This is a genomic window from Paracoccus aminophilus JCM 7686 (assembly GCF_000444995.1).
In the GTDB taxonomy this organism is placed as follows: Bacteria; Pseudomonadota; Alphaproteobacteria; order Rhodobacterales; family Rhodobacteraceae; genus Paracoccus; species Paracoccus aminophilus.
This window is the reverse complement of record NC_022050.1, coordinates 56,074-166,187: the sequence shown is the minus strand read 5'-3', so window position 1 is coordinate 166,187 and position 110,114 is coordinate 56,074. Positions and strand designations below refer to the sequence as shown.

The following is a 110,114-nucleotide window of genomic DNA, read 5'->3' as shown; positions in this document are numbered from 1 at the left end:
AAGGGGCCCTCGAAATGCTGAACGCCTTCGGTCACCGCAGTGTTGGTGAAGAGCTCATGCACCGGCAGTTCCATGATCGCATCGGCATAAAGCCCTCCCGAAACCACCCCGCCATCAAGCTCATAATAGATGTCCTGGGCCTGCGACGGGCTGGCAAGAACGGGCGACATCAGGAGGGCGGCTGCCAATATGCGAAGATTGAACAAGGAAGTGTTCCGCTGAAAATTGCCGTTGAACGGGGCAGAATAGCCCCTGAGGCCCATACTGCCACAGTCTTTCCGGCTTTTCCCCCTCTGAACGAACGGGGCGCGGCGCAGCCAGACCTGCCAGAGTGCCGCATATTCGAATGAGCGGAGACAATTTTCCGAATGTGGGATTTCAGTATTGGTCAGGCCATCGGCCTGATGGTGCGCACGCTGCCCTTTGTTCTGCTGCGCGCCGGCGTCTATTTCGGGATCACGCTGGCCTATATGCTGGCAACCGGAACCGGGGTCGGGATCGGCTGGGGCGTCGGTGCCTTTGGCGACGATGATTTCCGCGCCCAGAGCATGGCCTGGGGCGGGATGATCGGTTTCGGCATCACCGGGGCGGTGATGTATTGGGTGCGCGAGTACATCCTCTATATCGTCAAGGCCGGGCATATCGCCGTTATGGTCGAGCTTATGGGCGGCAAGCCTCTGCCCGAAGGACGCGGCCAGATCGCCCATGCGACAGCGGTCGTGAAAGAGCGGTTCGGTCAGGCCTCGCTGCTGTTTGCGCTGGACCAGCTGGTCAAGGGCGTGATCCGCGCCGTCACCGGGTTGGTGCGTGGCATCCTCGGCATCCTGCCCATCCCCTATGTGAAACAGCTGATGGGCGTGGTGCAGGCATTTTTGCGGGTGGCGGTCGGCTTTGTCGATGAAATCATCCTGGCCCATGCAATCCGCACCGGCTCGACCGATGCCTGGGGATCGGCGCGCGAGGCGCTGGTGCTTTATGGCCAGAACTGGAAGGTCATGCTGAAGAATGCCGCCTGGCTGACGCTGTTCACCTATGGGCTGGCGGCGATTGTGTTCCTCGTCATGCTCGCCCCGGCCGCCGCGCTGGTCTACGCCATGCCCGGCGCCTGGTCTGCGGGCGGTTTCGTCTTTGCGCTGCTGTTCGCCTGGAGCGTGAAGGCCGCTTTCCTTGAGCCCTTTGCGGTGGCCTGCCTGTTGCAGGTCTGGGTCAAGGCCACCGATGGGCAGACCCCGGACCCGGAATGGGATGCCCGGCTTGAACAGATCTCCTCGCATTTCCGCAAATTGAAAGAGCGTGTCAGCACCCGTTTTGCCCGCGCACCGAAAGGAGCCCCCCAATGAAATCCTGGCTGACCGCCGCCACGCTCGCCCTCGGGTTGGCGCTGCCCGCGATGGCGCAAGAGCGCCCAAACACCATCCTCGTCCTCGATGCCTCCGGCTCAATGTGGGGGCAGATCGACGGGGTGAACAAGATCACCATCGCGCGTGATGTGGTGCGCGATTTTGTCGGCACCTTCCCGGCGGATCAGAACCTTGGCCTTGTCACCTATGGCCACCGCGAGCGCGGGCAATGTTCCGACATCCAGACGATGATAGACCCCGCCCCCGGCACCGGGGCGGAGATTGCCCGGATTGTCGACGAGCTGAACCCGCGCGGCATGACGCCGATGACTGATGCCGTGATCGCCGCCGCGCAGGCGCTGCGCCATACCGAACAGGCGGCGACCGTGATCCTGATCTCGGACGGGATCGAGACCTGCAACCCCGACCCCTGCGCCGCCGCCCGCGCGCTGAATGAAGCAGGCGTTGATTTCACCGCCCATGTCATCGGCTTTGACGTCAAGGGCGAGGCCGAGGCGCTGATGCAAATGCAATGCATCGCCGAAGAGACCGGCGGCCGCTTCCTCACCGCCGACAATGCCGCAGAGCTGACTGCGGCGCTGGAACAGGTCGCCGCGCCGACCGCTGGCCCCTTCACCTTCACCGCCCATCAAAGCCCCGAGCGGATGGGGCCAGAGCCTGTGTTCTTCTGGCCGAATGAGCCGCCTTCCGCCCCGCTGGTCGCGGGCGAGGTGTTTTGGCAGATCTCGGACAATGAGTTCAGCTTCGTGAGCGAGGCCACCGGCAACCCGCTGACGCTCGATCTGCCCTTTGGTGATTATGTGGTGACCGTCACCGCCGATGCCTGGGACCAGCCGGTCCAGACCGAAGGCACATTCGGCCCTGAAGGCCCGCGCAATCTGCATGTGATGTTCCCGCCCGCAGCACCTGCGCTGGCCGAACTGACCCTGCGCGCGGTGATGGACAGCGCCGACGGCCCGCTGATCGACACGCCATTCACCTGGGAGTTCAGCCGCGACGGCGACAGCTTTGAATTCGACGGCAATCCCGGCGTGATGGAGGTTCGCCCCGGCGGCTGGACCATCACCGGCCATCATACCGCTCTGGAACGCGCGCAAAGCGTGGATCTCGATCTGGCGGCGGGTGAGGCCCTGACCCATGTCATGGTGTTCGAGACGCCCGCGGCGCCCTTGCCCACGGTCACCGTGACCGCCCCGGCGCAGGTGGTGGTCGGCGCGGCTGTCCCGGTGTCATGGACCATCGAGGGCGATGTGAACCCGCGCGACTATGTCACCATCGTGCCTGCGGGCGCCGAGGCCGGCGTCTATACCAATTACGACCGCCTCGAAGGCCGGTCCGAGGGCCGCCTGCGCGCCCCGGCCGAGCCGGGCCTTTACGAGGTGCGGCTTCAGACCGAGGGGCGCGGTTCGTTGGTGCTTGCGACAACCGCGGTCGAGGTGATTGACGCCGCCGTCACTGTTTCGGCCCCGGCGCAGGTTGCGGTCGGATCGGCCTTCACCGTGACCTGGGAAGCTGATGGTCTGCATCCGCGCGATTATGTCACCATCGTGCCGATGGGCGCCGAGGATGGCGCCTATACCGATTATGACCGCATGGAAGGCCAGACCGAGGGTCGTCTGCGCGCGCCCGCCGAGCCCGGCCTCTATGAGGTTCGGTTGCAGATGGAGCAGATTGGCCGTGTTCTGGCCCGCACTCCGATCGAGGTGGTCGAGGGGAACGTCACCGTCAGCGGCCCGGATCGTCTACGGGCCAGCAGCGATTTGACCATCAGCTGGACCGGCGCGATCCACCCGCGCGACTATGTCACCATCGTGCCGGTCGGGACTGCGGAGGGCGAATATGGCGATTATCGCCGGATCGACAGCGCAACGCAGGTCAAGATGACTGCGCCGACAGAGCCGGGCGCTTACGAAATCCGCTATCACCTGGATATCGATAACCGGGTCATGGCGCGCCATCCGTTTGAGGTGCTGGCCGCAGATGCGGCGCTGGACGATGGGGCGGGGCTTGTGGCACCCGCCACCGCCAAACCGGGCGAGACAATCACCGTCACCTGGACCGCCAGCCAGGACGGCCGTGATCAGCGCGTGGCGCTGGCGCGCGCCGATCAGGCCGACTTCAGCTGGATCAGCGCTACGAGCTCTGTGGAAGGCAATAGTCTTGACCTGACCCTGCCGGACAGCCCCGGAACCTATGAACTGCGCTTTCTTGACCTGACTGACAGAAAAGTGCTTGGCCGATCAATCATCGAGGTACAGCCATGACAACCCCAGAGGCCCGTTCAACCGTCTTCGTCGCATCGGTTCTTTTGACACTTACAGCCGTAACTGCTGTAGCTGAAATCGACGGCCATGGCCCTGACGCCTGGCGCGTCACCGGGGTTTCGGCCAATGATCACCTGAATGCCCGCATGGGGCCGGGTACGAGCTATCCGGTGATCGACAGTTTTGGTCACAATGAGCGGGGATTGCAGCAGGTGACCTGTGTGCCTTTCTACACGGCAGAATATTACCACCGCATGAGCCAGGCCCAGATCGAAGCCTTGCCAGCGCGCTGGTGTCTGATGCGCGATGCGACAATGAGCAAGGCCGGATGGGTGGCGCAGCGCTTCATCACCCCAGATGGAGTCGAGACATATGCACCCGCTGCGGAAACATCGCCGCAACCCGAGCATGAACCCTATACCGCGCAAGCGGGGCTCGATCCGGTCGCGCAGGCCGTGGATCTGGTGCGTGAACTCTACGAACGTCAGTTTCAGTCCGAGAACAGCAATCTGCCCAGTGTGTTGGACACTGACGTGGCAAATCATTATTTTACCAGCGATATCGTGGCCCTGTTTGCGTCAGGTCGGATCGGCGCACATCCGATTTACGGCGCGCAGGATTTCAACGGCACAATCGGAGAGCCGACACCTGATCCCGACACCCCCATGCTGCGCGGCATGATCACCATCAACGTCGATTTCACCAACTTTGGCCGAAATCAACGCGTTGTTTACTATATCCGTCCGGACACAACGCGCCAGAACGCGCCCTTACGCATTTTCCGGGTCGAACATGATGGCTGGTCCTATCCATGAAATCGGCGAACAGAAGCGCCAACTGGAGGCATCAAACCAAACATGCGTAACGCGCCTTCGCCTGGCCTTGTAATTCTGACTGTCTTTATCGGGCTACATGTCGCTGGCAGTGTTTTTGCTGAAACGCCGATACTGGATGATTTACCTCCCGGTAAAACAGGCGTGCTTGAATCGCCCGTCGGTACATATGAGTTTACGACGACCGTTTGTGGCATCTTTCTTGAGGACAACTTCGAGGATATCGAAATCATGGGCCCCGGGACGGCACCTGACGGTGAGAATTTCTACTTTGAGTTATCTTCCACCGGAAACTCAATGACCATCAGTATAGGATCAGAAGGACCATTTGACTCTTCGGATCGACAATTGCAGGCGGGACAGCATGTGTCAGAACCGTTCACCGTTGAGACTTCAGGAGAGTTCATATCAGTACCGCACATCACTCTTGTCGACGAAGTTGGCTGGCGCATCATTGGGGATGCCAGCTTGCGGATAAATTGTGGCGAGTGACACCGCTCAGGATCCGGAGTTGATGAGCTACACCACATCTCTTGGACAAGATCTTGCCGAATTTAAGCTACTCTGTCCGTCATCGAATGATTTGGAACAGGCGGCCTAGTTCTGTAGCGGGTGGCTTGGGCTCATCGGTTTCAGGTTATGCTGCTTGACGCTGATGCTTCAAGCGGCGGTTCTGGATGGTTTGTTTGTCCGGCAACCTTTCTGGCCCATTGGGCCAGACCACCGATCACGGCAGAACCATCGATATGGCGGCCCTCCGCCAAATTAATCTGACCTTTGACGGCCTTCTGGCCGCCCCTTGAACGGATGGTTTGCGGGTTATGCCGTTAATGGGCCTCTCTGAGCGGCACTGGGGTGTCCTCGAGGGACGCCCGAAATCAGAGCGCGACAGATTGCAAGATCCCGAGGGGGGCGAGACAATCGAAGCGTTTCGTTCGCGTGTCGCGAAAGTCTTGCCGTATCTCGCGGGTGCAACACCCTTAGTCGTAACGCATTCAGGCGTGATACGCCTTCTTTGCGCCCAACCGAATGCACTGGTCCCGCACGCTAAGCCGATAGAATTGTCGTTCGACACAATCGCATCCGTTGGACGCTAGCTGAATGCAAATGGGCATGATGCAGCGACCTGAGGAAGTGTCGAGCAAATAGGACTATCTGGGAATGCCGACGCAACCCAAATTCAGCCCCAACGCCGCCATTGCATCGGAGAGGCTTTGTTGCGCTACTCGGCTCGAGGCCGCACGTATCCCTTTCCCAGATATCTTCAGTGCATGCGGAAGGTCTCGGGCGTGCCGAGTGAAGTGAAGCGGTTCATGAGTGCGATGCGGATTTGAACCTCTGCATCCTGCCTGTCGAAGTCTCTGGCCATGATGCGCTCGCCCAGAAGTTTGAGGCATCGCATCTTGGCCTCGACGCGACTTCGTCGGTGATATCCGGACCATTTCTTCCAGTTCGCCCGACCGAACCGTTTGCAGGCACGTAGCGCCTCATTTCGCGCCTGCAGGCCGGGATCATGGCCCTTCCAGTCCCTGGCATTTCGTCGCGGAGGTATGATCGCATCGGCACCTCGGGCTGCGATGGCGGTGTGACACCCTTTGGTGTCATAGATGCCGTCGGCGGTGACGCTGCCGATCCGCTCTTGCATCGGGATCTGCGCCAGCAAGTCGGGCAGAACGGGCGCATCGCCGATACGGTTGCTGGTCATCTCGACGGCTCGCACTTCCAGCGTATCAGCGTCGATACCTATGTGGATCTTGCGCCATTGCCTGCGGCGGCTGGCTCCATGTTTACGAACCTGCCACTCGCCTTCCCCTGAGAACTTGATCCCGGTGCTGTCCACCAGCAGATGCAGCGGCCCGGACGCCGCACGATATGGGATCTGCACCTTCAGGTGCTTCTGCCTGCGACAGAGCGTCGTGTAATCCGGCACCGGCCAGTCAAACCCGCTCAGAGCAAGAAGGCTCTCCACAAACCCAGTCGTCTGCCGCAGCGGCAGCCCGAACAGCACCTTGATCGACAGGCAGAATTGTATGGCCGCTGCCGAAAACCTCTCAGGATGACCCGCCTTGCCGCTCGGCACCGCAAACCATGCCATCTCCGGGTCAAACCACACCATCAGGGAGCCGCGACGCTTCAGAGCCTGACTGTAGCTGGACCAGTTCGTCGTGCGGAAAAGGGGGACAGGCTTGCTCATACGGTCAATCTAACCCGCTGACTCACAAACATGAACCGCCGACCCGAGGGATAGCGCAACAAAGCCTGCATTATCCGAAGTCGGTGATCCTGTACGCGGTGTACTTCTATGTCCGTTACGCCGTCTCCTGGGGTCTGATGCCGGAGAGTGCAGAATCCTACGCTAAGGCCGTTTGGTCATCTTTTGGGCCACCTGTATTCACCGGTGAGAAGGATGTGCGCCCACCCGAGGGGTGAAATATGCGCCAGAAGGTTTGCTGAGCAGTCCAAACCATCACTGCGGCGACTATCGACAGCGTGACCGAGATGTCTGGTGTTCCAGTAAATGATGATGGCGGCGAGGAGGTTCAGCCCGGCCATTCGGAAGTGCTGGCCTTGGGCTGTTCGATCACGGATTTCACCTTGGCGCCCTATGCGCAGGGCGTTTTTCAGCGCATGATGCGCTTCGCCCTTATTCAGGCCGATTTGGGCACGGCGTTGCATGTCGGCATCCAGCAGCCAATCGATGATGAACAGCGTCCGTTCGATCCGGCCGATTTCGCGCAATGCGACCGCAAGTTCATGCTGTCGGGGATATGCAGCGAATTTTCGCAAGAGTTGGCTTGGCGGCATCGCGCCCGCCACCATGGTGGCCGCTGCGCGTAGGATGTCGGGCCAGTTCGAGCTGATGACAGGTTCCCTGACCTTGCCGCCGATCAACCCCTTCAATTCTTTCGGGCAGGATGCCGGATTGAAGAGGTAGAGGCGCTTGGATGGCAGATCCCGGATGCGGGGGATGAACTGAAAGCCCAGAAGGGCAGTGACGGCGAAGACGTGGTCGGTAAAGCCGCCCGTGTCGGCATACTGTTCGCGGATTTTCTGACCTGCGTCTGTCATCAACAGGCCGTCCAGGATGTAAGGGGCCTCGTTCACCGTGGCCGGGATGGTCTGGGTGGCGAAAGGGCCGAACTGGTCAGAGACATGGGTATAGGCTTTCAGACCGGGTTCATGGCCGTATTTGGCGTTGATCAGGTTCATCGCCTCGCCCTGGCGCGTGGTCGGGAAGAATTGCCCGTCGCTCGAAGCGGTCTGCCCTGCGCCCCAAAACCGGGCCATCGGCAAGGCAGATTGACCTTCGATCACCATGGCCAAGGCGCGTGCCATCGCCTCGCTTTCCACATGCCAGCGCGACAAGCGCGAGAGCTGGAAATAATCATGGGTGTTCGTGGCCCCAGCCATTTTGCTGAGGCCAAGGTTCAGCCCCTCAGCCAGCAGCACGTTCAACATGCCGACCCTGTCTTTGCATGGAACGCCGGTGCGCAGATGGGTGAAGGCCTCGGTAAAGCCGATCTCGTCATCCACTTCGAGCAGGAGGTCTGTGATCCTGATCTCTGGCAGGCGGTTGTAGAGATCGAGCACCATGGCATCGGCCTCTTCGGGGACAGCGGCCGTCAGACGGTCGATCTTGAGCACGCCATCTTCGATAGAACCTCCCGGAATGGCACCCGCCCTGGCGGCGCGGGCCAGTCGTTCCAAGCCATCTGCTAGGCGAGATTTTCGATCCGCGAGCCAGAGCTCCGGTTCAAACGGCATGGCCAGTTTTGGCGTGGCCCTGGCAACTTCCGTCGGAACCAGCGCGTCCTTGAGATCACCATACCGGCGGGAATGTGCGAGCCAGATGTCGCCGGCACGGAATGCGTCGCGTAGGTGGCACAGGACCGCCACCTCCCAAAGCCGGTTCCCATCGTCGTGATTCAAGTGTCGATGCCATTTCGAAGCCCGGCGCAGAAAGGTCAGTGGCCGGGTAGTTGTCGTTTCCGTACCCGCGACGATGTCGGCGGCGGCAAGCAACGGTTCGGCCACCGGGGCCGCCTGAATATCGAGCGCCCGGAGCATGCGCGGCGCATAGCGTCGGAAGCGATGATACCCGTGAACAACATGTGCCAGTGGATCAGCCGCCAATGTGTCGGTCAGTTGGGCGGCGGTGGAAACAAGCCCCCTCAGCGATGACCAGCCTCCGGCGTTTTGAATGGCCTCGATCAGGGAGGCCTGATCTTCATGTGCTTCCAGCAGAGCTGATCCAAAATTTGAGAAGCCCTGCAAGGTGTCTTTCAAAGCAGCCTTGGCGTCATCTGCCCGAGCATCGCATACGCGTTTCGCCTCGCGCCACGTCTTCCCCACAATCCGGTCATGGCTTTCGACCACGGCATCGGCAATGGCACTGCGCCATTCCAGAGCGCAGACCGCGAGGATGGCAAGGCGGCGGTCGCCGGAGATATCCCGCAGATCTCCGGCGAAGTAACGTTCACCTTGCCGTCGGAGGCGCGCGATACGGTGGGGCGGCACACCCGACAGGACGGTTCGGTCCACGGCCATGGTCTGCAAGAATTCCAACCGGCCGAGCAGCCGGTTCATGTCGGCCGAGTTCTGGCCCACCTCAAACTGGCGCAGCCAGACAAAGCGGGTGACAGAACCGTCCGCCATTTCCGTCAGCAAGGCGTCAAGTCGGCTGCACATCTCATCATCCAGCCGGTCGGCAATCCGAGCGTCGATCCGTCGCTCTGCAGCAACGAGTGCATCCGCGCAAAGGCGTTCGATAACCGTGATCCCTGGGAGAATGGTCTGGGTCGCCCGGCATTGTTCCACGAAACGCCGCGCCAAGTCCTCGTTCGACCGGGCAGTTTCGGCTGTTCTCTCCAGCCAGGCCTTCAGGTCGCGCGATCCTCGGCCAGTGAACATCTTGTAGCTATAGAGATCCCGCAGGGCCGCCAGATGTTCATGACGCGTTTCTTCGCGGCTTGCATATCCAGCCAGATCGTCTGACTTCAGCCCAAGCTGTGCAGCCAGGAAGCGCGTGATCTCCATTGGAATGACCTCGCCCGGGGTCAACAACCGACCGGGATAGCGCAATGCGCAAAGCTGGAGAGCAAACCCAAAACGATTGTGGGGGCGGCGGCGGGCGCGGATGATTTCCAGATCGTCGTCCGCAAGGATGTAGTGGCGCAACATCGCCGTTTCATCGATCGGAAGATCAAAAAGTACTGAGCGCTGACGCTCGGTGAGGATAGTACGATGCGCCATATTTCTTTTGCTTTCTACATATGGTTTGCGTATTGATGATTAAGATATTGAATAAGGAATTGTTCGGATGGCCGAAAGCGCGCCGCTTTCCAGAACACCTCAAACGAACGTTTGTGAAACATGCTGATCGGCTATGCGCGGGTTTCGAAAGCTGACGGCAGCCAGTCCCTCGACTTGCAACGAGATGCATTGATCGCGTCCGGCGTCGAGGAGGACCAGATCTACTCAGATCTGGCGTCCGGCAAGAAGGATGACCGATCCGGTCTGGAGGCCTGCCTCAAAGCATTGCGTGAGGGGGATGTGCTGATCGTGTGGAAGCTCGACCGCTTGGGGCGCAGCCTCCACCACCTTGTCAAAACCGTCAGCATGCTGTCCGAGCGTGGCGTTGGCCTCAAAGTTCTCACCGGGCAAGGGGCGCAGATTGACACAACGACTGCGGCTGGAAGGCTTTCATTCGGCATCTTTGCTGCGCTTGCCGAATTTGAAAGCGAGTTGATCCGCGAACGCACGATGGCGGGGCTCCAAGCCGCCCGCGCGCGCGGCCGAAAGGGAGGAAGAAAGTTTGCGCTGACGAAAGCGCAGGTCCGCATGGCTCAGGCCGCAATGGCTAGCCGCGACACATCGGTTTCAGAACTCTGTAAGGAATTGGGGGTCAAACCGGTCACACTCTACCGATATGTCGACCCGAACGGCAATCTACGCGATTACGGGAAACGGGTTCTCAGCGCTTAGCGTAGGATTCTGCACTCTCCGGCATCAGACCCCATGAAGGGACCGAAACCATCGGGGCCCAGCCAGAAATGCACCATGTCGATGGTGCCGTAGCTGGTGACGGAGGCCCCCGAGATCATTTCGACCTCAAAATCCCCGGATGCACCTGAAACTGTGTCGATCAGGATCACGTCCCCCTCGAAAATGCGACGCCCGGTCCAGCCGTTGCGAAACTCGGCCTCGGTCACGCGCGATCCCAAGCCCGGGGTCTCGCCCTGTTCATAGACCGTGAAAGCGGCGACGGTGTTCAGGTCGCCCTCCAGCGCCAGATAGGCGCGGATGGTGGATTGATAGCCCGCACCGCGCACCGGTAGAACCAGAAGCCGGATTTCGTCCCCCTCGCGCACCAGCCAGATTAGCGATTCATTCTCGCGCCGGCTGATCGCGGCAAGATCGGCCGCCGGAGGCAGCGCGGTGCTGCGATCAGGATCTGCTGCCGCTGCGGTTTGGTCGAAATCGGTGGGGTCTGTCTGCGAAATCCGACCCGTTGCCAGATCGACGATCAGGGTTTCGATCCCGCCACCATCGAGCAGATCGGAGATACCTGGTACGCTTTCCAGCATTGCCGCCATCTGACCGGCGCGCGCAGCGAGGCGGTTTTCTTCGATCAGCGGGCGCAAGGTGACGGCGGTCCCGGCAACGATCAAGGCACAGATGGCGGCGACCAGCGCCGCCATGCCGATGGATTTCACCGGATCGCTGTTGGGACGGGCCAGGAAGCGTTGGAAAGCCTTAGCCATTGCGCAGCCTCCGAGCACGGTGATGCATCCATGCGGAATGGATTACGATTGCGATATGGTCCAGCAGCGGCGCAAATATCTGCGCCAGCAATGTGGCAAAAACCACTGCGCCAAAGACAGGACCGGAGGCCGCGAACAAGGCGGTCAACCCACCAGCCAGCACTCCATATGCCAGGCGGCCAAGGGATGTCGCACCCGATACAGCCGGATCGGCGGTCAGGAAAAGCAGCGCCAGCAGCAACGTGCCCGTGATCAACATGGTCATCTGCTCCGGCGCGATCAGCGCGCTGACTCCGGCAAGCCCGGCTGCAAGACCGGCCAACACTGTGAGGCGCGCCTGCCCTGTGATCACCAGAAAAGCCAAGGCAGGCAGGATGGCGATCAGCGGCAGATCCGGGCCTTGACGCCAGGGCTGATCGGCAAAGGAAAAGGCCATGAAGGCGAATGTCAGCGCCACTGGCTGCACGAAGTTGCGGCCTCTCCCGCCAAAGATCGCCTCACCCAGCACCATGCCGAAACTGACGCCCAAGGCCAATTGCCAGAAGGGTACGCCCATGGGCGCAAACAGGGCGACCAGCATGGCTGCGACAGCACCGTGCAACCCCATCCCTTGGCGTCTGACCTGCGCGAACAGAGCCTGCCAGCCAAAGATCAGTACCGCGCAGAACAGCAGCCGCGATGCGACCCAATGGTCCTGCGGCCATAGCCAGGCAAGAGGCGGCAGCAAGGCGAGGATAGCCGCAAGATCATCCCTCAGCAGTCCCGGCCTCATATCGTAGCCTCCAACTCATCAAGGGTCTGGCGCAGCAGAACGCGGTAATCGGGGTGCCCTCGCAGGCGGGCATTCAATGCCATGAGGTCCTCCTCGATCAGGCCAAGAACACCCAGATCTCGCGCCGCTGTGAGATCTCCCGAGGCGAGTGCGCGTAAAAGCGGAACCGCGAGTATCCCCGGGGGCATCGTAACCTCGTCCCATGGGTTTGGGATGAGGGCGGCTATGCGCGGCGCCGTCAGCCGCATGAACCAGCCCTTTCGGTGATCGGCCCTTTCGTGCGGGACGGCTGAGATCTGACGGATGCCTGGCCGCAGAAAGGTGGCCGGGCTGCCATTTTCTCCGCCCGCCAGCAGGCGCAGGGTTGTATCCTTCAGCCTTCCAGCGGCAAGATCATGCAGGCGCGCACCGATCGGGGCGGCAATCAGGCCGGGACGGGCCATTGCGGACCCGGTAAGCGCGACGATGCGGCGCGGCCAGATCGTGCCGGTCTTCAGTAGATGGCCAAGCGCCGCGACCTCTTGCCAGTGGATCTGCCAGACCATCCCACCATGGGTGACCGGATGCAGGGTATGGATATGCGCCGAGGCCAGACCTCCGCGGAATGGGTGGGTGCGGATGCCTAAGACTTCTGGCAGGGCTAGATCGGGGGGATGGCAGAGGTTGACCGGCCCATCTGAAAGCATCGTCAAAGCACTCAGCCCGCGCGTGAACCAATCCATGAGATCAGGCAGGATCGCCGCAGGATCAGGCATGCCCGGAGCGCCCTCGGTCAACGTGACGAACAGGGCCTCGGGCTGTGTCGATGGATCGGGGATCCGCCCGAAAGGGCGCGTTCGCAACGCGGTCCAGAGCCCCGAGGCGATCATGAGATCAATCAGCTGCGCGCGATCCGCGACATCTGTCGTGAACTGCCGCACGGCATCGCCCTCGGGAAGGATTTCCAGCTCAGAAAGGCTGCGACGAGCGCCAAGTTCAAGCTTTGATACCCGCCCGGCTGCAGGGGCGACTGCGGTGATCCATGACCGCTTGCGATCACGAAAGAGGATATCGCCCGCGGCAACTTTCTGGTTCGCTTTGACCATCAGCGCGGGCCTTAGCTGTTGCAGATCGGATCCCGTGATACCGAGAGGACTATCCGAAGATACGTTTTCGACAAGACCGCCAGTCAGTCTCGGGCACCAAGCCCCTATCAGGGGGATCATTCAGTCTCCGATCCGTGTGCGTAGGGCAGCAGATTCCCCGCCAATCTCAGACTATACTCCATGATATGTTCCAGCTTTGATTCAGGTCAAGTTTGCTAAATCGACGTTTTTTGGCCTCCTGACAGAATTCTGATTGATGAAATCATTACCTAATCAATGGGTCCTAACCATAGGCCGCCGATCGCAGCGATAGTTCGCAGTGAACACGACAAGGAGACTTTTGGCGCAACGGTCGCGGACAGATCAGGAGAAGCAGATGTGCACCACGAACAATCGAGCTCGCGGCGTTGACTTGGCCTTACCGCGAACACCATGCGGGCTCGTAGCATCTGATAGCCACGCATCGCTCATTTGCTTTTCCGCAGGCTTCAGAGCTCCATGCGACCTCTCTTTCCCCCCGAAAGGAAGGAAAATCTAATGCTCTCGCCAGAATTCTGCAGGTGTTCGGGTCATCCCAACCTTCTGTATTCGGCCCGGCCCGCTTCGCAGCGGGCCAAGGGGTGTCAGGCCCGCACGACCAAGACGGGGATTGCGGAACGGGTGACAACCTCGGTTGCCTGACTGCCAAGTAGCATCCGCTTCAGCCCGCGCCGCCCGTGAGAGGCCATACAGATGAGATCGCAACCGAGAGCCTCGGCGCGCTCTAAGATAGTATCAGCAGGCGTGGCATCAGGCACATGCAGGGCGGTTGCAGAAACGCCCGCATGTCTCGCACGCTCTGCGGCGGCCTCAAGGATCCGTTCTGCCGTTTCGCGCTGCGCCTGATCATAGCCCTCGAGAACCGCCGCTGGCGTGTATGCCCCGGCCCCCATCGCCGCTGCTGCAATCGGGAAGGGCGGCGTCACAGTCAGGATCGTCACCGCAGCGCCTATGCTGGATGCAAGTGCAATGCCATGCTCAAGGCCGAGGCCCGCGTTCTCAGAGCCATCGGTGGTGATAAGGATGTGCTTATACATGGGAAACCTCTTGAGGTTGGGAGGAGGGATGCGAGGCCGCTTTTCGCGCCGCGCCGCGATCATTGCGGATCGGATCGGCGAGCAGCCGCAACCCGTTTAGCACCACCAGAACCGTGCCCCCTTCATGGCCGATGACGGCAAGCGGCAAAGGCAGCTCGAAAAATAGCGCCGAGACCACCAGAAGCACCATCATCGCCAGGGCAAAGCCGAGGTTCTGCCGGATGATCCGGCGGGTACGCAAGGCCAGTGTCCGGGCGGCGGCAAGGCGGGTCATGTCCTCGGACAGAAGCGCCACATCTGCGGCCTGCAGCGCCACTTCGCTGCCCGCAACCCCCATGGCGACGCCGACATCCGCCCGGGCAAGGGCAGCGGCATCATTCACCCCGTCGCCGACGAAGGCCGTTCGGCCCTTTTCGGCAAGCGCGGCAACCAGTTTGACCTTGTCTTCCGGCAACAATTCGGCGTGGATTTCCGCATCGGAAAAGCCGAGCTCCCGCCCGATCCGTTCGGCCACCGGGCGGCGATCCCCGGTCATCAGGGCCAGCTGCGCCACCCCCGCCGCACGCAGTTGCGAAAGCCCGGCGGCAGAGCTTGGCCGCGGGCGGTCTGCCACCGTGACGCCGCCGATCAGCTGCTCGCCACGCCCGATCCAGGTGACGGTTTGGGCCGAGGCCTTCAGCCGCTGCGTCCCGGCCGTATCGACCCGCGCCCCCATCCGCTCCAGCATGCGCTGGTTTCCGGCCCAGATCGGCCCCTCTTCGTCAATCCCGGTGATGCCCTCACTGGGATGGGTCACGACATCCCGGATGGCGGCGGGGGCAAGCCCCTCGGCCTCTGCCCGGCGCCGGATCGCGGCGGCGATCGGATGCTCGGACTGCGCCTCCAAACCCGAGAGCAGCGCCAGCATGCGCCCCTCGGGGATCTCTGAGGTGAGGTCGGTGACCTCTGCAACTCCGGTGGTCAGGGTGCCGGTTTTGTCAAAGGAAAAGCTCTTCACTTCTGCCAAGGCTTCAAGCGCCGCGCCACCTTTGAACAACACGCCGCCCCGTGCCGCAGCCGCCAGCGCCGACAGCATGGCGGCGGGCACCGAGATCACCACGGCGCAAGGGCTTGCCGCCACCAGCAGCACCGCAGCGCGGTAGAGGGCGTCGGAGGCGGAAGCCCCCATCCCCCACAGAACCACAAAGGCCAGCATGGCCCCCAAAAGCACGGCCACGGTGTAGCGCTGCCCGAACCAGGCGCTGAAGGTCTCGGAAGGCGCGCGGGCGGCTTGGGCCTCGGTCACCATGTCGATCATCCGCGCCACGGTGCTGCTTTCGACGGTGGCGCTTGCGTGCATGGTCAGCACGGAATTGAGGTTGACCGTCGCCTCGAAAAGCTTCGCTCCGGGCACCTTTGAGACGGGCATCGACTCTCCGGTGATCGTCGCCTCGTCGACCGTGCCTTCGCCGGTGACAAGCACGCCATCCACGGGCACGCGCGCGCCCGGACGCAGGACAAGCAAATCCCCCTCGCGAAGCGCCGCGACGGGGATTTCCTCTGTCGCGCCCGTGGCGCTCAGCCGCAGTGCAGTCTCGGGGCGCAGCGCCATCAGCGCCTCGATCGCGCGGCGGGCGCGGCCCATAGCGCGATGCTCCAGCGTGCCCGAAATGCTGAAGAGCGTGAGGAGAACCGCCCCCTCCAGTGGGGCGCCTACCGCAAGCGCGGCCAAAGCCGCGATGATCATCAACAGGTCGATGTCGAGCACGTGGTCCTTGAAAAGTGCACCAAGCGCGCGCAGCCCCGTCGGAAGCCCGGCCGCAAGATAGACAAGTGCAAGCCCTGCCGTGAGCCAGATCCCCGGCAGCACGAAGGTGCCGAAGAAGGCGGCCGCCATGCCGAAACTCGCCGCGAGCGTGAGGGGAAGCATGAGGCGTTCTTCAAGACTTACAGGGGCGGTGCTGGGCATAGGAAGCTTCCTGTGTTGACACGCATGCGGCGGGTTCGGCGCATGAGGAGCCGATAATTCATTCCGTCCAACGTCGGCTATGACCCAGATCAATTGCAATGATCCGGTTCACCCTACATTGTTACCGGAAGTTTAAGGAAGTCGATGGCCTCGTCAGCGTTTCAATCCATCGAGCGCGGATGAGCGGTGAAGCTTTGGCGCGGCCTGGAATCTACAGGGTCAGATCGACAGTATGAAATTGGAGCGGGACGGCCATGACCTATCAGTCAGCCCATGAAGAAGTGCATTTCGTCAACCGCAGCGGTTGGTTGCGGGCCGCGGTGCTCGGCGCCAACGATGGGATCGTCTCGATCTCGGCGCTCATCGTGGGCGTGGCGGTCGCCAATCCTTCCGCAGAGGCGGTGTTCATCGCAGGCGCCGCGGGATTGGCCGCCGGGGCGATGTCGATGGCGGCGGGGGAATATGTCTCGGTCAGCTCACAATCGGATATTGAAGGTGCTGACATCGCCCGTGAGGCGCAGGCTCTGCGCGAGACACCCGCGGAGGAGGAGGCGGAACTGGCTTCTATCTGGGAGAGCCGAGGTCTCTCGCCCGCGACGGCAGCGCTTGTCGCGCGCGAGTTGACCGAAGCTGACGCGCTTGGGGCCCATGTGCGCGATGAACTCGGCCTTTCTGAGGTGCATAGCGCCAATCCCTTACAGGCTGCCTTTGCCTCTGGGCTCACGTTCACTTTGGCCGGGGCTGTGCCGATGGTCGCTGCGCTCGTCTCACCCGCAGAAACTGTCGCCGTCGTGGTTACTGTGACAACGCTGCTCGCGCTTGCTGTTCTCGGGGCTCTCGGGGCTTGGGCCGGCGGAGCCAAGTTGTTGCGACCAACACTGCGTGTGGTCTTCTGGGGCGGTGCCGCGATGGCAGTGACCGCCGCTATCGGGAAACTATTTGGGGTCGCGGTTTAGGCAGACAGGGGGGCTATCCCCCCTTCTTGGGGATCGGGGGAAAGGTATTTTAGAGTTCAAAAGGGCCCGGTTTAACGGCTCTGGCATTGTCGAAGATTTGGTTGATGAAACTGCTGCCTCTCTATCAGCGGCGGAGGTTTGGGGGATCGCCAGCCTGCGCAAGCCCATAGCTGAGGCCCTTGCCAATCCGGTGCGCGAGGGCTGACCAATTTCGGGCCTGATCTATTGTGAGGTTAGCAGCCAGCACTTTATCAAAGAGGTCCAGCCATATTGGAAACATCTCAGCGCGTATGTCTCCTGCCTCTTTGTGAACGAACATGGGGTTTCCATCGTAGCCCTGTTCGCGCAGGATCGCGTTACGCCAGAAAGACATGATCCTGCTTTCATGCTCTGACCAATCCGTGACGTGCCGTGCAAAAACTGGCCCAAGAACTGGATGGTGGCGAATGTCTGCGTAAAAGCGCGCGACCACCACGCCGATTTCTTCGGCGGTAATGTCAAACCTACGTGCATTCATACTTGCCCCCTTTCACCGGCCTATGTGTTACGAGTGTTTCCTCTGCGCATGGCTTCTAACGTGGCCCGGCCATCATAAGAATTATGAACTCACATCAGAGAGTGCCAGATCGATTCATCGGATCTTGGCGGCCCGATGTGTAGCGGAATTTTCGCTGAGCTATGGTCGAAAGTTGGTGACGCTTGATCAGGCGGCGGTTTGAAGTTGACGGAGGCCGTCGCGGAACTCAACCCCCTGTATGATTTCTGGGAGGCGGTGGTGGCCGTCGAGTTTTCGCCATTTCTTCTGGGCCGGCATCATCAGCTTGAAGGCCATGGCCGTTTGATCTGGTTCAGGTGAACGTCGAACTCCTGCGCCAGCTCGATCATGGTCTTCTCGCTCTTGATCGCGGCTACCGCCACTTTCGCCTTGAAAGCCGGGCTGTGGTTCCGGCGCGGTCGTCTTGCCATGGTCTTCTCCTCGCTCGCAGCATCATGCTGCCGCTACGCGGAAAATCCACTTATCCCGGCTGTTCAGATTCCCGCAGCCGCCTCTTCCATGACCAGACTAGACGAAACAGACCGACGTATTCTGCGCGCATTGCAGAAAGATGGTCGGATGCAGAAGGTCGAACTGGCAGCCCAGGTCGGGCTTTCGCCCTCGCCCTGTCTGCGGCGCGCCAAGGCGCTAGAAGAAGCTGGTGTCATTCAGCGCTACGTCGCGGTACTTGACCCGGCGGAAATCGGGATGGTCAACAGCCCTGAGCGCCCGGCGCAATCTGGCGACCAAGGCCGGTCATTTGACTGCCGCGCTTGAAGCGGCGCGTGAAGCCGAAAACCTCACCGAGCGAAGATACAAGGCGGGCGCGGAACCATTGCGGGTGCTGCTGGATGCGCAGGAACGCAGACGCAGCGCGGAAGGCGCCGTCACGGCAAACAGGTTGGAGCAGTTGCAGAACGAGGTGCTGCTCTTCCGGGTGCTCGGAACTTCGCCTGTCGCCGTTGTGGCGCCCGGTTGATGCCGTGGCTTGATCCCCGGGCAGGCCAAAGCTGAACACGCCTTCGGGGATCTGGCAGGAAACGGGGCCTGCAATGGTTTAGTGGTGATGGTCTGCGAATGCAGACCTTTTCCCAACGGCAGGGGACAGTCCTTCAGGCAGCCTTGGCCCGCCTCTCTTTCGCCTTGCCAAACAGAGGTATAACCCGGACGTAGATCAGTTCGGCCATCAGTTCGACCAGGGTCTGCGTCACGATCACTGCGGGAAGGATCGGGATCGCACCGGGAACAGCCAGGGCCAGCGGTAGAACGACGAGGGAGTTTCGCGTTGCAGTCGAGAATGACACTGCCCGGCTTGCTGCGTGTGAAAGCCCGAAGAGCCTCCTTATGCCCCAGCCGAGGAGCGGTGCGAAGACGGCAAAGAGGATATAGATTGGCAGGGCGGATAATGCATGGTGGCTCGCAGCCCCCAGAACGGGAACTGTCGCGGCGACAACGAGGAACAGGACCAAGGCTGTTGCCGGGACCGGAAGAACTCCAAGAGCTGCACTGACGCGCACCCCCGTGGTGCACGACGCGGCCCAGAACTGGACCACACCAGCGCAGATCAACGGCACTGCGATCAACCAGACAAAAGCATGCACAAAGGGGCCGGGACGCACGAGCTCGACAACGTCACCGCCGAGAAACAGGCCAAGGTAGAGTGGCAGCAGAGCCATTTGAACCAGCAGCAAAACCGGTGTCGATGACAGCAGCAACCGCGCGTCCGCCCGCCCCAGATGGGCAAAGGTAATCACATAGTCGATACAGGGTGTCAGCAGCACCATGAGAATGCCAAGGCGCAAAAGTGCGTCGTCGATCGCGAGTTGCGCCAATGCGAGTGCGAGGATCGGGACGACAAGGAAGTTGCTTACCAGAAGAGCGCCCAGAAATCGCGCCTCCCGGAAGCCTCGGCCAATCTCGGACAGTGGCACCTGTAAAAACGTGACAAACAGCATGAGGGCCAATGCCGGATTGATCGCGTGCTCCAAAGCGGTGGCGTCCGGCACAGCAAATCCAGTGAGCCCGGCAACCAGGACTGCCATCAGGTAGATCCATACCTGTTGTCGTTCCATTATGTCCCGCATGCCATTCCCTTTCGCGCAGTCGGGCGATCAGTACTCCATAAGGTCAGATTTCGCGAGGCATCGGATGGAGCGATCTGCCGTCGATGACAGCACCCGGCCCGGGATCGGGGCACTGGTATCGAACTGCGCGCCGGGCACTGCTGTGAAGATGCTGCGATTGAACGGGTGCGTGCCTGCCGGGGATCAGCAGCGGCTCAGGATTCGCTGCAAAAGAATTCGGGCTGAAAGGCAGAGGCCCCGGTGGTGGGGGGCCATGTTCTGGCCCTCCGTCTCGTCTGCGTGTCATGCACCTGTGTGGGTGCCACCATCGCGGCGGCCTTCACGGGCTTCATCCCCGTCATCGAGCATCTCGAACCACATCGCGTTCAGCACCGCGAAGCAGACGGCCAGCGGCAGGCCGAGGATCCAGGCAAAATACCACATATCTTGTTCCTTTCAGTAGGCGTGACCGCCGCCGGTGATGTCATCCTCATCCACCTTGCCCCAGAGCAGTTTGTAGGCCCAGGCGGTATAGGCGACGATCAGCGGCAGGAAGATCAGGGTGACGACAAGCATGATGAACAGCGTCATATGGCTGGAGGACGCATCCCAGACCGTCAGGCTTGCCCCCGGCTGCGCGGTCGAAGGCAGGATGAAGGGAAACATCGACAGTCCGACCGAAGCGATAATCCCGAAGATCGAGAGCTTACTGAACAAGAGCGTTGCCACCTCGCGGCGTGCGCGCAGTCCCCACAGCACCAGCACCGCGCCAAGGAACCCAAGAACCGGGGCGGCGATCATCCAGGGATGGGCGGCGTAATTGGCGAACCAGGCCCCGGCGCTGACATCAACCGTTTTCGCCAGCGGATTTGACGGGCCGGTGGTATTGATCGCGCTGGTGATGCGATAGCCATCGACAAACAGCCACAGGGCGATCCCGCCAAGTGCATAAAGCGTGATCGTCGCCAGGGTGGCGATGGTGCCAAAGCGGCGGGCCCGACCGGCCACCTCGCCCGAGGATTTCAGCACCAGCCAGTTCGCGCCATGCATGGTCAGCATCGCGACCGATAAGAGCCCGCAGAGCAATGCAAACGGGTTCAGCAGGCCGAAGAACGTGCCATCATAGAAAATCCTCAGGTCAGAGCCCAATCGGAACGGCACTCCTTGCAGCACATTGCCGACCGCTACGCCGAAGATCAGCGCGGGAACGAAACCTCCGATGAACAATGCCCGGTCCCAGTTCCTGCGCCATGTCGCGCTTTCTCGTTTCGAGCGGTATTTGAAGCCGACCGGCCGCAGGATCAGCGCTGCAAGGATCGCGAACATCGCAAGGTAAAAGCCCGAGAAACTGACCGCGTAAAGCGGCGGCCAGGCGGCAAAGATCGCGCCGCCGCCAAGGATCAGCCAGACCTGGTTGCCTTCCCAGACCGGGCCGATGGTGTTGATGACGATACGGCGTTCCAGATCGGTTTTTCCGGCAAATGGCAGCAGCATTCCGACGCCAAGGTCGAACCCGTCCATTACGGCAAAACCGATCAGAAGCACGCCGAGCAGCAGCCACCAGATGACGCGCAATGTGTCATAATCAAGAAGGGTGTGCAGGATCATCGGGGTTACTCCGCTGCAACAGGGTTACGGGGGGCCAGCGCTTTGGGCGCAAGCGGCATCTCCGGGTCATGGTCCGGCTGCGGTCCCTTGCGGATCGCGGCCAGCATCAGCCGCATCTCGATCACGATCAGCACCGTATAAAGCAGCGTAAACCCTGCGATGGTGATCAGAAGCGACGTCACCGTCATGTCCGAGACCGCGGCGACAGTCGGCAGGACGCCTTCGATGGCCCAGGGCTGGCGGCCGAATTCGGCGGTGATCCAGCCAAGTTCCGCCGCGATCCAGGGCAGGGCCAGTGATGCGACCGCGATTTTCAGCGGCCAGCGGCTGACACCCAGTTTGCGGCGCGCGGCAAGCACCACGAAAAAACCCATCAGCGCGACATTGAAAAAGCCGATGGCGACCATGATGCGGAAGGACCAGAACAGTGTCGGCACATGCGGCACGGTATCCCATGCGGCGGCCCTGATCTGCTCTTCGCTCGCCTGGCGCGGATCGTCGACGTATTTCATCAGCAAAAGCGCATAGCCAAGATCGTCGCCATGCCGCTCGAAGGTCTCGATGGCCTCGGGCGGAACCGCCTCGCGCGTCGGTGCGGCGCGGTATTCCTGCAAGGCGTCATAGGCCAGAAGCCCGCTGCGGATGCGGGTTTCGGCATGGGCTTCCAACTCGCTGATGCCGGGGATCACGGTTGTCAGCGAACGGGTGCCGATCAGGCCCATCACCCAAGGGATATGCACGGCGTAATGGGTTGTGCGGGCCTCCATGTCGGGGATGCCGATCAGGGTGAAAGAGGCGGGGGCGGGTTCGGTTTCCCACATCCCTTCGATGGCTGCGAGTTTCATCTTCTGGTGCTCTGTTGCCAGATAGCCGCCCTCATCCCCCAGGATTACTGCTGAAATCGACGCGAGCAATCCGAAGGAGGCCGCAATGGTCATCGAGCGTTTGGCGATGGCGATATGGCGGCCCTTCAGCAGATACCAGGCCGAGACGCCAAGCACGAAGACCGAAGCCGTCAGATAGCCCGCCGAGACGGTATGGACGAACCGCGCCTGCGCCACCGGGTTGAACAGGACCTCGAAGAAATCGGTCACCTCCATCCGCATCGTATCGGGGTTGAATTGCGCCCCCACCGGGTGCTGCATCCAGCCATTGGCGATCAGGATCCACAAGGCCGAGAAGTTCGAGCCGATCGCCACGCAATAGGTGGCGAACAGATGCCCGACCTTTGACATCTTGTCCCAGCCGAAGAAGAACAGCCCGACGAATGTGGCTTCCAGGAAGAAGGCCATCAGTCCCTCGATGGCCAGGGGGGCGCCGAAGATGTCGCCGACATAATGGCTGTAATAGCTCCAGTTCATGCCGAACTGGAATTCCATCACGATGCCGGTGGCGACGCCGAGGACAAAGTTGATGCCGAAGAGCGTACCCCAGAACTTGGTCATCTGGCGCCAGATCGGGCGGCCGGTCATGACATAGACCGTCTCCATCGCCGCGAGGAGGACGGAAAGGCCCAGCGTCAGGGGCACGAAAAGAAAGTGGTAAAGTGCGGTCAGGGCGAATTGAAGCCGCGACAGGGTGACGATGTCGAATTCCATCTTGCTGCCTTTGCGTATTGCGGGGGGATGGAGCTTTGAATGCGGGTGGTGGGCGGGTCGGAAACGGGGGCTCAGTCGGATTGCATCAGTCTGGGCGCAGCGCAGTCAGCGCCGCATCGAAACCGGGGCTGCCACGAATATGGATGGCCAGGATGCCGCCCTGTCCAAGAACAAGGATACGGTCGGCGTTTTCCGCTTCGCGCCGGGTATGGGTCGCGGTCACCACGGTTGTCCGATCCTTGGCCTTCTGGTCTTTGGCACGGTGCAGTCGCGCCAGCACATCACGCGCGGTCTGGCCATCAAGCCCTTCGGTCGGCTCATCCAGCAGCCAGACGGGCGCATTGCGCAGGATCATCCGCGCCAGTGCCAGCCTGCGCGCCTGACCGCCCGACAGCCCCTGACCGCGATCTCCCAGCATTGTGTCCAGCCCATCGGGCAGGCTGTCGAACAGGCTTTCCAGCCCCGCAGCGGTCAGCGCGGCGATTAGTTCCGCGTCGTCAGCATCGGGGGCGGCAAGCCGAAGATTGCCGCGCAGGCTGTCGTGAAACAGCTCGGTCCGTTGGGTCAGCCGGGCAGAGGGCAGGCAGAAGACCTCACCCGATTGCGGCGCTATTTCGCCAGCCAGGCACTGGAGCAGGCTGGTCTTGCCGATGCCGCTCGGGCCGGTCAGGGCGATATGCTCGCCTTGCCGGATCTCCAGCGAGATATCGCCAAGCACCGCAGTCGCCGCCCCGTCATGGCGCAGCGTGACATGGTGCAGGCAGACGGCAACCCCGTCTTTCGGAGAGGGCGGGATGACAGAGGGGTCGGGCGGTGCCAGCCCCGGCCCGATACGGCGCACGGCCAGCCGGGTGCGGGCAAGGTCCAGCGCGCCCCGGCGCAAGGGTGCAAGCGTTTCCGACGCGGCCATGGCGACCAGCAGGGCCAGCGCGACACCGGGTGCCCCGATCCCCGACATGGCTGCGGCGACCAGCACCGCAGGTGGCAACAGCGCGGCGATCACCCCGAAGACGATGCCTGCCCCGGTCTCGATCCGGTTCAGGCGGTTTTCATGCGTGGCAAGCCGAGTCTCCAGCGCGCCCAGATCCGCGCAGCGGGCGGGCAACTGCCCGGCCATCAGCAATTCGGTCTGACCGCTGGCAAGGTCGATCACGCCGCTGCGCAGGCCCTCGATCAGGGCCGCACGGCGCAGTGTGGCCGGGGTGGCAGAGCGCGATATACGCCACACCATCACAGACCCCGACAGGATCAGCACTGCAAAGACGGCAAGCCCGAGCAGCGGGCTGATAAAGGCCAAGGTGATGCCTGCAGCCAGTGCGGCGATGAAGCCCGTGCAAAGCGGTACAATCAGCCGCAGATAAAGTGTGTCCAGCGCATCGACATCGGCGGTCAGCCGGAACAGAATCCGCGCCGGACGCAGGGCAAGCGCCCGTGCGGCCCCCGCCGCAGACCAGGCGCGAAACAGCCGTTCGCGCAGCGCCGCCAGCACGGCCAGCGTCGCGTCATGTGTCACCAGACGTTCGCCATAGCGGGCCGCTGTGCGGCCAAGCGCGAAAAGCCGGATCGCCGCCGAGGGCATGAAGACATCAAAGGCCAGCGCCGTGACCGTGGAAAGCCCGGCAAGCGCCGTCGCGGTGATGAACCAGCCGGAAAGCCCCAGCAACGCCATTCCCATCAACCCCGTCAGGGCTGCAAGCGCAGCGCCCGCCAGCAATCTCCGGCGCGCCTGCCGGTCGGGCAGCGCAAGGAAGGGGCGGAAATCCTGCCACAGGCGCGACATCATGGGGCCTCCACCGTTGCGGGTGCTGGCAGACTGATCTGGCGATCCATCCGTGCGGCAAGGCGCGGATCATGGGTGGCGACGATCAGGCTGCGTCCCTGCGCCAGCGCCAGCAGGCTTTCCGTCACGCTTTCAGCGGTTTCCAGGTCAAGATGGGCGGTCGGTTCATCAGCGAGCACAAGCCTCACCGGGCTGACGGCGATCCGTGCCAGTGCCAGACGCAGCGCCTCGCCACCCGAGATCCCGTTGCCGCCCTCGCCGATCGGCGCGGTGCCACGGATCCTTGCCATTGCGCCCAGATGCATGTCGGAAAGCGCGCGGCTGACCTTCTCTGGCCCGATTTCCTTGCGGCCCATGGTGACGTTCTGCGCCAAAGAGCCTGCAAAGATATGCGGACTCTGGCCGATCCAGGCCATGCGGGCGCGCAGGCGGGTGGCGGTTTCGGCTGTCAGCGCCTCGCAGTCGATTTCGATCCGGCCCGCCTGCGGCAGATCCAGCCCGGCGATCAGCGCCAGCAGCGTGGTCTTTCCGGCGCCGCTTGGGCCGGTCAGCGCCAGATGTTCGCCTGCGGCAAGGGTGAAATTCAGCCCCGCAGGCAGCGTCCCCCCATCGTCGCCATGACGGAACCGCAGACCTGCGACCCGGACAGAAGCCGCCTGCGGGCCGGTGGAGGCAGACGGGGTTGTGCCCAGCCCCGCTTCGGGCAACGTCCGTTCGCTGCGGGACAGGCGCAACAGATTGTCCTGTGCCGCCTGTCCCGCAGCCTTGTCATGCCAGATTGCCGACAGATCGCGCAGCGGTTCAAAAAAGGCGGGAGCCAACAGCAGGATGAACATGCCCTGCGCAAGGCTCAGCGTGTCGCCCCAGGCTCCGAAATTCAGATCTCCCAGCAGGTGAAAGCCTACATAGACCGCGACCATTGCCACCCCGAGCGCAGCAAACAGTTCCAGCACGGCCGAGGTGAGAAAGGCGATGCGCAAAACCGCCATCGAACGCGCCCGCAGGCCCTCGGCTTCGGCTCTGACACTGGTAGCCACCCGATCGGTCGCGCCCAACCCCCGGATGGTGGCAAGCCCGCGCAGCCGGTCAAGTAGAAAGGCGTTCATCGCACCAATCTCGACCAGTTGCGCCTTGCTGGCCGCCTGCGCCTGCCAGCCGATCAGCGCCATGAAAACCGGGATCACCGGCATTGCGATCAAAAGGACCAGCGCCGCCGTCCAGGACAAGGGCAGGATCGCCAGAAAAATTGCCAGCGGAACCAGCACGGCCTTCATCCGCGCCGGGCCGAACCTGGCCAGCCAGGGCGTGATGCTGTCCGCCTGTTCGGCGATCATGCTGGCGGCTTCACCTGATGGGATGGCCCGCCTGTCAAGCGGCGCGCGCTCTGACAGGGCCATGATCGCGGTCATGCGTAACGCAGAAACGCGGGCGCGGGCATGCTGATGGCCTGCACGCTCGCTGAGCGCGCCGAGGATGACTCGCAAAATGCCTATGGCTGCGGCCGTTGCCGCCGGCAGGATCGTCGCGCCCCAGGACATCCGATCCGCGACGTTTGAGATCGCCTGCGCCAGCAGGCCGGCCTGCGGCAGCCACAAAACTGCGGCCAGCGTCGGCAACAGCGTCAGCCTGATCGGCTGGCGCGCGGGACGTTCTGCATCCTCGGTTTTGGGTCGGTTTGACATGGTCTTGATGCAATCCGTGATTTACCACTCTGCAATTGTATTTACGGGGAACCGGAACGAACCGTCAGGCAGTGACGCGACAACATACCGTTTTAATGCGCCAGGGCCGCGCGGCGGGATGACGCGCGACATTTCGGCATGGGCGGCTCTTCACGGAATGGTGCGGCATGAAACAGGCAGATTACAATTGTCTCTCTCGCCTTGGTTCGACGCTTGCCTTTCCATCGCGCTTAACAAGAGACTTTTCCAGTCAAGTATATTGAAGTTCCTGTTGGCATGGATTGCAAATGAAAAGTGCAGCATATGGCTGCCCCAGGTTGCTGCCGCTTTAGCTTTGGGAAGCACTAGGCTGTCTGACCGTCACTCGAGATGGACTGTTGGTGCGTCCGCAATGATTGCCCTCCAGGCGTCATATTGCGACAGGAAGACCTTGCCGTTTAGGTCTTTGAGGAAACGGCTGCCTTGCAGTCGATCCATCACCGGGCCCTTGACCTCCGAAAGGTGCAGCCGCACCTTCTGGGCCGCCAGTTCATGCGCCAGCGCCTCAAGCGATTCCAGGGCGGAAAAGTCGATCACATTCACCGCCGAACACATCAGCACCACTTCGCGGATTGCGGGATCTGCGGCGAGCCGGTCCAGAACCATGGTCTCGATGGCGCGGGCATTGGCGAAATAGAGGCTCTCGTCCACCCGAAGCATCAGCACGCCCGGCAGGGTCTCGACCTGATGGCGCTGGATGTTGCGGAAATGCTGGCTGCCGGGGACCAGCCCGACCTCGGCCACATGCGGGCGGGCGGTATTGAGCAGATGCAGCAGCAGGGACAGCGCGACCCCGGTCGATACCCCGGCCTCGACCCCGAAGCCCAGCGTGGCAAGGATCGTCGCCAGCACGCTTGCAAAATCGCGGCGCGAATAGGCCCAGGTGCGGCGCAGGATGGCCGGCTCCACAAGGCTGAGGACCGCGACAATGATCGTTGCCGCCAGTGTGGCCTGCGGCAGGAAGTAAAGCAGCGGCGTCAGCGCCAGTGCCGCCAGCGCCAGACCGATCGCGGTAAGGGCCCCGGCGGCGGGCGTGGCAGCACCCGCGTCGAAATTCACCACCGAGCGCGCAAAGCCTCCCGTCACCGGAAAGCCGCCGGTAAAGGCCGCGCCGATATTGGCGGCGCCAAGCCCGATCAGTTCCTGATCCGGGTCGATCCGCTGGCGTTTCTTCGCGGCCAGCGTCTGCGCCACCGAGACGCTTTCGACAAAGCCGATGATCGAGATCAGCGCGGCGGGCAGCAGCAGGGCCCCGAGCAGGTCGGGCGACAGGCCGGGCAGGGTCAGGGGCGGCAACCCCTGCGGGATGGTTCCGACAATTGCCACGCCCTTTTCATGCAGACCGAGGGCCTCGACTGCGGCGGTGGTGGCGACAATGGCAAAGACCGGCCCAGCCCGGGTCAGCAGCGTGGCAAGCCCCTCGCCCGCGCCCAACCGTTTCAGCGCGGGCTTCATGCCCTTGCGCACCCAGACCAGAAATCCAAGCGAGGCAAGCCCGATCATCAGCGTTGGTGTATTGGTGCCGCCGATGTTCAGCCAAAGCCCGTGCAGGATCTCCGGCAGCGTATTACCGCCGCCCCTGATGCCAAGGATATGGCGCGCCTGCCCGGCGGCGATCAGCAGGCCCGAGGCGATGATGAAGCCCGCAATCACCGGATGCGACAGGAAGTTCGCCAGAAAACCAAAGCGCAGCAGCCCCAATGCGATCAGCATCAGCCCTGACAGCAGTGCCAGTGTCAGCGCGGCGACCGCATAGCCCGCCGTCCCGGCCGCGGCGACCTGGCCCACCGCCGAGGCAGTCATCAGCGAGACCACGGCGACCGGCCCCACTGCCAGCGCCCGGCTGGTGCCGAAGACCGCATAAAGGATGATCGGCAGGACCGAGGCATAGATTCCCGCCTGCGGTGGCAGCCCCGCCAGCATCGCATAGGCCAGCGATTGCGGCACCAGCATCATGGTGACGATTACCGCCGCCGTCAGGTCGGACGACAGATCGGCCCGGTTGTAGCGCCGCCCCCAGACAAGAACCGGCATCAGAGAGGTCAGGGACAGGCGCATGGCAGCCACTTTCGGCAAATTCGGGAACCCGCGCCCGATCAGGGCGCGGGTGTGGGGCAGGGTGGGCCGTCAGACACCGGCGGCGGCGCAAAGCGCGCTGCTGCGCGCCCCTGAACGACACCAGAGCAAGGCTGGTCCGGGAGCATTGCGCAGGGCCCCGGCCAACGCCGGGGCCTGGGCTGCAATATCGGCTGGCCCGGAAACCGGCAGATGCAGCGCTCCGATCCCGGCCGCGCTCGCTGCGGCGGCGATCAGGGCAAATCCCGGCTGACCCGGCTCTTCGCCGTCAGGGCGATTGCAGATCAGGAGGCGGTAGCCGGATTTGACCAGCGCCGGGATGTCGTCGGGGCTGATCTGGCCGCAGATGCCGATCTGCGGCGTGTGGTGGCGAATATCCATACCGGCCTCTTACAGCCCGCCAAGAGGCACTTTGAGGAAGCGCTTGCCGTTTTCCTCGGGTGGCAACTCGCCCGCCTTCATGTTCACCTGAAGTGAGGGAATGATCAGGGTCGGCATCTTCAGCGTGGCGTCGCGGGCCTCGCGCATGGCAACAAAGTCCTCGCGCGAGCGGCCCTGACCCACATGGATATTGTGGTCGCGCTGTTCTCCCACCGTGGTTTCCCATGCGATGTCGCGGCCATTCGGTCCGTAGTCGTGGCACATGAAAAGCCGGGTTTCGCGGGACAGGGCCAACACGCGCTGGATGCTGTCATAAAGCGTTCCGGCATCGCCGCCGGGGAAATCGGCGCGGGCAGAGCCGCCATCGGGCATGAAAAGCGTATCGCCGACAAAGGCCGCATCGCCGATGACATGGGTCATGCAGGCCGGTGTATGGCCGGGGGTATGGATCGTGCAGGCGGTCATGGCCCCGATCCTGTAGCTGTCGCCATCTTCGAACAGCCGGTCGAACTGGCTGCCGTCACGCTGGAATTCGGTGCCCTCATTGAAGACCTTTCCAAAGGTTTCCTGCACCACGGTGATGTTCCTGCCGATGCCGATCTTGCCGCCAAGCGCGGCCTGGATATAGGGCGCGCCGGAAAGGTGGTCGGCATGGACATGCGTTTCGATCAGCCATTCGAGACGCAGAGCCTTTTCGCGGATGAAGGCGATGATCCGGTCGGCGCTTTCATAGCTGATGCGGCCGGCGGCATAGTCGATATCCATCACGGAATCGACCACGGCACAGGCCTCAGAGCCCGGATCCTTCACCACATAGGAAATCGTATTGGTGGCCGGGTCGAAAAACGGTGTGACCTCGGGTTTCATGGTCAGATCGGGTTTGCAGGTCATGGGCTTCTCCGTAAATCAGGCGGTTTGGGTGCGGCTGGCGATCAGGCCGTTTATGCCACGCGCGATCAGTAGGCCGCAGATCAGGGCTGCGACAAAGGCCAGCGGCTCGGGGCGCAGGGTGCCAAGCGCGGGCAAAGCGCCGCCGGGGCAAAAGCCCGCAATCCCCCAGCCTATGCCGAAGACTGCCGATCCGGCGACCAGTTTCACGTCGATCAGCCTGGTGCCGGGCAGTTGGAACTTCGGCTCGAACCGCGGCGCGCGCCGCGCCAGAACCAACCTGTATCCCGGGATGGCGACCGCCAGCGCGCCGCCCATCACAAAGGCAAGGCTGGGGTCCCAGCTTCCGGCCAGATCGAAGAAGTTCAGGACTTTGGCCGGGTTGAACATGCCCGAGACCGCAATCCCGGTCCCGAAGACCAGGCCGATCAGCAAAGCGGAAAGTAGGCGCATTTCAGGCTCCGATCAGGTGGCGGGTCACATAGACGGTGACGAAGGCTGCGAGCATGAAGCTGATCGTTGCCGTGATCGAGCGGCGCGACAGGCGGGCGTTGCCGCAGACGCCGTGCCCGGAGGTGCAACCGCCACCATAGCTGACGCCGATGCCGACAAGAAGCCCGCCGCCAATGATGGCGGCCATGGAAACCGGCACCTCCATTGCGGGCCATGTGCCTGTTGCAAGGAGTATCAGCCCCGGTGCCAGCACCATGCCCAGAAGCATGACGGCACGCAAAGACCAGTCGCGGCCATCGCCGCTGCGCATCAAGCCGGACAGGATTCCTGTCGCACCAAGGATACGTCCATGGAAGGCCATCAGCAAAACGGCAGCAAGTCCGATCAGCATGCCACCGGAGAAGGATGTGAAGGGGGTGAACTCGGTCATTTCTTTTTCAACGGACAGGTCGAGAGACCGACCAGACGGTAAGCCGGGCAGGTGGCGAAAGCGGCGGTCAGCAACAGGACTGCCGCGACGATCCACAGCACAGGGCCGAGGATTGGCCAGTTTGCGCCGTAGAACCAGGCAATGGCAGCGATGACGATGCCAGCAGCCAGCCGCAGAATGCGGTCGGTCTGGCCAAGATTTTTCAGCATGGGACACCTCTGGAATCGGTTTCGGGTCATGGATGCCACGCCCCGGCGCCTTCCGTCTGTGACTTAGTTACTGTTCCGCGCTCTGGGTCAGTTTTTCCAATGCATCCCGGTTGGTCAGCCGCAACTCGCCCCGGGCCTGCTCGATCCAGCCCCGCCGCTGGAATTCCGCCAGCGCCCGGCTGATCACCTCGCGCGCCGAACCGAGCTCGGTCGCCAGTTGCTGATGCGTGACGTTGACCCTGTCACCCTCGGCCATGGCAAGAAGACGCTGTGCCAGGCGCAGATCGATGCGCTGGAAGGCGATGTCGTCGATCAGCGATAGCAGGTCGGTGACCCGGCGTGACCAGGCCCGCATCACAAAGCCTCGAAATTCGGGCGAAAGTCCCATCATCTCGTCGAAAGTGGCACGCGGGATACCGATCGCCTCGATATCGGTTTCGGCCATGCCCTCGGTCGCCAGATCGTCATAGGCCAGCATACAGGCCGAGGTTAACACACAGCTTTCGCCAGCACCGATACGGTAGAGAACCACTTCACGTCCACTATCGGACACTTGAGTGACTCTGATCCGACCGGAAAGCAGCAAAAGCAGGTGATCGGCAGGCTGGCCCGCACCAAAAAGCCGTGTTCCTGCGGGAAAGTCCAGTTTGCGGCTGCCATGCAAAAGCGACTTGCGCAGCGCGGCGGGAAGCTGGTCTAGCTCTTTGAAATGGGCGGTCCAGTCGTTCATATATCGCTCCTGCAACGGCCGGATTTCGGGCCATTCCAAATCTAAAGCCAGTGGATAGCAGGCTTTGCGGTGAAAGCCTCTCTACAGATCTGCGCGCAGTCGCCTGTCGCCTTGGCGACATATCATGGCATGCTGGCGATCTTCTGCAATTGCTGTTTGGCGGCTAAATCCAAAAAGGCACAGTTCCGAGGCCACGCGTCCAGACGCCCCTGAACTTTTTTACCCGGATTCCAGGAGGGTTTCATGCAATCCGCAGATTTTGTCGCAACGCTGTTCGATGGCAAGTCCAATCCCGCAAAGGTCACCGTGGCCTTCACCATGGCGCTGAATGCGCAGCAAAAGAGCCATGGTGCGATGGTGCTTTTGATGGTGGAGGCGGTCGAACTGGGCCTGCCCGGCGCAACGGATGGCATCGACGTGGGCAAACCCTTCGAGCCTGTTTCCGATCTGTTGGCGAAGTTCCGCGACGGCGGTGGCCGCATCGGGATCTGCAAATCCTGCATGATCCACAATGGCTTTTCCGCTGAGCAGATGGTGCCGGGCTACGAGATTGTCACCGCACCCGAAGTCATCGACCTGATGATGGCGGCCAAAGGCTCGCTTCAGATCACCTGAGCGCAATTTCCCTGAAGGACAATTCCGATGACCACTGCTCCGCAACGCAACATCGTCAAGGCCCGTGAAAGCGGCTTTGGCCCCTTTGGGCAATATATCAATATCGGCCACCATATTCTTGGTGCCGATGAGCCTGGCACCTTTGGCGGCCAGGATACCGGGCCGGACCCGTTCGAACTGGTGATGGCCGGGCTTGGCGCCTGCACCACGATGACCATCCGCATGGTGGCAGGCCGCAGGAAAATCGCACTCGATGATGTCTCGGTCGAGGTGCGCCATTTGCGCGCCCCGCCGATGAATATGGGCACGGATAGCGCGCCTTCTGGCCAGAAGCCGCATGCGTTCGAACGCGTCGTGACCCTGCTTGGCGATCTGACGCCCGAGGATCGGGCCTTCCTGATCGCGATGGCCGACAAATGCCCGGTCCACAAGCTGCTGGAGGGCGAAGCCGAGATCGTCACGCGTGAGGCAGAGGCGGCATGATGCGCAGTGCAGAGCGGGGTTTTCCCCGCTCTGCTTCGGTTTCAGAAGGGGGGAGATTTCAGAATGGCGGAATTCCACAGCACGCGGCGGGGCTTTATCGGCCTTGGTGCAGCGGGTGCGCTGGCCCTGGGTCTTGGCGGTGGCGCGCAGGCGGCGCGGCTGACGACGACGGCGCGGATCGTGATCATTGGTGCCGGTGCTGCGGGCACGACGCTGGCGAACCGGCTGGTCGAGCGGCTTGACGGGGCCACGATAACGGTGATCGACCCGCGCAGGGAACATCTCTACCAGCCGGGACTGTCGCTGGTCGCGGCCGGGCTGAAGCCCGCGAATTATGTTGTCAGCCAAACGACGGACTGGCTGCCGTCAGGCATCACGCTGATCCGGGAAAAGGCCGCCGCGATCGATCCGCTGGCAAAAACCGTCTCGACCGAAAGCGGTCAGCGGCTGGATTATGATTTTCTTGTGGTGGCACCCGGCCTTGTGCTGGATCATGCGGCAATCGAGGGGTTTTCCCCAGACATGGTCGGGCAGCACGGGATCGGGGCACTTTATGCCGGGCCCGACCATGCTGCAAAGACCTGGGAGGCCGCACATACATTCAGCGAAGAGGGCGGCATCGGCCTGTTCACCCGTCCCGCGACCGAGATGAAGTGCGCCGGTGCGCCGCTGAAACACACGTTCCTGATCGACGACATCGCAAGCCGTGGCGGCGCGAAGGGCAAATATGAGGTGCATTACGCTTGCCCGCAGCAGGTGCTGTTCTCGGTGCCGGTCGTTTCGGAAAAAATCCGGATGCTGTTCGGTGAACGCAGGATTGCCACGCATTTCGGTCAGACCCTGACTGCCATTGACCACGGTGCAAAGCGCGCGACCTTTGCAACTGTGACCACAGATCCTGCAACCGGCCAGGCGGTGAATTCCACCACCGAAATGGATTACGATTATCTGCATGTGATCCCGCCGCAGCGCGCGCCCGATGTGATCCGGCAATCGGGCCTGAGTTGGACCGACAAATGGAGCGATCAGGGCTGGGTCGAATGCGACATGAAGACGCTGCGCCATCTGCGCTATCCCGAAATCTTCGCGCTTGGCGATGTGGCGGGTGTGCCCAAAGGCAAGACCGCGGCCTCGGTGAAGTGGCAGGTGCCGGTGGTCGAAGACCATCTGATCGCAGCCATTGGGGGCAGGGACGGCACTGCGGTCTATGACGGCTACACCTCTTGCCCGATGATCACCCGCGTGGGCCGTGCGATGCTGGTGGAATTTGACTATCACAACAATCTGGTGCCGTCCTTCCCTGGTCTGATCGCGCCGCTTGAGGAGCTGTGGATTTCCTGGCTGATGAAGGAAGTGGCGCTGAAGGCCACCTATAACGCTATGCTGCGCGGCAAGGCATAAGGGGGAAAGGCGATGCAGGACCTGACATTCACCACCATGATCGCAGTGTTCGAGGAAATCTTCGGGCGCAGCCTTTTCTGGCTCATGGTTGCCGCCGCCATAGTGGTGACCGGGCTTTATCTCTATGTGCTGGTGCGGGATCGGGCGGTGTCCTGGCGCAAGTTCCTCTGGGCGCAGGTCTCGATGCCTTTCGGGGCGGTTGCGGCGGTGCTTTTCGTGCAAAAGGTCACCAGTTCGGGGTTTCGCGATATCGGCGGGCCGATTGACGTGATCGTCCTGCTGGCTGTGGCGGCAATGGGGGCGGTCGGCGCGGCGATCCTCGTCTATACCGCGCAATCGCTGATGCGTGGCCGCGCAGAGAAGGTTTGATCTGCCACGGGGGCCGGTTTCGGGCGGATCGAAGCGTTCCCCGATCTGCTGCGGCGGGCCCTCGGACCTCCCCTCAATCAGGTCTGGTTGCCGCTCAGAAACCGCTGCGGTGTGGTTCCGAACGCCTCGCGAAAGGCCGCGATGAAGGCGCTTGGGCTGCTGTATCCCATGGAAAAGGCGATGGTCGTGCTGCTCTCACCGCGATTGAGTGCCTCGATGGCGCTGAGGATCCGCAGTTTCGACCGCCATTGCCGGAAACTGAGCCCGGTTTCCGCGCGAAACAGCCGCTCCATCGTGCGGGGACTGGCACCTGCCATCTGGCTCAGTTCCGGCAATTGGCTCTGCTCGTCGGGATGGCCGATCAGGTGGCGCGTCACCCGCGTCAGGCGTTCATCCTGCCCGCCCGGCAGGTTCAGCGGTGCCTCGGTCAGCAGGTCCAGCTCATCAAGCAGAACGGAACACAGGCGCAGCAGGCGCGCGTCAAAGGGCAGCGACGTATCGCTTTCACCAAGCCGCCGGATCATCTCGCGCGCCAAGGGTGTCAGCAGCAGCACTGCGCAACAGGGGATCGGACGGTTGGTCTTTCGCACCGAGATCGACGGATCGACATAGATGTTCAGCAACTCCGCTTCTGCCTCGATGGTGACCTGATGTTCCATCCCGCCGGGGATCCAGACCGCATGGCTGGGCGGCACCAGCCAGATGCAGGCATTGCTGACCACCCGCAAAACGCCGCGCATCGCCCAAAGCAACTGTCCGCGCGGATGGCTGTGCGCGCGCAAGGCCTGTCCCGTCCCGATCACCCGGCCATGGGTCAGGACCGGTCGCGCCGGATCGAGGATATAGGCGATGTCCGCCGGGTCGAGATCTGGCGGCTTGGCGATATCTGTTGTCATCATGGCAGTCTGGCACAGGGTGCGCATCAGGGCTAGGTCTGAAGTACCTGCCATTCTGTTTGGTGCCCTGCGATGACTTTCCCGATGAAACATGCCCTTGTGGCGCTTGTCGCCCTGCTGGCGCTTGTTCTGGCGCTGGTGCCGCCCGCGATGCTGGGCCCGGATCAGGCCCGGATCCTCGGGATCGTGCTGGTGACCCTCGTGTTGTGGGCCACGAATCTTGTGCAGGGCTATCTTGCCAGCCTGATCTTCTTTGCGGTGCTGCTGGTCTTCGGGCTCGCCCCGCCGGATCTGGTCTTTCTGGGCTTTCAGTCGACGGCGGTCTGGCTGATCGTTTCCGGCTTTGTGATCGGCGCGGCGATTTCGATATCCGGGCTGGGTGCGATACTGGCGCGAGCGCTGTCACCTTTGCTGACCGGCAGCTACCCACGCCTGATCGCCGGCCTGATGGCGGTTTCGGTGCTGCTGAGTTTTCTGATGCCGTCGTCGGTGGGTCGCGCGGTGGTCATGGTGCCGGTGGGGATGGCTCTGGCGGATCAGATGGGCTTTGGCCCCGGATCGAAAGGCCGGATCGGCATCGCATCGGTGCTGGCCATCGGCACCAATATGCCGGGCTTTGCCATATTGCCTTCGAACATACCGAACATGGTGCTGTCGGGCGCGGCAGAGACGATCCAGAACGTACATTTCGGCTATATGAAGTATCTCTTGCTGCATTTCCCCGTGCTGGGCTTGCTGAAGGCCGCAGCGGTGGTGATGCTGATCCTGTGGATTTTCCCCGCGAGGACAGGCGAGGCGATGTCGCCGCGCGAAGCCGTGCAGGAAGGCGGCCCCGCCAGCCGCAGGGTTCTGATCAGGGTGGGGCTTATCTTGCTGGCAACGCTGGCCTTGTGGATGACCGACAGCCTGCATGGTGTGAACTCGGCCTGGATTGGTCTTGTTGCGGCAGTGCTTTTGCTTTTGCCGGGGGTCGGTGTGGTCACTCCGCCTGCATTCAGGGCATCGGTCGATTTCGGGATGCTGCTGTTCGTTGCCGGGGCATTGGCGCTTGGCGCGCTGGTCAACGCCTCGGGTTTGGGGGCGATGCTGGGTCAGGGCCTGATCGCCATCCTTCCCCTGGAAACAGGCGCGGACGCGGTCAATTTTGCCTCGCTTTCGGTCATGTCGGTGGTGACCGGGCTTTTGGCCACGATGCCGGGTGTGCCAGCGGTACTGACCCCGATGGCGGGCGATCTTGCGGCACAGACGGGGTTTTCGGTAGAGGCGGTTCTGATGACGCAGGTGATCGGTTTCTCGACCGTGATATTCCCCTACCAGGTTGGGCCGCTGATCGTCGCCATGCAGATGTCGGGCGAAAAGCTGGGGCATCTGCTGAAGATCACCCTGCCGCTGGCTGCGATCACCCTGTTCCTGCTGTTGCCCTTGGATTTTCTGTGGTGGAAACTGCTCGGCGTCCTGTGACCTGTCCGCTTAAGCCCCGTTTAAGGGACGAGGCCCAGAGGTGATGCTGTAAATCTGTCAATCGATCCGCGGGCAACATATGCGCAAGATGAAACGACGTGACTTCGCGGCCTTCGGGCTTGCCTCAGGACTGGCCCTGACCCTTTCGCCGCGTCCGGGACAAGCCGGAGGCAACCCAATGCCGGGGGAACTGCGCAAGGCCATCGAGCGGCCCCCATTCGCCCCGGTTCTTGGCAATGCAGCTGGCGATATCACCCTGACCGAGTTCTTTGACTACAATTGCCCGCATTGCCGCACGACCGTCCCTGAGATCCGCAAGCTGATCGGCAGCGACCCGGACCTGCGCGTGGTCTTGCGTGAATGGCCGATCTTCGGAGAAGGATCGGAGTTTTGTGCGCGGGCATCGCTGGCGGCGCTGAAGCAACGGAAATACTGGGAATTCCATAGCGGTTTGATGGCGATCAAAGGCCGTGCCGATGAAGCATCTGCGATGAGAATTGCGAGCGCCATCGGGCCGGACGAGGCCCGTCTGCGGCGCGACATGGTTGGCGCTGACGTTGAAGAGCATATCGCCGAAACCATGGCACTTGGCGACCATATGGGTCTGATGGGAACGCCCACCTTCATTGCCGGAAATGACGGTCTCTTTGGCAAGCAATCGGCTGCCGATCTTGCGCGCCTGATGGCCAGGGCCCGCCAGGATCTGTCCTGAGCATCCGGCCCGTTTCGGGACGGAAGCGAAAGCGGAAACAGGACGCCCTGCCCGCGCGCAGCGGTCTTAGGGCCTTCTGTTCGGGACGGATGCCGGAACCACTCCCCTCAGGCAACGCCGCCCTCCTCGCGGATTTGTGTCGGGGCGTGTCGCGCGCGCTTAAGCCCCGGTTAAGCCGGGCACCACAAGGCAGGACCCATGAAACGCACGTCTTTTCTCCTTGCGCTTGCCGCTGCCCTTCTGGGCCTTGTGCTCTTGCTTCCCCCGGCGTTTGCCCAGCAGTTTTCCTTTGGCGCGGGGGCGGGTCGCCCGCTTGACCCCGAGCAGGCCTTTCGTATCGAGTTGATCTCGGTCGAGGAGGGGCGGGCGGTGATCGGCTGGCAGATCACAGACGGCTATTACCTTTACCGCGACCAAATCTCTGCGCAAACCACACAGGGTGCGGCGCTGGAGGTCGATGCCCCGGCGGGGCAGATCAAGGATGATCCCGGCTTTGGACGTGTCGAAGTCTGGTATGGAAATGCCTCGGTCGTGCTGCCGCGCGCGGGGGGCGACATCCGTGTCACCTGGCAGGGCTGTCAGGAAGATGGCATCTGCTATGCCCCCGTGACCAGCGACCTGAGCCTGCCTCCGCTGCCGGTGGCGGCCAGCGGTGACGGGGCCGCTACCGCAATAGTGCTGGCGGAAGGCGGCGGCCTGCTTGCCGGATTGGCAGACCGGGGCGGGGCGGGGCTGGTGCTGCTGGCATTTTTCGGCTTTGGCATGGCGCTGGCGCTGACACCTTGCGTTTTTCCGATGGTGCCCATCCTCGCGGGTGTGCTGGCGCGTCAGGGGGAGACCCTGACGCCTGCGCGCGGTGCGGTTCTGTCGGGTTCCTATGTTCTGGCCATGGCCATGGCCTTTGCCCTGATGGGCGCGGTGGCAGGCTGGTCGGGACAGAATTTGCAGATGGTGCTGCAATCGCCCTGGGCGGTGGGCGCGGTGGCGGCATTGTTCGTCATGCTCGCCCTGTCGAATTTCGGGCTGTTTGCGTTGAGCCTGCCTGCCGCCTGGACCGCGCGGCTGTCGGGGCCGGGGCGACGCGGCTCGGTCGGCAGTGCCGCGACGCTTGGCTTCACCTCGGCGCTGATCGTCGGGCCTTGCGTCACCGCGCCGCTGGCGGGGGCGTTTCTCTATGTCGCGCAGACCGGCGATGTGGTGCTCGGGGCGGCGGCCTTGTTCATGCTGGGGCTGGGGCAGGGCGTGCCACTGGTGATTGCCGGCACATTCGGCGCAAGCGTGCTGCCGCGCGCCGGGGCCTGGATGGAGGCTGTTCGGCGGCTGTTCGGCATGCTGTTTCTGGGCATGGCGATCTGGCTGGCGGCACGGATATTGCCGGGGCCGCCGGTGCTGGCGCTTTGGGGGCTGTGGTTGACGGGGGCCGCAGTGTTGCTGGGGGCCCTCGACCATTCTTCGGCGCAGGCGGCACCGCAACGCCAGCCCGGACGCAGCCTTGGGGTCTTTGCGCTGATCGGGGCCGGGGTGATGGCGGTCGGCGCGGGGCTGGGGGGCGATGATCCGCTGCGCCCGCTGGCGCCGCTGACTTTGACCGGCCAAGGCGGGTCCGTCGCCGCCGGTCCGGATTTCGCCCCTGTCACGAGCCGGGGAACCCTTGCCTCAGCGCTGGCCGACAGCCCGGCCCGTCCGACCCTGATCTATGTCACCGCCGACTGGTGCGTCACCTGCAAGGGGATTGAGCGCAGCGTGCTGCCCGATCCGCAGCTTGGCGCGACCCTGCGCGCCATGCGGCTGCTGAAACTGGATGTGACCGATAACAGCCCCGAGGCGCAGGCGCTGATGCGTGATCTGGCCGCCGCCGGGCCGCCGACGATGATCTTTCTGGATGCCGCTCAGCGCGAGCCCGCAGGCAGCCGCCTGATCGGCACGATCGAGGCCGGTGATGTGGCGGCCTCGGCCATCCTGGCGAAAGGGGGGCTGTGATGGGCGGGCTGGCGTTGGGGCCGATGGCCCTCTCGGGTGAACGGGCGGCGGTCCTGGCCGGGCTCATCGTGCTTTTGCTTGCCACCGCGGCGCATGGGGCCGGCGATCGCAGGCTGGGCCAGCGCCGCTGCGATCAGCGGGGGTATTGCCGCGCGGCTGGGCTTTGTGGTGCAGAATGCGACGACCTATCTGGCGGATCCCTTGTCCGTTTTTGCGATCTGGCAGGGCGGCTTCAGCCCGCTCTGGGGGATTGCCGGTTTCGCGCTGGCCACCGGCTGGCATCTGTGGCGCAATCCCGATCTGATCCTGCCCGCAGCCGCTTCGGTCCTGTTTGCGGTGGGGGGCTGGAACATCGTCTGGCAATTGACGAGGGGGGAAGCGGTCGCCTTGCCCTCCGGGGCGGTGCTGGCCACCCTGTCGGGGGCTCCGGTCGCCCCCGGTGACTGGGAGGGCAGGCCGCTGGTCATCAACCTCTGGGCCAGCTGGTGCCCGCCCTGTCGGCGCGAAATGCCGATGATGGCGGAACTGGCGGCCGCCGATACCGGCGCGGAGTTCGTTTTCGTCAATCAGGGCGAAGGGGCCGAGGCGGTGCGCCGCTACCTCTCGCGTGAGGGGATCGTGATTGCGCCGGTGCTGGACCCGACCTCGCAGCTGATGCGGCATTACGGCTCGATGGGGCTGCCGGTCACGCTGTTCATCGACGCACAGGGGCAACTCCACACCGCGCATATGGGCGAGATCTCGCGGGCGGGATTGCTGGCTGGCATCGCGGCAATAAGGACCGGGACAGAATGAGCTGTGGGATTGACATGAGGCGGGCGCTGGCTGGGTGCGCGCTGCTGACGCTGGCGGCATGTGCGCCCCCGCCTCCGCCCGCACCGCCGTCCGCGCCGGAACTCCCGCCCGCAATCGCGGCGCAATATGCCACAGTGCAGGACGGCGGGATCGAGGTGCCGGCGGTGCCTGCGAAATATCTGAGCGAGCGCACGATCCGGCGCGAGGTGGATTACTGGACGGACGAAAAGCCCGGCACGGTAATCGTCGACCCCTGGCAGCGGTTTCTCTACTATGTGCAGCCCGGCAACCGAGCGATCCGCTATGGTGTGGCCGTGGGTGATGAGGGACGGGCCTTTTCCGGCACCGCCCATATTCCCTATAGCCGCGACTGGCCGGGCTGGCGCCCGACCGAGAACATGATCCGCGAATTCCCCGGGCAATATGCCCAATATCGCGATGGCCTGGAGGGCGGATTGACCAACCCGCTCGGGGCCCGGGCGCTCTATCTGCACAAGGGCAACCGCGACACATTCTATCGCATCCACGGCACATCCGAGATGGATTCGATCGGCAATGCCACCTCGGCCGGCTGCATCCGCATGTTCCATCAGGATGTGATCGAACTGGAAACCCTTGTCCGTTCGGGCGCGCGCGTCATCGTGCTGACCGAAGACGAGAGCGGCAAGGGCACAGCCCCACCCGGAACGCCGCTTCCCCAACTTGAGCCGCCTGTTATTGCCACCGAAGGAGATCCGGCATGAGCCTGTCCCGCAGAACCCTGATCGGATCCGCCATTGGCAGCGGGATGCTGCTGGCGATGGGCCCGGCCCGCGCCCAGGATGCCGAGGCCGAGGTCTTTCGCCGCGAAATCACCCATGATCCGGACCAGCCGTTGCTGGGCAATCCGGATGGGGATGTGACTCTGGTGGAATTCTACGATTATCAGTGCCCCTTTTGCCGCAGGGGGCATCCGGCGCTGCTGGATATGGTGCGGACGGACGGGAATATCCGTCTGGTGATGAAGGACTGGCCGATCTTCGGCGCAAGTTCGGTCCATGGGTTGCAGCTGGGGTTGGGGGCGGCCGGCCTCGGACAATACGGGATTGCACATGAGGCCCTGATGCGGATCGGGGGGCGCCGGATCGCGGCCGAACAGATGGACGAGGCGGTTCGCCTCGCAGGTGTCGATCCTGCCGCTGCCCTGGCCGCCTATGCACAAAACGAGCCGCGCTGGTCGGGGCTGATCGCCCGCAATGAGGCGCAGGCGCGCGCCATTGGCCTGCAGGGCACACCGGCCTATCTGGTGGGCTGGACGCTGCTGCCCGGCGCCTATGAGATCGACATCCTGCGCGATGTGATCGCAAAGGAACGCGGCTGATCACCGGTCACAGAGGGAGAAACCCGGATGGCAAATACACTTACCCTTTCCTGGAGCGGCGGCAGATCCGGCGCGGGACGGATAGCCTCGCCCCGGATCACCGGTGATCTGGCGATGCCCGCGGCGCATGGCGGCACCGGCGCGGGCCCATCGAGGACGAGACCGGAACCGCGAATGTCGTGGTCTGGAAGAAGGTCTATGAGGCGTTCCGCGCCGCCGTGGTTGCTGGACGGCTGTTGCGGGTGACGGGCAGGATCGAGCGTGACGGGCAGGTGACCCACCTGATCGCGGAGCGAATCGAGGATCTGTCAGCCCGGCTTTCCACCATCGGGCATCAATTGCGGATCGGGGCTGAGTCTGAGAGGGCAGGGGAGACTGTCAGGCCCACCCGAACAGCGGGCAGAGCGCGGCACCCGAGGGAGCAGGCGAAGAAGCTGTTCCCGAGCCGGGATTTCCATTGAGGCGGAGACCGCGGATTTGACGTACCATGTTGCAAGACCTGCGCAGCTATGGTGCAGGTCCAATGATCTCGCCGACCGGGCCTGGCCCGCGAACATCCTCAAGGCGAAGGTGCCCTTCGATGATGGTGCCGTCTTCCATCCTCACGATCACTCGGCCCTCCAAAGCCAGACCATTCGGGTGATCGCCTTGAGCGACGTAGTCCAGCGAGACGTCGAGCGTGCTGCTGCTCAATTCCGCGCTGCGCCCCTGGCCTGCCGGGCGGAATCTGAAACTGCGGCCGCGTTCCAGGGGTTCAAGCGTTGCCGGTCGATCTGAAACTCGAGACTGACACGCGCCGAGGGCGTCCGCGGGTCTGGGTTCTCCAGCGCTTCGATGCTGACGTAAAAGGCAACCGGCGCCGCGCCTCTAGCATCGGGTGATGTCCAACTTGCGCTGTGGATCACGCGCCCGGCCATGCTGTCGAGCAGTGCTGCGGCTGTCGGATCACTATTCTCTGGAGCGGGTCGCCCGGCAATGGTTCGCGCATAGGTGACCAGTCTCAAAGGCACTTCACCTTCGCGCAGCAGATCCAAGGTGCCTGTTACTTCGTCGCCCGGCATTCCGATTGCCGCAGGCGTGTCCGCCCATGCCGACCGAGGCAAGAGTGTGAGCCCAGCCAGAGCAATGCCAAAGAGACGCCGGTCGATACGTTGCATCTACTGTGCCTCCATCATGACGCGGCGCGTGACGGTTACGCCCCCGCCGCTCCACTCCATGCCGCCGATCAGGGCGGCATGCTCGGGCGTCATGTTCCAGACCATCAGCCGATAGGTGAAGCTGACCTGCCCGCCATCCGCCATCGTGGTCCCCGACCCGATCAGCCGCGGCAGTCGGTTCACGTCGCAGCCGACGATCTCGGCCAGTTCCTCGGTGCTGACCTCGCCGTCATCGCCGCGCCAGCCCGGCTCATCCGGGCCGACATAGCGGAAACTGACGGCAGGGCCGCCCGAGATGTCCTGCAATACGAGATCCTCACCCATCAGAATGAGGCTGACGGCATGGGAGGAGTGATGGGAGGCCGCCACAGACCGGACGCCATCGGTGAGCGTTCCGGGGAAGACAGACAGGCGGTAGGGACCGACGAGATCCTCAAGCGCGGGCGACGCATCGCACTCGCTGGGGAAAAGCTCGATGACTTCGGCCCGCACAGGCCCAGCCAGAAGCGCCGTGCCGATCAGCGCAGCAAGGGCGGCGCCGCGCATCAGTCCTGTTCCTTGTGAAGCTGGGTCTCGAAACTGCCGCTGATTTCGTGGCAATCTGTGGGATCGGCTTCATAGCCGGGCTGGTCCACCCGGCATATCTCGCCCGAAAAGCGTGCTTGGATCATGCCGGTCTCGCCATCGAAATAATAGCTGTCGACCTCATAGGTGACATTGCTGCGCTGTTCAGGGTTCATCTCCCACATCGGAGGGGTGCTGCGATTGGGGAAATAGCTGACGGAGGCGCTCTGCCATACGGCTGCGTTTGTGCCATCCTGAGGGTGTTCGTCGAAATTCTGGGTCAGATGCAATGTTCCGACCGTCCGGCCATCCACAACTAGGGCGCCGGTGATCTGCAGCACATTGACCAGCGGCAGGCCGGGTGAGCCGCCCAAGGTGCCGACTGTGGCCGACGACATGGTTTCGCCGTCGATTTCGGCGGCCTGCGTCTCGAACACCAGTTCCTCGCCGTGGAAAGTGACGCGGATTTCTCCGATGGGCTCAAAACCCTGTGCGAAGGCGGGCCCGGCCATCACCACCAGCAGGGCGGAAAATATATGTGTCTTCATGGGAATACTCCGGTCAAAAGGGTATATCACGGGGCGGCGATCACGCCGTCGAATGTCAGGTCGATCTGGCGCGGAGCGGCCATATCCATGCTTGCGCCATACTCAGTGGTCTAGCCCAGAACGCCGGACAGGCTGCCCGAGAGGCGCAGCACCTCGCCCTCGATCCCGACTTCTGTCAGCGTGATTTCGATGTCCCGGCCAAACAGGGCCGGTCCATCGCTGCGCGGCATCAAAAGGACTTCCGGGTTCTCGGGGCTGCCCTGTTGCAGCCCGAACCCGATACTGATCATGGCGAACCCCTCGGGTGCCGCATCGGGCCAGCCCATCAGCGAGATGCTGGCGGAATTGGTATTCCAGACGAAATCCGATTGCGTGGCAGAGAAGGTCCAGCTTGCCGGGGCGCCGTCCAATGTGCCGGTGATGGTTCCGGTTGTCTCCTGCGCCATGGCGGGCGAGACCAAGGCCGCGATGGCCAGCGCCGCGAAAAGGTGTCTTGTCACGATTTACTCCTGTCTCAGGGCGCGACTTCGATGATGCTTCGGCCAAGGACAGCCTGTCCTGCCACATCGAGGAAGCGCAGCTCGTAGCGGCCCGGTGCATCCGGCAAGCTGATCTGCGTGCTTGTCCGTCCAATGGCCGTTTCGGCACTGATCCAGCTGAAATCGGCCTGATCGGCGCGGGCCAGCGCCACGCGCTGATCGGCGCTGTCATTGCCGCCGGTCCAACTGACGGTGATGACTTCGCCGGGTTTGCCGGTGGCAGGCGCTTGCAGACCGGCGCCGTCATCCAGCGCCGCATCCGATGCCAGCACCTCAAGGGAGGCTCGCGCCATGACCCGACCAGCATTTTCAAGCTGATAGCGGATTTCATAGGCACCGGGCTCTTCCGGGGCCGTCATTCTGCCCTGAGAGGCATCGCCAACACGCGTATAGGCGGCATATTCCCCGTCTGCGGTTCCCGCAGGAACGATGGTGATATAGTCACGCGGGTGGATGGCGCCGGTCCAGGAAACGGCGACATCACCACCTGCCCGGACGCGCTCGGGGCCGCTCAGCGTCACCTCTCCATCGGCCACTTCCACCGGCGTGCGCGCGAGGACACGGCCACGATTTTCCATTTGTAGGCGAACTTCATAAAGCCCGGGTTCAATCGGCGCACGCAGGCTGCCGGAGGATTGACCTTCAAGGCGGTCGTAATCCGTATACTCCCCCTCGGCAGCACCCATGGGGACGATGGTGACATAATCGCGCGGATGCAGCCCTTCGGCGCTCCAGCTGACCTCGAAGGCAGAGCCGACCAGAACCTGCGCGGGTGCCGAGACCGTCACCTCCGCCTCGACAACTTCAATGGGCGCGCGGGCAAGAACACGACCGACATTCTCCATCTGCAAGCGCAGCTCATAGAGCCCGGCTTCGGCGGGTGCGCGCAAGCTGCCTTCGGTCTTGCCCTCAAGGCGGGTGTAGTTCGTATAGGCGCCATCCTCGGCCCCCATTGGGACGATGGTCACATAGTCGCGCGGATGCAGGCCCTCAGCCCCCCAGGTCACCCGGAAGGCCGATCCAATCACGACTTGCGCCGGACCAGAGACGCTCACGGACGCATCGACAACCTCGACCGGGGTCATGGCCAGAACGGCCTTGCCATGCTCGGTCTGCAACCGCACTTCGTAAAGGCCGGGCTCGGCGGGCGCGCGCAACTGTCCCTCAGACCGTCCCTGCAGCCGGTCAAAGTTTGTGTAGGCTCCGGCTTCTGCGCCCACGGGCACGATGGTCACATAGTCCCGTTCCTGCAACGCGCCCTCTGCCATCCAGCTGACGCCAAAGGCAGACCCCACCACAACCTGCGCAGGCGCAGTGACTGTGGCGGCGGGCAACGGCGCGGCCGGTGTTTCAAAAACAAAGGCCTGTGTCGCGCGCTGACCTTCCGCCAGCGTCAGCGTCTGTGATTGCTCCAGCTCCATCGCGGCGTGATAGCCGGTGACGGTCCAAGTGCCGGGGCGGACTTCCATCACCCCGGGATTGCCGTCGAATTCAAAGCTGTCGTCACCTTGCGTGAACTCCCAGGTGATCGGGGTATCGATCAGCGGACCGCTTGCGCTGTCCAGAACCGCGCGCAGGGTCAATTCGGCCAGCTCCGGCTCACGGGGCGGGAACATCACCGACAGATTGTGGATGGACTCCGCCGCGAAGTTCATCTCGGTCTGGACCGGCTGATCCCAGGCCTCAGTTGTGACGGTCACCACATAGTCGCCGAACGGCAGGTCCAGTTGGGCCGGGTTGCCGGTGAGGGTCTGGACATAGCTGGCTTCAGTGTCCGAGATCTCCCAGCTGACATTGCCCGCGAGATACTCGGCCGAAATCTCCTGGTCCGGCCGGAAGAAGACCGGCTCTGGCCCCATGCGCTCGTGGTTCTGATACGCGGCAAAGCTGAAGACGCCGGATTCAACGACCGCAAGCTGTTCCAGCGCGCCATAGAGTTCCTCGGCATTGTCGGCGGTCAGGAAGCGGCCGCCAGTCTCATCGGCGATGCATTGCATCTGGAGCAGCGCCTCGGCCTCGCCGCGCACGTCAAAACCGATGACATGGGCGGTGAAATCGACGCCGGCTTCGTTCAGCGCACGGGCGGCCGCGCAAGGGTCGGGATTGCAGGTCTCGATCCCGTCCGAGATCAGGATCACGGTCGCCGCCTGTTCGGTATGGCGCAGCGCCTGCGCCGCCGCGATCACCGCATCGGTCATCGGCGTCATGCCGCGCGGGTTCAACTCGGCCACGATCCTCGCGATATCTTCGCCGGTGCCGCGTGCGGGCGAGACGATGGTCTCGATATCGGAACACTGGCCGCGTTCGCGATGGCCATAAGCGACAAGGCCAAGGTTCTCGTCGGCCGGGAAAGCCGCCACGAAATCACGTACCACATCACGGGCGATGGTGATTTTGTTCACGCCGTCGATCTGGCCCCACATCGAGCCGGATGCGTCAAGGACAAGGATCGTATCAGGGCGCTGTTGCGCAATGGCTGGTATGGCGAGGCCAAGGGCAGCTACCCCTGCAAGAAGAATGCGTTTCATATGGTTTCTCCCTTGCGGGTAAAGGCACCCGTGACCCGGGCCTTGAGCTTGCGGAAATGCGAGGACATCTGTTCAAGTCGCCCGTCCCATTCGGGATCAAGCGGCTGGCCATCGGTGGTTTTCACCCAGACCTGCAAGAGACAGGCAACGGCAAAAGGTTCAAGGAATGCGGCCTTGACGCTCCAGGCAAAGAGCAGTGCAAAGACGAAACCGCCCGCTGACCAGGCACCGGGCATGGCGTAGACCAGCGCCGCCGCCGGGGCGAGCATGACGAGGAACACAAGCCCTGCCAGCCCATAGATGAAAGCCGTCAGCCAGGCCGCGTTGCGCAGCATCACCTTCCAGTTCTGACCATAGAGCACCAGCGCCTCGCGGGCCGACGCCCAGGCATCGGTCGAGCCGTGCCGGATCGCATGGGCGAGGATGATCTCATCGACAAAGCCCACGGCAACGCGCAGAAACGCCTGCAGCACGCCCATCAGTTGTTTGACGTAAGGAATTGGCAGGATGCCGAGGATCCCGCGCACAAGGCCGGTGACCGCGCGGATCACGCCCTTGACCAGTTGATCCAGTGCGAACAGCATCGAGGCCTGGCCGAAGCGGTCTTTCACCACCGCTGTCGCGTGAGCGATCTGGCCGCGCCCCTCGGGCAGGGGCTTGCCGTCGATCAGTTCGACCATGACGGCGATATGCCCGGCCTTGACGATGTAGAGGATGTATTCGCGGATCCAATACATCACCGCGCCGGTGATCCCGAAACCGATCATGCCGCCCCAGGCCATGCTCTGGGCCCGGAACTCGTCATCGCCAAAGGCGCCGATGCCCCAGCCGACCCCGACCCCGGTGCCGGTCGCCAGCACATAGGCCAGTGTGATCCCGAAATAGACGCAAGCACGCAAAAGCACGAACGGCATCGTGCGCAGCATCAGGCCAATCGCCTGCGCCATACTGAAATCCCACATCGTCGAAACGCCTTCGCCCGGTTCGAATTTTTCCGATCCTTGCACGACAGAAGCGGGTCCGCCCCGTTCGTTTGAACGGGGAAGGGCGGCAAAATCTGTGACAGGTATCGCCGCAGGGCCTATCCTGACCCGGTTCAGGACCGTTTTTGTGGAGGCTGATTTGAGAAAGCTGCGGATTTTCACCGCCGCCCTTGCCTGGCTGGCCCTGACCACCGGCATCTCGGTCGCACAGGATATTCACTATTCTGTAGATAATGGCACGAGCTCGAACACGATCTATGAGGACCAGATCATGGCCCTGCCAATGCACGAGATCTCCACCACGACCTCGGTCACAGAAGGGGTCCAGCAGTTCGAGGGCGTGTTGATGCGCGATCTTCTGGCGCTCATGCCGCGCCATGAACCGGGCGATATCGTCGTCGTCGGGGCGCTGAACGATTACGAGGTCGAAATCCCGATCGAGGATTTCATCCGCTTTGACGTGATCCTTGCCCACAGCATGAACGGCACTCGCCTCACTCCGCGTGACAAGGGGCCGTGGTGGATCATCTATCCCCGGGATGACCACGAGGAATTGCAGGACATCCGCTATGATACCCGCTGGGTCTGGCAGCTGAACCGGCTCGACATCCGGTGAGGGAGCGCGCCCGCCAGTTTGCCGGGGTGGTGCTGCCGCTTTTGACAATCGCGGTCTTTGCGACGGTTCTGGTGTTGTCCTTCCGCCAGCTCTCAATGACCCAAAGCACGCTGAGGATTGAACTGACCCAGAACATGCTCTGGGTGATCTCGCGAGCCGAGGCCGCAAACCTGCGGCTGATCGAGGAGACGGCTTGGGCTGCTCAGGGGGATGCCAGCCAGATACACCGGGCGCTCGATATCTGGTTTTCGCGCACGCAGATCCTGCTCGACGAGCCGCAGCGTGGGCGCATGACCCATCTCGGGTTCGAGGACACGCTTGCCCGCATTGAAGCGGCCATGGCCCACCTCGAAGTCGATCTTGCGCGGGTTCTGACCGGCGATCTTGCGGCCCTCGATCGCGTGTCGGAATCGCTGCAACCGCTGGCGATGCAACTGGGTCGCGCGGCCAACCGCGCCATGACTGCCGAATGGGAAGATATCGGCAGGCAGCTGGACCAGACCGCAAGCGGGATGCGCCAGATTGGTCTTTCGCTGGCGGTGATTGCCGGGGCCGGGCTGGTCCTCGTCCTGTCGCTGGCGCTGACCGCGCGGGCGTCGAACCGACGCGCGGCGCAGCTTCAGGCCGAACGCGCCTTTTCCCAGCTGTTGGTCAGCGCCGGGGATCGTGGAATCGTGGCGTTTGACACTGCCGGTCAATGCACCTTGTGGAACGGGGCTATGGAGACGTTGTTCGGCCTGCGCGCAGATGAGGCGCTTGGCCGCAGCTCCGCCGAGATCGCCGGTTTCTTCGCCACGCAGCATATCGCCGCCATGCTGCAGGACATCTTGGGGGGCCGCGCCCGCGTCGCGGTCGACCAGTCGGTGTTCGACCGTGATGGAGGAGAGCCGCATCTCATCGACCTGATGGGCTTTCCCCTTCGACGGGACAGTCAGATTGTGGGCGCGGTACTGATCGCCTCGGATGTCACCGAACGCCACGATGCGCAGCGGTCGCTGGCGCGGCACCGCGATCAGCTGGAAATCGAGGTTGCGCGGCGCACCGAGGAGTTGGATGCCGCCTTGATCCGCGAACGGGCGTCTCTCGACATCTACCGAAACTTTGCCGCGATGATCTCGCACCAGTTCCGCACCCCGCTGGCGGTGATCGACTCCAGCCTGCAACGGCTGATGCGGCGCGGAAGCGCGGTCGACACCGTCGAGATCTCCGAGCGGACCACACGCGCAAGGGCGGCTGTCGCGCAACTGGTGCGCCTGATTGAAAGCATTTTCGATGCCGCGCGTTTTGATGCGGGCCAGGTTACGACTGAGGCGCACAGCGTCGATGTTGCGGCTCTCATGACCGGGTTGGTGACTCGGGCCGAGCACGATTTCGAGCCGATAGACATCGAGGTTCGTCCCCCGGAGGGCCTTATATTGGCGACCGGGGATGCAACGCAGCTCGAGCATATCCTGCTCAACCTGCTGTCCAATGCCCGCAAATACTCTGATCCCGGAGAGAAGATCCAAGTGACCATTGAAGCAAAAGCCGAGAAGGTTTCGGTCATTGTCAGCAATACCGGCGATATCGCCCCTGCGGACCGCCCACATGTGTTTGACCGCTATTACCGGGGCAGCCGGGTAGAGGGGGTCAGTGGTATCGGGCTTGGTCTCTATATGGCCCGCAGTCTGGCGCGCATTCAGGGGGGCGATCTGACCCTGTTGGAAACAGCGCCCGGAACGGTCGCATTCGGGCTGACCCTGCCCCGGGCCGGAGCGGACGGGGCACAACTGCTTGAAGGAGGGAGCCATGCGCGGGCGTGACAGCAAGGGGCTTGTCCTGTGTATCGACGACGAGGCCGATCTTTTGCGCGATCTGGCCGATGAACTGCGTGAGGCCGGTTATGGTGCGCTTGAGGTGGCCAGTGGCGAGGAGGCGCTGGAACAGCTTGCCCGCGTGCAGCCCGATCTGATCCTTTGTGACATCTCGATGCCGGGCATGGATGGCTATGCGGTGCTTCAGGCCGTAAAAGCGGCCGGTGGTCCCAATGCGGCGATCCCCTTCGTCTTCCTGACGGCGCTGGCTGAGCGTCAGCAGATCATCGACGGCAAGCGGCTTGGTGCGGATGATTATCTGGTCAAGCCCATCGACTATGATCTGATGCTGGCAACTGTCGAGGCGCGGCTCAGGCAGCTGAAACTCTGGCCGGATCGCGGCACCGGTCCAGTAGAGCCGCACTGGTCTGACACAGGTTCGCCAGAAGCGATGAGCGTTCTCGATGTGCTGGCGACGCCGGTGGTCGTGACCGATGCCGAGCGGCGTGTCCATTTTGCCAACATTGCCGCCCGCAAACTCGTCGAAGAAATGGATGGTCTGGTGCTGGATGGCGGGTTTTGTGCAACCCATGATACCGAGAACCGCAAACTCGGCATCTGGTTGAGGGAACTCGGGACAGGCGAGGGAGAGGTTGCCGCACTGACCATTTCAGCCGTTTCAGGTGAGCATGATGTGTCGCTTTTCGGTGTCGCATTGCAGAGCGACCATGCAGATCCGCGCATCGCGGTGTTTCTGGGAAACAGACAGCGGCCGCCGCTGCCGCGGCCGGAAACGCTGTCCGCAGTTTACGGTCTGACACCGACCGAAGCGCGGATCTCGCTGCTGCTTGCCGGTGGCGCGAAACCTGCGGCGATTGCGGCAACCCTTGGTGTATCTGCCACGACCGTCGCCTTCCACCTGCGCAACATCTTCGAGAAGACCGGCGCAGATCGTCAGGCTACCTTGGTTGGCCTGCTTTTCTCTTGCCCTGCGATATCTGCGATACCCGACTAAGTGACCTTCTCTGGTGAGTTTGTCCGCCGGCTTTGCCAGTTGGCATCGACGGGTGCGTCTGCGGCTGTGCGTTCCTTTGCAGACCCTCATGGCTTCCTGTTCATTTGGCCATGGACTTCCTCGACAAGATGCCAAACCGCCAACCTGATATCCTCTGGAAGGGAAAAATACGCCTTCAGTATGCGGTGCCGTTCCCCCGTGCGTTGAAATGGCTGTAGTCGATATAGCCCGTCCTCGCAGCTTTCGCGGAACACCGATTTCAGGATGACGTGAGGGTCCACAACCAAAAGATCTGCTATTCTCAGCATACGCTTGACCGACAGGCTATTCTGGCCCGCTTCATACTTCTGCATTTGCTGGTAGCTCACGCCAATCTCGGCTGCGACATCAGCCAGTGACAGGCCGCGCTTTGTCCGTAGCGCCTTCAGCCTCTCACCGAGGCGCCTGTCAAAATCATCCAAATCGCCGTCCAACTCGGCCTACCCTTTACCGGGCAGAAGCGAATGCTGCGGTACGCCCCCGCAATCGCTTCCTGACCCATGATCGGGGAGTTGGAAAACCGAACCTGTCCGGTCCCTATGACCTTTAGCACCGGAGCGCCTGGACATACGTCACAGGCTCCCCGACCGCATGGTCAAGGAATCGGCGCCGTTTCGGCCGACGCCAATACCGACAGATTCAGGGGTTTCCACGCCCCAGGGACGACGCGTGGCGTCCCCAAGAGCAGTGTATAGGTTTCAGGGGGTTGGTAGCAAGATGGCGCTTTTTGCGCTGTTCACGCGAGCCATCTACGCGCCGTGTGTCCCTGGGCTCGGAGGGACAGCGGCATCCGAGCCTGTTGTGTCACGCAGCTTGCGGTCCGCGAGGTTCCAATCGTGCCTTGGCTCGTCCCAGTTGCGGGTCGAGGTCAACTGCCGGTCCAGATAGTCCCGAAACTCTTCGTCGCCTAGCCGAAGCTGGAAGGTGTAGAGCCGGTTGACGATCTCGCGCATCAACTCGCGCATTTCGTCATCGCTGATCCTGGACACCTCTGACCATGGGATCGCCCGTCCATTGGCGTCGGTCACGATCACATCGGAATAGTCCCCGGTATGGCTGACCACCCCGGGTCCTGCATGCAGGGTTTCAAGACATGTATTGCGAACACAGATCAAGGCCATCGCTTTGGCCATGACAGAGGCAATCTTTCGCTCAAGATCGTTTGGCATGGCTTCCTCATCTCGCTGTGCGAGCGAGGGCCTGTCATGCCCCGCCCTGTTGATCAGATAGCAAAGTCTTCAAGTGATTTGCCGTTAACCAGCGCTTCACCGATCCAGCCTGGCTTGCGCCCGCGGCCAGACCAGGTCAGCTCCGGGTTCTCGGGATGACGATATTTCGCCACTGACGGGGAGCGTTTGCGGGATGCGGCTGCATCCGCAAGTTCCTCGAACGAATAGCCAAGTTCGCGCGCCAGTTCGTCGACCTTGGCGCGGGCCTCGGCCTTGCGGCGTTCTTCAAAGGAGGTGATCGCCTTGGCGACTGACTTTTCCAGCTGCTTCAGTTCGCTCAGAGAAAGCGTGTCGAGGTTGATTTCGGTCATCAAGGTCCCCTTTGTTCTGCACCATTGATAGGGCAGGGCGCAGCAGCGAGCAATTCCCCTTTCGGGGACATGGCTTGACAGGGCTTCATGTTTTAAGGCTTTCGGATGAGCAGAAGAATACACCCCCGGCCATTCCAGCACCCTACCGCGCGACGGTCAGCATCTGGATTTCGGCGGCGAGGACTTAGTCGCAGCCGGCCGTTGCAGTTTCTTTCCGTGGTGAGCGGAGCGTTGTTGCTGGCTTTTATGGCCGTGGAGCGCTTCCCCGAGCATCTCGCCGCATTGCCCGAGCTGACTGCCTTGCGCGTGATTGAAGGCCCGGTCAGCCATGTTCGCGATGGCGATACGATCGAGGTTGCGGGCACGCCGGTCCGGTTTGGATCTCTGGACTGCGCTGAGCGCGGAACAGCGGTAGGTGATGCGGCTACCGGGCGGGTGAGGGAACTCGTTGCCGGGCAGTCCCTTACCTGCGCCCTGAATGGCCGTAGCAGCTATGATCGCAGCATCGGGCGTTGCACCTTGCCCGATGGCCGCGATCTTGCCGCGCAGATGATCCGGGAAGGACTGTGTCAGCGCTACTGGTGATTGGTGGCTCCGCCCGGCCCAGAGTGAGAGCGCGGCTGGTTTGCCCGTGACGGGTCCGGGCTGGGGGAGAGGCCTCCGGCGGCCCGTCGCGGAGTGATTGTCATGGACAACATGCAGATTCTGGAACCCGCGCGCCCGGTGCGTGGTGGCTACAAGGTGGATGTCAGCCGGGGTGAGCGCAACGGCCGGGTGTCGTCCGAATGGTTCAATCGACCGGATGATGAGCGCTATCTCTCGCTCGATGACCTCTGGGCCTCGGTCAAGGCACGCTCGGAGCGCAGCACGTCCCGTATTGTTGAGACGGCGAAGATCCATGTCGAGGCCAGCCGAGACAATGCCGAACGGCTGCAGTTGATCCTGCCGAAGGCGAATGCGCCGCTGGCGCCGACCCATTGGGCGTTTGGCCAGCTTGCGAGTCTGGTTGGTGCGCCGGCGTCCTACCTGCGTCAGCTGCCCGCGCCGCTGGCGGGGATCAATCTGCAGTATGGCCTCTCGGGCCACCGTGCCGAGCAGATCAAGACCTTCGAGACCGAGGACGGCAGGACGGAGCTGCGCGCGGTCACCGGCCCGGACTATGGCCGGATCTATGACCATGAGTTGGTCGAGGCCGTGCAGCGCATCGCGGGCAATGGCACTGGGGATACCCGCTGGAAGGTGCCGGGCACGCTCGACTGGTCGACCGGGGTCTATAATCCGGATGTGGACATCACCCGCGACACCACCACGCTCTATGCCTCGGACCGCGATGTGTTCCTCTTCCTCGTGGACGACCACAATCCCATCGAGGCGGGCAAACTGCCCGATGGATCGCCGGATCTCTACTTCCGGGGCTTCTACTGCTGGAACTCGGAGGTTGGGGCCAAGACGCTTGGGATTGCCAGCTTCTACCTGCGCGCCGTGTGCCAGAACCGGAACATCTGGGGGCAGGAAGAATTCCAGGAGATCACAATCCGCCACTCGAAATATGCCGCCTCCCGCTTCGCGCATGAGGCTGCACCGGCGTTGACCCGCTTTGCCAATTCCTCGCCCTCGGGCTTCATCAACGGGATCAAGGCGGCCCGTCAGCAGATTGTGGCCCGGACTGACGAGGACCGCGAGACCTTCCTGCGCAAGCGCGGCTTCTCGAAGCTCGAGGCCGGCAAGATCATCGATAAGGTGCTGGTGGAGGAGGGCCACCCGCCCGAGAGCATCTTTGACTTTGTTCAGGGGATCACGCGTCTCGCGCGGGACAAGACCCAGCAGGACACCCGGCTTGAGCTCGAGGGCAAGGCCAAGAAGCTACTCGAGCGCGCGGGCTGAAGCCCCTCGCGCACTCATTCGTCCCATCATCACGCGGCAGCCCGGCTCCTGGCCCTCGGTTGCCGCGACCCTTCCCATTCCCGGCCCAAGCGCTCGCGGCTTCATAGATGCGGGCGGCGGGCTTCTCATTCCGGGAGACCCCTGATGCAAACCTTTGACGAAAAAGTGGATACCGCTGTTTACGCCGCCTTCATGGCTCTTGGCCTTTCGGTTGCCACGAATATGGAGCTGGCGATCCGGCTCAACGACTTCATCACCCAAGAATTCCAATTCGTCGCGTCAGATGATGACGACAACGGGGGCGCAACGCTTGCCGGCGGGGCCGGAGGGCGGGCCGATGACTGAGCAGGAGCAAACCGTCATCCTTGAGGCGCGTGAGATTCTTGCGCGCTATTTCAACCAAAACCCGCTGCTGACCTCCTGGCAGGCTGTGCTGGACTATTGTGCCATCGCGGTACGGGGTGAGGTCGAGTGCTTTCATGTTCTCTACCTTGACCGAAAGAACCGGCTGATTTCCGATGTTCGGGTCTCGGTCGGCACCGTCGATCATGTGCCGGTCTATCCGCGCGAGGTGCTGAAATGTGCGCTTTTGATGAACGCATCGGCGCTGATCCTGGTCCACAATCACCCCAGTGGTGATCCCGAACCGTCTGATGCCGACCTGAAGATGACGAAGGAGATCCAGAAGGGCTGCAAAACGCTGGGTCTTACCCTGCATGACCACATCATCGTCGGGGCAGGGCGTGAGATCAGTCTGCGTGCACGCGGTGATCTCTGAGCGACAGGTCGCCAAATACTCACCGGACACGGGTCTGGCTTGCCATCCTTCAGCTGAAACGCCAGTCAGACACACCGTTAAGAATTGTAGCTGAATGACGGAGAAGAGCCGGATGGTGGTTCCAAGTACAAAAGCCGAGCTACTGGAGGCGATTGCGACGACATTTGATCGCCTCACCATCGATCTCGCGAGGGGTTCAACTGACCGTGCAAGGGAGGCATCACTCGCGGGGCACGCGGCGGGGACAATGATGAGCCCAGCCGATTTGGTCGCTTATCTGATCGGGTGGAACGATTTGGTGCTCAAGTGGCTGGATCGTGACAACCGGGGCGAGCCGGTCGATTTTTCCGAGGCCGGGTTCAAATGGAATGAACTCGGTCTGCTGGCCCAGAAGTTCTACCGGGATCATGAGGCTTTGGATTGGGTCAGTCTGTTGGCACGCCTGACCGAGGCCAAGACCCGGCTGGTCGACACGATTTCCGCACGGTCCGACGCCGAACTCTACGGTGGGCCCTGGTATGGGAAATGGACGAAGGGCCGGATGATCCAGTTCAATACGTCTTCTCCCTACGCCAATGCGCGAGTCCGGATTCGGAAGTGGCTCAAGGAGAAGGGCTGAGAGCGATATAGCTCTCTGCTGCAAGGGGAAACCTGTCCATGCAGCAGAGGCGCCTGGTCTGCCTGTGGCCTCACGCCTTCAGCGCGTCTTTCACGGCCTTGGCAGGCGTAAAGGCCAGCTTCTTTGAGGCAGCAATGGTCACGGTTGCGCCGGTGGCCGGGTTGCGGCCTTCGCGTTCGGCGGTTTCCTTGACCTTGAACTTGCCAAAACCGGGGATCGAGGTTTCTTCGCCGGCAATGGCGGCGTCAGTCACGGCTTTGAAGACCGCCTCGACGGCAGATTTGGCCTGAGCCTTGGTCAGGCCATTCTCTTCCGCGACTTTGGCGGCGATATCGTTGATCGTGGTCATATGGGTCGCTCCTGTTGGATCCCGATGACCATGTCAGCTTTGGGGCAGGATCGTAATCTTGAATTTCACGCAGCGTGGACGTTCAAGCCGTTTCCTGCTTCTCTGCTGCTGGCAGGGCTTCGGCGTGCTCTGCCGCAGACGAAGCGTAATCACGCATGCGGCCTATGGTCTGCTGGCATGCCTCATCTGAGGCTTGCAGCGGGGTGCTCGCCAGTTGCCGGAGTGCGCTGATAGCCGCCTCCTTCGGTATCGGCTTTCCTGCCCCGAGGGCGATTGTTCCGATCGGCTCGTTCGTCTGCATGAACATTTCCAACCAGGGGCCGACATAGTCCGTGCCATTGCCGAGCGGTGAAGCCGCCGTTGGCTCCAGTTCATAGACCATCACGCATTCATCGCTCTTACCGTCTACGGTCGCCTGATAGCTGCCGAATGGGCGGCGCTCCAACATCCAGGACAGCGCGATCATCGGTGCGTTTTCCAGCGCCGCCGCCAGATCTTCGGCTCTGTCGATCTGCTGCGGCAGCAGATTGGTGTCGAGGCACCGCCATTGGCTGGTGGTGCCGGAATAATATGCAAGCAGATAGCGCATTGTCAGCATGCCCATATGTTCTTGTTGTCGCTGGCATCTTCGCCCGACCAGGAAGTAGGGAGCGCGTCTTCTGCTCGCAAGGATTTGCGGTGGGCCTTGGGCGGGATGCCGCCCAGGGGTATGTCGTCTTGCCTGCACGTACGGCATTAACGCCGTGACAGCAGCCTGCCGAGCCAGCTGCTTTTGCCGTTGGCATTGCGCAGCTTCGACCGGGGCGACCTGGCAAGAACTTCGCGCCCCGCATCGGTCAGTTGGTAACGCTTTGCGCTTATGACCCTGAAGAGCCCGCGATCCGTCAGGCGCTCGGCGATCTGCTCTGTCTCCGGATCCGCGTCAGAACCGATCAGGGACAGGATATTTTCTGGCAGACCCTCAGCGTCGCGCAGAAGATCGAGCCATGAAGATGGCAGTTCATCGTCCGACAACGCACGGCTCCGGGGATGGCGGCGTGTCGGGCATCAGGTCATCTCGCATCGCAGGCATCCCTGTCCGACCTCAGCGGACGACCAGCACCGGGACCGGGCTGTGTGCCAGAACTTCGGCGGTCTGGCTGCCGAGCAACAGACGACCAAGGCCACGCCGGCCGTGCGAGGACATGCAGATCAGGCTGCAATCCCGCACTTTCGCCGTCTCGACAATCGCCTCGGCAGGTTGGGCATTGGGGATATGCAGAACCTCGGCGACTACACCGATCTTGTCCGCAGCTTCCTTCGCAGTTCTCAGGATGCCATCGGCCAGTTCCTTCTGGCTTTCCTCGAACCCGCCGCTGACCTCGATGGGCGCGACCCATGCCCCGCCCGCGGCCGCTGCATAGATCGGGAAGGCTTCCGTGACGGTGACGATGGTCACCTTCGCGCCGAGGGTCTTGGCCAGCGTTAAGCCGTGGTCGAGTCCCTTGGTGGCGGTTTCCGATCCATCGGTGGAAATCAGGATGTGATGATACATGACCATTCCTTTTGGCTGACAGGGAAGATCTGGCACATGGCGGGATCGTCTCACTGTTGCACAGGCCAGACCACCGGCCAAGGAAATCCCGGATAAGTCAATGCCCGGGACGGTCATGGGGCTTCCTGGGCGTGACCCGGTGCTCTGGTAGGAGAGGAAGAGGGGGGAGGGGGTCTCCATGACGGGTTGGTAGCCGGAGAGAGGGTCTCGCCGGCGCCCGTCCTCGGAGTATCTGGCATGGCCACTGCCGTTCAGAAGATCACCCTGTCGTCCTCGCGCGACATCCCCTTCAACAAGCTGGTGCTGAGCCAGTCCAACGTGCGGCGGGTCAAGGCCGGTGTCTCGGTCGATGAACTGGCCGAGTCCATCGCCCGTCGCGGGCTGATCCAGTCCCTGCACGTTCGCCCGGTTCTGGGCGAGGATGGTGCCGAGACCGGCATGTTCGAAGTGCCCGCCGGCGGCCGCCGCTTCCGTGCGCTGGAAGTGTTGGTGAAGCAGAAGCGCCTTGCAAAGACCGCACCGGTCCCCTGCATCGTGTCCGATGCGACCGACGATGTGCTGATCGACGAGGTCTCGCTCGCCGAGAATATCGAGCGCGCACCGCTGCATCCGGTGGATCAGTTCCGCGCCTTCCAGGCCATGCGCGAGAAGGGCATGACCGAGGAGGCGATTGCGGCCGCCTTCTTCGTCGATGCCAAAGTGGTGAAACAGCGCCTGCGGCTGGTCTCGGTCGCGCCCGCACTGCTCGAGATCTATGCCGAGGATGGCATGACGCTGGAGCAGCTGATGGCCTTCACCATCTCCTCGGACCATGAGCGCCAGGTGCAGGTCTGGGATGCGGTGAAGGATAGCTGGTCGAAGGAGCCCTACCAGATCCGGCGCCTGCTGACCGAGACCACGGTGCGGGCCTCCGACAGGCGCGTCACCTTTGTCGGCATCGAGGCCTATGAGGCGGCTGGCGGCTACGTGCTGCGCGATCTCTTCCAACAGGACGACGGCGGCTGGCTGCAGGATCCGGTGCTGCTCGACCGGCTGGTGAACGAGAAGCTGAAGGCCGAGGCCGAGATCATCGCCGCCGAGGGCTGGAAATGGATCGAGGTCGCGGTCAGCTTCCCCTACAGCCACGCCTATGGCATGCGGCAGTTGATCGGCACCACGGTCGATCTGACCGAGGATGAGCGCGCCACCCGCGAGGCGCTGCGAGACGAATACGACCGGCTTGAGGCCGAGTATTCGCAAGCGGAAGAATACCCCGATGAGGTCGATGCCCGGCTGGGCGAGATCGAGAAGACCCTCGGCGCCTTCGAGATGCGGTCGATGATCTACGAACCTGCGCAGATGGCGCGGGCAGGGGTCTTTGTCAGCCTCGATGTCGACGGCACGCTGCTGATCGAGCGTGGTTATGTCCGGGCCGAGGATGAAGCACCGCTGGAACCTGAGCCCGAGATCGTCGATCCCGAGACCGGCGAGGTTCTGCAGCGCGCCGAGCATGAAACCAGCCATCAGCGTGCTGTGATCACGCTTGGGGGCGAGCCGGCGACTTCGCCCGAAGAGGAGGAAGACGAAGGAGAGGCGATCAAGCCGCTGCCGGAACGCCTGGTGATCGAACTGACCGCGCACCGGACCCTCGCGCTGCGCGATGCTGTCGCCAACAACCCGCGCATCGCGATGACGGCGCTGCTGCACCGCTTGGTGCTCGACTGCTTTGGCATCCGCAGTGCGGGCAATGCGCTGCAGGCCCGTATCAACGAAGTGCATCTGTCGGTGCAGGCTCCGGATCTTGGCGACTCGATCCCGGCGCAGGCCATCGACGAGCGGCATGCGGCATGGCGAGCGGATATCCCGCTCGATGACGGCGATGACCGGCTCTGGGACTGGCTGCACGCTCTCGACGAGGCCAGCCGACAGGCTCTGCTGGCACATTGCCTGAGCTTCGGGGTCAACGCGCTCTATGAGCGTCCGAACCCCTATAGCGGCAATGGCATCAGCCAGCATGGCCTGGATCGCCGCATGCAGGAGGCAGATCGTCTCGCGCGCGTGACCGGTCTCGATCTGGTCGAGACGGGCTGGAAGCCGACGGTCGCAAACTACCTTGGCCGCGTCACCAAGGCGCGCATTCTCGAGGCTGTGCGGGAAGGTGTCGGTGAGCAGGCGGTGGAACTGATCGGTCATTTGAAGAAAGGCGAGATGGCCACGGAGGCCGAACGGCTGCTGGCAGGTAGCGGCTGGCTGCCGGAGCCGCTGCGGATGGAGGACCTCGAGGCCGCCGCCGCTGCCGGCGATGCCGAAGGGACTGACGCGGATACGCTGCCGGACTTCCTCGCAGGCGATGAGGATGATGCACTCGAGGAAGAGGAACCGGACTCGGCGCATCGCATCGCTGCAGAATGACCAGTCATGAGGGCGACCGTAGTCGCCCTCTCCTACATCTTCTGAGGCTGGCCCGGTCCTAGTGACTGGGCTTTTCTTTTGGTGCTGTCTCCCTGCCTCGGACCGGGGCGGCAATCGCGGCAACGAGATCTGCATCCTCCCCAATGCCTGCATTCGGTGTCGTGAGCAGGGTGTCTCCGTAGAAGATCGAGTTGGCACCGGCGACGAGGCAAAGGATCTGCGCCTCCCGGTTCAGGCTGGAACGTCCTGCGGACAGCCGCACAATCGAGGCTGGCATCACAAGCCTGGCCGTGGCGACCATGCGGACCAATTCCAGTGGGTCGATGCGGGCACGTCCGGCAAGCGGCGTGCCCGCCACCGGCACCAGCGCATTGATCGGCACGCTTTCCGGGTGCGGATCCATGGTCGCAAGGACCTGCAGCATCGAGGCGCGATCCCGCACGGTTTCGCCCATGCCGATGATGCCGCCGCAGCACAGCTCTATGCCGTAGCTGCGCACCGTTGCCAGCGTGTCCAGTCTGTCTTGATAGGTGCGGGTGGTGATGATCTTGCCGTAGAACTCGGGGCTGGTGTCGAGATTGTGGTTGTAGGCCGTAAGCCCGGCCTGTGCGAGGCGCTCTGCCTGATGCGGCTTGAGCATGCCGAGGGTGACGCAGGCCTCCATCCCGAGCGCCCTGACGCCCGCGACCATTTCGACCACGGCATCGAAGTCGCTCCCATCGCGCACCTGCCGCCAGGCCGCCCCCATGCAGAAACGCTCCGCCCCGGCATCTTTCGCATTGGATGCCATGCCGATGACCTTCGCCGGATCCATCAGCCGGTCGCGGGTCAGTTCCACGTCACGGTGATGCGCCGATTGCGGGCAATAGGCGCAGTTTTCCGGGCAACCGCCGGTCTTGATCGAGAGGAGACTGGCTTTCTGGAGGTGGTTCGGGTCGTGGCACGCGCGATGCGCGGCATTCGCGCGTCCGACAAGCTCCAGAAGGGGCAGTTCGTGCAGCGCCAGTATCTCATCGACCGTCCAGTCGTGGCGCAACGCGCCGTTTGCGGATGTGTCCAGCATCACTTGGCGCTCCGCAGTCGCGCGACCCCTTGGGTCGCCAGTGCCACGAGCGCGATCTTGACCAGATCTCCGAGCAAGAATGGCAGAACCCCGACCGCCAGCAGTTGCGCCGATGGGACAAAGACCGCCAACCAGATCAGGCCAAGGCCATAGACCACACCGAGCCCCGCCAGCATTGCAAGGACCTGGCCGAGCAAACCCCGTCCCGCAGCCAGCCATCCCGTCATCCCCGAGGCAATCAAGTAGCCGATAAGATAGCCGCCGGTTGGCTCTGCGATATAGGCCAGACCCAGACCGCGCTCGGGCGATCCCGAGAACACCGGCAAGCCGGTTGCCCCGGCGGCGAGATAGGCGGCGAAGATTGCCGTTGCCATGCGCGGCCCGAGCAGAACGGCGAAAGCCATGACCGCGAGGGTGTGCAGCGTCATCGGGACCGGCCAGAACGGGATTTGCACCTTGGCCGAGATCGTCATCAGCATGACACCGCCAAGGCCGATGGCCAACGGGCGGAGGAAACGCACGAGACGGGATGTCTCGGCGCAATGCGGTATGGCAGGGGGCATGGGTATCTCCATATTATCTATAAAATGACGAATCCGTCTTTGCATAGACACATGAAGGGTGCTTGCCCGCAAGTTGTCGCCGATAACTATAGATAATTACCGGCTGTTCTGCGGTCCCTTCGGACCTGTCCACTGGACATGACGCGCAAGCGTGGCGCAGGCGCTCATGACGTCCCCTACGCGAAGGGCCGAAAGGATAGCGCGGTGATCGCGATCCGTTGGAGCTTCCCATTCGGCGCGCCACCCCGAGAAGAGGAAACGGGCGCTCGCAGCATGCAGATCATCGATGCTGCGCATCAGGCGCGGCATGTCGCAGGGTTCCAGGATCAGCCGGTGAAAGCGGCGATTGGCTTCCTCCCAGGACTGTACGTCCGGGGCGTGATCGCCTGCCCGCGTTGCTTCCTCCGCTTTATCAAGTATATAACTTGTAAGATTGGGCGCGGCGTTGCGGAGCGCCATTGTTTCCAATGCTGCGCGCATGCCTGCGACTTCCCTGACTTCCCTCGGGCTGAAGCCTGCAACCCGTACGCCGCGGCGCGGCTCGCTGATTGCGAGCCCCTGCGCCTCCAGCCGGCGAAAGGCCTCGCGCACAGGAACATGGCTGGCGCTGAACTCCGCCGCAATGTGATCCTGGCGAAGGCGCTCGTCAGCGCGAAGCGTGCCTGCGATGATCCGATCTGCGAGAATGCGGCTGATCCTGTCAGCCAGGGTTTCTTTGGTATCGTCCTTCATGAACTATAGATAAAATACAGGCACCGCATTGTCGATGACCTTCGCGAGCTGCAGCATACGCATTGTGCTCATGCCCGCGAGAACGAGGCCGATCCAGCATTGTTGCCAGAATGTCCTTCGTACCCTGCCAATTGGTTGAGGTTTCTCCAGCCTGGCTTTTACAGGGGCAGGAACCGGGCCTTCCCCCATGTTGCGTCCTCGTCAGGATCCTGCGGTTCGGGCTTGCGCTGATCAGCCAGCCTGGCCGCACGCGCTGCCCCTCTTCCCGGTCGAGCGCGGCGGCGGCATGTGCCGATCCGGCGGCCCGGCCAGTATCCGATCTGGTGCATTGCCGTACCCGTGGCTCGCAGGTCGGTGAGGAGGGGCGCAAGCCGGCCTGTTCGCAGCTTGGGTGAACATCGCCGGTGGTTGCCTGTCGGGTCTTCCTGCCGGTCCCTGCAGGATCGCCGCTGTCTCCTGTCTCTCGGGAGTGACGGGACCGCTCGCATGCGTCCTCTGTGATGGGCTGATCTGGCCGAAGACCAGCGCGGAAGCCGCGCTTCGACGTCTCGGCGCAACAGCGTCGTGGGACTTTCTTCCCCTGGGCTTCGCCCATTCCTCGCGGGCCAAGAAAGCCCTGCCTGTGCTGTCGAGGTCCCGGGCGGGACTGCGCCGGCCGTCGTCCCCGGCCTGTCGATCGCCATCGAGGCCCCAATGGAGCGGGCCCGAACACGAGAGAATGGAGACAGACAATGGCGACCATCGGCACCTTCAAGAAGACCGGCAACGAATACACCGGCGAAATCGTCACCCTGAGCGTGCAGGCCAAGGGCGTGCGCATCGTCCCCGACCTGCGGGCCACGGGCGAGAACGCACCCTCGCACCGGATCCTGGTGGGCCGCGCGGAAATCGGCGCCGCCTGGTCGAAGCGCTCGAACGAGGGGCGGGACTATCTGGGCCTGAAGCTGGACGATCCGAGCTTTGCGCACCCGATCTACGCCAACCTCTTCGACGACGAGGAAGGCGAGGGCTCGAGCCTGATCTGGTCGCGCCCCAACAGCCGCCGGGGGGAGTAATCCCCCCACCAGGGCCCCGGTCGAAAGGCCGGGGCCTTCACGCATCCTCTCAGACTGCCGCGCCTGCGATCAGAGCGTTTCGCGCGGCCTCATATGCATCCACCAGCGCTGGCTGCCCCTTCAACTCCTCAAGCGCGAAGCTGTTGAGGAACTGACGCCCGGCGAACAGCCTGCGGTCAACCTGGGAAAGCGCCGCCTCATCGCAGGCCGCTTGCCAGCCCGCTGCAATCGCTTCGATCTGGCGCTCAATGAGGGCCACGGCGTCGCTTTCCTTCAGGTGGAAGTCCGGGGCCGCGGCAAGGCAGGTGGCAAGCGTGCTGGCACGGGCCTCCCCCTTGATCAGCATCGCTTGTGAGGCTTCGCTGCCCGTGCGCCCCTGTGGGCAGATGTCATAGGCGGGGGTCAGCGTCAGCTGTCGGCCATCCCAGAAGGCCGCGTGGTTGCGGGCGTGATCGTCGGTATTGCCGCAAAGGATATTGAACGCGATCCGCCCGTAAAGCTCGTGCAGTGTTGCCTTGGGTTCCGAGAAGCGATGGCGGATCAATTCGGCCAGATCCTCATATGAGGCATAGCGCGCCATCATTTCGTCAAGCCCCAGCATGGTCAGGGCCGAGACCATCGCGTGCCGGGTCCAGCCAGAGTCCGTATGCGTGCGGTCAAAGCGCTCGACCAGAAGGACATCCTTGTGCGCGGCCCGAGTCATCTCGACCGTCGCGACGTTCAGCCCGGCGGCGCGGGCCAGCCGCATGGCGATGAACTCGGCCTTGACCACGCTATAGGTGTCGTTGCCGGCGGAAAACTTGGCAATGAATTTGCGGCCGCCAGCATTGATCATGGCCTTGGGGCGCGCGCCGCCAATGGATGTGCCGTGATTCAAAGCCTGATCCAGCGCGGGCGGCAGTGGCACACCCTGCTCAATCAGGTTTGCTGCTTCCTGCAATTCGGCCAGCGAGGCCTCTGTCGCCAGGCGCGGAACATATTCCGTGGCCGAGGCCTGGAAATCGAGCGCGCCAATACGGTCGGATCCCGATTGCAGCAGAAAGGTGAGCTCGCTCAACTCCGGGACATCGTGTGCATCGGGCTTCTTACCGGTCAGCCGATTGATGATAACGCGGCGGCCCCAGGCATCCGGCGATCCGTCCCGGATGCAGCTAGCCATGCCCATGCCGGGTGCGGGTTCGATTTTTCCCTCGCGCAGGGGTAGCTCGGGTTCGTAAAGCGGAACCGCGCGGATATTGCGCCGATAGCTGGCACCATAGGTATAGGTCAGCCGGGCGCCGTCCGGGACAAGCCGCCCGGCCACGACAGGCTCTGTTGCGCCCGGTAACCAGATCCAGACAAAGGCACCTTTGGGCGCGGTGTCAGAAGTCATCATCAACCTCGCGGGCTTTGTGTCTTACGCTTTTGGGCAGCAAGGCGAGTTTTTCTCCCAGATGCGCGTTGTGCATCTGCAGGCTGCCCGCGTCCTGCCCAAAGAGCGGCACACCGGCGAGAGCGGCCACCTCGAACACGATGCCCACCTCAGGCCCGGCCGCGCCCTTTTCGATATTGGACAGGGTGGTGCGGCTGATGCCTGCGCGGTCGGCCAGGTCCTGTGCGGTGAGACCACGCTCGAGCCGGCCGATGCGGATCATCCTACCCAGCATGATCAGCGCGTCGCGGGTTACTCGGGAATAGCTTCGTTCGCGCTTCATGATCTATGCTGTGCTCATTATGTTGAACGCATAACAATCTCGCGTCCATAATTATGTGCATGATGTCTGGGCGCGCGTCTGCTGTCAACGGGAGGCCATGAAAATGGACGGATGGCTGCGATATGTCCAGAATTCTGGACTATCTATCGTGAATCAAGCTGCATCGCAGGCAAGTGGAGGGGGCATGGCACGCTCAGCGCTAGGTAAGCGAGCAACCTTATCCAATTGCGGCATCGGCCCCGCACCCTGAAGGCTTTGAGTTGGCAATCGAGATCAGGGTTGCCCGCATCCACGCCGGTGCCTGCGTCGCATTCCTGGCGAGGAGCTTCTTGTCGCTGGCCGAAAGGTGACGGCTGGCCGCGTGCATCACGTCAGAGGCCCGTGCAGCACCTACATGGCGCAGAGCCTGCACTACGGTTCCGGCCGGGCTGCCGGGGGCAATCAGATGTTTGGGCGAGGTATGGCGAAGATCGATCACCCGCTTCCCGAGGACAACACGGCGCGAAGGCCCATCCGTCAGCCAACGGCTCTGTGCGGCGACCTGCGTCGAGAGTCCGAGGGCGTTGGCAGCCTGCGGACCATCAATCTGCAGGTTTGATCCGGTTTCGCGAGCAAGAGCTTTGGCCACATCGTCGGGCGAAGGACTAAGCGCACCGAGCTTCGGATGGATCTTGGGGAAGTCATAAAGGCCGCGGGCGAGACGCCGGAGGTCTCCGGCCCTGGTCAGCCGAGACAGCGCTTGGTCCACCGCGCCACGGGCTGCCACGTCCAGAAAGTCACTGGGCGTGAAGACGCTGCCGCGTCCGCTTGCGCGGACACGCTTCATGATCCGATCGGGAACAGAGGCATATGCAGTCTTCATGTGTCAGAAAATAGGCTATATTTTTCTTCCAATCAAGTGTGCGACGTAATGCGCCCTCTCTCTTGTTCAGACTGAGATTGTCGCAGTTGCGGACAGGGGTGGCGAGCGCGTGTGCTCGGCTGGGGAAAAGGGGCCGGGGTCGGCACTTGCGTCCTGTGCCAGGGGGGCTATCCGGCATTCGCTGGGAACCACCCTATTCATCGTCGGCGCGCAGCAGATCTGCGATCTGGCCTTAAACACGTCGACACCTTTGATCAGCGAAGCGCCAAGGCTGGCAGCTGCGAAAGGGCATCCCGTCACTGGACACGGCCCCTGTCAGAGCCAAAGCCCCATCCCCGCTTCCATTCGCAAACCTTGGTCCGATCCGTCTCTTTGAAATCAACCCGCAAGGGGTCGGCTTGACGCTTCGCGTGCCGCCCTCGGGGATTCGGGCAAACGGCCCGAACGCCCGAGGGTGATTGCAGATCCGGTCAGACACTTCGGGCGCCTGTCGAGCGGGGGATGGTCCCTCGTCTCCAAAGACAGGAGCCAGTCCCATGTCCAAGAAGGATGCCACCGCTTTTGCCGCCAGCCTGGCCGCCACGCTCATGGTCTCGATCGTCGTGTTTCAGGCCGGCGATGGCAGCCATGCCGCCATGCCCGCCGATGAATATGATGGCGATGAGACGCTCATCGCCCTCGAATATGATCCGTGGGAGATTATGCCCCGCTGACCCCTACGGCTCAGCCAACACCCTGATCTGTCGGGACTTCTCCCGGCAGATCGGACTTGGCGCGCAGCATAATCAGAGGCTCTTCAGGAAAAGCATCAGATCATCGGGAGCGCGATAGCGCAGCTTTCCCGATCCTTTGGTCGGATGCAGCCGACTTAGTGCGGCCTCCTTCATCGCCATGTCGGCTTCAAGATAGATGTGCGTCGTGGTCGTGCTTTCATGCCCGAGCCAGAGCGCAATCACCGTGATATCGACACCCGACTGCAGCAGATGCATTGCGGTCGTGTGCCGAATGGTATGAGGCGAGACTGTCCTTCCGATCAGCTCCGGGCAGGTGCGACTTCCTGCCTCTACCGCCTGTGCCAACCGTCGTGCGATCCCCGAACGCGTCAGCGCACCTCCACCTGAACTGGCTGGGAACAATGGCTGCTCCGTTTCTGCACTGGGCAGATCGCGCAGCCATCCCCGAAGTGTTGAGGCCGTCTGCTTCCATATAGGGACTGTGCGGTGCTTTCGTCCTTTGCCATGGAGATGAACGGCGGGCGCGGGTTTCAGCAGGAGATCACCTATCCGCAACCCGGCGATCTCGGAGACCCGCGCGCCCGTATTGTACATCAGTCCGAACATTGCTTTGTCACGCCGCCCCAGCCAGGTTGTCACATCCGGGGAAGCGAGGATGGCCTCTATCTCGGGCCGCTTCAGGTAGCCCAGCGAAGGTCGGTCATGGCGCTTTGTTGGAATCGCGAGATTCCGTTCGATTGTCGCAAGGGCAGCAAAATCCTTGTAGGCGGCGAACTTCAGAAAGGCCCGGATCGCAGACAAGCGTGCGTTGCGACTCCGGACGGAGTTGCCGCGCCCATGTTCCAGATGATCCAGGAAGCGCAGGATGATGTCTTGGTCGAGGTCGTGCAATGACAGTGCGGTTGGCGATTTGCCGGTGTCCCTTTGCACAAAGAGCAAGAGTAATCGAAACGTATCGCGATAGGATGCGACCGTGTGACGACTGACCGCCCGTTGCTGGGCGAGGTAGTCCACGAAGAACTGCTGCAGGAGGGCCGGGAAGGTTGTTCGTGTCTGAAGATCAACCATGATCTAGCCCGCCGCGATCTGCGCTGGCCTCAAATCGAGACCCGGCGATTGCCATGAGTTCAGGCACCCCCTCCAGATACCAGTACGTATCTGCCACGCTGGCATGGCCGACGTAAGTAGACAGCGCGATCATCGCGCTGTCGGGCTGAACGCCGTCTCGCTGCCAGGTCATGACGCGATGGCAGATGAAACTATGGCGCAGGTCGTGAATCCTTACGCGCTTGTAGTTGCCGCGAGGAATGATCCCCAAGTCTATGGCCAAACTGCGGAAATTGCCTTGCACCGTGGCATAGGGCAGCCGTTCATGTGTCACCGTGGAAATGAACAGTGGTGCAGTCGGCTGAGTCTCTGCATATCTGGACCTCACGGCCAGATAGCGCGTCAGCGCCGTCGTCACTGATGCATGTATTGGGAGAAGGCGTTCCCGCCTGGACTTCGTTCGCCTGATCGTCAACAGGCCGCGTTTGTGGTCGAAGTCCCTGCATTCCAAGGCTAGCGCTTCGGAAATGCGGACTCCGGTTGCGGCGAGCAGCCCTATCAATGTCGAGAGATTTGCGGACCTGAGCTCGCCGCTTGGGGGCAAGGCGGCTGCGGCAGTCATCAGAGTTGAGATCTCGGCGGCGGTGTAGATGTGGGGAGTTCGTCGCCTCTTGGCTGGTCCAAATGGCATGCCATCCGGGAACCCTGTTCGGGGGTCAGTTGCCGCGAGATGCTTTGCAAACGGACGGATAGAACTCAGTCGGTTGGCCCAGGTAAAGGGTCGATCATAGATGGCTTCCTGTTTGGCCCATTCGAGGCATAGGTCCGGGGTGACAGGACCTGTGTGCCCCTGCCTGTCGGCAAACCGCGCAAACGCCAGAATCCGGCTGCCGCTTGCTCGCTCTGTGAATCCCAGCCGTCTGCGCTCGGCAATATAGGCTTCGGCGGTCGCTACAAAACTCGGCTCACGCATCATCACAGCCCCCCGGCCAGGGCATGGCAACCTGAGCAAGATGGTCGACGTTGATGCGCGCATAGATGGAAGTGGTGGCAACGTCACGATGGCGGAGCACATCCGCAACTTGGGGAACCGGGGTTCCGGCGGTGATCAGGCGGGTTGCAAGTGTATGCCGCAATATGTGAACGCGACTCTTGTTCCACCCCAGCCTTTTGTAGGCGTCGTGTAGCGCCCGCTGAACTACCCGTCGGCCGACTGGCTGGCCCAATGGTGGTTTGTGACGCACGAAAATCTTCCTGCAGTCAGTCGGCGGGCGCTCCTTCCGGATGTAGTCGGCGATTGCCTGTCCGGTGAGATCGGGCAGCGGCAATCGCTCGGCACGGCGCCCTTTGCCCTGCACAATGCAGATCTCGCCTTCAGCCCAGTCGATATCATCCAGGCAGAGACGAACGACTTCGCTGGATCGCAGCCCGATGTCCGCCAGGCAGCGGGTAATGGCGTAGCTGCGCCGTTGTCCCGGCTGGTTCATGTCGAAAGACCCCAGAAGCGCTTCAAGTTCTCCATCGGACAAAGCCTCCGGAAGCGGGCGCTCAATCAGCGCGGTGGGTCGGGGGACCGCCGCTATCTGGATGGTGACGTCATCCCCCATGAGCCGTCGATAACGAAAATAGCACCGGACAAAGCCCGACAGGGCACGGACAGTGCCCATACAGCGGGCTTCCTTGCCGAGCACGAACTCACGGATAGCGCTGGCACTGATCGATGCCGGGTGGATATCATTGGCACCGAACACCCGGGTCAGCAGGCAGCGCAAAGACATGCGATGTTGGGCGCGTGTACTTGGTGCCAGACCCCACACATCCCGCAAAGCTGTGTCAAATGCTGCAATCTCGCACCCGATGATATCCGGCTTTATGGCTTCCGTGATGCCGAGATCCCGCATCACGCGCAGGAGGTGGTTCAACGCCGATCTGTTGTGGTGCAAATGGCCAAGGACATGGCGAGAGCAAGTGCAGGAGGGGATATGCTCCCGCAGAAACTGCTCGGCATGTCGTTCTGAAATCGTGGCGATGCTGACCGCCTCACTCTGAAGCCATTCTCCGAAATGGAAAACGCAAGCACAGTAAAGCTCGACAGTTCGCGGCGAATACCGCCCAGCCTGAAGTCGAGACCTGAATGGTTCCACGACCCCAGCAAGGTAATTGCCAGGGTCGTCCTTCAGCATGAAGATTCTGCGCTTTGCGGACATTTGCCATCTCCTGTTTGTGGGAATGGCAAAGTGAACGATGTGATTATGCTGCGCGCCAAGTCCGATCTGCCGGGAGAAGTCCCGACAGATCAGGGCGTTGTCTGAGCCGTGGGGGTCAGCGGGGCATAATCTCCCACGGATCATATTCGAGGTTATGGTGCGCGCACCATAACCTGGAGATCGACCCCTGGCAGTGAGGCGCGCAAGCGCCTCACCCCTTCCGGGTGGCTCTCGCGCGGTGCGCCGCGCCGCTCACCCGGGTCGCGCGATCACCCGCCTGTGGCGCGCGCCGCGCAGCTGAGCCGGGATGAACCCCGGCGCGGGAGAGGTCGAGGAGGGATCCGGGAAGGGTGAGCCTTCCGGTCCCAGAGAGAGCGCCGGTCGGCTTCACCCGCCCCTTTGCGCTCAGGAGAAATCCCATGACCCAAGATATCACAACCTCCCCGGAAGCCAGCCTCGCGACCGCGATGGCGCAGTTTGACGCCTCGCAACTGGCGCATCAGACGCTCAGCACCACCGCAATGGCACAGAACAAGGAGGCCCTGTTCGCGGCCATGCGCGCCGCCGGGCTCACCGAGATCATCGTCACCTTCGACGGCGGTGGCGACAGCGGGCAGATCGAAGATATCGACGCCCGCTGCGGTGACACCGTTGTGCCAATGCCGGACACGGCAATCACGCTCGCGCAGGTCAGCTGGGGCATCAGCGAGATTTCGACCAGCAGCATGTCGCTCTCGGAGGCTGTCGAGACCCTGGCCTATGACCTCCTCTCCGACAGCCATGGCGGCTGGGAAAACTGCGACGGCGCGTTCGGCGAGTTCCATTTCGACGCCGCGGCCGGGACGATCCTGCTCGACTACAACGAGCGGTTCACCTCGTCCGAGCAATTCAACCACAGCTTTTGAGGATGGGGAACATGGCACATCCCTATCATCATGCCCTGTCCTCGGTGAAAAAGTGGGGCGGCGTGGTCGAGGATTACATCGAGCTGCATTCCTGGTTCGATGCATCGAAGCTCATCCTTGCTGACTTCCGGCACCGCGCTTTGCGCCACCATGCCGAGGGCATCTTCCTCATGGAAACCGTGTTCGGCAAGACGCTGACTCTTTCCTCCGGCAGGGTTATCCCTACCCGTTGGGTGGGCGAGCAACATGTCCGCGAGGATCTCGGCCATATCCCGAGCTTCGCCGACTGGGCGCGCGCGATCCGCCCTGAACCCTGGATGGGCCGCACCCAGAAGATCGAGACCGAAGTGGAGCCGTTGCAGACTGCTCCGACCCGGACACCTGATCCATTTTATCCCCTTCTCGGCCTTTCCCCCGATGTCTCAGGGTTTAAGGTACTGCGCGCCGCGGCTCGGGCCTTCCATCCCACTATCCGCAGGGATCCCGGTCTCAGGCTCGCCCGGCGGCGGTTCTACCGCCAGATGCTGGCCGCCCATGCCGCTGCAGTGCCGCAAGGCTCTCCCACGTCCCCGGGCACCTGACCCTTTCCTTCAGTCCAATCCCGACCAGACCCGGCCTCGCGCCGGGCTTTCCATTTCTGACAAGGAGCCTGTCATGGCCGACTATTTCACCCATTTCTCCTGCCTGCTTGATGCGGGCTCGCCTGAGAATGCCGCCAAGGCGATGGCGCTGTTCCACCGCCTGCGCGCTGAAGAGGCGGACGCCGATGAGCCTGCAATCAACGGCTTCGATCTCGTCCAGCAGGACGGACCGGGCGGCGCGCAGCTTTGGATCCATGATGATGATCAGGGCGATGTTGAGGGCGTCATCAATTTCGTGCTTCGTCTCGCCGAAGAGCTGAACCTTTCCGGCCTCTGGGGCTTCGACTTCGCTCACACCTGCTCCCGACCCAGAGTTGAGGCTTTCGGCGGCGGTGCGCATGTCATCGATCTCGGGTCCCGCAAAAGCATCGGCTGGATCAGCACACATGAATGGCTGAACGCCGTGCTGAATGGCGAGGACGTCGACGCCGTGGAGGCGGTCGCAGGATGAACACCACGGTTCCGATCATACCCGCCTCTCCCTCCCGGTTTCTGCCCGTCGTCGAGTTTGGTCGCAGCGCTGATGACCTGCTGGTCGCGCGCGTTGGCGACACCGCCTTTGCGATGGTGCCGACCTGGGCGGGACGGCATTTCCTGGCGACGGGCTGGCGGCTTTCTCGCCCGCTCGACACTTGGCGGCGCGATGACTTCTATGGTCATTCCGGTGATGTGGCTGACGAGGCCGCTTTCCGGGCGCTGGTTGCGGAGAACGCAGAACACCAGCGTGAACGCGCGACACTCAGGCGCCGTGAAATCGCCTCCCGGGCGCGTACGCCCTGGGGCGTGTCACAGGGTGCGATGACCTATGGTGAAGGTGTGCTCTGCCATTCCACCGCCGGGCATGGCGGATTCCAGCTTGCGCCAGAGCAAAATGCCTGTGTGCATCCGCTGCTGCGTTCCTCCTCCGGGTTCTACGAGGAGGACGCTGAATGGGCGGCGGTCGCGCAGGCGTTGCCGGAACTGTTTACAGCCTATGAACGCCGCCTGTCCGATGAGACACTGCGCAATCACTGGCCGGAAGCCTGGGAGGCCATTCATGGCTGCGCCCTTCAGCCCGGCGAATCCCGGGAGCGGGATCGCCAGATCTTCGAGCGTCAGCACGCTGCAGACTGGATTGTGATCTCGGCGGTCAGTTCGGATCGCTTTCCCGGTTTCGTGGAAACGACGGCTACGCCGGGAGCGAAGCGTGGCCCGAGCGTCGAGCGCCGGCGCTTCCTCGTTCCGTCAGTCGAGTATGAACCCGGTTTGTTCGGGTTCGTGGTCGATCCCGCATGGCATCAAGATCTGACCGATGGAACTGGTTGACCAGCCATACCAACTTTCTCGGCCGCGCGCGTCTGCTGCGCGGTCGAGAGGGAGAGGTGGGGGGCGGGGCAAAGCGACGGGTCATGAGGTGGGAGAGAGGCTTCCGCTGCCTGTCGTGGAGACACCGCGATGTCCTATTCTGGCTCAACTGCAGGGTTTCGATCCGCCGGGCGGGTGCTGATCAGCCAGGCCCTTGCACAGCTTCAATTGGCGCAGCGCAATCCTCTGACCGTTACCTGTTCCGGCGAGGCGCGCTATCTCGACCCGGATCTCGATCAGTGGGCCTTCGAGCGCAGCGTCTGTCTCGGTACCTGTGACAGCCTCGTGGACGCGATGATGCTGGTGTCAACGCGCCTTGCAAGCGGCGACATTGCCTGTGGCGATGATCCCGCGCTCCGCTTCACGCCACAGCTGATTGCAGTGGTTGGTGCCGATCAGGGGTTGGTGCTCGCTGGCGAAGTCTCAAACCGGCACGTGACCTGGTGCCAGCCCGTCGCCAGCGATACTGAAGCGCGGGCGGTGGTCACCCTGGCCTGCCGCCAGCGGGCTGAAGCGCAGCATCTCGCCGATTTGGGCAGACATGCCGAAGCCAGTGGTTTGCGCAGGCAGGCTGCCGCGACCGAAGGGCGCCTGGTCGATCCGTTCTGGCGCGATGCTGCACAGCTCGCGCTTCTGCATCGGAGGGCCGCGTGATGCCTTCGATCATCGAGATCACGGTCTATCGCTATGACGAGCTGCCGGAGGCCGCCAAAGACAATGCCCGGGGCTGGTATCGTGAAGGTGCCTTTGATCACGACTGGTATGATGCCGTCTATGAGGACTTCCAGCGAATTACGGAGATCCTCGGAATTCGTCTCCGGACCCGGACATCCCGGCTGATGGGCGGCGGGATCAGCGAAAGCCCCTGCATCTGGTTCACCGGGTTCTGGTCGCAAGGGGATGGGGCGGCGTGGGAGGGAAGCTATTCCTTCAGCAAAGGCGCTTCCACTGCCATTCGCTCCTATGCGCCAAGTGACTACGAACTGCATCGGATTGCCGATGGGCTTTTTGAGATCCAGCGCCGCAACTTCTACCAGTTGCAGGCGGACGTCCGGCATCGCGGCAGCTACTATCATGCTTTCACCATGGACATCGCTGTCACGCGCGAAAGCCCGGTCGGTCAGGACATGACCGACGATGCCGAGAGCGCTGTTACGGACCTGCTGCGCGACCTTGCCCGCTGGCTCTACCGGCAGCTCGAGCAGGAGTACGACTATCTGTCTTCCGATGCTGCGGTCGATGAAGCGGTGCTCACCAATGGCTATACGTTCACGGAAAGCGGGCGACGGGCCTGATCAACCGGCTGCCAGCCGGGCCGCGATTCAGGCTCAGCGATTGCTGTCGATCCACCGGGACAGCAATTGCCGATCCCGGAAGCATTCATCCGGAATAGCCCGCCGCCGAAGCCGTGCGAGCCGTTCGGCGAAGGCGACCTGTTTTGAGGTGGGTTGGCCATCGTCCAGAGGTTTCAGGCGCGATTGCGTCTCGATCCAGGTGCTGAGACTGCGGCGATCCTGTTGGACCTCCCAGGGCAGGAGGGTCTTGTTCCGGAGGGCGAGCGAGCGGGCATAGGCGATCTGGCGCGGTGTAACCGCCAAGGCATGAGGGACAGGTTCCATCGTGGATCTCCCTTGCTGGGTTGAGTCCCAAGATAGAACATATAAGGAACAAAATCAACCGATGCCGGGGAGAGGCAGAGCGGGGGAGGGAATTCTGTGAGCCATGCGGCAGGCAAGAGAGCGCCGCCGGGCTCGAGGTTTTCCCTTTCCGAGGAGTTCGATCCCATGAGCACGATGACCACTGTTGCCCGGGTGGCCGAAGAGCGCCGCCCTACCTTTTTACCCGAGCTGTTCGGGCCGACCCGAATGCTTGTCGCCGAGAACATGGTCTATGCCATGATGGATAGCCTGAGCCCGCTGGACTATGGCGGTGGCCATTGGAACTTCTATGAGCAGGCCGGACGGCCGCTCTTTATGGCCCCGACCTCGAAAGCGCGCTACCGCATGGCCTGTAGCGGCAACGGCTGGCAGGGCGAGGTATCGGCCGAAGCGGCAGGGATTATCGCAACGCTCTTCGCCTTCTCGCACCTCTCATTCCACCATGCTGCTGACCAACTGGTCGAGGGCTATGCGCGGCTCTATGAATTTGCGGGCGACCATCCTGAGGCTGCGGAGATTTTTCAGGCCATCGACTGAGCGCCTTCCCTGTCATGCTTGCATGAGCCCTCTGTGCCCTCCGGCGTTTGCGTCGGAGGGTATTTCTCTTTGGCTGGCACCTGTCGCGCTCACTCAAGGCTTCTGGCGACCCTCAGGCATCGTCTGCTCTGTCATGACTGGGTTCTGAGAGGTGGTTCGGCTTATCTGAACAGGTCCTGGGCGTTTTCTAAGTGGTTTTCCGCCTCAGTTATGCCGCCGCCGCTTTGGGCATCGGCTGGTTGAAGTAGGCCTGATCGGGGGTTTTCCCGTCAAGCGATGAATGCGGGCGGCGGCTATTGTAGAAGGTCAGATACCGGCTGATCCCGGCCCGGGCCTCGGATACGCTGGCGTAGGCGCGCAGGTAGATCTCTTCGTATTTGATGGTTCGCCACAAGCGCTCGACGAAGACGTTGTCCCGCCATGCGCCCTTGCCATCCATGCTGATCTTGATCTCGCGGGCGGCCAGCACCTTGATGAACTCGGTCGAGGTGAACTGGCTGCCCTGTCGGTGTTGAAGATTTCGGGTGCGCCGTGACGCAAGAGCGCCTCTTCCACAGCTTCTATGCAAAAATCGGCTTCCAGCGTGATCGACACCCGCCATGCCAGGACGCGCCGCGTGAACCAGTCCAGCACGGCGGCGAGGTAGATGAAGCCCCGGGCCATGGGGATGTAGGTGATGTCCATCGCCCAGACCTGGTTGGGCCGCGTGATTGGCAGCTTTCCCAGCAGATACGGGTAAATCTTGTGCCCGGGTGCAGGTTTCGAAGTGTTCGGCCGGCGGTAAAGCGCCTCGATCCCCATGCGTTTCATCAGCGTGGCAACGTGCAACCGCCCGACCTTGAACCCTTCCTGAACCAACAGCCCCTGCAGCATCCGGCTGCCAGCGAACGGGAACTCCATGTGCAGCTTGTCGATCCGATGCATCAGCTTCAGATTGGCGTCCGACACCGGGCGGGGCTGATAATAAACGCTGCCCCGGCTGATCCCCAGCACGATGGCCTGGCGGCTGACGCTGAGCTGCGCAGTCGGATCGATCATCTTTTTGCGCTCGGCAACAGACCCGCCTTGCCGAGCGCGCCGGACAAAAAATCATTCTCCAGCGTCAGTTCTCCGATCTTCGCATGCAGGGTCTTCACATCAATGGCCGGCTCCGGCTCTGTCTTCGGGGTTTCCCCGAATACCCCGGTCGCGCCCTCAAGCAGCTGGTCGCGCCACTGCTTGATCTGGTTCGGATGGACATCGAACTCTTGCGCCAGCTCGATCATGGTCTTCTCGCCCTTGATCGCTGCTACCGCCACTTTCGCCTTGAAAGCCGGGCTGTGGTTCCGGCGCGGTCGTCTTCCCATGGTATTCTCCTCGCTCGCAGCATCATGCTGCTGTTGCGCGAAAAATCCACTTATCCCGGCTGTTCAGATCGCCGGAACCACCTCTCTGATCGCTTGCGCTAAGATGACCTCTGGCCAGCCCGGCCTTTCGACCCTGGGCATCGGTTGGCGTTTTCCCCCCGGTAGTTATGGGCGTGCAGGGATCAGCTTTTCCCTCTTTCCGGCCTCTTTGATCGCGGGGTTCGTAGATCGGTGGCACGCTCTGATCGCGCTTCCTGCCCTGTCCCTCTTCCCGGTCGAGCGCTGCGGCGGCATGTGTCGATCCGGTGGCGCGGTCAGTATCTCATCTGGTGCCTTGCCTTGCCCGTGGCGGCAGGTTTGTCGGGGAGGGGCGCAAGCCCGCCAGTTTGCAGCCTGGGTGATCATCGCCGGTGGTTGCCTGTCGGGTCTTCCTGCTTGTTCCTGCAGGATCGCCGCTGTCTCCTGCCTCTCTGGTGGAGGCGGGACCGCTCGCATGCGTCCTCTGTGATGGGCTGATCTGGCCGAAGAGCAGCGCGCAGGCGCGCTTCGCCGTCTCGGCGCAACAGCGTCGCCCGAACTTTCTTCCCCTGCCGGCCTTGCCGTTATTCCTCGCGAGGCAAGAAAGCCCTGCCTGTGCTGTCAGGGTCCTAGAGGGACTGCGCCGGCCGTCGTCTTTGGCCTCTAGATCGCCATCGAGGCCGCAATGGAGCGGGCCCGAACACGAGAGAATGGAGACAGACAATGGCGACCATCGGCACCTTCAAGAAGACCGGCAACGAATACACCGGCGAAATCGTTACCCTGAGTGTGCAGGCCAAGGGCGTGCGCATCGTCCCCGACCTGCGTGCCACGGGCGACAAGGCCCCGACGCACCGGATCCTGGTGGGCCGCGCGGAGATCGGCGCCGCCTGGTCGAAGCGCTCGAACGAGGGCCGGGACTATCTGGGCCTGAAGCTGGACGATCCGAGCTTCTCGCACCCGATCTACGCCAACCTCTTCGATGACGAGGACGGCGAGGGCTACAGCCTGATCTGGTCGCGCCCCAACGGCAACCGGGGGGACTGATCCCCCCACAAGGCCCCGGTCGAAAGGCCGGGGCCTTCACAATTTCTCGCCTTGGTAGGCTGCTTTGCGGGACAAACCGGACATTAGGCGCATTGCATCCGTCTTGGCAGCGGAGATGTGTGCTATCACAGCAGCGAAAGCGCCACTCCCCCAATCGCGCCGACCAGCACTACCAGCCAAGGCGCTGTTCTCCACGACACCAGCGCAACGAAACATGCCACAGCGAGGCCGAAGTCTCGCATGTTTTCAATCGCACTAGTGAATACGGGTGAGTAAAGCGCGGCACCCAAAATGCCTACAACAGCGGCATTTGCGCCCTTCATGGCGGATAGCGCTCGCGGCATTACACGAAGGCCCTCCCAAAAAGGCAGCACAGCCACGAGAAGCAGAAAGCCCGGAAGAAATACCGCCAGCAAGGCGAGCGTCGCTCCGACGCCGCCATTCGGCTCTGGCCCCACAATCGCGCCGAGATAGGCCGCGAAAGTGAATATCGGCCCCGGCACAGCCTGTGTTGCGCCGTAGCCTGCAAGGAATTGATTGGGTGTCACCCAGCCCGAATCCACAACCTCCGCCTCCAGCAGAGGCAGAACGACATGACCTCCTCCGAAGACAAGTGAACCTGCGCGATAGAAGCTGTCCAGAAGCGCCCACCATTGGGACAGACCCGCCAACAAAGGCAAAACCAGCAGAAGCACTGTGAAAGTCACCAACGCCATGCCAGCCTGACTTCTTGTGACAGGCACTTTGATGTGGTCACTCGCAGCGCTGGCGGTTCCACGGCACAGCATCAGGCCTGCCAACCCACCCATTGCAATTGCGCTGACCATGCCAACTGCACCGGGAAGGAAGGCCAACATGGCGACCGCAATCACCGCGATGGTCGCTCTCCCACGGTCAGGGCACAGGCTGCGCGCCATGCCCCAAACGGCCTGCGCGACAATGGCAACGGCTACGACCTTCAGACCATGCAGAGCACCGGTTCCGATAGGACCAGACACAGAGGACGCGGTGAGTGCAAATGCGAGCAGGATTAGGGCAGACGGCAAAGTAAAGGCCACGAAGGCCGAGAGTGCCCCCATCCATCCTGCGCGCATCATTCCCAATGCAAATCCGACTTGAGACGAGGCAGGTCCGGGCATGAACTGGCACAGAGCTACTAGGTCCGCATAGTCAGCTTCAGAAAGCCAACGCCGCCGCGTGACAATCTCGTCGCGGAAGTATCCCAAGTGTGCGATTGGTCCACCGAACGAGGTTAGACCCAGCTTGAGAAAGGCACCAAACACTTCGGTGGGAGTGCCTTGAGTCTGGGTGCCATCAGGTTGCAACGTCATGTGCAGTCTCGGTTTGGGAAGTTTAAAGCATTTGATGGATTAAGAAAATCCATCTTCTACATTGAATGTCGATCCGACTTAATATCTGATCCATGACGTAAGCATGACGGACGAAACAAGCCCAACGACCACACCTCTGCCAGCCTTGGTATGGTAATGTGAATGACCACTATGGGCTCTTTACGACGAGGGGGCAGTGAGTTCCTCCTCTTGATCGGGGTCTTGATTTTGACGTCTCCCGGCGCAGCCGGGACCGGGCTCAGGTCCTGGCGGACGGAAGCCAGCGTCGCCGTCTTCCCCCTTTCGGGCATAGATCCCTGACGCAGGGCCCGACTGAGGTGGGGGGCGCCGAGGGGTGAGCCGCGGCCACTGCGCGGAGGTTACGGGTCTGTCCGGTTCAGCGTGAGAGGTCGAGAGGAGGCCGGAACGGGCAGGTTCCGGACGGTTGAGAGAGAGCGCTGTCCGGGCCTGTCCAGTGCTCTGCTCTCCCGAGGGTATCCCCGATGAACGATCTGTCCCCCGTGGCCACGGCGCAAGCGCCGGTCGCGCCCACTCCTGTTCCGGCCGCCCGCTGCATTCTCACAGCAGCGGAGGCGCTTCTTCCGCATCTCGAACGCGGCCGGCGCATCGACAGCACGGTGCTGCGCGGTGCTATGGAGACCGCATTCGGCGCATCTGACGCTTCCGGCCTCTGGGATTGGAAAGACGCCTACGAGGCCTGTGAAGTCGCCACGGTTCTGTTCCTGCGCAAATTCGGCAGCGCATTGCTCCGCAAAGCGGCTGCGCCCGAGGCGCGTCTCGCGGCGCTGACGAAGATCGCCGCCCTGCTGCCGAGCCATACAAGGCGTTCCGAGGAAAGCCAGGCGCTGCAGCAGTTCAGCACGCCCCTTCCGCTCGGGCTCGCAGCTGTCACCGCCGCGTCGATCACGCCCGCGGATCTGGTGCTGGAGCCCTCAGCCGGCACCGGCCTGATGGCAATCCTTGCCGGTATTGCTTGCCGCAGCCTCGCGCTGAACGAACTGGCCGAGACCCGCGCGGATCTTCTCTCCTCTCTCTTCCCGGCCTTGCCTGTCACCCGGTTCGATGCCGCCCAGATCCACGACCACCTCGATGCAGGAGTCGTGCCGTCCGTTGTCTTGATGAACCCGCCCTTCTCTGCGCTGGCCAATGTCACCACGCGCGTGGCAGATGCCGCTTTCCGCCATATCGCTTCCGCTCTGGCGCGACTCGCCCCTGGCGGGCGGCTGGTGACCATCACCGGTGCTGGGTTCGGCCCCGAAGCACCGGCTTGGCGCGAGGCCTTCATCCGGCTGCAGGAGCATGGCCGCGTGGCCTTCACCGCCGCCGTGGACGGCGCCGCCTATGCAAAGCACGGCACCACGTTCGATACGCGGCTGACGGTGATCGACAAGATCCCGGCCGAAGATCCTTCCTCCTTCCCGGCCTCTTCTGGCATTGCGCCCGATGTTGCGACGCTGCTCAGGTGGATCGCTGCCCAAGTGCCGCCGCGCTGCGTGGTCGATCTGCCCCGGCCACCGGCACCGGCAGCACCGGCCGCCGCCCGTACGGTGCGCTCCTACCTTGCTCGGGCCGGTGCGACGAAGTCTCCTCGGGTTACATTGACAACTACCAATGCCGTCGAGCTCGCCTATGACACGCTGGACTGGACGCCGCCTGAAGCCGCGCGGCTCTCGGACGCGATCTATGAAGAATATGCCCTGCAGGCGATCCGTATTCCCGGCGCGGCCCCGCATCCGACCAAACTCGTGCAATCCGCCGCCATGGCCTCGGTTGCGCCGCCCCACCCCTCCTACCGGCCCCTGCTTCCCGCTGACATCTGTACCCGCCTCTCAGATGCGCAGCTCGAGACGGTGATCTATGCCGGCGAAGCGCATAGCGACCACCTCGCTGGCTCTTGGACGCTGGATGAGACCATGGACACGGTCAGCGCTGCCGGAGCGGATGCGGCTGGCGCTGTCCGCTTCCGGCGCGGCTTTATGCTGGGCGATGGCACCGGCGCGGGCAAGGGGCGGCAATCTGCCGGGATCATTCTCGACAACTGGCTGCGCGGGCGGCGCAAGGCGCTCTGGATCTCCAAATCCGACAAGCTGATCGAGGATGCGCAGCGCGATTGGTCGGCCCTCGGCCAGGAGAAGCTGCTGATCACGCCGCTCTCCCGCTTCGCGCAGGGGAAGGCGATCACGCTCAGCGAAGGCATCCTCTTCACCACCTATGCCACGCTGCGCTCGGATGATCGGGGCGAGAAGGTTTCGCGGGTTCGCCAGATCGTGGATTGGCTGGGGTCGGATTTCGACGGGGTGATCATCTTCGATGAAAGCCATGCGATGCAGAATGCCGCCGGTGGCAAGGGCGAGCGCGGCGATGTCGCAGCTTCGCAGCAGGGCAGGGCGGGACTGCGCCTGCAGCACGCGCTGCCGGATGCGCGCGTGGTCTATGTCTCCGCCACCGGGGCCACAACGGTGCACAACCTGGCTTATGCGCAGCGCCTCGGCCTCTGGGGCGGCGAGGACTTTCCCTTCGCGACCCGGGCCGAGTTCGTTGAGGCGATCGAGGCCGGCGGCGTCGCGGCCATGGAGGTGCTGGCGCGCGATCTGCGCTCCCTCGGCCTCTACACCGCCCGCTCTCTCTCCTATGACGGCGTCGAATATGAGCTGATCGAGCACGAGCTGACCGCAGAACAGCGACGGATCTACGATTCTTATGCCGGCGCCTTTGCCGTCATCCACAACAATCTCGACGCAGCGATGGAAGCCGCCAACATCACCGGCTCGGACGGCACATTGAACCGTCAGGCCAAATCGGCGGCGCGCTCGGCTTTCGAGAGTACCAAACAGCGCTTTTTCGGCCATCTGCTCACCTCGATGAAAACGCCGACCTTGCTACGCTCGATCACCGAGGATCTGGAAGCGGGCCATGCGGCCGTCATCCAGATCGTCTCGACCGGCGAGGCGCTGATGGAACGGCGGCTGGCGGAGATCCCCGTCGAGGAGTGGAATGATCTGAACACGGACCTGTCTCCCCGCGAATACGTCTTATCCGGAGTTCCGGATAAGACATAATATGCTGCGCCCGCGTTATGCAGAGCGTGGCGCTTCATGTCTTTGATATGATGTTTCATTTCGGGATCTCCACTTGGCATAATCATGATGCCTCTGCTTTCAACCGCAGAAGGACACCCTGACATGACCTCCCCCTCCAACTCTCACCCCGGCAGCGCGGCAGCCGCCGGAGGCATGCTTACAGCAGAGCCGTTTGGCCGTTATGGTCGGAGGGAGGGGACAACTAGGCGGAAATCACAGGTGGTGGATCGAAGCGGCACAGCAACAGAATTGGCGAGGGTTCGGGCACGGCTGGCCGAGCTGGATGCGGAACAACGTCGACTTTTGCAGGAGCTTTCGGCGCTGGAGGCCCGGGAAACCGCAGAAATAGCTGCACAGGCCAAACGTCCTGCATTTGAAAATGCCCCCGTCACGAACGCATCGTCATCGGGCGAGAAGGTAGAGCTGTTCCGCAGCCTGTTTGCTGGCCGCCCGGACGTGTTTCCAGTGCGATGGGAAAACCAAAAGACGGGACGTGCCGGCTATTCGCCCGCCTGCTTCAATGAATGGGTGAGAGGCATCTGCGGAAAGCCAACTGTCAAATGCGGGGACTGCAAGCATCAGCGGTTCATTCCTCCCGATGCCAGTGTCATTGAACGACACCTCCGCGGCGGCGAGGGCCCTTCGGCCGACTTCGTGGCCGGCGTCTATCCGTTGTTGCGAGACGACACCTGCTGGTTCCTGGCGGCGGATTTTGACAAGGATTCATGGGCGGAAGATGCGGGCGCATTGCTCGAAACCTGCAGAGCAAAAGGAGTGCCTGCGGCGCTTGAACGATCCCGATCGGGCAACGGTGGCCATGTCTGGATCTTCTTCGGGGAACCGGTATCGGCTCGGATTGCCCGTCAGCTTGGATCGGCGCTGATCACGGAGACCATGGAGAGGCGACCGGAGATCGGCTTTGCATCCTATGACCGCCTCTTCCCGAACCAGGACACAATGCCTGTCGGCGGCTTTGGAAACCTGATCGCTTTGCCGCTGCAGCACAGCGCGCGGAAGGTCGGCAATAGCGTCTTCCTTAATCAAGACCTTCAGCCATTCGAAGACCAGTGGGCGTATCTGTCGACGCTGCCACGGATGTCCGCGGAGGCGGTGGCCAATCTTGTTGCGGCTGCTGAGGCATCTGGTCAGGTGCTGGCCGTTCGGATGCCGGTTGATGATGAAAACGCTGACGAGCCGTGGAAAATGTCGCCGTCGCGACGCCCGAAGACAAAGCCTGCGGACGTGGTGGTTCCGCCCAACATCAAGGTGACAGTCGCAGATCAGGTCTATATTGACCGAACCGGGCTGCCCTCTGCGATGATTGCCCAATTGGTACGGGTCGCAGCTTTCCAGAACCCCGAGTTCTATCGGGCTCAAGCGATGCGACTGCCCACCTTCGGAAAACCTCGCGTGGTCTCCTGTGCCGAGCTGCACCCACGCCACATTGCCTTGCCTCGTGGCTGCTTCGATGAGGCAGTTGAAGTCCTGACCGAACACGGTGCGAAGGCAGAACTGGACGACCAGCGCAGCGATGGAACCCCGCTGCCGAACACGGTTCGGTTCCTTGGTGAGCTTCGGCCGCCGCAACAACGCGCCTTCGAGTCCCTCACCGCGCATGATACCGGCGTGCTTGCCGCGACCACAGCCTTCGGCAAAACCGTCGTCGCGTCGGCCCTTATTGGTCATCGCGCCCGAAACACGCTGGTTTTGGTGCATCGTCGTGAACTTCTCGACCAGTGGGTTGAGCGGCTGAAGACTTTCCTTCAGATCGACCCCAAGCAGATCGGTACAATTGGCGGTGGAAGGCGGAAACCGACAGGCATGATCGATGTGGCGCTTATCCAGAGCCTAGTGAGAAGCGGCGAGGTCGACGATATCGTGGCTGACTACGGCCAGTTGATCGTCGACGAATGCCACCACCTGTCTGCGGCGAGTTTTGAACTTGTCGCGCGCAGAACGAAGGCGCGCTATGTCGTCGGTTTGTCGGCAACCGTCGCCCGAAAAGACGGGCACCATCCCATCATCTTCATGCAATGCGGCCCCGTACGGCATCAGGTTCATGCCAGATCGCAGGCTGCTGAGAGCGGCATTCGGCATCGGGCGCGCGAGCGTCACACGCGGTTCAAACTGCCTGAAGTGCTTGCGATGGCAGAACGGCCATCGATGCCCGCGATCTATGCCGCTCTGGCTGACGACGACGGTCGAAATGATCAGATATTTGATGATGTGCTGAAGTCGCTCGAAGCGAAACGGTCCCCGATCGTGCTGACCGAGCGCAAAGACCATCTGGATTATCTGCAGCAGCGGTTCTCCAAGTTTGCGAAAAACCTGGTCGTGCTGCGCGGCGGCATGTCGGCAAAGGACCGGAAGGCCGCCGCCGCCGCGTTGAATGTCGCGGATCGCGAAGAACGGCTGATCCTTGCGACCGGACGCTACATCGGTGAGGGGTTTGACGACACCCGGCTCGATACCTTGTTCCTGACGATGCCGATCGCGTGGAAGGGCACGCTGGCGCAATATGTTGGTCGCTTGCACCGACAGCATGACGGCAAGAAAGATGTTCTGGTCGTGGATTACGTGGATAGCGCGGTGCCTGTTCTTGCCAGAATGGCGGCAAAACGGCGTTCCGGGTACCGCGCGCTTGGATATGTGATGGAATAGCAGCGCCCCACCCTGCGTAGGACGCTGCCGATGCATAGCGAGTCAAGGACTCAGAACGGTGCCGTGGTCATAGCCGCGGCTTCGCGCCGGTCGAGGCTGCAAGGATCGCCATCAGCTTGTCCGACGGCGGCCGAAACTTGCCCGGCTTGATCAGCGGGGCATGGTGCGCTTCGAGAAGGGCGAGCTTTTCAGTCGGGTCCACGCGCAAGTACATCTCGGTCGTCTGGAGGCTGGCATGACCCAGCCAAAGGGCGACCTTGCGGACATCACCTGTAGCCTGCAGCGTGTGCATGGCGCAGCTGTGTCGCAGCACATGCGGGGTCACGTGCTTGTCGGCAATCGAAGGGGTCGCGCGTTCGGCCACGGCCACATGTTGACGGAGCCGGTAGGCAAAACCATCCCGTGTCATCGGGCCGCCATCGCGGTTCAGGAACAGTTCCGGCCCGACATCGTTGGGACGGACGGCCAGCCAAGCCCGAATAGCAGCTTGCGTCTCCTTCCAGAGCGGCAGCACCCGCTCCCGACGGCCCTTCCCAAGCACCCGGATGTTCGCGAACGAGCCCCGCGGGAAATCGTCCATCCGAACTGCGAGAAGTTCAGACGCCCGCAGTCCTGCGGCATAGGCCAGGTGAAGCATCGCCCGATCACGCAGCCCAGCCGGCGCTCTGCCGTCCGGGGCCGCAAGCAAGGCGCGCACCTCGTCCTTCGTCAGGTAGTCGATCAGCTTTACATCGGTGCGTTTGACGGGCAGCGACCTGATCATCATCGCCTGTTCGAGGCAGGCTGGACGCCTTGGTTCAAGGAAGCGGAAAAACGCCTTGATCGCTGCCAGCCGGGCATTGCGGGATCGCACGGTATTAGCTCGACCCTCTTCGATGTGCTCGAGAAAGGCCCTGATCAGGCTGACGTCGAGATCCTCGATCGCAAGGTCAGAAGGCTGTCGTTTAAGGCGTGTGGCCGCAAACCGCAGCAAGAGTGTGAACGCGTGAGCATAAGCGGCGATGGTATGTTGGCTGGCTCCACGCTCATCGGGCAGATGCTTCTGCAGGAAAGCCGACAGATCCGGCGCGAGCGGGGTCATGCTGCACCCCCGATCCACGTCTCTTCCGCCCTTGCCGCGATCATTTGCAACAAGACGGGGGTGGCTTCGAGATACCAATATGTATTGGCGATATCGACATGGCCGAGATAGGTGCTCAAGGCCCGCATGTGCCGCAGGACCGACTGCAGATCGTTCCCGCAGGTCTCCAGGGACCGAACCGCGAAGGTATGGCGCAAATCGTGTAGCCGGGGGCCGGGACCAGTCGGATTGCGGTAACCGAGCTTGCGCACGATCCGTACGAAGACCACGTGTGCTCTCGTTGCCGTCGGTGCGTGACCGTGCCCGAGCACGAAAAGGTCATGACCGGCATCACGGACGATGCGCCGCCGATCGAGATAGCGCTCCAACGCTGCACGGGTCGAGGCGTGAAGTGGGACGAGGCGGCTCTTGCCAAATTTGCCCTTGCGGATCATCAGGCCATCTTCCGTCAGGTCGTCGCAACGCAGGGACAATGCTTCCGAGATGCGCAGACCTGTCGAAGCCAACAATCCGAACAGCGTGTGATAGGTCTGCGGGCTGATAGGGGACAGGCCCGGAACCAGCAGCGCCTCCGCCAGGATGCCACTTATCTGGTTTTGCGAAAGGATGTGGGGCGCAGGTCGGCGGCGCCTTGACTGGCCGAATAATCCTGCCACTGGAACCTCATGTTGCGCATCCTCTGCATGCAGAAACATCGCAAAGGCGCGGGCCTGATCATATCGGTTTTGCGCTGAATTGGGCGTGGCAGCGCTGCCCGCCCAAGCGAGGATAAGTGACGCGGTGACGCGGTGATCGGACCGGTCAGCGGCAAAGGCGGCGAACTCGCGCAAGGACTTCTCATGATTGGCAAACCCCTTTCCGAGGGCGCGATGCAGGTTGATGTAGCGGTCGACATGGCGATGCATCATGCTGCGCACCCCGGCCAAGGCTGGGCCACGACCCCCAGCAGATCGACATCCACCTTGGCGTAGATTGCGGTTGTGTCGCGTGAAGCATGGCGCAGCGCGGCCCCAATCTGATCCAGTTCCGCCCCACCGCGCAGCCATGTCGAAGCCAGCGAATGCCGAAACACATGTGCGCCGGTCGGCAGGCCGACGAAGCCGCCGCGGGAAAGAACTCGAGAGACGATACCGGCGATCTCGGCCGATGAGCGAAATGGGGTGAAAGGGGCTTGGACGCGCAAGAAGACCCGATCGGATGCAACCACCGGGCGGGCGTCCTCGATATAGGCGAGCAGCGCATCACCGACGTCTTGCGGCAAAGGCATAAACACCCCACGTCGGCTTTTGCCGCGCAATCGCAACCTGCTCGCGCGCCAGTCGATGTCGCGGAGATGGAGTTGCCAGATATCGCCAGCCCGCAGGGCCATCCGCGCGAGAAGCAGGATGATGGCGCGGTCCCGCACCTCAACCGCGGTGCCTGTGCCGCAGGACGCGACGATCTCTTCGATGGTCGAAGCCGGGATCGTCTTTGGGACGGTCGAAAGCCTGCGTCGCACCCCTGACGGCACCGCAAGAAGCAGCGACGGAGCACACAACCCCTCGCCGATCATGAAACGCAAGAATGTGCGCAAGACTGTTATCGTCATGCGGACTGACGATCGGGAGCGGTCCTCGCCTTGATCCAGAACGATCGAGCGGACGGCCGCAGCGGTGATCCCCTGCGGTTCCGATCCAAGCTTCATCAACCAGCGGCCCAACTCTTGCTGATAGCGCCTGATCGTCTCGGACGTGGCGCCGCGGTCCCGGCGCAGCCAAGTGGCAAAATCGGCGACGCGTGGATCGGCCGGTAGTTCCGTGGACACGGCCACTGGGATTACCCCCTCCTCTCTGAGGAAAGACACGAAGGCGCGGGCACCACGGCGGCGATCCTTATTGCCGGTGCCCTCGACCCGCTTGCCGCGTTTGGTCTTGATCCCGCACTGGCAGTTATGATGGGCAAACTGCTCGATCAGGTCGTTATCGATATGGCTGGCCGGAATACGTCGCTGCAGAGCCCATTCCGCAAAATGCCGCGCCTGACTCATGCGGGAGTTGTAGATGACCTTGCCGTAGCCTTGGCCAGCAAGCCACGCGGAAAAGCCGGCCAAATGCGGGCCAAGCCGGGCAACCTCGTCTGGAATGGCCACATGGCCGGTATCTTCCAGATAGCGAAGAAACCTCCGGACCTCGATGATGTAAGCGGGGTCCCGCAACTGCGCGGCGCTATAGCGGCCGCACCGGCAGCGGTGTCGTGCGAAACGACTGATCGCCGCAGTATCAAGATCCCTGATCGCAATATGCCGGGCGGCGACCCACTTCAGGAAATGCCGGGCGGCGCTGAGCGCGCCAGCAGACAAGTTGGGATTATCCGCAAGATAACCGGAAACAAGTGCTTGGCCGCTGACTGCGGCCCCAGCGGCTGCCGCGCTGCCGGGGTGAGAGTTGGAGGGGGAGGTCATGTCGGGGTGTCCTTCTGCGGTTGAAAGCAGAGGCATCATGATTATGCCAAGTGGAGATCCCGAAATGAAACATCATATCAAAGACATGAAGCGCCGCGCTCTGCATAACGCGGGCGCAGCATATTATGTCATGAGCTACCTGCAGCATTCCTTCCCGGTGCAGCTCTACGAGCCCTTCAGCGACGGGGAGGGCAACGTCAGCTCGCGGCCGGTGTTCCGGGATGGCCAGCCCGTCGAGAGCCGGGAGGCGGTCTCCCGACGCGACGCCATGATCGAGCATCTGGCGGGCCTGCCGCCGGTGCCGGGGGCGCTCGATCAGATCGTCCAGCACTTTGGAACGGAGATGGTGGCTGAGGTCACGGGGCGCTCGAGACGGATCGTCCGCAAAGGCGAAGGCCCGGCGGCGCGACTTGCTGTCGAGAACCGCGCACCTTCGGCCAATCTCGCCGAGACCCAGGCCTTTATGGATGACAGCAAGCGCATCCTCGTCTTCTCGGATGCGGGCGGCACGGGCCGCAGCTATCACGCCGAACTCTCGGCGCGGAACCAACGCCTGCGCGTGCATTATCTGCTGGAACCGGGCTGGAAGGCCGATACCGCCATTCAGGGCCTTGGGCGCACCAATCGCACCAATCAGGCGCAGCCACCCCTCTTTCGGCCGATTGCGACTGATGTGAAGGCCGAAAAGCGCTTCCTCAGCACGATCGCGCGGCGGCTCGACACGCTCGGGGCGATCACCCGCGGGCAGCGCCAGACCGGCGGGCAGGGACTGTTCCGCCCCGAAGACAATCTGGAAAGCCCCTATGCCCGGGCTGCCCTACGCCAGCTCTACCTCCTGTTGGTCCGCGGCAAGGTCGATGGTTGTTCGCTGGAGCGGTTTGAATCCGCCACCGGCCTGAAGCTGATGGACAGCAATGGCATCAAAGATGAGCTGCCGCCGATCACCACCTTTCTCAACCGCCTGCTGGCGCTGACCATCGAGCTGCAAGGCATCCTCTTCACCGCTTTCGAGCAGCTGCTGGAGGCCAAGGTCGAGGGGGCGATCGCGGCGGGGATCTATGATCTGGGTCTCGAGACGCTGAAGGCCGAAAGCTTCACCGTTACCGACCGGCAGGTGATCTACTCCCATCCCGGCACCGGGGCCGAGACGAGGCTTCTGACCATCACCGAGCGGCGGCGCAATACGCCCCTGCTGCTCGATGCCGCCCTCGACGAGTTGGATGATCCGCGCGCGGTCCTGCTGGTGAACAGCCGATCCGGCCGGGCGGCCGTGCAGGTGCCGACCACCTCGATCATGCTTGACGATGGCGAGATAGAACGTCGTGTGCGCTTGATCCGGCCGATGGAAGCCTTCAGCATGTCCGTCAGGATGATGAGTGACACGCTTTGGGTTGAGACTGACAGTAAGACCTTCGCGGCCGCATGGCGGGCCGAGGTCGCCGATGTGCCGGAGTTCTCGGATGCCACGCTGCATGTGGTTTCGGGGTTGCTGCTGCCGGTATGGAAGCGCCTGCCGCAAGATGAGACCCGCGTCTATCGCCTGCAGACCGATGACGGCGAGCGCATCATCGGCCGCCGGGTCTCGCCCGCCTGGGCCACGAACGCCACCGCAAGCGGAGCGTCCAGCCTGACCCCGGATCAGGCCTACGCCGCATTGCTCGACGGGCGGACCGTCCTCGATCTTGCCGAGGGCCTGCAACTGCGTCGCTCGCGGGTGATGGGCGCGAACCGGATCGAACTGACCGGCTTCTCGGAAGCGATGCGCGAGCGGCTGCGGGCTTGGGGGCTCTTCAGCGAGATCATCTCCTGGAAGCTGCGCTTCTTCGTGCCGGTGGGTGCAAATGGCACCGACATCCTCGGCAAACTGCTCGCGGTCTATCCGATCAGCCGTATCACCGTGCGGGAGGCGGCATGATGACCTATCCTGCCAACGCTTTCCGCAGCGCCTCGGTGACGAAGGCGCTCTTGTTGCCGACTTCGTTCAGCTTTGCGGCGATGTCGGCGTCGATCATCAGGTTCATCCGAACCTTCTTCTCGCCCGGCAATAGTGCCGGGCGTCCACGCCGAGCGGTGGCGAAGAAGCTGTCGCCGAGATCGCCGACCTCGCCATCGCTATCGATCAGCGGCCTATCCTTGTTCATAGCGCTTCCTTTCCCTTGTGTTGGCCTTGCGCAGGCTGATCACCCGCAGCGCCTTGCCGCGGACGCACCAGGCCACCACGCAAAGCCGGTCATGGATCGGGACGAGGCTGACAAGGCGGCGCTCGCCGTATCCCTCCCGCAGATCCTCGGCGGTCAGGGCGTCATCCCAACGCGCCGCGGCAACATCGGCAAAGTCGAGGCCCCGTTCCTGCAGGGTGCGCGCGCGTTTGTCTTCGTCCCAGTCCAGATCCATGCGCTCAAGATAGGGCAACGTGCCTCACGGCACAATAAAAGTGTGTATAGTTATTTTCGGCAGGAGGTGTCGTGATGGCTCGCATCGATGCCGCCGATCTGTCGCACCGTCTTGGCCAACAGGCCGAGGCGGTGTGTCGGCACTATCTGTCGAATGGCCGCAAACAGGGCAATTACTGGCAGGTCGGCGATGTGCGCAATGAACCGGGGCGGTCGATGTTCGTCCGCCTGACGGGCCCGGCGTCGGGCAAAGGTGCTGCTGGAAAGTGGACCGATAGCGCTACGGCCGAGCACGGTGATCTGCTCGATGTGATCCGCGAAAGCCTTCGCCTCAGCGACTTCGCCGATGTGGCCGAGGAAGCGCGGCGCTTCCTCAGCCTGCCACAGTTGGAACCGGCACCGGAGGCGAAGAAACGCAAGTCGGTACCAGCTCCTTCCGGATCACCTGACGCTGCCGAACGGCTCTGGCGCATGTCCCGGTCCATCCGGGGCACGCTGGCCGGCACCTATCTGCGCAAACGCGGCCTGACGGATCTGCGCGACACGGACAGCCTCCGCTTCCACCCAGACTGCTTCTACCGTCCGGAAGGCGTGGGTCCGACCGAGACCTGGCCCGCATTGATCGGCAAGATCACCGATCTCGAGGGCAATCTCACCGGCGTGCACCGCACCTGGCTCAGCCGCGACGGCAGTGGGAAAGCGCCTCTCGACCCACCGCGAAAGGCGATGGGGGACCTGCTCGGCAACGCGGTCCGGTTTGATTACGCGCAGGATGTCATGGCGGCAGGGGAGGGCATCGAGACCGTGCTCTCGCTGCGCCAGATCTTACCAAAGATGCCGATGGTTGCGGCTCTCTCGGCGGGACATCTCGCAGCCATCCTGTTCCCGGCAACTCTGCGCAGGCTCTATATCATCCGCGACGACGATCCCGCCGGCGATGGCGCGCGGGACAGCCTGATCGCCCGGGCGCACGAGGCCGGTATCGAGGCCATCACGCTCTCGCCCATGCTGGGGGATTTCAACGACGATCTCCTGGGGCCGGGTCTGGAGGCACTTCGGGCGCAGGTCCGGGGGCAACTCGCCCCCGAGGACGTCAGCCGCTTCATGACCCTTCGCTGATCTGCCGGGAACGGGAGGTGATCGGGCGGGCGCGCTCCTGCCCGGGCGGACAGGGGAAGCAACCCCCTTCGGCAAGAGGACCGCGCCGAGGCCTTCTCAGAGGGCGAGCGGCCCACAAGCGCTCCGGCCCGGCAATGGCGGCGCCCGACTGATTTCCGTCGGCGGGGCAGGCCCCGCCTTTACATCGCGAAGCAAATCAGCCGGGCTTTGCCATCAAGGCCCGCGGGTGCGCGGGCTGCCCGGCCGGAGCGCCCGTGGGCTTGTCGTCGCCAGAAGGCCGCGACGGTCGCGGTCCAAGCCGAAGGATGCATCCCATGTTTGCCCAGGATAGTTTCGAGCCCGATCACACCATTTCCCCGACCGGCCATATCATCGAGGACATGCAGCTCTATGGCTATCGTCCCGCCGAGGGCGAGGCAGATCCCCGGCCCACCCCTGAAGACCAGGCCATCCAGAGCGCGGTCTCCGACATCTTCGACGCCCTCATCTCCACCATGGCCGATACCAGCCTCGATTTCGACCTCGACGAAATCCTTTGGTCGACCGTCAACACTTTCCACCGCGCCGCAGAGCGGATCGAGCGCAAACTGGATGACAACGAGCAGGCGCAGAAACGCCTTCAGCGCGAGCAGGATGGCAGCGAAGTTAAATCCGTCCAGCTCGAGAGCCTGATCGGCATCGGCGGCAATCTGATCGAACGCCGCGAGAGCCTGGAACTCTTCCGCGAAACCGCCGCCGACATCTTCCTGCGCGTGACCGGCACCCATTGGGCACCGCGCTCGGGATCGCGCACCAACCATCGCCATCTGACCGCAGCGATGATCGACAGCCGCGATTTCCTCGCAGCCAAAAAGATCGCAGAGACTGAGATGCTGGTGCCGCCGGGGCCGAAGGTTGCCTTCTCGGGCGGGGATACCACTGATCACCGCACGATCTGGGATCGTCTCGATCAGATCCGCGCCAAGCATCCCGATATGGTCTTGATGCATGGTGGTAGCCCGAAGGGGGCCGAGCGCATCGCCGCAACCTGGGCCAGCAACCGCAAGGTGCCGCAGGTCGCCTTCAAGCCGGACTGGACCAAACACGCCAAGGCGGCCCCCTTCAAGCGCAATGACCAGATGCTAGACTGTCTGCCGATCGGGGTCATCATCTTCCCTGGCACGGGCATCCAGGAAAACCTGGCCGATAAGGCCCGCAAGATGGGTATCCCTGTCTACCGTATGGCGAAGAGTGGCGCGTAAGCGCCACCCCACACGCGCTCCGTCGGCTCTGAGTTGCGACCTGGTGTTTTGCAGTAAAGCGAACTCGTGTAGAAAAGGAACGAACGTACTCCCTGACGGCAGGCTCAAGATGACGATTGCACTTTGGCATAGCGATGAAGACCTCGATCGCCTCGATGCGGTGCTTTCGGCGCTGCCCGAAGACAACGATCCGATGATCCTTGCCGAATTCGATGGTTTTTGCGCGGGTCTCATCACCTGTCCGGAAATGATTTCGCCCTCGGTCTGGCTTGCCGAGGTTTGGGGGACTGGCGGCCCGCCGGAGTTCGACAGCGCCGAAGAGCTTCAGGCGGCTCTCGATCTCATCATGGCGCATTACAACCGCGTTGCCGGAATGCTGATGATCCCGGGGGAGTATTTCCCCGTCCTCGACGAGGATCAGCGCAACGGGGATATCATCTGGGAGTTCTGGATGATGGGTTTCGTCGCGGCGATGCGACTGCGGCCTGACGCCTGGGATCTGATCGAGGACAGCAAGGACCGGCGGGCGAAGAAGGCGCTGGATCTCGTAGACAAACTCTCGCGTATCTCGACCGGATTCGCCGAAGGGAAGGGCTGGAAGGCTACAAAACTGTCGCGCGAGGCCCATGATCTGATCCCCGATATGGTCGAGGATCTGAACGCCTTTGCCAAGGCGCATACGGCGAAATCCATGCCCGGTCTGCCGCTGGCAGCCAATCTGGCTGCTGCGCCCTCAGCTTCACCGAAGCCCGGTCGCAATGATGCGTGCAGTTGCGGCTCAGGGCGCAAGTACAAGAAATGCTGCGGCGCTGTTCACTGACCTCAGCCTTGCGGGAACAGGATCGCCTCAACGTCCATCGCGCCATTCAGGACGTGAAGCACTGTCACCTTGTCCCCGCGGATCTGGTAGAAGATCAGGTAGCGCCCATGCACGCGGCGCCGGATGCTTTGCGTCTCATATCGTGGGATGACCGGCCAGGCCTCGGGGAAGTCGGCCATATCCATGCAGCTGCGCCCGAGCTCGCGGACAAAGCTGACCGCGCGGGCGGGATTGTCCCGTGCGATGTAGTCGCCGATGGCTTCCAGATCCGCTTCGGCCTCGGCGGTGATCTCGACGATCATTTCGCCGGTTCGCCCATCGCCTGATACTTGGCCTCAAGCCGCGCGAAGACGTCACCGGCCAGTTTGACCCGCCCGGCATCAGCATCTGCGAGCCCCCTGGCCAGGGCCTGATCCAGCACGGCAAGGCGGGCTTCACGTTCCTGGATCAGGCGGATGCCTTCGCGCAGAACCTCGCTCTTGGAGTTGTAGCGGCCGGTTTCGACCAGCTTCGCCACGAAGCTCTCCAGCTGTGTTCCCAGATCGGCACTGATCATCGCGGCCTCCGCTAATGCTGATTTCACAATGCCACGCTTGATAACTGTTATCAACGCTTGAGGCTGAGATGGCGCGGCCTTCCTGCTTTTCGCAGGGTTGGCTGTCGGTCGGATTTTCCCGTCGTCATGAGCGCACAGGGCTCAGTCTTTCCCTCTTTCCGGCCTCTTTGATCGTGGGTTCTGCGGATCAGTGGCACGCTCTGATCGCGCTTCCAGCCCTGTCCCTTTTCCTGATCGAGCGCATGGGCGGCAGGTGCCGATCGGGCGGCCTAGCCAGTATACGATCTGGTGCTTCGCTTACCCGTGGCGGCAAGTCGGCGGGGAGGGGCGCAAGCCCGCCTGCTCACAGCCTGGGTGAACATCGCCGGTTGTTGCCTGACGGGTCTTCCTGCCGGTTCCTTCAGGATCGCCGCTGTCTCCTGTCTCTCTGGTTGTGACGGGACCGCTCGCCTGCGTCCTCTGTGATGGGCTGATCTGGCCGAAGACCAGCGCGGAAGCCGCGCTTCGACGTCTCGGCGCAACAGCGTCGTTGAGCTTTCTTCCCCTGGGCTTCGCCCATTCCTCGCGGGAGACAAGAAAGCCCTGCCTGTGCTGTCAGGGTCCCGAACGGGACTGCGCCGACCGTCGTCCCCGGCCTCCAGATCGCCATCGAGGCTGCAATGGAGCGGGCCCGAACACGAGAGAATGGAGACAGACAATGGCGACCATCGGCACCTTCAAGAAGACCGGCAACGAATACACCGGCGAAATCGTCACCCTGAGCGTGCAGGCCAAGGGCGTGCGCATCGTCCCCGACCTGCGGGCCACGGGCGAGAACGCACCTTCGCACCGGATCCTGGTGGGCCGCGCGGAGATCGGCGCCGCCTGGTCGAAGCGCTCGACCGAGGGTCGGGACTATCTGGGCCTGAAGCTGGACGACCCGAGCTTCTCGCACCCGATCTACGCCAACCTCTTCGACGATGAGGACGGCGAGGGCCACAGCCTGATCTGGTCGCGCCCCAACAGCCGCCGGGGGGACTGACCTCCCCAACCAGCGCCCCGGTCGAAAGGCCGGGGCCTTTGGCCGCCCGAACCGCTGGCCGGAAAACGTCACTGCCGGGTCTCGCTATCCACCCGCTGCTCAGTAGCCCGAGCGCACCTGGATGCTGTCGAGATAGACGATGAGGGGGGCGATCTCGTCAGCTTCCAGAACGAACTCCGGCATCTCGTGGCTCACCATGATGCCCTCTGCCAAGGCCTCTTCCAGGCCCTCGATTGGATAGAGCCGACCCAGAAACCGTAGCGGGATTGATCGGGGATTGGGACTGTAATCCACAGCCGTCACTGCGTGGCAGCGTGAACAGTTTTCCTGCGCGAAGGCTGCTCCACGAGCAATGTCATCGGAATGCGCCGGCAATGCGAAAAAGATAATTGCTGCGGCGAGGTAGCGGCTCATGTCCACGTCTCCCTTGCTGTTGCGACAAGAATAGCTGCCGCAGCGCAGAAAGACGAGGGTTTGTTTTGCTCAGGGCACAGGGGCAGCGGCTGTACTGACATCAGGAGAAATGCCACAACGGCAGGCCGCAGCAGGGAATTGCGCCTGTAGTGGCTCACTCGCGACGGACGCAAACTCTCAGATGGTGCCGCGCCCCGGCCTTTCGATCTCGGACGGAGGTTGACGTCTCCCCCGCCGGTTACCGTTGGCCCTGCAGGGCTCAGCCCTTCCCTCTTTCCGGCCTCTTTGATCGTGGGTTCTGTGGATCGGCGGCACGCTCTGATCGCACTTCCGGCCCAGATAGTCCCGGCTTTCGGTCGAGCGCTTGGGCGGCAGGTGCCGATCTGGCTGCCTTGCCAGTATCCCATCTGGTGCTTTGCCTTGCCCGTGGCGGCAGTTCGGCAGGAAAGGACGCAAGCCGGCCTGTTCGCAGCTTGGGTGAACATCGCCGGTGGTTGCCTGTCGGGTCTTCCTTCCGGTTCCTTCAGGGTCGCCGCTGTCTCCTGTCTCTCTGGTGGGGACGGGACCGCTCGCATGCGTCCTCTGTGATGGGCTGATCTGGCCGAAGACCAGCGCGGAAGCCGCGCTTCGACGTCTCGGCGCAACAGCGTCGTGGGACTTTCTTCCCCTGACGGCGGTGCCGTCATTCCTCGCGGAAGACAAGAAAGCCCTGCCTGTGCTGTCGAGGTCCCGGGCGGGACTGCGCCGGTCGTCGTCCCCGGCCTGTCGATCGCCATCGAGGCCGCAATGGAGCGGGCCCGAACACGAGAGAATGGAGACAGACAATGGCGACCATCGGCACCTTCAAGAAAACCGGCAACGAATACACCGGCGAAATCGTCACCCTGAGCGTGCAGGCCAAGGGCGTGCGCATCGTCCCCGACCTGCGGGCCACGGGCGAGAACGCACCTTCGCACCGGATCCTGGTGGGCCGCGCGGAGATCGGCGCCGCCTGGTCGAAGCGCTCGACCGAGGGTCGGGACTATCTGGGCCTGAAGCTGGACGATCCGAGCTTCTCACACCCGATCTACGCCAACCTCTTCGACGACGAGGACGGCGAGGGCTCGAGCCTGATCTGGTCGCGCCCCAACAGCCGCCGGGGGGAGTAATCCCCCCAACCAGGGCCCCGGTCGAAAGGCCGGGGCCACTAGCACTTGCCAAAGCGGAACAACGGTCAGCCAAATTCTTCGATTAGGAACGTGCGCTCGGCCTTGCCGAACCAGGCAGCCTGCGTCTCTCCTGTGTTCCACTCGTAAATCAGACCAATGACGTTGCCATTGTCCTTGTTGCGCAGCCTGGCGATGGGCCGGGCCTCAAGACGGGTGGCGCTGCTTGCGCTCGCGCGGTGTTCATTGGTCTGCATATTCATGGCACTCATCCCAACTATAGCAAAACGTCGCTGGCTGGCGATCTAACCCCTTTACGTAAGATCGCTTCACGGTTGATTTATGCGCGCGTTCATCACAACCTGACACAACGGTGGGGGGGCGGCCATGCCGTTACCCTTTTTGGTATCGCTGTTTGTGTGCTGCACATTTTCTCGTGCGGGAGGGGTAATGGTTTGGACTATTGTTCCAGAAATGGCCCATTTGGATGCCCGGCTGCGGGCAATTGCACCGATGGGCTATTCACTCGTCATCCATGTGCGCAGTTTGACGCCAGAGCATTATGTCTCCACCTATCCGGAGCGTTGGGTCGAGATTTACACTGAGCGGCAATATGCGATGTTTGATCCGGTCAATCTCTGGGCCAGGACGCATTCAGGTCGCATCAGATGGAGTGAAGTGCCGGTCGAAAAGCTCTCGCCTGCTGGCACTCTGATAATGGATCACGCGCGCGAGTATGGCCTCAACTATGGTTGCGGCGTTTCTCGCAGTCGCATTGAAGAATATGGCACGCTCAGCTGCCTGTTTTGCGCCCGCGAGGATCGGGAACTGACCGACGGTGAGCTGGACGAGGTTGAGGGCATATTCAAACAGCTGCTCGCCTCTATCGAGGCGGCAAGACCGCTTTCAGAGATGGAGCGTGCTATCCTTTCTGATCTGGCGAACGGTTTGCCCTATAAGGAAGTCGCGCATCGACAGGGCGTCAGTACCGAGACCATAAAGAAGCGCCTGGAGCGGATAAGGAACCTGCTCGGGGCGCGGAACTCGGTACAGGCAGTGGCAATCGCTACCAAGCGCGGTCTGATCCTGAACCAGCCAGCGTCAGGGCCTGAATAGCCCGTGCCAGCGTGGGTCAGCGGACATCGTCGGAGTCGTCACTGAGCGATGCGAGGAGAGCATCGATTTCCGCCCAGACCAGCGGCTCCAGCTGACCCCGCACCAATGACCACCGGCTGTCGACCCCCAGAGGGTCCTGATCGGCAAGCAGCCGATCAAAGATTGCGGCGGGCACTGCGACGCTGGTCCTGACGGTCCAGCTTGCCTGACTTGCCCGCCTGTCACTGGAGGGGATGGCATATGTTGCTGAGAGCCCCCACTTCTTGACGGCCTTCCGCAGGGCGGCCCGGATCACCTGTCGGGGGGCAATGCCGCAGGCAACCAGCCCTTGTTCCTGGCGCTTCAACGCGTTCACGCGCACGTCGACTTGGATCGAGGCTTTTGAGTCATCTCTTGAGGCTTGATCCTCCGATGCGATGCTGGCGCTCGGCTGCGCCGGCGCACGGGCCTCGGCCGCGCTGGCTGGTTCGTCTCTGTCTCGCGTCTGTGCCGGGTCGGTCCTGTTTTGTTGGGACAGACTGAACGAATAGGCCTGATCCGGCCGTGTCACGAGGGGGATGCGTTTGCGGACCATGTCACTCTCAGCCGCTGATGATGGTGTTCAAGATGTCGGTGGCTTCTTCCAGCGCCTCGACGAGCGGGCGGGCATGGGGCTTCATCAGCGGGTTGGGATCATTCTTCCGCGCAAGAGCGATGGCATGAAGCAGACCAAGCCGATCCATCTCCTTGAAGGCGTTTCGGTGCATCATCACGGTCTCGATGACCGGGAAGCAGTTGACCGCCTGTGCGATCAGTTCCGCATCGGCCTTGGTCGGTTTCGCGGGCACCATGTTCAGAACCACATGATGCCGGGGCAGGGCGCTCGGGTCGTCCACACGGGTCCGCAGATGGGCAAACCAGTCTGCTGTCTGGATGCCGACCTTGAAGTCGGTCGTGGAGAGCATCACCGGGGTCACGATGTGATCGGCCAGCACAGCGACGCTGTCCGACCAGTCCGCTCCGACACCAGCGGTGTCGATGAAGATCAGATCCGCCAGATCCTCGGCATAGACCCGGTCGATCTCCTGCTCGATGGCGGCAATGCTGAGCGCCCTGGTGCGAGACAGCAGGGGTGAACTGTACCCGGCACCCTCGGCCCGTTCATACCAGGCACCGAGTGCATCGGTCCCGTCGGTGTCCATGAGGGTGACCCGGCGACCGGCGGCGATAGCGGCGCTGATCAGGGCGCGGCTCAGCGTGGTTTTGCCCGACCCGCCTTTGCGGGCCATCGCGGCGATTACGCGCAAGGAGTCATTTGGCATGGCACACCTGCAATAATGGTTATTCGTAAACATAAGAGCTTTCTTGTCGTAGGGCGCTGACCGGGATGCGTCAAGCGGGACGCAAGGCGCAGATCGCAGGAAGCGGCACGCATTGTGCGGCTTCCAGAGGACGTGGCGCAGGCAACGTGATGCAGATCCCATTCCCCTTCCGGCACTTCCCACTCCGCAGGATGCAGGACGCAAAGAGCGCGATGCAGGTGCCAGAAGACATGCTCCAGAGCGCAGATAACGGGAGGCATTTCGCATGGGACGGGATGCAAATCGCAAGGCGCGTGATGCATTCCGCAGACAACGGGAAACCGCCCCTTTGGGCCGGTTTTTCATAATGAGTACAAGCCCGTAGGCCCGACTCCGCTTGTGCTGGGAGTCGGCGGGCTTGTACGATCTTGGCAAGAAATAGGAGCGTTAACTTCAAAATGTCCCCGGCCCGCCGACTGACCGAAGAGGAGCGTCTGAGGATCGCCAAAGAGCGGTCTGAAGGCGTGCCCGCGGCTGATCTGGCACAGCAGTTCGGGGTCAGCCTGAAGGCCGTCTACAATGCGGTGAACCATGCTCACGGACGGCGCGCCTCGAACGGCAGTCGGCCTCAGGTGGTAGGATTGAGGCTCAGCGCGGCCGAGCTGCGCCGGTTTGATGCGGCGCTCTCGGCACGTGGCATCGGGCATCGTTCTGATGCTCTGCGCTGCATGATACTGGCCGCCAGCGACCTGCTCGCGCCCGATGTGCACATGACGGAGGAACTGCGCGGCCTTGGCGCGGCGATGAACCGGGTCGGCAACAACATCAACCAGATCGCCCGCCGTCTGAACGAGGGGCGTGTCCGTGGCGAGCAGGCGGTCCTGACTGGGTCGGAGAAGGCCGAGATCCGGGCTCTGGCCGGGCTGGTCTTCACCATCGCGGATCAGGTCCAGGAGATGAGCCGCAACCGGCGGGCGTCCCTCAAGCTGGAGGTGGACAAGGCGCTCGCGCCCCTGATCCGGGAGGCACGCGATGGCGCGGGCTGATGCCGTGAGGGCGGTCAATCCGGCGCTTTTTGACCGGGGCTGGAGCAAGGTTTCTGGCTCGGCCTCCGGGGGCTTGGGCAAGCGGGCACAGATGGTGCGCGCGGCGCGCGGCCATTCGCCGGCAATCTTCAAGGCGATCCGGCAAGGCGGCTGCCACACCGGGGCGCAGCTGCGCGCCCAACTGTCCTACCTGACCACCAAGTCGAGCTTCATCCTCGACTCGCGCGGCACGCATGACGGCAAAAAGCTGCTCTCGCCGGGTGAGATCGAGCGCGTGGCGCGGCGCTTCGAGAACCAGTGGAACGAGCATCATGCGCCGAAGCTGGGCCATACCGCACATCTCCTGATGGCCTTCCCTATCGGCACACGTTCCTCCGAGGCGCAGGAGATTACCCGCGAGATCTGCGAGCGCTTCTTCGAAGGGGACGGCGCGCAGTTCGATTACATCGCGGCGATCCACGAAGATCGCGCTCATCCGCATGCCCATATCGTGCTGAATCGCCGCAGCAAGGATGGCGAGATGTTCTTCCTCGGGAAGGATCATCACTTCAACTACGACGCATTCCGCGAAGCCATGGTCGAGGCGGCCGAGCGCCACGGGCTGCGCCTTGAAGCCACGCGGCGGCTGGACCGGGGCGTGCTCACCCGCGCCGCCAGCGATGTTGAGATCCGCAAAGCCATGGAAGAGGGCAGGGCGCCGGTCGAGCGCCAGCGCACCGGGGCCGACTTTGACCACGCCATTGCCGAGGTGGCGCGCAATGCCGCGATCTATCGGGGCCTCGCCGCCGAGGCCTCGCGTTCGAACTTCCACGATGTTGCGGAAGCCCTGTCCCGGGCCGGGGATGTGCTTGCCCGGGGTGATCGTATCCAGTCAGACGGAGTGTTGTATATGAGTGATGACGTTCATGATTTTGACCAACTGATCGATCGGTTCTCGCAGAACATCCGCCAGATCGAAGGGCTGATCGAACGCGCTCCTGCGTCCGAGCGCCCGGTGATCGAGCGCAAATTGACCGATGTGCTGCGCGAGGTCTCGCATCTGCAGCCCTTTGGCGACCGCTCCGACACATTGCATGAGCCGGCATCCCCGGACGGGATCTATGCTGCGCCGAACCTGGTTGAGGCCCACCGGGATCAGCTTGAAGCTCCGGGCCTCAAAGCCCGCATCACGGAAGCGGTGCAGGGGACCGGAATCGATAGCGATGCCGTTCTGGCCCGGATGCGCGAGGGTGCGGGCAATGCGGCGCTGGAGCAGCAATGGCTTGCGCAGGATCTGCGGGCCATCGCGAAGGAGGAGCAGCTTGATCTGCGCGACACCGTTCAGCGCGATCAGGCGATGGACCGTCTTGAGGCCGTGCATGGCAAGCTGGGGGATGTGCTGACCGAGGCCCGCGTCCTGCGGGCCGTGGAGGATGTGGAGAGGGAGGGGCCGGAAAGGGAAGAGGGGGCGCGGCAGTCGGAGGCCTCCGCTCACCGCGTTTCGGCTGACAACGAAACCCTGCGCAGCGAGCCGGACATCTACAGTCCGACGGAACGGGAGGAGTTCCGTGCCTTGATCAAACAGTTCCAGCGGACGGATTTCAGCTACCCCTATTCCGATGACCCGCGGGCGCGGCGTGATGGCGAGAAGCAGGTGGCCGAGGCGAAAGAGGCCTTCGACCGCTTTGCCGAGCGCTCGCCCCAGCATGCCGAAATTGCCACCATGGCCTGGGAAAAGGCCACCGATGTCATTCAGCCTCCAGCGAACGGCATTCGGGCCGCACATCGTACCCTCCATGCCGGCGATATGGATCTCGCGCAGCGTGATCCGTCGATCCGGCTCGGTCCGATCACCGAAGAAGTTCGCGAGATGGCGCGCCTCCGGGCCGAGACCCCACAAGAGCAAATCCGCGATGCCGTCAGCCTGGAAATCAACCAGCTCCATGCCGCAGGCGCGTCCCGCGACCGTATCATCGAGAGGCTGGCCGAGGTTGAGGACGACACCCGTCAAGCTTATGCGGAACGCCGCAATCTGGATGCGACAGCGCCCCAACTGGCCTCCGCCTTGCGACAGGCGGTCGATGGCAAGGTGGATCTGGCCTCGGATGCGGCGCGCCAGCGCTTTGTCGAGCAGGTCAATGACCGCCTGACCCCAGCCGAAATCGATGATCTGCACCGCGGCGATGCGAAGGTGCTGGACCGGATCACCCCCAATGCGCTCGAGCAGCTGCAGCTGGCGCGGGCATATCTCGAGGCCAGAGAAGTTCATGCCAATGATCCGGCAATGGACCGGGTGCTCGAGCGGATCGTGGAAGAGCGCCACGGCGAGGATCTGAGGCATTCCCTCTCCCATGGCGAGAAGGGGATCACCCATGGATAAGGGCCGCATGCTGTTAGGCGCGGTGGTTCTGACCCTGCTCGGGCTTGCCATCGGCTATGTGCTGGCGACGATCTATTTTGCCGTCCAATATGGGCACTCGACGAGTAGCTTTGATCTCACTCTGCTGGCGCGGAACTGGCTGGGGCTGAGAACCTCGGCCCCGCAGGATTTCCTCTGGGTGAATGGCATCATCCTTGGGACGGGTCTCGCGGCCCTCCTCCTTACCGCGACCATGCTCGGCGATGCGCTGACCCGTTTCGGCACCACGCATTGGCAGAGCCGGGCGGAGATGAAGCGCAACGGCTTTTTCGCCGGGACGGGGGCAGGGTTCCTGCTCGGCAAGATGGGTTCTCCAAAATCGAAGAAGCCCTTCATCGTCTCGCGCACCTTCCCACATGCCCTGGTCGTGGCCCCGACAGGACGGGGCAAAGGTGTCGGCTTCGTGATCCCGAACCTGCTGACCTATCGTGGCTCGGCCGTGGTCCTCGACGTCAAGGGCGAGAATTTCCGCGAGACTTCGCGGTTCAGGGCTTCCACTGGCGACAAGGTGTTTCGCTTCGCGCCCACCGACTGGGAGCGACCGACGCATCGCTACAACCCGCTGGCCCGGATCGCGGCACTGAAGAACCCCAACCGCCAGCAGATGGAGCTGAAGCTGACTGCCAAGCTCTTCCTGCAGACCGACAACGAAAAGCTCAGCGGTCTGCTTGCCGGCGGGATTGATCTCTTCGTAGCGGCCGGGCTTCTGGCCTTTGAGCGTGGCAACCCGACCATCGGCGAGATTTATCGCATCACTGCCTCGGGCGGGAACAAGCAGCTGGAGTTCCTGAAGCGCGCGGAGGAGGTGAAGAACCCTTCCGCCAAGTTGATTTTCGAGCGCATGGCCTCGACCAACAACGACACGCTGACCTCCTACCTCTCGCTGCTGATGACGTCCGGCCTCGATACCTGGGACAACCGGGCGATCGACGCAGCAACGGCAACTTCGGATTTTTCGTTCCGAGACATCCGCCGGCAGCCGCATGCGATTTATCTGGTGGTGGAATCTGAGATGGTTGGGCCGCTGGCACCATTGATCCGGCTGTTCTTCTCGGATCTGATCGCCTCGCTGCAGGCCGCTGAACCCGGAAAGGATGAGCCCTGGCCGGTGATGATCATGCTTGATGAGTTTGATCGGCTCGGAAAGATGCCGATCGTGGCCGAGAGCATCAAGACGCTGCGGTCCTATGGCGGCAACCTTGCCATCGTCACCCAGACCATCCCTGCACTGGACGAGATCTATGGCGAGAACACCCGTCGATCGCTGCAAGGCGGGGCAGGGGTGAAACTCTATCTGACACCTTCGGACCAGAAGACCATTGAAGAGCTGAGTCAGGCTGTCGGCAAGACGACCAAGCGTGTGGTCACGCGATCACGTTCTGTAGGGCGAAATCCCTTTGAAGGCCGTAGCGTCACCGAGCGCACCGAGGAAACACCGCTCCTCAACGAGGACGAGGCGCGGCGGCTGGATCTGGACGAGGTAATCCTCGTGGTTGATGCCCAGATGCCGATCCGGGCGCGGCGCATCAAATACTATGAGGATCCGGCCCTGAAGGTGATCCATGCCGGGCAGAAGGGGGATCTTCCTAATCCGGACGCCGAAAAGCGGCAATACGATTCACGGCTGCATGAGGCCGAGGCGGCGGTTGCGAAACTGGCGCAGCAGTTGCAGGCGGTACAGCAGGGAGCGGCGCGAGGGCAGGGACCAGATACTCCGCCCGACCCGAAGCCGGTGTTGCGAGCACCAGCCCGGCGTGGAACGCTGGCTCTCGCGCCAGAGCCGATCAGTTTGGACCTTTCCGCGCTTGGGCAGACTGAGGAAAGCCGCCTTGCGGTTCAGAAAGCTGTCGTCACGACCGCCGAGATCATCGCTGGACATGGAGGCCTGGGAGCCACTGGCTAAACCCGAGCGGGTTCAGTGCATGCCTTCTTTGACCGGGGCCGAGGCGTCAGCAGTTTCGGCCCTTTGCGGACGGTCGCACAGACAAGATGCTGCTTTGCAGCGTTCCTCATAGCTGCCGTTAGTCGTGCTCCGCAGCACGCAACCGGCAGCCTGCGAGACCACTCTACCGTCGCATGGCACCTGCACACACCCAGGAGGGCGGTCGCTCTGCCCTGCGGTGCGCCACCCGCGGAAGGGGCTTAAACGCGGCACGGTATGCCGCGAGGCCTGTGGCTCGCAGTTTGCCTCTACCCCACCTCTCGTTGGCATTCCGGCGCAGCGCCTGATGGAGTGAGCGCGGCTCACTCAGCTCATCACCTAAGCCATTAGGCGAAGGCTTCGGCAACACCAGGCATGCAGGCGGAAGATTTCTTGATGGTAATCAAAAAAATCTTCCACTATACAGTTCAAATATATCTATGAAGTGCGAGGCAATGATGAGCAAAATGGAAGAATCTGAAAAAATTTCAGAAGATTTCATCCACCTGGCGCGGATTGCCTTGTCTGATCGCCAGCAAGATGTGCACGCGTTCCTCCATCGCATTGCTAAGCGGACTGAAGATCCAAGCCTGGCGAGCGCGCTTGTGGAGCTGTTACGCAAGCGTCCGACCCGCTCATCGACCCTGCGCCGCTCTCCGACAGTCGCCCTGCCGGTAGATACGGATAGCCGGTTCCAGTTGTTGCGGCAGGAGGAGCGCCCAGTACTCCCGCATGAGCCCATCTATGCTGACGCCGTACAGGACATGTTAAGGCGCCTGGTCGAGGAGCGCATGCGCCTAGAGGCGCTGACTCATGCCGGACTAGAGCCAACACGCACAGTCCTGTTCACTGGCCCGCCTGGGGTTGGCAAAACGATGGCGGCGCGATGGATTGCTCGCGAACTGGATAGGCCGCTTCTTATTCTAGATCTGTCAGCTGTGATGAGCAGCTATCTGGGGCGGACGGGGACGAATTTGCGTTACGTTCTCGACTATGCAAAGTCGATCGACTGCGTGCTTCTGGTTGACGAGCTAGACGCCATTGCCAAGCGCCGGGATGATGCGGCTGAAATCGGTGAATTGAAACGGCTCGTAACAGTATTGCTGCAACAACTGGATGACTGGCCGTCGTCGGGCCTGCTCTTGGCGGCAACAAACCATGCCGAACTCCTTGACCCCGCAGTGTGGCGACGCTTCGAGGAACAAGTCGCGTTTGGCCTGCCCGATCGCGAGGCGGTGCGTGCTTTCGTGAACAGCCTTCTAGAGCTTGTTGAGCCCAATGCTAGGGAATGGTCGGACGTTCTATCGCTCGCCTTGTCAGGGCAATCTTTCAGTGACATCGAGCGGAAAGTGAATAGTGCAAGGCGCTCGGCCGCACTCAATGGAACATCGATCAGCGATCACTTGGCCACCCTTTTGTCGGTCAATGATCGCCCTAAGAATGAGCGCATCGAACTAGCGGTGCAACTTGCCGAGTCCGGTATTGCATCGCAGAGGCGTGCGCACGAACTGACAGGTGTGGCACGCGAGACGATCCGCGACCGTCTGCGTTCAAAAGGTTTTTAGGGAACGATTCGGAGTGAGGGAATGATGAAACAGAACTTTCTTCTGGGTCGCGGTGAGCGCCTGACTTCGGATGTAACGGTCAGGGGCGGAGGCGGACCTAAGGCCGCGCCCTACACGTTCGAAGAAGCGAGGCGCCGCTTGGTGCCGATGCTTGATCAAGCGGTCGTCGACCTTGATCGACTGCCGGCAGATGCCTATCCAAACGATCAAGCAATCGTCTCGCTAACCCTCAACCCCGAGTACATTGCCAAATCCTACTTTCCGACAGACCTATTACGCGACGTGGGGATCGAAGTTGTCGGTAGCCGCCCTCGAAGAGTGAAGCCCGAGAAGCGCTCCCGTGACCGCGAGCCCGTCGATGCGATGACAACGGAATTGTTCGCGCGTGGCTCCCGAGCCGCACTGCGACATTGGAGCGAGGGCTTATCGCATTGGGCGTCCAACCGCCGGGGTGCGGATGACCTAGGAGCCATAGAAGTCATTGCGGCACCATCGCCGAGCGACAAGATCAAGGGTAGCATGCCGAGTAAAGGTGTCCTTCCCATGGAAGTTGTGCTTCACGCGGACGGCATGGAGGGAGAGGCAGACATATTGTCTGCTTTCCAGCGGTTCTTGCGCGCCCGTGACGTTCCGATCGAGCTTGGACGACGCTTTTACGCCAAGGGCCTTTGCTTCTTAGAGCTTGATGCCCCCGCTGAACGAGCCGAAGAAGTTGCGACTTTTTCAACTGTGCGTGCGCTGCGCAGGATGCCAGAGCTCCGCGTCCTTCGTCCGATGATCCGATCCCCCGGCCTGCCGGCGGCACGCCCAGTCTTACCCGTCGATGCTCCGATTTCGAACGACGTGCGCGTTGCAATCTTTGACGGTGGAGTGCCCGCAGGTCATCCGATCACGCAGTGGGTTACGCCTTACGAGCTGCACGGAATGCGTCCAGCAAGTGCCGAGTTCCACGAGCACGGCGTAGCGGTTAGCTCAGCGGCCCTGTTCGGCACCCTGGATCCACGGCGCCCAGCACCTCGTCCTTTTGCGCCGATCGACCACTACCGGGTCCTTGACGACAATCCGGCCCAGAACCTTCATGAACTTTACGAAGTGCTTGAGCGAATAGAAGGTGTTCTGTCTAGCCAGACCTACGATTTCATCAACCTGAGTATCGGTCCGAGCCTTCCGATTGAGGATGACGACGTGCACGCTTGGACAGCCGTCCTTGATGATCGCTTGTCCAACACATCGACATTGGCTGCAGTTGCTGTCGGAAATGATGGAGACGGAGACGCGATACTCGGCCTAGACCGTGTCCAAGTTCCAGCAGACTGCGTGAACGCCCTGGCCGTGGGAGCGTGTAACACCCCCGATAAAGATTGGCAGCGTGCCCCTTACAGTTCAAAGGGGCCAGGGCGCAGTCCCGGCCTAATAAAACCTGACCTCGTCGGGTTTGGCGGTTCAATAGAACGACCGTTCCTCGTGTTAAGTCCTGAGATGAATCCCGCAGTTGTCGGCACAGGTGGGACATCATTCGCCACGCCAAGTATTATACGCATGGCAAGCGGAGTTCGGGCACATTTTGGCAAGAACCTAAATCATCTCGCGATACGTGCGCTACTCGTCCATACCGCCGAGCGCCGAGATCACGATATGCGCGAAGTCGGCTGGGGTCGAGCAGCGCAAGAAATCGATGACATTGTATTGTGCGCCGATGATGAGGTCCGCATCGTTTATCAAGGGGAGATATCCCCGGCAAAGTATATCCGCGCTGCAATCCCAGTTCCCGCAGGAGAAATCGCAGGCATGGTTTCTCTCTCCGCAACGGTTGTCTATAAATCTCAGACTGACCCTCACCATCCAGGAAACTATACCCGAGCAGGACTCGAAGTTACGTTCCGCCCGCATGATGAGCGCTTCAGCCGGGACGGCCAGGTCCATCCCGACTCGAAATCTTTCTTTGGCTCCTCCCCAAGCGGGGCCGGTGAAGACGAGCTGCGCCGTGATGCGATGAAATGGGAAAACTGCCTGTACGCGACGAAACGAATGCGGGGCAACTCGCTGCTGAACCCTGTCTTCGATATTCACTATAACTCGAGAATCGAAGGACGAAACTTTTCCAGCGCCCCTAATTTGCCATATGCGCTTGTTGTGAGTGTACAGGCAAAGGGTATCTCTGACCTATACGATCAAGTTGTGCGAAAATACGCTACTCAACTCGAACCACTGCGACCAATACTCGACGTGCCGCTGCGCACATAACTTATGATCCCCAGTGAAGCCAAGGCAACTACCTTAGGCTAGCGAAATGAAGCATGTGACGGACATGCTCTGGTTGATTTTGTCGGAGGATATTGGATAATTCGAGCGCATATCGAGAAGAGATAAAGATCAAAATACATTGCGGACGCACCATGAAGGTCAAACTTACATCCGAAGTATTCTGTTATTTTTCAGGCCAGCCACGCGCCCGGATGCGTTGGACTTTTCGCCCTGATACCCCCTCCACGAAGAAGGGCGTAGAGTAATGGTGGCGGCTGGTGGCTACATTTTGCAGGTACCCACGCAAAGGAGAAAGCTGCTTCTCGACGAAGCCGAGCACGGCGGTTCCTTCTATTCGCCAAAACCCTTTGTTTCGGAACCTGTTTCCCGCTTCGACCACAGCCGAAGAGCGCCGCTTTGCGTCTTCGCGTCCTTCGAGGATGGCTTCATCACCCATATCGCCGGCGGCCGAAAGGGACAGTCAGCGGGCACAGGCCTTGACCGACTGAATCTCGAAGAGCTCCAACCGCTGAAGCGGCCCGTGAGCTTCGATGAGATCCTTGCTGGTATCGGCACACGCGTTGCCCGGCACGTTAAGCATCGCTTGGAAACAGGCGGCCTTCTCCCACCGAAATCCCTCGGCGCATTTGTTGATCGTATTACGCAACTCGATGAGACCGTCAGCCCGCGCCTTGCGCGCTATTCCGAGCGTCGCGCCCAAGCGCTGCGGCGGCTCGAGCCCCGTGCCCGCGAAAACCTCGCCTACCAGAAGGAAACGCTCGGCCTCGCACTTGAGATTGCTGGTATATCGCGAGATGATCTCTTGGCGTGGACCCCAAGGGACGCTTCACAGCAATCCTTCCTGGATGGACTGCCGGGGGCACAGGTTCGGGAAGATGCCATGCTTTTGTCCGACTTCTCTACGGTGCCGGGCTTTGAAGCTATGGGTGAGACCACCCACTACGGCTCGAAGGTGTTCGCGAGCGATGAAGATTCGTCAAAACGTTTGACGGTGATCATGGCTAACCGTCTACCCCTCGAACAACAGACGGGCGCCGACCTGATCTACTTCAACGAAGCTTACCGTAGCTTCGTAATGGTCCAGTACAAGGCGATGGAGAAGCGCGAAGACGAGGTGGAATTTCGTTGGCAAGCGAAGGATCAGTTCTGCGACGAAGTTGAGCGGATGGAGACCCTTCTGGAGGAGATCAGGAAGGTCCCAAGTGGCAAGCACCCTGACGGGTTCCGCTTTTCGGATAACCCATTTTTCCTGAAATTCTGTCCGCGC

At 62.4% G+C, this 110,114-nt stretch carries 107 protein-coding genes and 8 pseudogenes (2 of these 115 only partly in view); 54 read left to right on the top strand and 61 right to left on the bottom strand.

All coding sequences use genetic code 11. The features are described 5' to 3' along the window. A protein-coding gene (locus JCM7686_RS23100) for a molybdopterin-dependent oxidoreductase (RefSeq protein WP_236635923.1) crosses the window boundary here: on the bottom strand, positions 1-170 show its beginning. The gene continues 268 nt to the left of window position 1, outside the view; 170 of the gene's 438 nt are visible here — the first part of the coding sequence; its start codon is at positions 168-170; its stop codon lies off the left edge, out of view. A 198-nt stretch (positions 171-368) separates the two neighbouring features. Here JCM7686_RS23100 and JCM7686_RS23095 point away from each other — a divergent pair, with 198 nt between their 5' ends. The 5 genes from JCM7686_RS23095 (at position 369) to JCM7686_RS25220 (ending at position 5,555) form a co-directional block, all read left to right on the top strand. Next, the gene (locus JCM7686_RS23095; protein ID WP_020952710.1) at positions 369-1,340 is read left to right on the top strand and encodes a hypothetical protein; all 972 of its coding nucleotides are present in this window, start codon (positions 369-371) and stop codon (positions 1,338-1,340) included. Beyond that, complete coding sequence (locus JCM7686_RS23765; RefSeq protein WP_020952709.1) at positions 1,337-3,625, top strand: vWA domain-containing protein; 2,289 nt, start codon at positions 1,337-1,339, stop codon at positions 3,623-3,625. The genes JCM7686_RS23095 and JCM7686_RS23765 overlap by 4 nt, the downstream gene beginning before the upstream one ends. Continuing rightward, positions 3,622-4,440, top strand: coding sequence for an SH3 domain-containing protein (locus JCM7686_RS23085; RefSeq protein WP_020952708.1), 819 nt, complete (start codon positions 3,622-3,624; stop codon positions 4,438-4,440). Before JCM7686_RS23765 ends, JCM7686_RS23085 begins: the two co-directional genes overlap by 4 nt. Positions 4,441-4,482: 42 nt before the next feature. Further along, positions 4,483-4,950: a hypothetical protein gene (locus JCM7686_RS24600; RefSeq protein WP_148292723.1), complete on the top strand. Its 468-nt coding sequence runs from the start codon at positions 4,483-4,485 to the stop codon at positions 4,948-4,950. A gap of 329 nt (positions 4,951-5,279) precedes the next feature. Next, on the top strand, positions 5,280-5,555 hold the full coding sequence (locus JCM7686_RS25220) for a histidine phosphatase family protein (protein ID WP_084621325.1): 276 nt from the start codon (positions 5,280-5,282) through the stop codon (positions 5,553-5,555). 167 nt (positions 5,556-5,722) lie between these two features. On the opposite strand, the gene JCM7686_RS23080 is transcribed toward JCM7686_RS25220, so the two are convergent. Continuing rightward, positions 5,723-6,652, bottom strand: coding sequence for an IS5-like element ISPam1 family transposase (locus tag JCM7686_RS23080; protein WP_020952385.1), 930 nt, complete (start codon positions 6,650-6,652; stop codon positions 5,723-5,725). A gap of 176 nt (positions 6,653-6,828) precedes the next feature. Beyond that, positions 6,829-9,711: a Tn3 family transposase gene (locus JCM7686_RS23075; RefSeq protein WP_013496756.1), complete on the bottom strand. Its 2,883-nt coding sequence runs from the start codon at positions 9,709-9,711 to the stop codon at positions 6,829-6,831. A 120-nt stretch (positions 9,712-9,831) separates the two neighbouring features. On the opposite strand from JCM7686_RS23075, the gene JCM7686_RS23070 reads away from it, so the two are divergent. Further along, a complete protein-coding gene (locus tag JCM7686_RS23070; protein WP_013496757.1) occupies positions 9,832-10,443 on the top strand; it encodes a recombinase family protein in 612 nt (203 codons plus the stop codon). On the opposite strand, the gene JCM7686_RS23065 is transcribed toward JCM7686_RS23070, so the two are convergent. From JCM7686_RS23065 to JCM7686_RS23045, 5 genes are all read right to left on the bottom strand, one after another. After that, positions 10,440-11,222 carry an FMN-binding protein gene (locus tag JCM7686_RS23065; RefSeq protein ID WP_020952707.1) on the bottom strand — a complete coding sequence of 261 codons (783 nt, stop codon included), beginning with the start codon at positions 11,220-11,222 and terminating at the stop codon, positions 10,440-10,442. The two genes, JCM7686_RS23070 and JCM7686_RS23065, sit on opposite strands and share 4 nt — an antisense overlap. After that, positions 11,215-11,994: an RnfABCDGE type electron transport complex subunit D gene (locus JCM7686_RS23760; RefSeq protein WP_020952706.1), complete on the bottom strand. Its 780-nt coding sequence runs from the start codon at positions 11,992-11,994 to the stop codon at positions 11,215-11,217. The genes JCM7686_RS23065 and JCM7686_RS23760 overlap by 8 nt, the downstream gene beginning before the upstream one ends. Beyond that, entirely contained in the window at positions 11,991-13,199 is a 1,209-nt protein-coding gene (locus JCM7686_RS23055; protein ID WP_020952705.1) for a Na+-transporting NADH:ubiquinone oxidoreductase subunit A, read from the bottom strand. Before JCM7686_RS23055 ends, JCM7686_RS23760 begins: the two co-directional genes overlap by 4 nt. A gap of 503 nt (positions 13,200-13,702) precedes the next feature. Beyond that, complete coding sequence (locus JCM7686_RS23050) at positions 13,703-14,155, bottom strand: universal stress protein (protein ID WP_020952704.1); 453 nt, start codon at positions 14,153-14,155, stop codon at positions 13,703-13,705. Further along, positions 14,148-16,064, bottom strand: coding sequence for a heavy metal translocating P-type ATPase (locus JCM7686_RS23045; RefSeq protein ID WP_236635922.1), 1,917 nt, complete (start codon positions 16,062-16,064; stop codon positions 14,148-14,150). The genes JCM7686_RS23050 and JCM7686_RS23045 overlap by 8 nt, the downstream gene beginning before the upstream one ends. A 293-nt stretch (positions 16,065-16,357) precedes the next feature. On the opposite strand from JCM7686_RS23045, the gene JCM7686_RS23040 reads away from it, so the two are divergent. Beyond that, entirely contained in the window at positions 16,358-17,059 is a 702-nt protein-coding gene (locus JCM7686_RS23040) for a VIT1/CCC1 transporter family protein (protein WP_020952702.1), read from the top strand. A 124-nt stretch (positions 17,060-17,183) separates the two neighbouring features. Here the strand turns inward: JCM7686_RS23040 and JCM7686_RS23035 are convergent, their stop codons facing one another. From JCM7686_RS23035 to JCM7686_RS24590, 3 genes and pseudogenes are all read right to left on the bottom strand, one after another. Next, positions 17,184-17,576, bottom strand: coding sequence for a group III truncated hemoglobin (locus JCM7686_RS23035; protein WP_020952701.1), 393 nt, complete (start codon positions 17,574-17,576; stop codon positions 17,184-17,186). 186 nt (positions 17,577-17,762) lie between these two features. Further along, positions 17,763-17,894, bottom strand: a pseudogene (locus JCM7686_RS24595) (IS256 family transposase); the annotation flags it as partial. Between the two features lie 5 nt (positions 17,895-17,899). Beyond that, positions 17,900-18,025: pseudogene (locus JCM7686_RS24590) on the bottom strand (IS3 family transposase); the annotation flags it as partial. Between the two features lie 88 nt (positions 18,026-18,113). Between JCM7686_RS24590 and JCM7686_RS23025 the strand changes: the two are divergent. After that, positions 18,114-18,302: pseudogene (locus tag JCM7686_RS23025) on the top strand (Lrp/AsnC family transcriptional regulator); the annotation flags it as partial. A gap of 52 nt (positions 18,303-18,354) precedes the next feature. Next, positions 18,355-18,573, top strand: a complete 219-nt coding sequence (locus JCM7686_RS23020) for a hypothetical protein (protein ID WP_020952698.1) — start codon at positions 18,355-18,357, stop codon at positions 18,571-18,573. 133 nt (positions 18,574-18,706) lie between these two features. On the opposite strand, the gene JCM7686_RS23015 is transcribed toward JCM7686_RS23020, so the two are convergent. The 13 genes from JCM7686_RS23015 to JCM7686_RS22960 form a co-directional block, all read right to left on the bottom strand. After that, positions 18,707-19,636: an arsenic resistance protein gene (locus tag JCM7686_RS23015; RefSeq protein ID WP_236635921.1), complete on the bottom strand. Its 930-nt coding sequence runs from the start codon at positions 19,634-19,636 to the stop codon at positions 18,707-18,709. 324 nt (positions 19,637-19,960) lie between these two features. Next, positions 19,961-20,101, bottom strand: a complete 141-nt coding sequence (gene cydX / locus JCM7686_RS23755; RefSeq protein WP_020952696.1) for a cytochrome bd-I oxidase subunit CydX — start codon at positions 20,099-20,101, stop codon at positions 19,961-19,963. A gap of 12 nt (positions 20,102-20,113) precedes the next feature. Continuing rightward, on the bottom strand, positions 20,114-21,265 hold the full coding sequence (gene cydB, locus JCM7686_RS23010; RefSeq protein WP_020952695.1) for a cytochrome d ubiquinol oxidase subunit II: 1,152 nt from the start codon (positions 21,263-21,265) through the stop codon (positions 20,114-20,116). A 5-nt stretch (positions 21,266-21,270) separates the two neighbouring features. Further along, positions 21,271-22,863, bottom strand: coding sequence for a cytochrome ubiquinol oxidase subunit I (locus JCM7686_RS23005; RefSeq protein WP_020952694.1), 1,593 nt, complete (start codon positions 22,861-22,863; stop codon positions 21,271-21,273). A gap of 85 nt (positions 22,864-22,948) precedes the next feature. Then, entirely contained in the window at positions 22,949-24,643 is a 1,695-nt protein-coding gene (locus JCM7686_RS23000; protein ID WP_148292727.1) for an amino acid ABC transporter ATP-binding/permease protein, read from the bottom strand. After that, positions 24,643-26,325 (bottom strand): thiol reductant ABC exporter subunit CydD, encoded by a 1,683-nt coding sequence (gene cydD, locus JCM7686_RS22995; protein WP_020952692.1) that lies wholly within the window; start codon positions 26,323-26,325, stop codon positions 24,643-24,645. Before cydD ends, JCM7686_RS23000 begins: the two co-directional genes overlap by 1 nt. Before the next feature lie 360 nt (positions 26,326-26,685). Beyond that, positions 26,686-28,422 (bottom strand): SulP family inorganic anion transporter, encoded by a 1,737-nt coding sequence (locus JCM7686_RS22990; RefSeq protein WP_020952691.1) that lies wholly within the window; start codon positions 28,420-28,422, stop codon positions 26,686-26,688. Between the two features lie 69 nt (positions 28,423-28,491). Beyond that, entirely contained in the window at positions 28,492-28,821 is a 330-nt protein-coding gene (locus JCM7686_RS22985) for a TIGR01244 family sulfur transferase (RefSeq protein ID WP_020952690.1), read from the bottom strand. A gap of 9 nt (positions 28,822-28,830) precedes the next feature. Beyond that, positions 28,831-29,712 carry an MBL fold metallo-hydrolase gene (locus JCM7686_RS22980; protein ID WP_020952689.1) on the bottom strand — a complete coding sequence of 294 codons (882 nt, stop codon included), beginning with the start codon at positions 29,710-29,712 and terminating at the stop codon, positions 28,831-28,833. A gap of 15 nt (positions 29,713-29,727) precedes the next feature. Then, on the bottom strand, positions 29,728-30,162 hold the full coding sequence (locus tag JCM7686_RS22975; protein ID WP_020952688.1) for a DUF6691 family protein: 435 nt from the start codon (positions 30,160-30,162) through the stop codon (positions 29,728-29,730). A 1-nt stretch (position 30,163) separates the two neighbouring features. Continuing rightward, positions 30,164-30,592, bottom strand: coding sequence for a YeeE/YedE family protein (locus JCM7686_RS22970; RefSeq protein ID WP_020952687.1), 429 nt, complete (start codon positions 30,590-30,592; stop codon positions 30,164-30,166). Beyond that, positions 30,589-30,801 carry a YgaP family membrane protein gene (locus JCM7686_RS22965; protein ID WP_041528433.1) on the bottom strand — a complete coding sequence of 71 codons (213 nt, stop codon included), beginning with the start codon at positions 30,799-30,801 and terminating at the stop codon, positions 30,589-30,591. Before JCM7686_RS22965 ends, JCM7686_RS22970 begins: the two co-directional genes overlap by 4 nt. A 67-nt stretch (positions 30,802-30,868) precedes the next feature. After that, a complete protein-coding gene (locus JCM7686_RS22960) occupies positions 30,869-31,531 on the bottom strand; it encodes a Crp/Fnr family transcriptional regulator (protein WP_020952686.1) in 663 nt (220 codons plus the stop codon). 243 nt (positions 31,532-31,774) lie between these two features. Here JCM7686_RS22960 and JCM7686_RS22955 point away from each other — a divergent pair, with 243 nt between their 5' ends. The 4 genes from JCM7686_RS22955 (at position 31,775) to JCM7686_RS22940 (ending at position 34,399) form a co-directional block, all read left to right on the top strand. Next, entirely contained in the window at positions 31,775-32,146 is a 372-nt protein-coding gene (locus tag JCM7686_RS22955; protein ID WP_020952685.1) for a DsrE family protein, read from the top strand. Positions 32,147-32,173: 27 nt separating this feature from the next. After that, positions 32,174-32,629 carry an OsmC family protein gene (locus tag JCM7686_RS22950; RefSeq protein ID WP_020952684.1) on the top strand — a complete coding sequence of 152 codons (456 nt, stop codon included), beginning with the start codon at positions 32,174-32,176 and terminating at the stop codon, positions 32,627-32,629. A 63-nt stretch (positions 32,630-32,692) separates the two neighbouring features. Beyond that, positions 32,693-34,030, top strand: coding sequence for an NAD(P)/FAD-dependent oxidoreductase (locus JCM7686_RS22945; RefSeq protein WP_020952683.1), 1,338 nt, complete (start codon positions 32,693-32,695; stop codon positions 34,028-34,030). Between the two features lie 12 nt (positions 34,031-34,042). Next, positions 34,043-34,399 (top strand): DUF5368 domain-containing protein, encoded by a 357-nt coding sequence (locus tag JCM7686_RS22940; RefSeq protein ID WP_020952682.1) that lies wholly within the window; start codon positions 34,043-34,045, stop codon positions 34,397-34,399. 77 nt (positions 34,400-34,476) lie between these two features. Here the strand turns inward: JCM7686_RS22940 and JCM7686_RS22935 are convergent, their stop codons facing one another. Further along, positions 34,477-35,295 carry an AraC family transcriptional regulator gene (locus JCM7686_RS22935; protein WP_020952681.1) on the bottom strand — a complete coding sequence of 273 codons (819 nt, stop codon included), beginning with the start codon at positions 35,293-35,295 and terminating at the stop codon, positions 34,477-34,479. An 84-nt stretch (positions 35,296-35,379) separates the two neighbouring features. On the opposite strand from JCM7686_RS22935, the gene JCM7686_RS22930 reads away from it, so the two are divergent. From JCM7686_RS22930 to JCM7686_RS22900, 7 genes and pseudogenes are all read left to right on the top strand, one after another. After that, positions 35,380-36,756 carry an SLC13 family permease gene (locus JCM7686_RS22930; RefSeq protein WP_041528465.1) on the top strand — a complete coding sequence of 459 codons (1,377 nt, stop codon included), beginning with the start codon at positions 35,380-35,382 and terminating at the stop codon, positions 36,754-36,756. Positions 36,757-36,844: 88 nt separating this feature from the next. Beyond that, positions 36,845-37,468 (top strand): DsbA family protein, encoded by a 624-nt coding sequence (locus tag JCM7686_RS22925; RefSeq protein ID WP_041528464.1) that lies wholly within the window; start codon positions 36,845-36,847, stop codon positions 37,466-37,468. Between the two features lie 198 nt (positions 37,469-37,666). After that, positions 37,667-39,448 (top strand): protein-disulfide reductase DsbD, encoded by a 1,782-nt coding sequence (gene dsbD / locus JCM7686_RS22920; RefSeq protein ID WP_020952678.1) that lies wholly within the window; start codon positions 37,667-37,669, stop codon positions 39,446-39,448. Between the two features lie 93 nt (positions 39,449-39,541). Next, on the top strand, positions 39,542-40,243 hold the full coding sequence (locus tag JCM7686_RS22915) for a TlpA family protein disulfide reductase (protein ID WP_020952677.1): 702 nt from the start codon (positions 39,542-39,544) through the stop codon (positions 40,241-40,243). Positions 40,244-40,257: 14 nt separating this feature from the next. Further along, positions 40,258-40,986, top strand: coding sequence for a L,D-transpeptidase (locus tag JCM7686_RS22910; RefSeq protein WP_236635920.1), 729 nt, complete (start codon positions 40,258-40,260; stop codon positions 40,984-40,986). After that, positions 40,983-41,603, top strand: coding sequence for a DsbA family protein (locus tag JCM7686_RS22905; protein WP_020952675.1), 621 nt, complete (start codon positions 40,983-40,985; stop codon positions 41,601-41,603). Before JCM7686_RS22910 ends, JCM7686_RS22905 begins: the two co-directional genes overlap by 4 nt. Positions 41,604-41,752: 149 nt before the next feature. Further along, positions 41,753-42,064 (top strand): annotated as a pseudogene (locus tag JCM7686_RS22900) (OB-fold nucleic acid binding domain-containing protein); the annotation flags it as partial. Between the two features lie 228 nt (positions 42,065-42,292). Here the strand turns inward: JCM7686_RS22900 and JCM7686_RS24585 are convergent. From JCM7686_RS24585 to JCM7686_RS22870, 6 genes are all read right to left on the bottom strand, one after another. Then, positions 42,293-42,760: a hypothetical protein gene (locus JCM7686_RS24585; protein ID WP_020952673.1), complete on the bottom strand. Its 468-nt coding sequence runs from the start codon at positions 42,758-42,760 to the stop codon at positions 42,293-42,295. Beyond that, positions 42,761-43,306 carry a hypothetical protein gene (locus JCM7686_RS22890; protein ID WP_020952672.1) on the bottom strand — a complete coding sequence of 182 codons (546 nt, stop codon included), beginning with the start codon at positions 43,304-43,306 and terminating at the stop codon, positions 42,761-42,763. After that, entirely contained in the window at positions 43,306-43,872 is a 567-nt protein-coding gene (locus JCM7686_RS22885) for a hypothetical protein (RefSeq protein ID WP_020952671.1), read from the bottom strand. Before JCM7686_RS22885 ends, JCM7686_RS22890 begins: the two co-directional genes overlap by 1 nt. A gap of 110 nt (positions 43,873-43,982) precedes the next feature. Then, positions 43,983-44,372 carry a hypothetical protein gene (locus JCM7686_RS22880; RefSeq protein ID WP_020952670.1) on the bottom strand — a complete coding sequence of 130 codons (390 nt, stop codon included), beginning with the start codon at positions 44,370-44,372 and terminating at the stop codon, positions 43,983-43,985. Between the two features lie 14 nt (positions 44,373-44,386). Beyond that, positions 44,387-46,939 carry a vWA domain-containing protein gene (locus JCM7686_RS23750; RefSeq protein ID WP_020952669.1) on the bottom strand — a complete coding sequence of 851 codons (2,553 nt, stop codon included), beginning with the start codon at positions 46,937-46,939 and terminating at the stop codon, positions 44,387-44,389. Further along, positions 46,936-47,901, bottom strand: coding sequence for a hypothetical protein (locus tag JCM7686_RS22870; protein WP_020952668.1), 966 nt, complete (start codon positions 47,899-47,901; stop codon positions 46,936-46,938). The genes JCM7686_RS23750 and JCM7686_RS22870 overlap by 4 nt, the downstream gene beginning before the upstream one ends. Positions 47,902-48,061: 160 nt before the next feature. Here JCM7686_RS22870 and JCM7686_RS22865 point away from each other — a divergent pair, with 160 nt between their 5' ends. The 3 genes from JCM7686_RS22865 to JCM7686_RS22855 are packed head-to-tail and all read left to right on the top strand — an operon-like array spanning position 48,062 to position 51,346. Beyond that, entirely contained in the window at positions 48,062-48,538 is a 477-nt protein-coding gene (locus tag JCM7686_RS22865) for a molybdopterin-dependent oxidoreductase (protein WP_236635919.1), read from the top strand. Then, positions 48,535-50,340, top strand: a complete 1,806-nt coding sequence (locus JCM7686_RS22860; RefSeq protein ID WP_020952666.1) for a sensor histidine kinase — start codon at positions 48,535-48,537, stop codon at positions 50,338-50,340. The genes JCM7686_RS22865 and JCM7686_RS22860 overlap by 4 nt, the downstream gene beginning before the upstream one ends. Further along, positions 50,327-51,346, top strand: a complete 1,020-nt coding sequence (locus JCM7686_RS22855; RefSeq protein ID WP_020952665.1) for a response regulator — start codon at positions 50,327-50,329, stop codon at positions 51,344-51,346. The genes JCM7686_RS22860 and JCM7686_RS22855 overlap by 14 nt, the downstream gene beginning before the upstream one ends. Positions 51,347-51,432: 86 nt before the next feature. On the opposite strand, the gene JCM7686_RS23745 is transcribed toward JCM7686_RS22855, so the two are convergent. The 3 genes from JCM7686_RS23745 to JCM7686_RS22840 form a co-directional block, all read right to left on the bottom strand. Beyond that, a complete protein-coding gene (locus JCM7686_RS23745) occupies positions 51,433-51,819 on the bottom strand; it encodes a helix-turn-helix domain-containing protein (protein ID WP_020952664.1) in 387 nt (128 codons plus the stop codon). Between the two features lie 315 nt (positions 51,820-52,134). Further along, positions 52,135-52,554 (bottom strand): hypothetical protein, encoded by a 420-nt coding sequence (locus tag JCM7686_RS22845; RefSeq protein ID WP_020952663.1) that lies wholly within the window; start codon positions 52,552-52,554, stop codon positions 52,135-52,137. Between the two features lie 53 nt (positions 52,555-52,607). Further along, positions 52,608-52,925: an H-NS histone family protein gene (locus JCM7686_RS22840; protein ID WP_020952662.1), complete on the bottom strand. Its 318-nt coding sequence runs from the start codon at positions 52,923-52,925 to the stop codon at positions 52,608-52,610. A 201-nt stretch (positions 52,926-53,126) separates the two neighbouring features. Here JCM7686_RS22840 and JCM7686_RS22835 point away from each other — a divergent pair, with 201 nt between their 5' ends. From JCM7686_RS22835 to JCM7686_RS22815, 5 genes are all read left to right on the top strand, one after another. After that, positions 53,127-53,510 carry a thermonuclease family protein gene (locus JCM7686_RS22835; protein ID WP_051201759.1) on the top strand — a complete coding sequence of 128 codons (384 nt, stop codon included), beginning with the start codon at positions 53,127-53,129 and terminating at the stop codon, positions 53,508-53,510. A gap of 102 nt (positions 53,511-53,612) precedes the next feature. Continuing rightward, a complete protein-coding gene (locus JCM7686_RS22830) occupies positions 53,613-54,809 on the top strand; it encodes a hypothetical protein (protein WP_020952660.1) in 1,197 nt (398 codons plus the stop codon). Positions 54,810-54,953: 144 nt separating this feature from the next. Then, positions 54,954-55,154, top strand: coding sequence for a hypothetical protein (locus tag JCM7686_RS22825; protein WP_041528429.1), 201 nt, complete (start codon positions 54,954-54,956; stop codon positions 55,152-55,154). After that, entirely contained in the window at positions 55,147-55,587 is a 441-nt protein-coding gene (locus tag JCM7686_RS22820; protein WP_041528428.1) for a JAB domain-containing protein, read from the top strand. The genes JCM7686_RS22825 and JCM7686_RS22820 overlap by 8 nt, the downstream gene beginning before the upstream one ends. Positions 55,588-55,699: 112 nt before the next feature. Beyond that, positions 55,700-56,206, top strand: coding sequence for a ClbS/DfsB family four-helix bundle protein (locus JCM7686_RS22815; protein WP_020952658.1), 507 nt, complete (start codon positions 55,700-55,702; stop codon positions 56,204-56,206). A gap of 70 nt (positions 56,207-56,276) precedes the next feature. On the opposite strand, the gene JCM7686_RS22810 is transcribed toward JCM7686_RS22815, so the two are convergent. The 4 genes from JCM7686_RS22810 to JCM7686_RS22795 all read right to left on the bottom strand — a co-directional run bounded on the left by JCM7686_RS22810 (position 56,277) and on the right by JCM7686_RS22795 (position 58,089). Continuing rightward, a complete protein-coding gene (locus JCM7686_RS22810; protein ID WP_020952657.1) occupies positions 56,277-56,555 on the bottom strand; it encodes an HU family DNA-binding protein in 279 nt (92 codons plus the stop codon). Positions 56,556-56,637: 82 nt separating this feature from the next. Further along, complete coding sequence (locus JCM7686_RS22805) at positions 56,638-57,153, bottom strand: hypothetical protein (RefSeq protein WP_148292722.1); 516 nt, start codon at positions 57,151-57,153, stop codon at positions 56,638-56,640. Positions 57,154-57,290: 137 nt separating this feature from the next. Further along, the gene (locus JCM7686_RS22800) at positions 57,291-57,569 is read right to left on the bottom strand and encodes a hypothetical protein (RefSeq protein WP_020952655.1); all 279 of its coding nucleotides are present in this window, start codon (positions 57,567-57,569) and stop codon (positions 57,291-57,293) included. A gap of 70 nt (positions 57,570-57,639) precedes the next feature. Continuing rightward, positions 57,640-58,089, bottom strand: coding sequence for a universal stress protein (locus tag JCM7686_RS22795; RefSeq protein WP_041528426.1), 450 nt, complete (start codon positions 58,087-58,089; stop codon positions 57,640-57,642). A 237-nt stretch (positions 58,090-58,326) separates the two neighbouring features. On the opposite strand from JCM7686_RS22795, the gene JCM7686_RS22790 reads away from it, so the two are divergent. Then, the gene (locus JCM7686_RS22790; protein ID WP_020952653.1) at positions 58,327-60,480 is read left to right on the top strand and encodes a ParB/RepB/Spo0J family partition protein; all 2,154 of its coding nucleotides are present in this window, start codon (positions 58,327-58,329) and stop codon (positions 60,478-60,480) included. Between the two features lie 58 nt (positions 60,481-60,538). On the opposite strand, the gene bioB is transcribed toward JCM7686_RS22790, so the two are convergent. From bioB to JCM7686_RS22775, 3 genes are all read right to left on the bottom strand, one after another. Then, positions 60,539-61,543, bottom strand: coding sequence for a biotin synthase BioB (gene bioB / locus JCM7686_RS22785; protein ID WP_020952652.1), 1,005 nt, complete (start codon positions 61,541-61,543; stop codon positions 60,539-60,541). Beyond that, positions 61,543-62,106 (bottom strand): biotin transporter BioY, encoded by a 564-nt coding sequence (locus JCM7686_RS22780; RefSeq protein ID WP_020952651.1) that lies wholly within the window; start codon positions 62,104-62,106, stop codon positions 61,543-61,545. Before JCM7686_RS22780 ends, bioB begins: the two co-directional genes overlap by 1 nt. 96 nt (positions 62,107-62,202) lie before the next feature. Continuing rightward, positions 62,203-62,838, bottom strand: coding sequence for a GntR family transcriptional regulator (locus JCM7686_RS22775; RefSeq protein ID WP_020952650.1), 636 nt, complete (start codon positions 62,836-62,838; stop codon positions 62,203-62,205). Positions 62,839-63,569: 731 nt separating this feature from the next. Here JCM7686_RS22775 and JCM7686_RS22770 point away from each other — a divergent pair. Next, positions 63,570-63,893 carry a DUF736 domain-containing protein gene (locus tag JCM7686_RS22770; RefSeq protein WP_020952614.1) on the top strand — a complete coding sequence of 108 codons (324 nt, stop codon included), beginning with the start codon at positions 63,570-63,572 and terminating at the stop codon, positions 63,891-63,893. 49 nt (positions 63,894-63,942) lie between these two features. On the opposite strand, the gene JCM7686_RS22765 is transcribed toward JCM7686_RS22770, so the two are convergent. From JCM7686_RS22765 to JCM7686_RS22755, 3 genes are all read right to left on the bottom strand, one after another. After that, complete coding sequence (locus JCM7686_RS22765; protein ID WP_020952649.1) at positions 63,943-65,265, bottom strand: type II toxin-antitoxin system HipA family toxin; 1,323 nt, start codon at positions 65,263-65,265, stop codon at positions 63,943-63,945. Then, positions 65,255-65,587, bottom strand: a complete 333-nt coding sequence (locus JCM7686_RS22760) for a helix-turn-helix transcriptional regulator (RefSeq protein ID WP_020952648.1) — start codon at positions 65,585-65,587, stop codon at positions 65,255-65,257. The genes JCM7686_RS22765 and JCM7686_RS22760 overlap by 11 nt, the downstream gene beginning before the upstream one ends. A 217-nt stretch (positions 65,588-65,804) precedes the next feature. Further along, on the bottom strand, positions 65,805-66,413 hold the full coding sequence (locus JCM7686_RS22755; RefSeq protein ID WP_051201767.1) for a DUF6088 family protein: 609 nt from the start codon (positions 66,411-66,413) through the stop codon (positions 65,805-65,807). Positions 66,414-66,985: 572 nt separating this feature from the next. On the opposite strand from JCM7686_RS22755, the gene JCM7686_RS24845 reads away from it, so the two are divergent. Next, a complete protein-coding gene (locus tag JCM7686_RS24845; protein ID WP_020952646.1) occupies positions 66,986-67,162 on the top strand; it encodes a hypothetical protein in 177 nt (58 codons plus the stop codon). A 72-nt stretch (positions 67,163-67,234) separates the two neighbouring features. Here the strand turns inward: JCM7686_RS24845 and JCM7686_RS22750 are convergent, their stop codons facing one another. The 3 genes from JCM7686_RS22750 to JCM7686_RS22740 are packed head-to-tail and all read right to left on the bottom strand — an operon-like array spanning position 67,235 to position 70,437. Beyond that, complete coding sequence (locus JCM7686_RS22750) at positions 67,235-68,251, bottom strand: site-specific integrase (protein WP_020952645.1); 1,017 nt, start codon at positions 68,249-68,251, stop codon at positions 67,235-67,237. Further along, on the bottom strand, positions 68,244-69,206 hold the full coding sequence (locus tag JCM7686_RS22745; RefSeq protein ID WP_020952644.1) for a tyrosine-type recombinase/integrase: 963 nt from the start codon (positions 69,204-69,206) through the stop codon (positions 68,244-68,246). Before JCM7686_RS22745 ends, JCM7686_RS22750 begins: the two co-directional genes overlap by 8 nt. Then, entirely contained in the window at positions 69,196-70,437 is a 1,242-nt protein-coding gene (locus JCM7686_RS22740; RefSeq protein WP_020952643.1) for a site-specific integrase, read from the bottom strand. Before JCM7686_RS22740 ends, JCM7686_RS22745 begins: the two co-directional genes overlap by 11 nt. Positions 70,438-70,856: 419 nt before the next feature. Here JCM7686_RS22740 and JCM7686_RS22735 point away from each other — a divergent pair, with 419 nt between their 5' ends. The 6 genes and pseudogenes from JCM7686_RS22735 to JCM7686_RS22710 all read left to right on the top strand — a co-directional run bounded on the left by JCM7686_RS22735 (position 70,857) and on the right by JCM7686_RS22710 (position 74,622). After that, positions 70,857-71,342 carry a DUF6878 family protein gene (locus JCM7686_RS22735; RefSeq protein ID WP_020952642.1) on the top strand — a complete coding sequence of 162 codons (486 nt, stop codon included), beginning with the start codon at positions 70,857-70,859 and terminating at the stop codon, positions 71,340-71,342. Positions 71,343-71,353: 11 nt separating this feature from the next. Beyond that, positions 71,354-71,713: pseudogene (locus JCM7686_RS22730) on the top strand (DUF6915 family protein); the annotation flags it as partial. Between the two features lie 283 nt (positions 71,714-71,996). Then, on the top strand, positions 71,997-72,434 hold the full coding sequence (locus tag JCM7686_RS22725) for a hypothetical protein (protein ID WP_041528424.1): 438 nt from the start codon (positions 71,997-71,999) through the stop codon (positions 72,432-72,434). Next, positions 72,431-73,288, top strand: coding sequence for a DUF7007 domain-containing protein (locus tag JCM7686_RS22720; protein ID WP_020952639.1), 858 nt, complete (start codon positions 72,431-72,433; stop codon positions 73,286-73,288). Before JCM7686_RS22725 ends, JCM7686_RS22720 begins: the two co-directional genes overlap by 4 nt. Before the next feature lie 129 nt (positions 73,289-73,417). Beyond that, positions 73,418-73,981: a hypothetical protein gene (locus tag JCM7686_RS22715; protein ID WP_020952638.1), complete on the top strand. Its 564-nt coding sequence runs from the start codon at positions 73,418-73,420 to the stop codon at positions 73,979-73,981. Beyond that, complete coding sequence (locus JCM7686_RS22710; RefSeq protein ID WP_020952637.1) at positions 73,981-74,622, top strand: hypothetical protein; 642 nt, start codon at positions 73,981-73,983, stop codon at positions 74,620-74,622. The genes JCM7686_RS22715 and JCM7686_RS22710 overlap by 1 nt, the downstream gene beginning before the upstream one ends. A 33-nt stretch (positions 74,623-74,655) precedes the next feature. Here JCM7686_RS22710 and JCM7686_RS22705 read toward each other — a convergent pair whose 3' ends face one another. After that, positions 74,656-74,946, bottom strand: coding sequence for a hypothetical protein (locus JCM7686_RS22705; protein WP_020952636.1), 291 nt, complete (start codon positions 74,944-74,946; stop codon positions 74,656-74,658). A gap of 165 nt (positions 74,947-75,111) precedes the next feature. Between JCM7686_RS22705 and JCM7686_RS22700 the strand changes: the two genes are divergently transcribed. After that, a complete protein-coding gene (locus JCM7686_RS22700; RefSeq protein ID WP_020952635.1) occupies positions 75,112-75,522 on the top strand; it encodes an antirestriction protein in 411 nt (136 codons plus the stop codon). Positions 75,523-75,730: 208 nt separating this feature from the next. Here the strand turns inward: JCM7686_RS22700 and JCM7686_RS24230 are convergent. Further along, positions 75,731-76,868, bottom strand: a pseudogene (locus JCM7686_RS24230) (IS3 family transposase). Between the two features lie 741 nt (positions 76,869-77,609). Here JCM7686_RS24230 and JCM7686_RS22685 point away from each other — a divergent pair. Continuing rightward, the gene (locus JCM7686_RS22685) at positions 77,610-77,933 is read left to right on the top strand and encodes a DUF736 domain-containing protein (protein ID WP_020952632.1); all 324 of its coding nucleotides are present in this window, start codon (positions 77,610-77,612) and stop codon (positions 77,931-77,933) included. Between the two features lie 125 nt (positions 77,934-78,058). On the opposite strand, the gene chrA is transcribed toward JCM7686_RS22685, so the two are convergent. Continuing rightward, the gene (chrA, locus tag JCM7686_RS22680; RefSeq protein WP_020952631.1) at positions 78,059-79,264 is read right to left on the bottom strand and encodes a chromate efflux transporter; all 1,206 of its coding nucleotides are present in this window, start codon (positions 79,262-79,264) and stop codon (positions 78,059-78,061) included. A gap of 503 nt (positions 79,265-79,767) precedes the next feature. On the opposite strand from chrA, the pseudogene JCM7686_RS22675 reads away from it, so the two are divergent. Continuing rightward, positions 79,768-82,317: pseudogene (locus JCM7686_RS22675) on the top strand (strawberry notch-like NTP hydrolase domain-containing protein); the annotation flags it as partial. Between the two features lie 150 nt (positions 82,318-82,467). Further along, positions 82,468-85,026 carry a TOTE conflict system archaeo-eukaryotic primase domain-containing protein gene (locus tag JCM7686_RS22670; protein WP_020952629.1) on the top strand — a complete coding sequence of 853 codons (2,559 nt, stop codon included), beginning with the start codon at positions 82,468-82,470 and terminating at the stop codon, positions 85,024-85,026. A 67-nt stretch (positions 85,027-85,093) separates the two neighbouring features. On the opposite strand, the gene JCM7686_RS22665 is transcribed toward JCM7686_RS22670, so the two are convergent. Genes JCM7686_RS22665 through JCM7686_RS22655 form a run of 3 tightly spaced genes read right to left on the bottom strand, consistent with a single transcriptional unit; the run spans position 85,094 to position 88,547 of the window. Continuing rightward, the gene (locus tag JCM7686_RS22665; protein ID WP_020952628.1) at positions 85,094-86,107 is read right to left on the bottom strand and encodes a tyrosine-type recombinase/integrase; all 1,014 of its coding nucleotides are present in this window, start codon (positions 86,105-86,107) and stop codon (positions 85,094-85,096) included. Then, on the bottom strand, positions 86,104-87,015 hold the full coding sequence (locus JCM7686_RS22660; RefSeq protein WP_020952627.1) for a tyrosine-type recombinase/integrase: 912 nt from the start codon (positions 87,013-87,015) through the stop codon (positions 86,104-86,106). Before JCM7686_RS22660 ends, JCM7686_RS22665 begins: the two co-directional genes overlap by 4 nt. Further along, entirely contained in the window at positions 87,012-88,547 is a 1,536-nt protein-coding gene (locus JCM7686_RS22655; protein ID WP_020952625.1) for a tyrosine-type recombinase/integrase, read from the bottom strand. Before JCM7686_RS22655 ends, JCM7686_RS22660 begins: the two co-directional genes overlap by 4 nt. A 124-nt stretch (positions 88,548-88,671) precedes the next feature. Between JCM7686_RS22655 and JCM7686_RS22650 the strand changes: the two are divergent. Next, positions 88,672-90,462: pseudogene (locus JCM7686_RS22650) on the top strand (strawberry notch C-terminal domain-containing protein); the annotation flags it as partial. A 4-nt stretch (positions 90,463-90,466) separates the two neighbouring features. Here the strand turns inward: JCM7686_RS22650 and JCM7686_RS22645 are convergent. Together JCM7686_RS22645 and JCM7686_RS22640 are read right to left on the bottom strand one after the other, a co-directional pair. Next, complete coding sequence (locus JCM7686_RS22645) at positions 90,467-90,688, bottom strand: hypothetical protein (RefSeq protein WP_020952624.1); 222 nt, start codon at positions 90,686-90,688, stop codon at positions 90,467-90,469. Continuing rightward, a complete protein-coding gene (locus tag JCM7686_RS22640; RefSeq protein ID WP_020952623.1) occupies positions 90,675-90,959 on the bottom strand; it encodes a BrnT family toxin in 285 nt (94 codons plus the stop codon). Before JCM7686_RS22640 ends, JCM7686_RS22645 begins: the two co-directional genes overlap by 14 nt. Positions 90,960-91,015: 56 nt before the next feature. Here JCM7686_RS22640 and JCM7686_RS22635 point away from each other — a divergent pair, with 56 nt between their 5' ends. From JCM7686_RS22635 to JCM7686_RS22625, 3 genes are all read left to right on the top strand, one after another. Then, positions 91,016-92,059 (top strand): DUF7146 domain-containing protein, encoded by a 1,044-nt coding sequence (locus tag JCM7686_RS22635; RefSeq protein ID WP_020952622.1) that lies wholly within the window; start codon positions 91,016-91,018, stop codon positions 92,057-92,059. Positions 92,060-92,373: 314 nt separating this feature from the next. Next, positions 92,374-93,300, top strand: coding sequence for a DUF2493 domain-containing protein (locus tag JCM7686_RS22630; protein WP_020952621.1), 927 nt, complete (start codon positions 92,374-92,376; stop codon positions 93,298-93,300). A 109-nt stretch (positions 93,301-93,409) separates the two neighbouring features. Further along, the gene (locus tag JCM7686_RS22625; protein WP_020952620.1) at positions 93,410-94,120 is read left to right on the top strand and encodes a YecA/YgfB family protein; all 711 of its coding nucleotides are present in this window, start codon (positions 93,410-93,412) and stop codon (positions 94,118-94,120) included. 2 nt (positions 94,121-94,122) lie between these two features. On the opposite strand, the gene JCM7686_RS22620 is transcribed toward JCM7686_RS22625, so the two are convergent. Both JCM7686_RS22620 and JCM7686_RS22615 read right to left on the bottom strand, forming a co-directional pair. Continuing rightward, positions 94,123-94,422 (bottom strand): type II toxin-antitoxin system RelE/ParE family toxin, encoded by a 300-nt coding sequence (locus JCM7686_RS22620; protein ID WP_020952619.1) that lies wholly within the window; start codon positions 94,420-94,422, stop codon positions 94,123-94,125. After that, on the bottom strand, positions 94,419-94,676 hold the full coding sequence (locus tag JCM7686_RS22615; RefSeq protein WP_020952618.1) for a type II toxin-antitoxin system ParD family antitoxin: 258 nt from the start codon (positions 94,674-94,676) through the stop codon (positions 94,419-94,421). Before JCM7686_RS22615 ends, JCM7686_RS22620 begins: the two co-directional genes overlap by 4 nt. A gap of 697 nt (positions 94,677-95,373) precedes the next feature. On the opposite strand from JCM7686_RS22615, the gene JCM7686_RS22610 reads away from it, so the two are divergent. Continuing rightward, positions 95,374-95,697 carry a DUF736 domain-containing protein gene (locus JCM7686_RS22610; protein ID WP_020952616.1) on the top strand — a complete coding sequence of 108 codons (324 nt, stop codon included), beginning with the start codon at positions 95,374-95,376 and terminating at the stop codon, positions 95,695-95,697. Between the two features lie 99 nt (positions 95,698-95,796). Here the strand turns inward: JCM7686_RS22610 and JCM7686_RS22605 are convergent, their stop codons facing one another. After that, on the bottom strand, positions 95,797-96,111 hold the full coding sequence (locus JCM7686_RS22605; RefSeq protein WP_020952615.1) for a c-type cytochrome: 315 nt from the start codon (positions 96,109-96,111) through the stop codon (positions 95,797-95,799). A gap of 824 nt (positions 96,112-96,935) precedes the next feature. Between JCM7686_RS22605 and JCM7686_RS22600 the strand changes: the two genes are divergently transcribed. Beyond that, entirely contained in the window at positions 96,936-97,259 is a 324-nt protein-coding gene (locus JCM7686_RS22600) for a DUF736 domain-containing protein (protein ID WP_020952741.1), read from the top strand. A gap of 65 nt (positions 97,260-97,324) precedes the next feature. Here JCM7686_RS22600 and JCM7686_RS22595 read toward each other — a convergent pair whose 3' ends face one another. Continuing rightward, positions 97,325-97,519: a hypothetical protein gene (locus JCM7686_RS22595; protein ID WP_041528419.1), complete on the bottom strand. Its 195-nt coding sequence runs from the start codon at positions 97,517-97,519 to the stop codon at positions 97,325-97,327. Between the two features lie 187 nt (positions 97,520-97,706). On the opposite strand from JCM7686_RS22595, the gene JCM7686_RS22590 reads away from it, so the two are divergent. After that, complete coding sequence (locus tag JCM7686_RS22590; RefSeq protein ID WP_020952612.1) at positions 97,707-98,372, top strand: helix-turn-helix transcriptional regulator; 666 nt, start codon at positions 97,707-97,709, stop codon at positions 98,370-98,372. Between the two features lie 16 nt (positions 98,373-98,388). On the opposite strand, the gene JCM7686_RS22585 is transcribed toward JCM7686_RS22590, so the two are convergent. Beyond that, positions 98,389-98,946: a hypothetical protein gene (locus JCM7686_RS22585; protein WP_020952611.1), complete on the bottom strand. Its 558-nt coding sequence runs from the start codon at positions 98,944-98,946 to the stop codon at positions 98,389-98,391. Between the two features lie 7 nt (positions 98,947-98,953). Then, the gene (locus JCM7686_RS22580) at positions 98,954-99,673 is read right to left on the bottom strand and encodes a nucleotide-binding protein (RefSeq protein WP_020952610.1); all 720 of its coding nucleotides are present in this window, start codon (positions 99,671-99,673) and stop codon (positions 98,954-98,956) included. A 437-nt stretch (positions 99,674-100,110) separates the two neighbouring features. On the opposite strand from JCM7686_RS22580, the gene mobC reads away from it, so the two are divergent. From mobC to JCM7686_RS22540, 6 genes are all read left to right on the top strand, one after another. Then, a complete protein-coding gene (mobC, locus tag JCM7686_RS22570; RefSeq protein WP_020952609.1) occupies positions 100,111-100,698 on the top strand; it encodes a plasmid mobilization relaxosome protein MobC in 588 nt (195 codons plus the stop codon). A 91-nt stretch (positions 100,699-100,789) separates the two neighbouring features. Continuing rightward, a complete protein-coding gene (locus JCM7686_RS22565; RefSeq protein ID WP_236635926.1) occupies positions 100,790-103,057 on the top strand; it encodes a relaxase/mobilization nuclease domain-containing protein in 2,268 nt (755 codons plus the stop codon). After that, positions 103,050-104,999: a type IV secretory system conjugative DNA transfer family protein gene (locus JCM7686_RS22560; protein WP_020952607.1), complete on the top strand. Its 1,950-nt coding sequence runs from the start codon at positions 103,050-103,052 to the stop codon at positions 104,997-104,999. The genes JCM7686_RS22565 and JCM7686_RS22560 overlap by 8 nt, the downstream gene beginning before the upstream one ends. Before the next feature lie 485 nt (positions 105,000-105,484). Beyond that, entirely contained in the window at positions 105,485-106,582 is a 1,098-nt protein-coding gene (locus JCM7686_RS22555; protein WP_041528450.1) for an AAA family ATPase, read from the top strand. Between the two features lie 24 nt (positions 106,583-106,606). Further along, a complete protein-coding gene (locus JCM7686_RS24220) occupies positions 106,607-108,826 on the top strand; it encodes a S8 family peptidase (protein ID WP_020952605.1) in 2,220 nt (739 codons plus the stop codon). Positions 108,827-109,091: 265 nt separating this feature from the next. After that, positions 109,092-110,114, top strand: the 5' portion of a protein-coding gene (locus JCM7686_RS22540) for a hypothetical protein (RefSeq protein ID WP_020952604.1). It continues 318 nt past the right edge of the window; 1,023 of the gene's 1,341 nt are visible here — the first part of the coding sequence; the start codon lies at positions 109,092-109,094; its stop codon lies off the right edge, out of view.

What these genes read in the sequence shown, in the direction of transcription:
- JCM7686_RS22825 (WP_041528429.1), top strand. Translation starts at nt 54,954, where the DNA reads ATGCAAACCTTTGACGAAAAAGTGGATACCGCTGTTTACGCCGCCTTC.
- JCM7686_RS22975 (WP_020952688.1), bottom strand. Translation starts at nt 30,162, where the DNA reads ATGCGCCTACTTTCCGCTTTGCTGATCGGCCTGGTCTTCGGGACCGGG.
- JCM7686_RS22965 (WP_041528433.1), bottom strand. Translation starts at nt 30,801, where the DNA reads ATGCTGAAAAATCTTGGCCAGACCGACCGCATTCTGCGGCTGGCTGCT.
- JCM7686_RS23000 (WP_148292727.1), bottom strand. Translation starts at nt 24,643, where the DNA reads ATGTCGCGCCTGTGGCAGGATTTCCGCCCCTTCCTTGCGCTGCCCGAC.
- cydX (WP_020952696.1), bottom strand. Translation starts at nt 20,101, where the DNA reads ATGTGGTATTTTGCCTGGATCCTCGGCCTGCCGCTGGCCGTCTGCTTC.
- JCM7686_RS22710 (WP_020952637.1), top strand. Translation starts at nt 73,981, where the DNA reads ATGCCTTCGATCATCGAGATCACGGTCTATCGCTATGACGAGCTGCCG.
- JCM7686_RS22645 (WP_020952624.1), bottom strand. Translation starts at nt 90,688, where the DNA reads ATGAACAAGGATAGGCCGCTGATCGATAGCGATGGCGAGGTCGGCGAT.
- JCM7686_RS22725 (WP_041528424.1), top strand. Translation starts at nt 71,997, where the DNA reads ATGGCCGACTATTTCACCCATTTCTCCTGCCTGCTTGATGCGGGCTCG.
- JCM7686_RS22930 (WP_041528465.1), top strand. Translation starts at nt 35,380, where the DNA reads ATGAAACATGCCCTTGTGGCGCTTGTCGCCCTGCTGGCGCTTGTTCTG.
- JCM7686_RS22945 (WP_020952683.1), top strand. Translation starts at nt 32,693, where the DNA reads ATGGCGGAATTCCACAGCACGCGGCGGGGCTTTATCGGCCTTGGTGCA.
- JCM7686_RS23075 (WP_013496756.1), bottom strand. Translation starts at nt 9,711, where the DNA reads ATGGCGCATCGTACTATCCTCACCGAGCGTCAGCGCTCAGTACTTTTT.
- JCM7686_RS22870 (WP_020952668.1), bottom strand. Translation starts at nt 47,901, where the DNA reads ATGTGGGATTTCAGTATGGCGCAGGCGATTGGCCTGATGCTGCGCACG.
- JCM7686_RS22885 (WP_020952671.1), bottom strand. Translation starts at nt 43,872, where the DNA reads ATGAAGACACATATATTTTCCGCCCTGCTGGTGGTGATGGCCGGGCCC.
- JCM7686_RS22935 (WP_020952681.1), bottom strand. Translation starts at nt 35,295, where the DNA reads ATGACAACAGATATCGCCAAGCCGCCAGATCTCGACCCGGCGGACATC.
- JCM7686_RS23750 (WP_020952669.1), bottom strand. Translation starts at nt 46,939, where the DNA reads ATGAAACGCATTCTTCTTGCAGGGGTAGCTGCCCTTGGCCTCGCCATA.
- JCM7686_RS22630 (WP_020952621.1), top strand. Translation starts at nt 92,374, where the DNA reads ATGTTTGCCCAGGATAGTTTCGAGCCCGATCACACCATTTCCCCGACC.
- JCM7686_RS23035 (WP_020952701.1), bottom strand. Translation starts at nt 17,576, where the DNA reads ATGAATGCACGTAGGTTTGACATTACCGCCGAAGAAATCGGCGTGGTG.
- JCM7686_RS22745 (WP_020952644.1), bottom strand. Translation starts at nt 69,206, where the DNA reads ATGATGCGTGAGCCGAGTTTTGTAGCGACCGCCGAAGCCTATATTGCC.
- JCM7686_RS22600 (WP_020952741.1), top strand. Translation starts at nt 96,936, where the DNA reads ATGGCGACCATCGGCACCTTCAAGAAAACCGGCAACGAATACACCGGC.
- JCM7686_RS22755 (WP_051201767.1), bottom strand. Translation starts at nt 66,413, where the DNA reads ATGAAGCGTGTCCGCGCAAGCGGACGCGGCAGCGTCTTCACGCCCAGT.
- JCM7686_RS22715 (WP_020952638.1), top strand. Translation starts at nt 73,418, where the DNA reads ATGTCCTATTCTGGCTCAACTGCAGGGTTTCGATCCGCCGGGCGGGTG.
- JCM7686_RS22620 (WP_020952619.1), bottom strand. Translation starts at nt 94,422, where the DNA reads ATGATCGTCGAGATCACCGCCGAGGCCGAAGCGGATCTGGAAGCCATC.
- JCM7686_RS22980 (WP_020952689.1), bottom strand. Translation starts at nt 29,712, where the DNA reads ATGACCTGCAAACCCGATCTGACCATGAAACCCGAGGTCACACCGTTT.
- JCM7686_RS22760 (WP_020952648.1), bottom strand. Translation starts at nt 65,587, where the DNA reads ATGAAGCGCGAACGAAGCTATTCCCGAGTAACCCGCGACGCGCTGATC.
- JCM7686_RS23015 (WP_236635921.1), bottom strand. Translation starts at nt 19,636, where the DNA reads ATGGCAGTCCTGGTTGCCGGGCTCACTGGATTTGCTGTGCCGGACGCC.
- JCM7686_RS22990 (WP_020952691.1), bottom strand. Translation starts at nt 28,422, where the DNA reads ATGCGCCTGTCCCTGACCTCTCTGATGCCGGTTCTTGTCTGGGGGCGG.
- JCM7686_RS23080 (WP_020952385.1), bottom strand. Translation starts at nt 6,652, where the DNA reads ATGAGCAAGCCTGTCCCCCTTTTCCGCACGACGAACTGGTCCAGCTAC.
- JCM7686_RS22635 (WP_020952622.1), top strand. Translation starts at nt 91,016, where the DNA reads ATGGCTCGCATCGATGCCGCCGATCTGTCGCACCGTCTTGGCCAACAG.
- JCM7686_RS22905 (WP_020952675.1), top strand. Translation starts at nt 40,983, where the DNA reads ATGAGCCTGTCCCGCAGAACCCTGATCGGATCCGCCATTGGCAGCGGG.
- JCM7686_RS23065 (WP_020952707.1), bottom strand. Translation starts at nt 11,222, where the DNA reads ATGGCTAAGGCTTTCCAACGCTTCCTGGCCCGTCCCAACAGCGATCCG.
- JCM7686_RS22585 (WP_020952611.1), bottom strand. Translation starts at nt 98,946, where the DNA reads ATGGTCCGCAAACGCATCCCCCTCGTGACACGGCCGGATCAGGCCTAT.
- JCM7686_RS22940 (WP_020952682.1), top strand. Translation starts at nt 34,043, where the DNA reads ATGCAGGACCTGACATTCACCACCATGATCGCAGTGTTCGAGGAAATC.
- JCM7686_RS23040 (WP_020952702.1), top strand. Translation starts at nt 16,358, where the DNA reads ATGACCTATCAGTCAGCCCATGAAGAAGTGCATTTCGTCAACCGCAGC.
- JCM7686_RS23085 (WP_020952708.1), top strand. Translation starts at nt 3,622, where the DNA reads ATGACAACCCCAGAGGCCCGTTCAACCGTCTTCGTCGCATCGGTTCTT.
- JCM7686_RS22660 (WP_020952627.1), bottom strand. Translation starts at nt 87,015, where the DNA reads ATGATGCATCGCCATGTCGACCGCTACATCAACCTGCATCGCGCCCTC.
- JCM7686_RS22615 (WP_020952618.1), bottom strand. Translation starts at nt 94,676, where the DNA reads ATGATCAGTGCCGATCTGGGAACACAGCTGGAGAGCTTCGTGGCGAAG.
- JCM7686_RS22775 (WP_020952650.1), bottom strand. Translation starts at nt 62,838, where the DNA reads ATGAAGGACGATACCAAAGAAACCCTGGCTGACAGGATCAGCCGCATT.
- JCM7686_RS22670 (WP_020952629.1), top strand. Translation starts at nt 82,468, where the DNA reads ATGACCTCCCCCTCCAACTCTCACCCCGGCAGCGCGGCAGCCGCCGGA.
- JCM7686_RS22685 (WP_020952632.1), top strand. Translation starts at nt 77,610, where the DNA reads ATGGCGACCATCGGCACCTTCAAGAAGACCGGCAACGAATACACCGGC.
- JCM7686_RS23070 (WP_013496757.1), top strand. Translation starts at nt 9,832, where the DNA reads ATGCTGATCGGCTATGCGCGGGTTTCGAAAGCTGACGGCAGCCAGTCC.
- JCM7686_RS22790 (WP_020952653.1), top strand. Translation starts at nt 58,327, where the DNA reads ATGGCCACTGCCGTTCAGAAGATCACCCTGTCGTCCTCGCGCGACATC.
- dsbD (WP_020952678.1), top strand. Translation starts at nt 37,667, where the DNA reads ATGAAACGCACGTCTTTTCTCCTTGCGCTTGCCGCTGCCCTTCTGGGC.
- JCM7686_RS24220 (WP_020952605.1), top strand. Translation starts at nt 106,607, where the DNA reads ATGAAACAGAACTTTCTTCTGGGTCGCGGTGAGCGCCTGACTTCGGAT.
- JCM7686_RS24585 (WP_020952673.1), bottom strand. Translation starts at nt 42,760, where the DNA reads ATGCAACGTATCGACCGGCGTCTCTTTGGCATTGCTCTGGCTGGGCTC.
- JCM7686_RS22805 (WP_148292722.1), bottom strand. Translation starts at nt 57,153, where the DNA reads ATGCTGACAATGCGCTATCTGCTTGCATATTATTCCGGCACCACCAGC.
- JCM7686_RS24600 (WP_148292723.1), top strand. Translation starts at nt 4,483, where the DNA reads ATGCGTAACGCGCCTTCGCCTGGCCTTGTAATTCTGACTGTCTTTATC.
- JCM7686_RS23055 (WP_020952705.1), bottom strand. Translation starts at nt 13,199, where the DNA reads ATGATCCCCCTGATAGGGGCTTGGTGCCCGAGACTGACTGGCGGTCTT.
- bioB (WP_020952652.1), bottom strand. Translation starts at nt 61,543, where the DNA reads ATGCTGGACACATCCGCAAACGGCGCGTTGCGCCACGACTGGACGGTC.
- cydD (WP_020952692.1), bottom strand. Translation starts at nt 26,325, where the DNA reads ATGTCAAACCGACCCAAAACCGAGGATGCAGAACGTCCCGCGCGCCAG.
- JCM7686_RS22925 (WP_041528464.1), top strand. Translation starts at nt 36,845, where the DNA reads ATGAAACGACGTGACTTCGCGGCCTTCGGGCTTGCCTCAGGACTGGCC.
- JCM7686_RS25220 (WP_084621325.1), top strand. Translation starts at nt 5,280, where the DNA reads ATGCCGTTAATGGGCCTCTCTGAGCGGCACTGGGGTGTCCTCGAGGGA.
- JCM7686_RS22795 (WP_041528426.1), bottom strand. Translation starts at nt 58,089, where the DNA reads ATGTATCATCACATCCTGATTTCCACCGATGGATCGGAAACCGCCACC.
- JCM7686_RS22985 (WP_020952690.1), bottom strand. Translation starts at nt 28,821, where the DNA reads ATGGATATTCGCCACCACACGCCGCAGATCGGCATCTGCGGCCAGATC.
- JCM7686_RS22830 (WP_020952660.1), top strand. Translation starts at nt 53,613, where the DNA reads ATGGACAACATGCAGATTCTGGAACCCGCGCGCCCGGTGCGTGGTGGC.
- JCM7686_RS22780 (WP_020952651.1), bottom strand. Translation starts at nt 62,106, where the DNA reads ATGCCCCCTGCCATACCGCATTGCGCCGAGACATCCCGTCTCGTGCGT.
- JCM7686_RS22565 (WP_236635926.1), top strand. Translation starts at nt 100,790, where the DNA reads ATGGTGCGCGCGGCGCGCGGCCATTCGCCGGCAATCTTCAAGGCGATC.
- JCM7686_RS22610 (WP_020952616.1), top strand. Translation starts at nt 95,374, where the DNA reads ATGGCGACCATCGGCACCTTCAAGAAGACCGGCAACGAATACACCGGC.
- JCM7686_RS22720 (WP_020952639.1), top strand. Translation starts at nt 72,431, where the DNA reads ATGAACACCACGGTTCCGATCATACCCGCCTCTCCCTCCCGGTTTCTG.
- JCM7686_RS22970 (WP_020952687.1), bottom strand. Translation starts at nt 30,592, where the DNA reads ATGACCGAGTTCACCCCCTTCACATCCTTCTCCGGTGGCATGCTGATC.
- JCM7686_RS22665 (WP_020952628.1), bottom strand. Translation starts at nt 86,107, where the DNA reads ATGACCCCGCTCGCGCCGGATCTGTCGGCTTTCCTGCAGAAGCATCTG.
- JCM7686_RS22890 (WP_020952672.1), bottom strand. Translation starts at nt 43,306, where the DNA reads ATGCGCGGCGCCGCCCTTGCTGCGCTGATCGGCACGGCGCTTCTGGCT.
- JCM7686_RS22555 (WP_041528450.1), top strand. Translation starts at nt 105,485, where the DNA reads ATGGAAGAATCTGAAAAAATTTCAGAAGATTTCATCCACCTGGCGCGG.
- JCM7686_RS22625 (WP_020952620.1), top strand. Translation starts at nt 93,410, where the DNA reads ATGACGATTGCACTTTGGCATAGCGATGAAGACCTCGATCGCCTCGAT.
- JCM7686_RS22845 (WP_020952663.1), bottom strand. Translation starts at nt 52,554, where the DNA reads ATGCCAAACGATCTTGAGCGAAAGATTGCCTCTGTCATGGCCAAAGCG.
- JCM7686_RS22765 (WP_020952649.1), bottom strand. Translation starts at nt 65,265, where the DNA reads ATGACTTCTGACACCGCGCCCAAAGGTGCCTTTGTCTGGATCTGGTTA.
- JCM7686_RS22580 (WP_020952610.1), bottom strand. Translation starts at nt 99,673, where the DNA reads ATGCCAAATGACTCCTTGCGCGTAATCGCCGCGATGGCCCGCAAAGGC.
- JCM7686_RS22910 (WP_236635920.1), top strand. Translation starts at nt 40,258, where the DNA reads ATGAGGCGGGCGCTGGCTGGGTGCGCGCTGCTGACGCTGGCGGCATGT.
- JCM7686_RS22590 (WP_020952612.1), top strand. Translation starts at nt 97,707, where the DNA reads ATGGTTTGGACTATTGTTCCAGAAATGGCCCATTTGGATGCCCGGCTG.
- JCM7686_RS22915 (WP_020952677.1), top strand. Translation starts at nt 39,542, where the DNA reads ATGGGGCCGGCGATCGCAGGCTGGGCCAGCGCCGCTGCGATCAGCGGG.
- JCM7686_RS22560 (WP_020952607.1), top strand. Translation starts at nt 103,050, where the DNA reads ATGGATAAGGGCCGCATGCTGTTAGGCGCGGTGGTTCTGACCCTGCTC.
- JCM7686_RS22750 (WP_020952645.1), bottom strand. Translation starts at nt 68,251, where the DNA reads ATGGTTGATCTTCAGACACGAACAACCTTCCCGGCCCTCCTGCAGCAG.
- cydB (WP_020952695.1), bottom strand. Translation starts at nt 21,265, where the DNA reads ATGATCCTGCACACCCTTCTTGATTATGACACATTGCGCGTCATCTGG.
- JCM7686_RS22705 (WP_020952636.1), bottom strand. Translation starts at nt 74,946, where the DNA reads ATGGAACCTGTCCCTCATGCCTTGGCGGTTACACCGCGCCAGATCGCC.
- JCM7686_RS24845 (WP_020952646.1), top strand. Translation starts at nt 66,986, where the DNA reads ATGTCCAAGAAGGATGCCACCGCTTTTGCCGCCAGCCTGGCCGCCACG.
- JCM7686_RS22955 (WP_020952685.1), top strand. Translation starts at nt 31,775, where the DNA reads ATGCAATCCGCAGATTTTGTCGCAACGCTGTTCGATGGCAAGTCCAAT.
- JCM7686_RS22840 (WP_020952662.1), bottom strand. Translation starts at nt 52,925, where the DNA reads ATGACCGAAATCAACCTCGACACGCTTTCTCTGAGCGAACTGAAGCAG.
- JCM7686_RS22960 (WP_020952686.1), bottom strand. Translation starts at nt 31,531, where the DNA reads ATGAACGACTGGACCGCCCATTTCAAAGAGCTAGACCAGCTTCCCGCC.
- JCM7686_RS22820 (WP_041528428.1), top strand. Translation starts at nt 55,147, where the DNA reads ATGACTGAGCAGGAGCAAACCGTCATCCTTGAGGCGCGTGAGATTCTT.
- JCM7686_RS22595 (WP_041528419.1), bottom strand. Translation starts at nt 97,519, where the DNA reads ATGAATATGCAGACCAATGAACACCGCGCGAGCGCAAGCAGCGCCACC.
- JCM7686_RS23050 (WP_020952704.1), bottom strand. Translation starts at nt 14,155, where the DNA reads ATGTATAAGCACATCCTTATCACCACCGATGGCTCTGAGAACGCGGGC.
- JCM7686_RS22605 (WP_020952615.1), bottom strand. Translation starts at nt 96,111, where the DNA reads ATGAGCCGCTACCTCGCCGCAGCAATTATCTTTTTCGCATTGCCGGCG.
- JCM7686_RS22735 (WP_020952642.1), top strand. Translation starts at nt 70,857, where the DNA reads ATGACCCAAGATATCACAACCTCCCCGGAAGCCAGCCTCGCGACCGCG.
- JCM7686_RS22855 (WP_020952665.1), top strand. Translation starts at nt 50,327, where the DNA reads ATGCGCGGGCGTGACAGCAAGGGGCTTGTCCTGTGTATCGACGACGAG.
- JCM7686_RS22810 (WP_020952657.1), bottom strand. Translation starts at nt 56,555, where the DNA reads ATGACCACGATCAACGATATCGCCGCCAAAGTCGCGGAAGAGAATGGC.
- JCM7686_RS22655 (WP_020952625.1), bottom strand. Translation starts at nt 88,547, where the DNA reads ATGACCTCCCCCTCCAACTCTCACCCCGGCAGCGCGGCAGCCGCTGGG.
- JCM7686_RS22740 (WP_020952643.1), bottom strand. Translation starts at nt 70,437, where the DNA reads ATGTCCGCAAAGCGCAGAATCTTCATGCTGAAGGACGACCCTGGCAAT.
- JCM7686_RS23005 (WP_020952694.1), bottom strand. Translation starts at nt 22,863, where the DNA reads ATGGAATTCGACATCGTCACCCTGTCGCGGCTTCAATTCGCCCTGACC.
- JCM7686_RS23045 (WP_236635922.1), bottom strand. Translation starts at nt 16,064, where the DNA reads ATGCTTCCCCTCACGCTCGCGGCGAGTTTCGGCATGGCGGCCGCCTTC.
- JCM7686_RS22815 (WP_020952658.1), top strand. Translation starts at nt 55,700, where the DNA reads ATGGTGGTTCCAAGTACAAAAGCCGAGCTACTGGAGGCGATTGCGACG.
- mobC (WP_020952609.1), top strand. Translation starts at nt 100,111, where the DNA reads ATGTCCCCGGCCCGCCGACTGACCGAAGAGGAGCGTCTGAGGATCGCC.
- JCM7686_RS22700 (WP_020952635.1), top strand. Translation starts at nt 75,112, where the DNA reads ATGAGCACGATGACCACTGTTGCCCGGGTGGCCGAAGAGCGCCGCCCT.
- JCM7686_RS22770 (WP_020952614.1), top strand. Translation starts at nt 63,570, where the DNA reads ATGGCGACCATCGGCACCTTCAAGAAGACCGGCAACGAATACACCGGC.
- chrA (WP_020952631.1), bottom strand. Translation starts at nt 79,264, where the DNA reads ATGACGTTGCAACCTGATGGCACCCAGACTCAAGGCACTCCCACCGAA.
- JCM7686_RS22950 (WP_020952684.1), top strand. Translation starts at nt 32,174, where the DNA reads ATGACCACTGCTCCGCAACGCAACATCGTCAAGGCCCGTGAAAGCGGC.
- JCM7686_RS23760 (WP_020952706.1), bottom strand. Translation starts at nt 11,994, where the DNA reads ATGAGGCCGGGACTGCTGAGGGATGATCTTGCGGCTATCCTCGCCTTG.
- JCM7686_RS23095 (WP_020952710.1), top strand. Translation starts at nt 369, where the DNA reads ATGTGGGATTTCAGTATTGGTCAGGCCATCGGCCTGATGGTGCGCACG.
- JCM7686_RS23765 (WP_020952709.1), top strand. Translation starts at nt 1,337, where the DNA reads ATGAAATCCTGGCTGACCGCCGCCACGCTCGCCCTCGGGTTGGCGCTG.